This is a genomic window from Lysinibacillus sp. FSL P2-0066 (assembly GCF_037969495.1).
Taxonomy (GTDB): domain Bacteria; phylum Bacillota; class Bacilli; order Bacillales_A; family Planococcaceae; genus Lysinibacillus; species Lysinibacillus boronitolerans.
On record NZ_CP150202.1, the window covers coordinates 4,269,487 to 4,384,829 of the forward strand.

94 protein-coding genes, 6 tRNA genes, 3 rRNA genes and 3 pseudogenes (2 of these 106 only partly in view) are annotated in these 115,343 nt (G+C 35.1%); 24 read left to right on the top strand and 82 right to left on the bottom strand.

Annotation, left to right across the window (positions count from 1 at the left end; translation table 11 throughout):
- Positions 1 to 205: the 5' end (the start) of an SMI1/KNR4 family protein gene (locus tag MKZ14_RS21260; RefSeq protein ID WP_339280442.1), read on the bottom strand. It extends 1,097 nt beyond the left edge of the window; the window shows 205 of its 1,302 coding nt (coding positions 1-205); the start codon lies at positions 203 to 205; its stop codon lies beyond the left edge, outside the window.
- A gap of 176 nt (positions 206 to 381) precedes the next feature.
- A complete protein-coding gene (locus MKZ14_RS21265) occupies positions 382 to 1,212 on the bottom strand; it encodes a MerR family transcriptional regulator (protein ID WP_036079634.1) in 831 nt (276 codons plus the stop codon).
- 86 nt (positions 1,213 to 1,298) lie between these two features.
- Between MKZ14_RS21265 and MKZ14_RS21270 the strand changes: the two genes are divergently transcribed.
- Complete coding sequence (locus MKZ14_RS21270) at positions 1,299 to 1,766, top strand: GNAT family N-acetyltransferase (protein WP_339280443.1); 468 nt, start codon at positions 1,299 to 1,301, stop codon at positions 1,764 to 1,766.
- On the top strand, positions 1,753 to 3,096 hold the full coding sequence (locus MKZ14_RS21275; protein WP_339280444.1) for an MATE family efflux transporter: 1,344 nt from the start codon (positions 1,753 to 1,755) through the stop codon (positions 3,094 to 3,096). The genes MKZ14_RS21270 and MKZ14_RS21275 overlap by 14 nt, the downstream gene beginning before the upstream one ends.
- 243 nt (positions 3,097 to 3,339) lie before the next feature.
- Here the strand turns inward: MKZ14_RS21275 and MKZ14_RS21280 are convergent, their stop codons facing one another.
- Complete coding sequence (locus MKZ14_RS21280) at positions 3,340 to 4,392, bottom strand: AI-2E family transporter (RefSeq protein ID WP_339280445.1); 1,053 nt, start codon at positions 4,390 to 4,392, stop codon at positions 3,340 to 3,342.
- Positions 4,393 to 4,813: 421 nt separating this feature from the next.
- Between MKZ14_RS21280 and MKZ14_RS21285 the strand changes: the two genes are divergently transcribed.
- A complete protein-coding gene (locus MKZ14_RS21285; protein WP_036079641.1) occupies positions 4,814 to 5,203 on the top strand; it encodes a RidA family protein in 390 nt (129 codons plus the stop codon).
- 90 nt (positions 5,204 to 5,293) lie between these two features.
- Here MKZ14_RS21285 and MKZ14_RS21290 read toward each other — a convergent pair whose 3' ends face one another.
- Together MKZ14_RS21290 and MKZ14_RS21295 are read right to left on the bottom strand one after the other, a co-directional pair.
- Positions 5,294 to 6,691 (bottom strand): amino acid permease, encoded by a 1,398-nt coding sequence (locus MKZ14_RS21290; protein ID WP_339280446.1) that lies wholly within the window; start codon positions 6,689 to 6,691, stop codon positions 5,294 to 5,296.
- Positions 6,692 to 6,954: 263 nt separating this feature from the next.
- Positions 6,955 to 7,536 carry a TetR/AcrR family transcriptional regulator gene (locus MKZ14_RS21295; RefSeq protein WP_036079645.1) on the bottom strand — a complete coding sequence of 194 codons (582 nt, stop codon included), beginning with the start codon at positions 7,534 to 7,536 and terminating at the stop codon, positions 6,955 to 6,957.
- 294 nt (positions 7,537 to 7,830) lie between these two features.
- On the opposite strand from MKZ14_RS21295, the gene MKZ14_RS21300 reads away from it, so the two are divergent.
- The 3 genes and pseudogenes from MKZ14_RS21300 to MKZ14_RS21310 form a co-directional block, all read left to right on the top strand.
- On the top strand, positions 7,831 to 8,988 hold the full coding sequence (locus tag MKZ14_RS21300) for an MFS transporter (RefSeq protein ID WP_339281024.1): 1,158 nt from the start codon (positions 7,831 to 7,833) through the stop codon (positions 8,986 to 8,988).
- Between the two features lie 24 nt (positions 8,989 to 9,012).
- Positions 9,013 to 10,086, top strand: coding sequence for an LLM class flavin-dependent oxidoreductase (locus tag MKZ14_RS21305; protein ID WP_339280447.1), 1,074 nt, complete (start codon positions 9,013 to 9,015; stop codon positions 10,084 to 10,086).
- 11 nt (positions 10,087 to 10,097) lie between these two features.
- Positions 10,098 to 10,457: pseudogene (locus MKZ14_RS21310) on the top strand (alpha/beta hydrolase fold domain-containing protein); the annotation flags it as partial.
- A gap of 137 nt (positions 10,458 to 10,594) precedes the next feature.
- Here the strand turns inward: MKZ14_RS21310 and MKZ14_RS21315 are convergent.
- From MKZ14_RS21315 to MKZ14_RS21335, 5 genes are all read right to left on the bottom strand, one after another.
- The gene (locus MKZ14_RS21315) at positions 10,595 to 11,533 is read right to left on the bottom strand and encodes a ring-cleaving dioxygenase (RefSeq protein ID WP_339280448.1); all 939 of its coding nucleotides are present in this window, start codon (positions 11,531 to 11,533) and stop codon (positions 10,595 to 10,597) included.
- Between the two features lie 74 nt (positions 11,534 to 11,607).
- Positions 11,608 to 12,201 (bottom strand): NADPH-dependent FMN reductase, encoded by a 594-nt coding sequence (locus tag MKZ14_RS21320; protein WP_016993431.1) that lies wholly within the window; start codon positions 12,199 to 12,201, stop codon positions 11,608 to 11,610.
- A 137-nt stretch (positions 12,202 to 12,338) separates the two neighbouring features.
- The gene (locus MKZ14_RS21325; RefSeq protein ID WP_258858902.1) at positions 12,339 to 12,683 is read right to left on the bottom strand and encodes a hypothetical protein; all 345 of its coding nucleotides are present in this window, start codon (positions 12,681 to 12,683) and stop codon (positions 12,339 to 12,341) included.
- 22 nt (positions 12,684 to 12,705) lie between these two features.
- Complete coding sequence (locus tag MKZ14_RS21330; protein ID WP_339280449.1) at positions 12,706 to 13,230, bottom strand: GNAT family protein; 525 nt, start codon at positions 13,228 to 13,230, stop codon at positions 12,706 to 12,708.
- Between the two features lie 16 nt (positions 13,231 to 13,246).
- Positions 13,247 to 13,666 carry an Lrp/AsnC family transcriptional regulator gene (locus tag MKZ14_RS21335; RefSeq protein WP_016993434.1) on the bottom strand — a complete coding sequence of 140 codons (420 nt, stop codon included), beginning with the start codon at positions 13,664 to 13,666 and terminating at the stop codon, positions 13,247 to 13,249.
- A 109-nt stretch (positions 13,667 to 13,775) separates the two neighbouring features.
- Between MKZ14_RS21335 and MKZ14_RS21340 the strand changes: the two genes are divergently transcribed.
- Complete coding sequence (locus tag MKZ14_RS21340) at positions 13,776 to 14,180, top strand: carboxymuconolactone decarboxylase family protein (protein ID WP_036079658.1); 405 nt, start codon at positions 13,776 to 13,778, stop codon at positions 14,178 to 14,180.
- A gap of 52 nt (positions 14,181 to 14,232) precedes the next feature.
- On the opposite strand, the gene MKZ14_RS21345 is transcribed toward MKZ14_RS21340, so the two are convergent.
- From MKZ14_RS21345 to MKZ14_RS21360, 4 genes are all read right to left on the bottom strand, one after another.
- Positions 14,233 to 14,637: an Rrf2 family transcriptional regulator gene (locus MKZ14_RS21345; protein WP_026023431.1), complete on the bottom strand. Its 405-nt coding sequence runs from the start codon at positions 14,635 to 14,637 to the stop codon at positions 14,233 to 14,235.
- A gap of 107 nt (positions 14,638 to 14,744) precedes the next feature.
- Positions 14,745 to 15,272, bottom strand: a complete 528-nt coding sequence (locus MKZ14_RS21350; protein ID WP_016993436.1) for a cupin domain-containing protein — start codon at positions 15,270 to 15,272, stop codon at positions 14,745 to 14,747.
- A 323-nt stretch (positions 15,273 to 15,595) separates the two neighbouring features.
- A complete protein-coding gene (locus tag MKZ14_RS21355; RefSeq protein WP_339280450.1) occupies positions 15,596 to 16,717 on the bottom strand; it encodes a serine hydrolase in 1,122 nt (373 codons plus the stop codon).
- 473 nt (positions 16,718 to 17,190) lie between these two features.
- Positions 17,191 to 17,634, bottom strand: coding sequence for an SRPBCC family protein (locus MKZ14_RS21360; protein WP_016992784.1), 444 nt, complete (start codon positions 17,632 to 17,634; stop codon positions 17,191 to 17,193).
- Positions 17,635 to 18,044: 410 nt separating this feature from the next.
- Here MKZ14_RS21360 and MKZ14_RS21365 point away from each other — a divergent pair, with 410 nt between their 5' ends.
- Positions 18,045 to 18,884: a YitT family protein gene (locus tag MKZ14_RS21365; protein ID WP_036079667.1), complete on the top strand. Its 840-nt coding sequence runs from the start codon at positions 18,045 to 18,047 to the stop codon at positions 18,882 to 18,884.
- Positions 18,885 to 19,208: 324 nt separating this feature from the next.
- Here the strand turns inward: MKZ14_RS21365 and MKZ14_RS21370 are convergent, their stop codons facing one another.
- From MKZ14_RS21370 to MKZ14_RS21385, 4 genes are all read right to left on the bottom strand, one after another.
- The gene (locus MKZ14_RS21370) at positions 19,209 to 20,117 is read right to left on the bottom strand and encodes a D-alanine--D-alanine ligase (protein ID WP_339280451.1); all 909 of its coding nucleotides are present in this window, start codon (positions 20,115 to 20,117) and stop codon (positions 19,209 to 19,211) included.
- A 4-nt stretch (positions 20,118 to 20,121) separates the two neighbouring features.
- Entirely contained in the window at positions 20,122 to 21,570 is a 1,449-nt protein-coding gene (locus tag MKZ14_RS21375) for a PLP-dependent aminotransferase family protein (protein WP_339280452.1), read from the bottom strand.
- 176 nt (positions 21,571 to 21,746) lie between these two features.
- Complete coding sequence (locus MKZ14_RS21380; protein ID WP_339280453.1) at positions 21,747 to 23,201, bottom strand: sodium/proline symporter; 1,455 nt, start codon at positions 23,199 to 23,201, stop codon at positions 21,747 to 21,749.
- Between the two features lie 86 nt (positions 23,202 to 23,287).
- The gene (locus tag MKZ14_RS21385; RefSeq protein ID WP_036079681.1) at positions 23,288 to 24,169 is read right to left on the bottom strand and encodes a LysR family transcriptional regulator; all 882 of its coding nucleotides are present in this window, start codon (positions 24,167 to 24,169) and stop codon (positions 23,288 to 23,290) included.
- A 137-nt stretch (positions 24,170 to 24,306) separates the two neighbouring features.
- Here MKZ14_RS21385 and MKZ14_RS21390 point away from each other — a divergent pair, with 137 nt between their 5' ends.
- Together MKZ14_RS21390 and MKZ14_RS21395 are read left to right on the top strand one after the other, a co-directional pair.
- On the top strand, positions 24,307 to 25,002 hold the full coding sequence (locus MKZ14_RS21390; protein WP_312123875.1) for an L-2-amino-thiazoline-4-carboxylic acid hydrolase: 696 nt from the start codon (positions 24,307 to 24,309) through the stop codon (positions 25,000 to 25,002).
- Between the two features lie 5 nt (positions 25,003 to 25,007).
- Positions 25,008 to 26,219, top strand: coding sequence for a Zn-dependent hydrolase (locus tag MKZ14_RS21395; protein WP_339280454.1), 1,212 nt, complete (start codon positions 25,008 to 25,010; stop codon positions 26,217 to 26,219).
- Positions 26,220 to 26,269: 50 nt separating this feature from the next.
- Here MKZ14_RS21395 and MKZ14_RS21400 read toward each other — a convergent pair whose 3' ends face one another.
- Positions 26,270 to 26,797: a GrpB family protein gene (locus MKZ14_RS21400; protein ID WP_339280455.1), complete on the bottom strand. Its 528-nt coding sequence runs from the start codon at positions 26,795 to 26,797 to the stop codon at positions 26,270 to 26,272.
- A 204-nt stretch (positions 26,798 to 27,001) separates the two neighbouring features.
- On the opposite strand from MKZ14_RS21400, the gene MKZ14_RS21405 reads away from it, so the two are divergent.
- Together MKZ14_RS21405 and MKZ14_RS21410 are read left to right on the top strand one after the other, a co-directional pair.
- A complete protein-coding gene (locus MKZ14_RS21405) occupies positions 27,002 to 27,784 on the top strand; it encodes an ABC transporter ATP-binding protein (protein ID WP_339280456.1) in 783 nt (260 codons plus the stop codon).
- Entirely contained in the window at positions 27,781 to 29,400 is a 1,620-nt protein-coding gene (locus MKZ14_RS21410) for a hypothetical protein (protein ID WP_339280457.1), read from the top strand. Before MKZ14_RS21405 ends, MKZ14_RS21410 begins: the two co-directional genes overlap by 4 nt.
- Before the next feature lie 68 nt (positions 29,401 to 29,468).
- Here the strand turns inward: MKZ14_RS21410 and MKZ14_RS21415 are convergent, their stop codons facing one another.
- From MKZ14_RS21415 to MKZ14_RS21440, 6 genes are all read right to left on the bottom strand, one after another.
- Positions 29,469 to 30,749, bottom strand: a complete 1,281-nt coding sequence (locus tag MKZ14_RS21415; RefSeq protein WP_339280458.1) for a histidine--tRNA ligase — start codon at positions 30,747 to 30,749, stop codon at positions 29,469 to 29,471.
- Positions 30,750 to 31,000: 251 nt separating this feature from the next.
- Complete coding sequence (locus tag MKZ14_RS21420) at positions 31,001 to 31,432, bottom strand: MarR family transcriptional regulator (RefSeq protein ID WP_258858914.1); 432 nt, start codon at positions 31,430 to 31,432, stop codon at positions 31,001 to 31,003.
- Positions 31,422 to 31,703, bottom strand: coding sequence for a transporter suffix domain-containing protein (locus tag MKZ14_RS21425; RefSeq protein ID WP_103118974.1), 282 nt, complete (start codon positions 31,701 to 31,703; stop codon positions 31,422 to 31,424). Before MKZ14_RS21425 ends, MKZ14_RS21420 begins: the two co-directional genes overlap by 11 nt.
- Before the next feature lie 148 nt (positions 31,704 to 31,851).
- Positions 31,852 to 33,495 (bottom strand): DUF4179 domain-containing protein, encoded by a 1,644-nt coding sequence (locus MKZ14_RS21430; RefSeq protein ID WP_339280459.1) that lies wholly within the window; start codon positions 33,493 to 33,495, stop codon positions 31,852 to 31,854.
- The gene (locus tag MKZ14_RS21435) at positions 33,482 to 34,015 is read right to left on the bottom strand and encodes a sigma-70 family RNA polymerase sigma factor (RefSeq protein WP_004225288.1); all 534 of its coding nucleotides are present in this window, start codon (positions 34,013 to 34,015) and stop codon (positions 33,482 to 33,484) included. Before MKZ14_RS21435 ends, MKZ14_RS21430 begins: the two co-directional genes overlap by 14 nt.
- Before the next feature lie 569 nt (positions 34,016 to 34,584).
- Positions 34,585 to 35,193: a response regulator transcription factor gene (locus tag MKZ14_RS21440; protein ID WP_339281025.1), complete on the bottom strand. Its 609-nt coding sequence runs from the start codon at positions 35,191 to 35,193 to the stop codon at positions 34,585 to 34,587.
- Between the two features lie 311 nt (positions 35,194 to 35,504).
- Here MKZ14_RS21440 and MKZ14_RS21445 point away from each other — a divergent pair, with 311 nt between their 5' ends.
- On the top strand, positions 35,505 to 36,263 hold the full coding sequence (locus MKZ14_RS21445; protein ID WP_339280460.1) for a geobacillin-26 family protein: 759 nt from the start codon (positions 35,505 to 35,507) through the stop codon (positions 36,261 to 36,263).
- 524 nt (positions 36,264 to 36,787) lie between these two features.
- On the opposite strand, the gene MKZ14_RS21450 is transcribed toward MKZ14_RS21445, so the two are convergent.
- From MKZ14_RS21450 to MKZ14_RS21540, 19 genes are all read right to left on the bottom strand, one after another.
- Positions 36,788 to 38,008 carry an MFS transporter gene (locus tag MKZ14_RS21450; RefSeq protein WP_339280461.1) on the bottom strand — a complete coding sequence of 407 codons (1,221 nt, stop codon included), beginning with the start codon at positions 38,006 to 38,008 and terminating at the stop codon, positions 36,788 to 36,790.
- 142 nt (positions 38,009 to 38,150) lie between these two features.
- Entirely contained in the window at positions 38,151 to 39,149 is a 999-nt protein-coding gene (locus MKZ14_RS21455; RefSeq protein ID WP_333006069.1) for a LacI family DNA-binding transcriptional regulator, read from the bottom strand.
- A 74-nt stretch (positions 39,150 to 39,223) separates the two neighbouring features.
- Positions 39,224 to 40,222, bottom strand: a complete 999-nt coding sequence (allD, locus tag MKZ14_RS21460) for an ureidoglycolate dehydrogenase (RefSeq protein WP_339280462.1) — start codon at positions 40,220 to 40,222, stop codon at positions 39,224 to 39,226.
- Positions 40,223 to 40,237: 15 nt separating this feature from the next.
- On the bottom strand, positions 40,238 to 41,245 hold the full coding sequence (locus MKZ14_RS21465; protein ID WP_339280463.1) for a zinc-binding alcohol dehydrogenase family protein: 1,008 nt from the start codon (positions 41,243 to 41,245) through the stop codon (positions 40,238 to 40,240).
- A complete protein-coding gene (locus MKZ14_RS21470; RefSeq protein WP_339280464.1) occupies positions 41,233 to 42,498 on the bottom strand; it encodes a hypothetical protein in 1,266 nt (421 codons plus the stop codon). The genes MKZ14_RS21465 and MKZ14_RS21470 overlap by 13 nt, the downstream gene beginning before the upstream one ends.
- Positions 42,499 to 42,510: 12 nt before the next feature.
- On the bottom strand, positions 42,511 to 44,010 hold the full coding sequence (locus MKZ14_RS21475; RefSeq protein WP_339280465.1) for an altronate dehydratase family protein: 1,500 nt from the start codon (positions 44,008 to 44,010) through the stop codon (positions 42,511 to 42,513).
- 21 nt (positions 44,011 to 44,031) lie between these two features.
- Positions 44,032 to 45,297, bottom strand: coding sequence for an MFS transporter (locus MKZ14_RS21480; protein WP_052125406.1), 1,266 nt, complete (start codon positions 45,295 to 45,297; stop codon positions 44,032 to 44,034).
- Between the two features lie 36 nt (positions 45,298 to 45,333).
- Positions 45,334 to 46,167, bottom strand: coding sequence for an SDR family oxidoreductase (locus MKZ14_RS21485; RefSeq protein ID WP_258858921.1), 834 nt, complete (start codon positions 46,165 to 46,167; stop codon positions 45,334 to 45,336).
- Positions 46,160 to 47,182 (bottom strand): zinc-binding alcohol dehydrogenase family protein, encoded by a 1,023-nt coding sequence (locus MKZ14_RS21490; protein WP_312123868.1) that lies wholly within the window; start codon positions 47,180 to 47,182, stop codon positions 46,160 to 46,162. Before MKZ14_RS21490 ends, MKZ14_RS21485 begins: the two co-directional genes overlap by 8 nt.
- Before the next feature lie 9 nt (positions 47,183 to 47,191).
- Entirely contained in the window at positions 47,192 to 48,256 is a 1,065-nt protein-coding gene (gene uxuA, locus MKZ14_RS21495) for a mannonate dehydratase (protein WP_312123867.1), read from the bottom strand.
- 13 nt (positions 48,257 to 48,269) lie between these two features.
- Positions 48,270 to 48,890 (bottom strand): bifunctional 2-keto-4-hydroxyglutarate aldolase/2-keto-3-deoxy-6-phosphogluconate aldolase, encoded by a 621-nt coding sequence (locus tag MKZ14_RS21500; RefSeq protein WP_016992813.1) that lies wholly within the window; start codon positions 48,888 to 48,890, stop codon positions 48,270 to 48,272.
- 12 nt (positions 48,891 to 48,902) lie between these two features.
- Positions 48,903 to 49,856: a sugar kinase gene (locus MKZ14_RS21505; RefSeq protein WP_036079733.1), complete on the bottom strand. Its 954-nt coding sequence runs from the start codon at positions 49,854 to 49,856 to the stop codon at positions 48,903 to 48,905.
- Positions 49,857 to 50,040: 184 nt separating this feature from the next.
- Positions 50,041 to 51,399, bottom strand: a complete 1,359-nt coding sequence (locus MKZ14_RS21510) for a TraB/GumN family protein (RefSeq protein WP_339280466.1) — start codon at positions 51,397 to 51,399, stop codon at positions 50,041 to 50,043.
- Positions 51,400 to 51,610: 211 nt separating this feature from the next.
- The gene (locus MKZ14_RS21515; protein WP_339280467.1) at positions 51,611 to 52,303 is read right to left on the bottom strand and encodes a stalk domain-containing protein; all 693 of its coding nucleotides are present in this window, start codon (positions 52,301 to 52,303) and stop codon (positions 51,611 to 51,613) included.
- Positions 52,304 to 52,785: 482 nt separating this feature from the next.
- On the bottom strand, positions 52,786 to 53,268 hold the full coding sequence (locus tag MKZ14_RS21520; protein ID WP_339280468.1) for a VOC family protein: 483 nt from the start codon (positions 53,266 to 53,268) through the stop codon (positions 52,786 to 52,788).
- Positions 53,269 to 53,553: 285 nt separating this feature from the next.
- Positions 53,554 to 54,846, bottom strand: a complete 1,293-nt coding sequence (locus MKZ14_RS21525) for a CitMHS family transporter (RefSeq protein ID WP_339280469.1) — start codon at positions 54,844 to 54,846, stop codon at positions 53,554 to 53,556.
- Positions 54,847 to 55,157: 311 nt separating this feature from the next.
- Positions 55,158 to 56,114, bottom strand: coding sequence for a tripartite tricarboxylate transporter substrate-binding protein (locus MKZ14_RS21530; RefSeq protein WP_339280470.1), 957 nt, complete (start codon positions 56,112 to 56,114; stop codon positions 55,158 to 55,160).
- Between the two features lie 39 nt (positions 56,115 to 56,153).
- Entirely contained in the window at positions 56,154 to 56,831 is a 678-nt protein-coding gene (locus MKZ14_RS21535; RefSeq protein ID WP_312123862.1) for a response regulator, read from the bottom strand.
- 86 nt (positions 56,832 to 56,917) lie between these two features.
- Positions 56,918 to 58,510: a sensor histidine kinase gene (locus MKZ14_RS21540; protein ID WP_339281026.1), complete on the bottom strand. Its 1,593-nt coding sequence runs from the start codon at positions 58,508 to 58,510 to the stop codon at positions 56,918 to 56,920.
- Between the two features lie 635 nt (positions 58,511 to 59,145).
- Between MKZ14_RS21540 and MKZ14_RS21545 the strand changes: the two genes are divergently transcribed.
- Positions 59,146 to 59,400, top strand: a complete 255-nt coding sequence (locus MKZ14_RS21545) for a GlsB/YeaQ/YmgE family stress response membrane protein (protein ID WP_016991561.1) — start codon at positions 59,146 to 59,148, stop codon at positions 59,398 to 59,400.
- Positions 59,401 to 59,958: 558 nt separating this feature from the next.
- On the top strand, positions 59,959 to 61,179 hold the full coding sequence (locus tag MKZ14_RS21550; RefSeq protein WP_339280471.1) for a translocation protein TolB: 1,221 nt from the start codon (positions 59,959 to 59,961) through the stop codon (positions 61,177 to 61,179).
- A 171-nt stretch (positions 61,180 to 61,350) separates the two neighbouring features.
- On the opposite strand, the gene MKZ14_RS21555 is transcribed toward MKZ14_RS21550, so the two are convergent.
- The 10 genes from MKZ14_RS21555 to MKZ14_RS21600 form a co-directional block, all read right to left on the bottom strand.
- A complete protein-coding gene (locus MKZ14_RS21555; RefSeq protein ID WP_339280472.1) occupies positions 61,351 to 62,274 on the bottom strand; it encodes a serine hydrolase in 924 nt (307 codons plus the stop codon).
- A 1,180-nt stretch (positions 62,275 to 63,454) separates the two neighbouring features.
- A complete protein-coding gene (locus MKZ14_RS21560; protein ID WP_339280473.1) occupies positions 63,455 to 65,086 on the bottom strand; it encodes an ABC transporter ATP-binding protein in 1,632 nt (543 codons plus the stop codon).
- The gene (locus tag MKZ14_RS21565) at positions 65,079 to 66,758 is read right to left on the bottom strand and encodes an ABC transporter ATP-binding protein (protein WP_339280474.1); all 1,680 of its coding nucleotides are present in this window, start codon (positions 66,756 to 66,758) and stop codon (positions 65,079 to 65,081) included. Before MKZ14_RS21565 ends, MKZ14_RS21560 begins: the two co-directional genes overlap by 8 nt.
- A gap of 142 nt (positions 66,759 to 66,900) precedes the next feature.
- Positions 66,901 to 67,428 (bottom strand): GNAT family protein, encoded by a 528-nt coding sequence (locus MKZ14_RS21570; protein WP_339280475.1) that lies wholly within the window; start codon positions 67,426 to 67,428, stop codon positions 66,901 to 66,903.
- A gap of 29 nt (positions 67,429 to 67,457) precedes the next feature.
- Positions 67,458 to 68,648 carry an ATP-grasp domain-containing protein gene (locus tag MKZ14_RS21575; protein WP_339280476.1) on the bottom strand — a complete coding sequence of 397 codons (1,191 nt, stop codon included), beginning with the start codon at positions 68,646 to 68,648 and terminating at the stop codon, positions 67,458 to 67,460.
- Between the two features lie 69 nt (positions 68,649 to 68,717).
- Positions 68,718 to 69,629, bottom strand: a complete 912-nt coding sequence (locus MKZ14_RS21580; protein ID WP_339280477.1) for an NAD(P)-dependent oxidoreductase — start codon at positions 69,627 to 69,629, stop codon at positions 68,718 to 68,720.
- Between the two features lie 169 nt (positions 69,630 to 69,798).
- On the bottom strand, positions 69,799 to 71,373 hold the full coding sequence (locus MKZ14_RS21585; RefSeq protein ID WP_339280478.1) for a class I adenylate-forming enzyme family protein: 1,575 nt from the start codon (positions 71,371 to 71,373) through the stop codon (positions 69,799 to 69,801).
- Between the two features lie 116 nt (positions 71,374 to 71,489).
- Complete coding sequence (locus tag MKZ14_RS21590; protein ID WP_339280479.1) at positions 71,490 to 72,161, bottom strand: DapH/DapD/GlmU-related protein; 672 nt, start codon at positions 72,159 to 72,161, stop codon at positions 71,490 to 71,492.
- A 28-nt stretch (positions 72,162 to 72,189) separates the two neighbouring features.
- Positions 72,190 to 72,825, bottom strand: coding sequence for a PIG-L deacetylase family protein (locus MKZ14_RS21595; RefSeq protein WP_339280480.1), 636 nt, complete (start codon positions 72,823 to 72,825; stop codon positions 72,190 to 72,192).
- Between the two features lie 339 nt (positions 72,826 to 73,164).
- Complete coding sequence (locus tag MKZ14_RS21600) at positions 73,165 to 73,917, bottom strand: WecB/TagA/CpsF family glycosyltransferase (RefSeq protein WP_339280481.1); 753 nt, start codon at positions 73,915 to 73,917, stop codon at positions 73,165 to 73,167.
- A gap of 106 nt (positions 73,918 to 74,023) precedes the next feature.
- Here MKZ14_RS21600 and MKZ14_RS21605 point away from each other — a divergent pair, with 106 nt between their 5' ends.
- The 4 genes from MKZ14_RS21605 (at position 74,024) to MKZ14_RS21620 (ending at position 79,736) form a co-directional block, all read left to right on the top strand.
- Positions 74,024 to 75,301: a nucleotide sugar dehydrogenase gene (locus MKZ14_RS21605; protein WP_339280482.1), complete on the top strand. Its 1,278-nt coding sequence runs from the start codon at positions 74,024 to 74,026 to the stop codon at positions 75,299 to 75,301.
- A gap of 74 nt (positions 75,302 to 75,375) precedes the next feature.
- Positions 75,376 to 76,524: a hypothetical protein gene (locus MKZ14_RS21610; protein ID WP_339280483.1), complete on the top strand. Its 1,149-nt coding sequence runs from the start codon at positions 75,376 to 75,378 to the stop codon at positions 76,522 to 76,524.
- Positions 76,525 to 76,655: 131 nt separating this feature from the next.
- The gene (locus MKZ14_RS21615; RefSeq protein WP_339280484.1) at positions 76,656 to 77,930 is read left to right on the top strand and encodes an MFS transporter; all 1,275 of its coding nucleotides are present in this window, start codon (positions 76,656 to 76,658) and stop codon (positions 77,928 to 77,930) included.
- Positions 77,931 to 78,381: 451 nt separating this feature from the next.
- A protein-coding gene (locus tag MKZ14_RS21620) for an IS3 family transposase (RefSeq protein WP_339280485.1) occupies positions 78,382 to 79,736 on the top strand; the annotation gives its coding sequence in 2 pieces (ribosomal slippage) (positions 78,382 to 78,850 and positions 78,850 to 79,736; 1,356 coding nt in all).
- A gap of 641 nt (positions 79,737 to 80,377) precedes the next feature.
- On the opposite strand, the gene MKZ14_RS21625 is transcribed toward MKZ14_RS21620, so the two are convergent.
- The 8 genes from MKZ14_RS21625 to MKZ14_RS21660 form a co-directional block, all read right to left on the bottom strand.
- Positions 80,378 to 80,686: an S-layer homology domain-containing protein gene (locus tag MKZ14_RS21625; protein WP_339280486.1), complete on the bottom strand. Its 309-nt coding sequence runs from the start codon at positions 80,684 to 80,686 to the stop codon at positions 80,378 to 80,380.
- Positions 80,687 to 81,002: 316 nt separating this feature from the next.
- Positions 81,003 to 83,063, bottom strand: coding sequence for a TniQ family protein (locus MKZ14_RS21630; RefSeq protein ID WP_339280487.1), 2,061 nt, complete (start codon positions 83,061 to 83,063; stop codon positions 81,003 to 81,005).
- Positions 83,064 to 83,094: 31 nt separating this feature from the next.
- Positions 83,095 to 84,882, bottom strand: a complete 1,788-nt coding sequence (locus MKZ14_RS21635; protein WP_339280488.1) for a TniQ family protein — start codon at positions 84,880 to 84,882, stop codon at positions 83,095 to 83,097.
- Between the two features lie 66 nt (positions 84,883 to 84,948).
- The gene (locus MKZ14_RS21640) at positions 84,949 to 85,851 is read right to left on the bottom strand and encodes a TniB family NTP-binding protein (protein WP_339280489.1); all 903 of its coding nucleotides are present in this window, start codon (positions 85,849 to 85,851) and stop codon (positions 84,949 to 84,951) included.
- 12 nt (positions 85,852 to 85,863) lie between these two features.
- A complete protein-coding gene (locus MKZ14_RS21645; protein WP_339280490.1) occupies positions 85,864 to 87,450 on the bottom strand; it encodes a Mu transposase C-terminal domain-containing protein in 1,587 nt (528 codons plus the stop codon).
- A gap of 191 nt (positions 87,451 to 87,641) precedes the next feature.
- On the bottom strand, positions 87,642 to 87,947 hold the full coding sequence (locus tag MKZ14_RS21650) for a hypothetical protein (protein ID WP_339280491.1): 306 nt from the start codon (positions 87,945 to 87,947) through the stop codon (positions 87,642 to 87,644).
- A complete protein-coding gene (locus MKZ14_RS21655) occupies positions 87,937 to 88,698 on the bottom strand; it encodes a hypothetical protein (protein WP_339280492.1) in 762 nt (253 codons plus the stop codon). Before MKZ14_RS21655 ends, MKZ14_RS21650 begins: the two co-directional genes overlap by 11 nt.
- A 403-nt stretch (positions 88,699 to 89,101) precedes the next feature.
- The gene (locus MKZ14_RS21660; protein ID WP_339280493.1) at positions 89,102 to 89,437 is read right to left on the bottom strand and encodes an XRE family transcriptional regulator; all 336 of its coding nucleotides are present in this window, start codon (positions 89,435 to 89,437) and stop codon (positions 89,102 to 89,104) included.
- Positions 89,438 to 89,923: 486 nt separating this feature from the next.
- Between MKZ14_RS21660 and MKZ14_RS21665 the strand changes: the two genes are divergently transcribed.
- Positions 89,924 to 90,406 (top strand): DUF2798 domain-containing protein, encoded by a 483-nt coding sequence (locus MKZ14_RS21665; protein ID WP_279493414.1) that lies wholly within the window; start codon positions 89,924 to 89,926, stop codon positions 90,404 to 90,406.
- 554 nt (positions 90,407 to 90,960) lie between these two features.
- Positions 90,961 to 92,124, top strand: coding sequence for a Ger(x)C family spore germination protein (locus MKZ14_RS21670; RefSeq protein WP_339280494.1), 1,164 nt, complete (start codon positions 90,961 to 90,963; stop codon positions 92,122 to 92,124).
- A 230-nt stretch (positions 92,125 to 92,354) separates the two neighbouring features.
- On the opposite strand, the gene MKZ14_RS21675 is transcribed toward MKZ14_RS21670, so the two are convergent.
- The 3 genes from MKZ14_RS21675 to MKZ14_RS21685 all read right to left on the bottom strand — a co-directional run bounded on the left by MKZ14_RS21675 (position 92,355) and on the right by MKZ14_RS21685 (position 96,515).
- Entirely contained in the window at positions 92,355 to 94,535 is a 2,181-nt protein-coding gene (locus tag MKZ14_RS21675; protein ID WP_339280495.1) for an MMPL family transporter, read from the bottom strand.
- A 127-nt stretch (positions 94,536 to 94,662) separates the two neighbouring features.
- The gene (locus MKZ14_RS21680) at positions 94,663 to 95,307 is read right to left on the bottom strand and encodes a response regulator transcription factor (protein WP_279493416.1); all 645 of its coding nucleotides are present in this window, start codon (positions 95,305 to 95,307) and stop codon (positions 94,663 to 94,665) included.
- Between the two features lie 20 nt (positions 95,308 to 95,327).
- Positions 95,328 to 96,515, bottom strand: coding sequence for a sensor histidine kinase (locus MKZ14_RS21685; RefSeq protein WP_279493418.1), 1,188 nt, complete (start codon positions 96,513 to 96,515; stop codon positions 95,328 to 95,330).
- Positions 96,516 to 96,712: 197 nt separating this feature from the next.
- Between MKZ14_RS21685 and MKZ14_RS21690 the strand changes: the two are divergent.
- Both MKZ14_RS21690 and MKZ14_RS21695 read left to right on the top strand, forming a co-directional pair.
- Positions 96,713 to 97,497 (top strand): annotated as a pseudogene (locus MKZ14_RS21690) (IS3 family transposase); the annotation flags it as partial.
- Positions 97,498 to 98,013: 516 nt separating this feature from the next.
- A pseudogene (locus MKZ14_RS21695) lies at positions 98,014 to 98,373 on the top strand (integrase core domain-containing protein); the annotation flags it as partial.
- 1,051 nt (positions 98,374 to 99,424) lie between these two features.
- Here MKZ14_RS21695 and glmS read toward each other — a convergent pair.
- The 14 genes from glmS to MKZ14_RS21765 form a co-directional block, all read right to left on the bottom strand.
- The gene (glmS, locus tag MKZ14_RS21700) at positions 99,425 to 101,227 is read right to left on the bottom strand and encodes a glutamine--fructose-6-phosphate transaminase (isomerizing) (protein WP_016995284.1); all 1,803 of its coding nucleotides are present in this window, start codon (positions 101,225 to 101,227) and stop codon (positions 99,425 to 99,427) included.
- Positions 101,228 to 101,831: 604 nt separating this feature from the next.
- Entirely contained in the window at positions 101,832 to 102,347 is a 516-nt protein-coding gene (locus tag MKZ14_RS21705; RefSeq protein ID WP_016995286.1) for a type 1 glutamine amidotransferase domain-containing protein, read from the bottom strand.
- A 127-nt stretch (positions 102,348 to 102,474) separates the two neighbouring features.
- Positions 102,475 to 103,827, bottom strand: a complete 1,353-nt coding sequence (gene glmM / locus MKZ14_RS21710) for a phosphoglucosamine mutase (protein WP_339280496.1) — start codon at positions 103,825 to 103,827, stop codon at positions 102,475 to 102,477.
- A 213-nt stretch (positions 103,828 to 104,040) separates the two neighbouring features.
- Complete coding sequence (locus tag MKZ14_RS21715) at positions 104,041 to 105,117, bottom strand: CdaR family protein (RefSeq protein WP_036075017.1); 1,077 nt, start codon at positions 105,115 to 105,117, stop codon at positions 104,041 to 104,043.
- A complete protein-coding gene (gene cdaA / locus MKZ14_RS21720) occupies positions 105,110 to 105,946 on the bottom strand; it encodes a diadenylate cyclase CdaA (protein WP_016995289.1) in 837 nt (278 codons plus the stop codon). Before cdaA ends, MKZ14_RS21715 begins: the two co-directional genes overlap by 8 nt.
- A 149-nt stretch (positions 105,947 to 106,095) precedes the next feature.
- Positions 106,096 to 106,722, bottom strand: a complete 627-nt coding sequence (locus MKZ14_RS21725; RefSeq protein WP_339280497.1) for an anti-sigma factor — start codon at positions 106,720 to 106,722, stop codon at positions 106,096 to 106,098.
- Between the two features lie 13 nt (positions 106,723 to 106,735).
- Entirely contained in the window at positions 106,736 to 107,299 is a 564-nt protein-coding gene (gene sigW, locus MKZ14_RS21730) for an RNA polymerase sigma factor SigW (RefSeq protein ID WP_004225410.1), read from the bottom strand.
- A gap of 133 nt (positions 107,300 to 107,432) precedes the next feature.
- A complete protein-coding gene (gene rocF, locus MKZ14_RS21735) occupies positions 107,433 to 108,338 on the bottom strand; it encodes an arginase (RefSeq protein WP_036075010.1) in 906 nt (301 codons plus the stop codon).
- A 184-nt stretch (positions 108,339 to 108,522) separates the two neighbouring features.
- Positions 108,523 to 108,595, bottom strand: a tRNA-Lys gene (locus MKZ14_RS21740).
- A gap of 13 nt (positions 108,596 to 108,608) precedes the next feature.
- A tRNA-Gln gene (locus MKZ14_RS21745) sits at positions 108,609 to 108,683 on the bottom strand.
- A 14-nt stretch (positions 108,684 to 108,697) separates the two neighbouring features.
- Positions 108,698 to 108,781 (bottom strand) — tRNA-Tyr (locus tag MKZ14_RS21750).
- A gap of 18 nt (positions 108,782 to 108,799) precedes the next feature.
- Positions 108,800 to 108,875: transfer RNA gene (locus MKZ14_RS21755), tRNA-Val, on the bottom strand.
- A gap of 55 nt (positions 108,876 to 108,930) precedes the next feature.
- Positions 108,931 to 109,005 (bottom strand) — tRNA-Glu (locus MKZ14_RS21760).
- A 113-nt stretch (positions 109,006 to 109,118) separates the two neighbouring features.
- A tRNA-Asn gene (locus MKZ14_RS21765) sits at positions 109,119 to 109,195 on the bottom strand.
- A gap of 270 nt (positions 109,196 to 109,465) precedes the next feature.
- On the opposite strand from MKZ14_RS21765, the gene MKZ14_RS21770 reads away from it, so the two are divergent.
- The gene (locus tag MKZ14_RS21770) at positions 109,466 to 111,052 is read left to right on the top strand and encodes an acyl--CoA ligase (RefSeq protein ID WP_339280498.1); all 1,587 of its coding nucleotides are present in this window, start codon (positions 109,466 to 109,468) and stop codon (positions 111,050 to 111,052) included.
- Positions 111,053 to 111,167: 115 nt separating this feature from the next.
- Here MKZ14_RS21770 and rrf read toward each other — a convergent pair.
- From rrf to MKZ14_RS21785, 3 genes are all read right to left on the bottom strand, one after another.
- A 5S ribosomal RNA gene (gene rrf, locus MKZ14_RS21775) occupies positions 111,168 to 111,283 on the bottom strand.
- Positions 111,284 to 111,474: 191 nt separating this feature from the next.
- Positions 111,475 to 114,402, bottom strand: a 23S ribosomal RNA gene (locus MKZ14_RS21780).
- A gap of 181 nt (positions 114,403 to 114,583) precedes the next feature.
- Positions 114,584 to 115,343, bottom strand: a 16S ribosomal RNA gene (locus MKZ14_RS21785) (it continues 792 nt past the right edge of the window).
- Together the 16S, 23S and 5S rRNA genes form the textbook arrangement of a ribosomal RNA operon.

The following is a 115,343-nucleotide window of genomic DNA, read 5'->3' on the forward strand; positions in this document are numbered from 1 at the left end:
CCTCAGGTAATGACCAATAAATACTTACTTGCTTTGAGCAATTTTGCAATAGTTGACGAAATCCACTAGGGATTTGTACACCCAGTCTTGCCTCCACCTGCAGTAACTCTTGCTCAGTAGCGACTGGTTGTATTTCAATCGGATGTACACAAGCTTCTTGTTGTTTCAATCGCTCTACTAAATGATTCCAACGCTCAATCCACATTGTCTCTAACCTCCATATAAAGCCCATGTGATGTCATACTTCTTATTTATCGTCAGGAAATCATTTACTGATTAGGATAACTTTAAACAGGATGATAAAATGCTATTATTTTACTGGCATCTAAACCTTCGTATATGATAAATGACTCAGCTATATTCATTCTTTTCTATTATGTTTTATTTTACTTTATTAACTTCCATCATAATTTTGGTTACATACTCTTCTTCTCGATTTTTCATTACAGCATCATAAATGTATTCCTCGTATACATATTGGCCTAGCTCATACCCCTTTTCATGCATGACATTAAATAACCGTGTGTATGTCTCACCAAGTTTTGAAGAGGGGCCAACATGATAACCAATCACAAATTCACCCTCTATCGCCTTAAAATAAGGATGCCCTTCTCTTGGATGAGGTTGCTCAATATATAAATAACTGTAGTTGTCGTAATTTCCAGCTAACACTTGCTCTCTTCTTGTTATCCCTCCAATTGGATACCCCGTATCTAATTGAGAGCGATCCAACTCCTCAATAAAGTCAGATACAGCCTTCACAAACTGCTCTTCTGTGGAATTCTCGATATTTTTACTCAAATATAATGTGTCTTCAGGAAAGTATTCAATCGTGATGTCCTTAAAATTTAGATGCAGTGCTTCCTCTGTTGTTTTGATTTTAACATCAATAATATTCTCAATCATTTCTAGTTCTCTACGTTTCTTCGCAACATGCTCTTTTTGTTGATGCATCAATTCTAAAAAATTTTCAGGTGATTTCTCTGCCATATACTGCTGAATATCCTTTAAGGACATTCCCACTGCCTTTAATAATTCAATAACACCGAAAAAATCATATTGAGCAAGTGAATAATACCTATAATCCTTACTATCCTTCATGATGGGAGATAATAAACCAATTTGATCATAATAAATAAGTGTCTGTTTATTTACCTTACATAATTTTGCAAATTCCCCGGTTGTAAAATATTTTACATTTTTATTAAGCATTTTTTGAGCTTCCTCCCTTGACTATATAGTTACTATATACTTTAGATTGTATCTATTCAAAATAAAAATAGAAAGGTTTTGACATTATGTTCACGGAGATTCGTGACATTACAGTTTTTAACAAGAAAGAAATTTTAGCATTACGCATCGCTGACAGTCAGCAACATTTTATTGAAACTACAGACCAGTGCTTAGCAGAGGCAGAAATGGATCGACGCTTTACGCCTTTAGGTCTGTATAAAGATAACACCGCTATAGGCTTCGCTATGTACGGCTTATTCCCTCATGATGATTACAGTCAACGCGTATGGCTTGATCGCTATCTAATTGCAGAACAATACCAAGGACAAGGTTTAGGAAAATATTTTTTACAGCAGCTTATTCAATATTTAACAGTAAAGTTCAACTGTCTTCAGATATATTTAAGTGTTTATGACAATAACGCTGTAGCTATCCAACTATATAAACAATTCGGTTTTATATTTAATGGTGAGCTAGATGATAAAGGGGAAAAAGTGATGGTTTTGGAGGTGCATGGTTATGACAACCATTAATACAATTGAAACAAGACCACTGAAGCCATTATTTTTATCATACTTATTCCCTGCAATGATCGGGATGCTTTTAATGTCCGTCAATATATTGGTAGATGGCATTTTTGTTAGTCATGGCGTGGGACCTACAGCTTTAGCTGGAGTTAATATCGCTGTTCCTATTTTCTCCATTTTGCTTTCTATTTCTCTATGGATTGGCATGGGAGGAGCTACCCTTTTCTCGATTTCTCTAGGAGAGGGCAATAAGCAACGTGCTCATCAACTATTTACATTGGCGTTTTCTATAATGCTAGTGGTTGTCATCACAATTATTGGATTTCTCGCGTTAAATCTAAAGGACATTTCTTATATATTTGGGGCGAGCGATGATACGTATCCTTATGTGCAGGAGTATCTACATGTCATTTTGCTCTTTGGGGTATTTTACACAATTGAAAATCTCTTAAGTATTTTTATTCGAAATGATGGCAACCCAAAATTAGCTATGCTGGGCTTAATTACAACATCGGTTTTGAATATACTTTTAAATTATGTTTTCATCTTCGTACTAGATTATGGTGTGACTGGTTGTGCCTTAGCGACAGCAATAGCCACAATTATAGGTACGTCTGTGCTATGTCTTCATTTTTTCCGTCCTCAATCTGAGTTAAAGTTTGTCACTTCATTTTTTAATCTATCAGATCTGAAAAAAATTTTTTCAATAGGTTTACCTAGCTTTATTGTCGAAGCTTCCGTTGCAGTTATCGTTATTTTGTATAACGTTACCTTTTTACATTATTTAGGCGCAAATGGCGTTACAGCCTATGCAATGGTCAATTATATCCATACTGTCTTGCTGACTATTTTTCTTGGCGTTGGTATGGCCCTACAACCATTAGTTAGTTATCACCACGGTGCAAAATTACTAGAAAGATTAACAGCTTTATTAAAAATCGGTTTAGCTACCGCATTTATTTTAGGGTTAACAACTGCTCTTATAGCTCTTATTTTCCCTTCACAATTAATGGCTTTATTCGGAGATAGCTCATTTGAAATTCGCAGTATGGCGGCACAGGGCTTTGTTCATTTCGCCATTGGCTATGTATTTTTAGGGATCAACATGGTGTTCGCAGAATTCTTTCAATCCATTGAAAAAATTCGTATAGCCACAACAATTATGTTACTACGTAGTATTATTTTATTTATCCCTACTCTTATCATACTCCCCAAGATACTTGGCTCGCAGGCCATTTGGTGGACCTTCCCAGTAGCAGAAGGGATTACAGCCTTGCTTATTTACTTGTACATTAGAAAAAATCCAAGAACCCTTGCATCTCCTAAACATGCTTAAATAAAAGAAACGGGAAAAAAAGGGTTTTAGCCAACAAAAATACCGAACTATTCACTAAAACGCTCACGAAGTGTTTCGAATAGTTCGGTTTTGTTTTTTTTATTTTAAAAGCATCTTATAATACTATCGCTATCTTCCTCACGTATTTCTCTTAAATAGACCTGTGGGCCTTTTATCAATATAAACACCTCTTGTGCAGTAAATAAGGAATCATCAGATGTATAGATGATTCCTTTGTTAGAACTATTCCATTTGTTTTTCAGTTGGTACTTTCACCGATTTCTTCGTAGGGTCTTCCGAGGAGGTTACACCTAGAATATCAAGCATAAACATAAATAGTGGAATACCTATGATTAGTCCCCATACACCAAGGAAATGCTCCGAGAAGAGAATGACCATAAACGTATAGAAAATCGGTAAATCTGTTTTTGCGGACATAAGCTTTGGGTTTAAGAAGTATGCTTCAATGGCGTGTAAAACCATGACAATGACTAAAATGTAGATGATGTACATCAAGCCACCAATGCTATATGCGATAATGCTTAATGGTATTAACGAAATAATAACTCCTGCGACTGGAACTAAGCCTAAAATAAAGAGCATAATTCCAAGTGCAATCAAATGTGGGAAGCCCATAATGGAAAGGGCAATTACGGATAATACACAGTTAACAGCAGCAATAATAAATTGGGCCTCAATTACTTTGCCAAAAGAGCGGATGAAGATTCTTGAGAAGTAATGAAGCTCATCATAAAGCGGCCCAATTTTACTATCCTTGAACTTGGCTGTAAACTCAATAATACGATTCTTCTCTAACAAGATGAATAAACTCAATATTAGCGAAATCAAAATTTGCATAATGATTTTACCAATATTCGTAATATTTTTAAGAGTTAAATCCACACCTTGCTCTAAATATTTCCCGAGCTCTATCTTCTCAAAAGTTGGTGCTAAGTATCTCGCAATCTCATTGTCATCTGGATCGAGATTAAAACTTGCAATGAGGTCGAAAAGCTGCGTAATTTGCTGGGTTACAATTGGTAAATACTTGTAAATGACTGCGACAATACCTGCAACAAGTAAAAGGTATAACGTTACCGTCACAGCTTTTTCATTCATTGGCGTGTATTTTCTTATGCTTTTCGTTGTCTTTGTCGTGAGCTGGTTCATCAAATAAGTAATAATAAACGTAAGTAAAATTAGATTGATCATACTACGCATTAAATATAATGCAAGAGCAATCCCAACTAGAATAATAAAACGCTTAAATCCATTACTCCGAAAGAAATTATTCATTTATTCACTCCTTCTACAAAACGGCCTCGCTGCCTCTGCTACCTAGGGCTACACTATAAAATTGATTTATAACAATACGCATCATTCTTATGTAAAAATTTCCCTCTCATTTAATGAGTATAGCCATCTACCTTCAAAATAAGACGAAATGTATGTTTCTTTTAGAAGTGTCTCTATAAAACCTAAGGCGGGGGTGAAGTGAATTGTATGTCTTGTCAAATTAAAAAGTCGATACTTTTATCCTTTGTGAAAGCTTTATCAGCGTATTAGCCAAAATTCTATAAATCTATTATAACCCTTTAATCCAGCATATCCAATTTGTATGTTCATTTATAATGGTATTTGTATAGAACTTTTATCAACTATTACTTTATGCTATTTTGATTAGAGATATAAATAAAATAGAGACAGGACTGATTCTATGAAAATCGCGAGAAATCCTCAGAACATTCATCCACCCGTTGCTCCTTATGTTCATCAAATTGAGGTGACAGGACCTCAGAGATCGTTAACGTTATCTGGACAGATTGGCATGATGACCGATGGATCTATACCTGAAGATGCAATAGGACAATTGAAGATAGCACTTGAAAATATTAAAAAAAATCTAGCTAGTGCCGATATGGAAATTCAGGATATTACAAAGCTCGTATTTTATTTAGTGGGGGATATGGATGCTAATCGACGAAAGGAAATTATCAATGACTTCTTGGGGGAACATCTTCCATGCACAACATTAATGTATGTCGTTGCTCTTGCTACACCTGCATTAAAGGTTGAGATTGACGCATGGGCTTGTAAGGAATTATAAACTCATAATATGTAGAATGTTATAGAAATATGTGGTTTCTTTATAGAAAATACCCCTCTAGATGGCTCTAAAGGGGATCACATATTATTATTACTTTTTATCAGTAAAGCTTATTTTAGCATGTTTATAGCCATACAATAAGTAAACAACTAAGCCTATAAACAACCAAATGAAGAAGCGCAAAATTGTAAATAGTGGAAGACTAAAGATTAGCGCTAATGAACCCCCAACGCCAACAATTCCCACAAGCCAGATTGCTGGCACTTTAAATGCGCGTGGTTGTTCTGGCCTTGTGTAGCGAAGAACAATTACACTAACTGTCGTTAAAGCAAATGCTGTTAGACCTCCAATGTTAGCAAATTCCGCTAATTCACCGATAGATAAAAACCCTGATAACATAATACCTGTCAATACAACAATGACAATTGATAATACAGGTACACCAGTCTTTTTATTAGTTTGGGCAATTCTCTCAGGGAGAAGTCCATCACGGCTCATCGCAAATAGAACACGTGTAGCACTTGTGGTATTTGCAATCATTGTTGCAAGTAACCCAAATATAACTGCTACTGCAATGATTGCACCTCCCCATTGAATTCCTACAGACTGTAATGCAAACACAGTTGGGTTGGGAACATCTAAATCAGGGAATGGTACAATCCCTGTCAAAATTGCTGCAACAAGAGCATAAATCAGTGTTAATACACTTAGTCCGCCAATTAATGCTTTTGGTATTGTTTTCTGTGGATTTTTTACTTCTTCTAGTACAGTTGTTACCCCATCAAAACCTGTAAAAGCAAAAAATACTAATGCTGCTCCTGCCATGACACCCGACCAACCAAATGGTGTAAATGGCGTCCAGTTTACAGGATTTACATGGAAAGTTCCTATAACAAGAAATAAGATAATTGCTCCAACCTTCGCAATGGTAAATAATGTATTTGAACGACCAACATTTTTAATACCACTTAACGCAATCCAAGCTACGATTAGCCACCCTATGACTGCAGGTAGATTTACGATTCCACCATGTGCAATATCTTTTGTTAGAGCTCCTGGTAAATGGATACCGATAGATTGTAAAAATGAATCTACGTAACCGCTCCAGCCAACAGCCACTGTACTAGCAATTACGGTAAATTCCAATAATAAATCCCAGCCGATCATCCATGCAATAATTTCCCCTAATGCAATATAAGAATAGGTATAAGCGCTTCCGGCGACTGGGGCCATTGCTGCAAATTCAACATAAGCTAGTCCAACAGCAATTGTGACCAGTCCACCAATGAGGAAAGAAACAATTACCCCTGGTCCCGCATGTAAAGCAGCAGTCGTTCCAGGCAATACGAATATCCCTGCCCCTATTGTAGCCCCCAAAACATATAGCATTAACTGCCATGATCCTAGTTCTCTTTTAAGTTTAAAGCGTTCTACTTGAGTTATTTTATTGGCCTGCTCGATTGACTTTGTTCGTAGAAAATTCGCCATAATAACCACTCCACTTTCACTAATTGATGTTTTCTATCATTTTTATACATTTTTAATAGTAATTAGTATATTATATAATTTTCAAAATATAGTCAATGATTAGATTATTATCATAATTCCTTTTTATTAGAATAATTTGTGTGTCATCATAAATCAATCTGTTTTATTAATCTTTTACTTCTCTAACTAGAAAAGCTCAAAAAAACCCTTTAAAATATTATTTTAAAGGGTTACATAGACTCTCAATTCTATACTTTCAATAGTTATTTAAGTAATGTCAGCGTCGTTGCAATGGCATTGTCAACAAATGAGCGTTGTGGCTGCGATTTCAGCATAACTGTTAAACCTATTAACGCAACAATTAATGCTTGCGCTAAAGACTTTGCATCCGTGTTCGCCTCTAATTCTCCTGATTGAATTCCCCGTTCAATTGTCTCCTGAAAAATTACTGACAGATAGAGTTGATGCTCTCTCGTCAAAATCTCGAACTTCTCATCATGTGGAGCTAATTCAACCATTGTATTGATACAAAAGCACCCATTGCTAAGATCTTTTGTATATTCAGCAGTAATTACTTCTTCAAAAAATATAGAAAATGCCTGTTTTACAGAGGCGTAACTTTGGAGTTTAGTCCGTATTTCGGATGCGCGAGATGTCGTATATCTACGAAGTGCCGCTTCAAATAGCTCCTTTTTATCCCCAAACGTTGAATAAATACTAGGACGCTGAATCCCCATTCTAGCAGTAAGATCACTTAAAGAAGTCGCTTCATATCCCTTCTCCCAAAATAACTGCATTGCTGCCTCTAACACTTTTGCCTCATCAAATTCACGAGTTCTTGCCATTAAAGATACACCACCATTATGAAGAAATATTAAATTAATCATTACTCTTTATAATACCAAACAGTATGTAATTTTTCTATAATCAGATGTTTTTATTGTCCATTTTATTTAATCTTTCAAATTAATCGGATTATGTATTCCTAAATTTAGATTGACATATCCAATAACCTTAAGCTATATTTACCAATAATTATATTGTACCTAACGGTATGTTATAATCATTATTCGATAAAGAAAGGAGAATGCTATGTGAAGAATACAAATGCTGTACTTAATATACATCAGCAGTTTCCTATGTCTCGAGCTGTAACATTATTGTTCGCAACAGCCTGCGGAATGTCTGTTGCTAATATTTATTTTGCTCAGCCGCTGCTAGATGAATTATCGAATGATTTTGCTATTGATCAATCAATTATTGGTTTGATTATTACTATCACACAAATTTTCTATGGGCTAGGCTTACTTCTTCTAGTACCACTTGGAGATTTACTAAACCAACGACGCTTGATTATTGGACAAATGCTATTATCCACAGTGGCTTTGCTTATAGTCGGTACTGCCTCCTATGTTGAAGTGCTATTTGCAGGTATGGCCTTAGTTGGTCTACTTGCAGTCGTGACTCAAACCCTTGTTGCGTTCGCTGCAACTATGGCTTCCTCTACAGAACGTGGTCGTGTCGTAGGCATTGTTACAAGTGGCATTGTCATTGGCATACTACTTGCTCGTACCTTTGCTGGGTTAGTAACTGATCTTGCAGGGTGGCGTTCTGTCTATCTAGTCTCCGCCGCTTTCATGCTTCTAATGGTTGGTATGTTTTTAAAAGTGTTACCAAGGAGTGAGCGTGAAGTAAAATCACTAACCTATTCTCAGCTAATTCAATCCGTGTTCACGCTGTTTATTCGAGAGCGAACATTACGCATCCGCTCAATTTTAGCCATGCTAATTTTCGCTGATTTCAGTATTTTGTGGACACCACTTGTTCTGCCACTTAGTTCACCACCATTGGCTCTATCACACACTGTAATTGGCGCTTTTGGTCTTGTAGGTGTAGCAGGTGCATTAGCTGCTGCACAAGCGGGAAAAATTGCTGACCAAGGCTATGGACAAAGAACGACAGGCATTGCTTTAACGCTTTTACTTATCTCCTGGATATTTATTAACTATTTAGATAGTTCGTTCTTGGCATTAATTATAGGCATTGTGTTACTTGACTTGGCAGTGCAGGCAGTACATGTCACCAATCAGACGATGATTCTTCCATTACGTACAGAAGCACGAAGTCGACTGACCGCAGGCTATATGGTGTTCTACTCTATTGGTAGTGCTAGCGGTTCAATCGCTTCAACTCAGATGTATGCACATTTTGGTTGGGGAGGGGTTTGCTTACTCGGAGCCTCTATTAGTACAATTGCTCTTCTGTTTTGGGCAACAACTAAACGATTTACTAAATAAAAATTAGAATTGGAGAGATAACAAATGGAAATAGGAATTACTTCTTTCGTAGAAACAAAACCAGACGTTCACAGTGGTGAAGTAATTAGTCATGCACAGCGTTTACGTGAAGTAGTAGAAGAAATCATTCTTGCAGATCAAGTGGGATTGGATGTCTTTGGCATTGGCGAGCATCATCGAGAAGATTATGCCGCATCCTCTCCCGCAATGGTACTATCTGCTGCTGCTTCGCAAACGAAAAACATTCGACTCGCAAGTGCAGTAACTGTCCTTTCTTCAGCTGATCCTGTACGTGTCTTTCAGGATTTTGCCACATTGGATGGACTATCAAATGGACGTGCAGAGATCATGGCAGGTCGTGGTTCCTTTATCGAATCCTTCCCCCTATTTGGCTACGATTTACATGATTATGATGAATTATTTGAGGAACATTTAGATTTACTAATTAACATTCGTCAGTCTGAGAAAGTAGTTTGGGAAGGTAAACATCGACCAGCAATCAATCATTTAGGTGTGTATCCTCGACCGGTTCAACAGTCTCTCCCAATCTGGGTGGCTAGCGGAGGAAATCAACAATCTGCTATGCGTGCTGGCCTATTAGGATTACCCCTGATGCTAGCAATTATTGGTGGCAGCCCAATGCAATTTGCACCGATTGTACAGTTATATAAAAAGGCAGCGCTTCATGCGGGTCATGATTTATCAAAACTTCAGATAGGTTCTCATTCAATAGGTTTTGTTGGACCGAATACGGAATGGGCAGCAGACACATTTTTCCCATCAACAATGGCTGGTATGAATAAATTAGGCAAGGAAAGAGGCTGGCCTTATTATGATCGTTCTAGTTATGATGCTGCAAGAAGCTTTGAAGGAGCATTATATGTTGGTGATCCAGATACAGTTGCTGAAAAAATTATTCATCTTCGTAAACACGTAGGAATTACACGGTTTATGCTATACGTTCCTTTAAGTACCATGCCACATGATCAAGTCATGCAAGCTATAGAACTACTTGGAACAGAAGTTGCCCCCCGTGTACGTGAAGAAGTCGCCAATTGGGAAGCTGAAATGGCTCTAGAAGGAAAGCCATTGTTTTAAGATTTCAATATTCAACATATGAGGTTATTGATGATCATGCAACATGGAGTAGAACAAATAATTTGACTGCTTGGCGTTTGTACTTAGGAGAGGAGAAGGACATCAATGCACTTTCTCCGTATGCGGTCCCTGCAAGAGCTGAAAACTTAACAGGATTACCGCCAGCCTATATATGTATTGGCCAACTTGATTTATTTCTCGATGAAACCATTGATTATGTAACACGTCTTGCACAGGCAGGAATTGATGTTGAATTCCATCTTTACCCTGGCAGTTACCATTGTTTTGATGTCTTTGTGCCGGAAGCAAAAGTAAGTCAGCAGGCTATTCAGAATTATTTAGATGCCATGGCACGCGCACTCCATTTTTGATTAGCACTTCGCCTTCTAATAATAAAAAATGCGAAAATGTTGGCTATCAACATTTTCGCATTAATTGAAAATATATTGTGGACGTTCTATCTCAAAAATCTCGCCAACTTTAGCTTAGTTTGATCCTGCAAGCCTGCTTAATCAAGCTCACGTACTTTAATCGGAATTAATGTTCTCTCTAATTGTTCACGATGCTGCTCGTATTGAGGGGGCAACATTAATTGGCTACCCATTGTCTCTGGTGTCTCGTCATGAGCAAATCCAGGAGGATCTGTAGCGATTTCAAATAAGATTTCGCCAGGTTCACGGAAATAAATCGCATTAAAATAATTACGATCTTTTACTTCTGTTACATGTTGTCCATGATTCATCACATACTCTTGCCATTCTAAATGATCTGTATTATCTTGGGCTCTCCACGCAATATGATGCACAGTTCCTACACCCATTTGGCCACGTTGACCTGCAACTGTTTTTAAATCCACTGTATTGCCGATCTCTGCGCTAGAAGTAAAACGCGTATAGTCACCTTTCGTCGCTACCTTTTCAAGACCCATTACTTCTGTTAAAACTTTGGCAGTTTCTTCAGGGTGACTTGAGAATAGTGTAGCTCCACCAAATCCTTTGATAGCAACCTCAGGTGTTACTTCACCAAATGACCATTCGTTTACTTCACCTTCCGTACGTGCAACGAGTTCAATATGCAAACCATGCGGATCATCAAATTGAATGACTTGCTCACCAAAACGTTCAGCTTTTTGAAAAGGAATTGAGAATTTCGCTAAGCGATTAACCCAAAATGGCAGTGCCCCTTCTGGTACAACATACGTTGTAACGCCAACCTGACCATCACCAATACGTCCTTGATAAGCATTAGCCCATGGGAAGAAGGTGATAATTGTTCCTGGTTTTCCACCTTTGTCACCGAAATATAAATGATATGTGCCCGGATCATCAAAGTTTACTGTTTGCTTTACTAAACGTAAGCCTAATACTCCTGCATAAAAATCAATATTCTCTTGCGGATGTCCTACGATCGCTGTGATATGGTGTATACCTGCTGTATGTTTTTTCATGTTAACAAGCCCTTTCATGACTTTTTTCTCACCTATACTGTGCCCAATTTATCCCTACCTCAATCTGTATAAGATTAGCGAATTGTATATAACGCTTTAGACCACGGGATCAATTGGTCTAACATTTGGTTTACTGAATCTATTTGTACTTCTTTTGGTTTAAATTCTGTGCCATTTTCAAAATCTGTGAATAATGATAGTGCTGGGTGAACACGCACATCTGCGATTAAAAGCTCTCCCATAATTCCGCGTAAATGTTCTGCTGCACGAGCACCACCAACAGAACCATAAGATACGATTCCAGCTGCTTTGTTATTCCATTCAACACGTAAGTAGTCTAGTGCATTTTTTAATGCCCCTGTGATAGAGTGATTGTATTCTTGTACGATGAATACAAAACCATCTTGTTTAGCAATAATTTCTGACCAACCTTGTGCTCCTGAAGCATCCTGTCCTGGCTCACCCAATAATGGTAATTTATAATCAGCAATATCAATCACTGTATAATTGGCATCTCCGCGTTGATCTGCAATTTCCTTTACCCACTGTGCTACTTGAGGGCTTACACGACCCTCACGAGTTGATCCAATAATAATACCGATATTTAATTCTGCCATTGTTTGTTCCTCCTCTTTTTTTGTACGAAAGAATTTATTAAAAAACCCCATAATTATACCTCCTGACGAAGCTAAAGGTTCGAATTCGTTTATCTTGAATTTATTTATCTTGAATTCGAGATAATAATAGCACGAAATTTTTATAAACGTCAACAACTTTGTTTTTAAATTTAAAAAGGCAGAGAAAATTAATTCTCTGCCTTTCCTAAATGCATATAAACTTGTGATTTTAAATAACAATATTGACCGTCATTAGTATCTTGAAAAGCCTCTTCTCTATTTGAATCAATGTCTTGGTAGTCGATTAGGCATGGAAATTGTTCCTCCGTGAAATCCTTTCGTTCTCCATTAATGACATTATAAAAGTGCCAGCCTTCCTCAAGAAATGTCTTTCTAATTTCTCCTCCAAGAATATCCTGCACAACTAATGAAGTGACGCCACATTGTCCTTTTGCAGGGTTGTCCACACTCCATTTAGAACTTGATTGAATGGACCATGATTTTCTTAAGGCATTTAATACATCTTTTTCCATGCTGTAACTCCTCTCAAATACTTTAAAATGGGACTTCATCTATTTTTATTGGTGTCGACTTCCCTACTACCCAATCATCTTTAATGGCACCATAGACAATACTATCTGTCACGGTACCATCCCCATTTTCCCAAGCATTTCTTAAATACCCTTCCTTCACAAAGCCAGCTTTACTAAAGCATTTTCGCATTCCTATATTATCAACTCTTGTGTAGCCTTCAATACGAATTTTCTTTCTTTCGGCAAACAGATATTCTTGTAGCCAATGAAGTGCTTTGACACCATATCCTTTGCCTCGATAATTTGCATCTAAACGGATATCAAAAAGAGGGATCGTATCGTTTATATCATGAATAAAAATAACTCCAACTCTATCTCCATCTTCAAGTATCCAATGTGTTTCACGATTGTTCTGATAGTATCCTTCGGCATATGCAGCTCGAATAGCCTCTTCTTTTAAGTAGGAATTCGTGTGATACAACCATCTATTTTGCGTTAATAAATGAACTAAATCATCAATTTCTTCTTCAAATAATTTGATTTCCATACATATCTCCTTTCATCTAAACGTCCTCACATATATCTGAAAAAATAAAATTAGTTTTTGTATGTGCATATGGCTGTAATGCATCAATAAACTGCTCTACATCAGGAAAAGATTGAAAATGCCCCTTTAATAAAAAACATGACTCACCTGAAATGCGATAACAGAAGTCTATATTTGTATAAACCTTCAGATGTTCTTTAAAGTCTGCATAGCGGTTATTTTTGATTGTCGCCTCAACAATCGCTTCAATTGGATAACCCAATGCTTTTTTATTAATAGCCAACGTGTATCTCTTAATGACCTTCTGTTCCTCTAATTGTCTTATTCTTTCACGAACTGCTGGTGCAGATAAGTGAACCCTTCTTCCTAGCTCGCTCATAGAAATTCGACTATCTGCCTTTAATTCTTTTAGTATCATTTCATTAATGAAATCCATCGTGTAGATATCCCTTCTTTTTGAAAGAAAAACATCGTATTTTCCTTCGAATTACTATGTTAACCTCGTTATTAACATTTTACACTATTAATAGAAGGAGGAATGACTGATGACACTTATTCAATTACATAACAAGGGCTTAACACCCTTTCAACAATTATTAGGCTACAACGAGGGAATTCAGCTTCACTGGCAGCAGTTAGGGGACGTACTAGAAAAAGAGGGGCATCTATCTGCTCCATTAAAAGAAGAAGTTCGAAAAACATTAGCTCAAAAAAACGGATGTCAGTATTGTCAGGCTAAAGGCAAGCCCAATCCTCAGGACTATGATGAGAAAACAGCAGTATGTACAGGTTTTGCAGAAGCATTCCTGGCTACCAAAGGGCACACTGCCCCAAATATCACAGCTGTATTAAAAGACTATTTAACAGAAGCAGAGATTAGTGAGCTACTAGCATTTATTTGCTTCACGACAGCACAGCAATATTTTGGCGCACTCATGCAATTAACATAATAAGAAGCTAGGGGAGAACCCCTAGCTTCTTATTCAGCATGCTTCCTTTTAATTAAATTTTATTAGCTATATCTACAATAAATTTCTTACTAAGCTCTTCTTTCATATTATTTTCAGCATCCACCATCACTTGTTCAATGAGACAGCCTTGATGATGGAAGGAATCATCATGTTCAGAGGAACAACTAAATAATGAGGTTTGTCCCTCAATCGCACATATCACATCTAAAAACGATATTTCTTGGGAGCGCCTAGAAATACGATAACCACCGTTGACACCTGGATTCGACTCAATTAAACCTGCCTTCACAAGCTTAGTTAATATTTTGGAAAGATAGGTTGGTGATAATTTTTGCATTTCTGCTAAAGCCTCTACACTCATTGATTTCCCTTTAGGATTGAGTGTTAAAAATACCATTGTATGTAAAGCATAATTTGTTGCTTTTGAATACTTCATCATTCATCACCCTTCATTCAGGACCTTTATTATCTGCAATTAAAACACATTCTATCATAGTTAAAGAAAAAAGCATGTTTTGTATGAAAACACGCTTTTAAGATCTCTTAGTCATGCTGTCCATAACCCGCTTCTTCAGCCATAGCATCAGCCTTTGTTACATGAACAGTCCCAAATGGATGATTTGGTGGCGCATAAATTGTGTAAAGCTTCAGTGGTTTATCCCCTGTATTCGTAACATTATGCCATGTTCCTGCTGGTACCATAATAGCCGTATCTTCTGCGACATGTCTCTGATAGTTTAAATAATCTCTAGTTGGCCCCATTTGCGTTAATCCATGCCCCTCTTCAATACAAATGAATTGGTCCACATGTGGGTGTACTTCTAAACCAATATCTTCTCCGACATTAAGACTCATCACCGTTACTTGTAAGTTTGACCCTGTCCACAGTGCTGTACGATAATTTTTATTGCGCTTTGTAGCCTCTTCAATGTCGATAACAAATGGTCTTGGTCCAAAATCATTCTGGGTATTACTTCTTGGTGCTTGTTCTACCTGATTTGGATAAGCCCAATAAACAGGTTGATAGCCGTAATGATACGATTGATAATTACCGTAATAAGGGTGGTACATTTATCTCAATCCTCTCATGCATGATAACGCTATAGTATGCAGTTGAATGAAAGAAGGTACTCACATGTAGTTTGACTTAATTGAGTAATATTTATATATAGACTGGAGATAGGCATCCTGTATGCTACATTAGCAGAAAAGCTTGCAGGCACTACTGCGATTAAATAGTTTTCTGGACACGGTCATGGTATTCTCTCTATCCATCGTCTTAACTACTTAATGAATGACATGATCTATGAATGGGCCTCTTCTTTCTCAGAATTTCTTAAAAAAACTGATTGAGGAGCGTAGTCAATAGTATGAGCTGTCTTATCTAAGGACACTCACAACTCGGAAAATTCCTCTTTCAAACGCTTACGAAATGTATTATCTGTAAGAAATTTCAATTGAAAACTATTCATACTATTTGAGAGCTTAATCTGCTCCATTGTATTTAAGTTGTTAGCGAAAAAGGCTATCTCTGTTTGATTTCCATCTTTATCTTCCGCATAGGCTGCTAGTGTTAACACAAATGCAGTCGACCCTCCCTTTTGACCAGCATGTTTTAACCATGCTTGATTTCTAGGATTCTGCATTAATTGCTCCAACACAGGATCTAAATATTTATGTACCTCTGGACTAAAGAAATTTTTATCATTCAATTTTTTTAATATAGAGATGTAATCATTTGTTGTGGCCCTTATTAAACGATCAGACCATATCTTTTGAAAATCCATATTAAGCATTTTTTGAGCTTTTATTTTCTCCTCAATTGTCAAAGGATGTTCTATCCAATTCGAATGAATAGCCAATGCACGCTCACGATATTCAACCATATCCATTTTTCGTAAAGCAGTTAATGTTGCTTTTTTCGTTAAATTTTTTTCCTCCATCAAGTGAATGGGAATATAAAGTGCACTTACAATTGGATACAAAGGTTCATGATCCTCTACATTTAACTGTGTAAGCACATCATTAATTATTTGAAAGTCTAATACATGCATTAAATATTCCGTATTTGCATTGGAGCTATAGGCAATCATGCCATTTGCTACTTCACTTAAAGGTACACTATCTGCACCCTGAAGGTTTAACTGCGCCAACCATGCTTTATGTGCGCCGCCATCTGTTTTAGGAATGTAAAATGCCTCTAACTCCTTGAGATCGACTTGCTCTTGAGGATTAATACGGCCATCCGCTGCTTGTTGAGCATAGGCGATGGCTACGATTATTTTAACCGTACTTGCTAATGGTAGCTGCTCCTTGGTGTTTAGCTCCACCCAATGTTGTTGATTATAGTGAATGGCTACGGAAATATTTTCATCCTCTTTATGTTCCTTGATAAATTGCACGATATATTCAGGATCATTCTTCTTGATTTCTTTTTGAAACTTCCAAAAAATAATGCTACCTACAAAACCTATACAAACCAAAACACCGCCAATCATCCAATACAACTTTTTCATATTCATCCCTCCATCATTCAGCTGCTTCTAACAACCATTGCTGTAATACTGTAGACGACTGGTTATTTAATCCTTCTGGCGGCATCACTTCTAATACAGAATCCCTTGCTTGATTCACCTCGAATAGTCCTTCTTCATCTTAATGGTAGAGATGGAAGGGCGCTTATTAAAACACTGCCGAACATTCGAAAAATGATCTTCTCCATAGCAATAATAAGGGGAATCTGCATAAGACCATTAGATAAGGGATGCCCTCTCAGATATGTCACAGTTAGTCTGTTTAGCAGCCTGTTCGTTCTGGCGCTTCCCATGACCAAGCTGAAACGCACGGAGCACGCCCTTCTCCAGTGGTGCACAACGATGCAGTAATAATATCGTTCACCATTTTTAAAAAGATCCAGAAACGTTTTTCTCGCTGTACAAACTATTTCAGCTGCCAATTGCTCGATGATAACGATCGTTGATATACCTTCTTAATGAATTAGAGAAGCTCTTAAATTGCTAGCCCCATTTTCTAAATATCCTTTAAGGCATGTTAATGTATAGACCCAACCCTCTTTTTGGCCCATCATTTTTGCCACAATTTCTGGATCATGTGCATTTAACCCTGATTCTACAACAGTAATAATTGTTTCACTTTGTGATTCTTCAAGTGTGATGGTTACCATCGTCACTTCACCATGCTCTTCTCCCCAAACAAACACAATTTTTTTATCCATCTCCATTTCAAGGACGGTGATCACACCCTCTGCACCATACTCCTCATATTTAAGCGTGATTCTTTTACCTTCCCCCCATCTTTCGGAACTGCTAGAAAACCAATAATGCCCGATTTCAGTAGGGGAAATAATGGCTTCAAATACTTTATGGGCTGGTTGATTGATTTTTAGTTTCGTTGTCACATCCGTATTTATCATCGTTCATCATCCTTTTTTCATATTGTCTATCTACACCTTCGCCGAAATTTTCCATTAACCTTCCTTTCTAATAAAAATTCACTAAAAAAGGTGCGATTCTCCTAATGGAATCGCACCTTTTCACTTAAAATAAGCAGAAGGCGTATGGCCTCACCACCACTAAGTGTGGTAATTTTCTTTTGTAAATCAGTGCCAGCAAACTGCATGGAATGAAGTACGCTTCCTTTTCCATATTGCTACCTCCCGAAATGATCCTCCGTTATGTCAAGTTTCGAAAGTTCTCTCTAAAGACACACTAATTACTGTCGATATATCACAAATGAACATTCCAAAAAGTATATCATTTGGTGAAAACCTGATATAGTATGGAATTTAAGAAAAATAAAATTTGATTTGGTGGTGTTATGTGAATGAAGAAATACGTTATCGATATTTTAATGATTATGCTTGGATCACTGCTTTTTGCCCTAGCAGTTAACTTATTTGTTATTCCAAATGATTTAGGTGAAGGTGGCGTAACAGGCTTAACGATTATTGCTTATTATCTGTTCGGATGGTCGCCAAGTATTGTTAGTTTTGTTATGAATGCAGCTTTACTTATCGTGGGTTATAAATTTTTAAATAGACAAACAACAATTTATACAATCATTGCGGTCTCATTCCACTCTTTATTTTTACATTTAACAGAAACGTGGTCTATTTCTTCAGATGAGATTATCGTCAATACAATTTTTGGTGGCGTATTTGCAGGAGTCGGTATTGGCTTGATTATCAGAGTTGGTGGTACAACAGCAGGTTCTACCATTTTAGCGAGAATCACTAACAAATATCTTGGATGGAGTATTAGCTATGGACTTTTATTCTTCGATTTAATTGTTGCTTTTTCATCCTATTTTATCATTGGTGCAGAGGCATTAATGCTAACAATTGTTATGCTATATGTTGGTACTAAGGTAATGGAGTTTGTTATTGAAGGAGTTAACCCTAAAAAGGCAGTTACCATTATCTCTAAGAAGCCAGAAGACATTGCTGGACAGGTAACTGCTTATATGAATCGTGGGGTAACTGTGCTATCAGGTCATGGTTATTACACAAAGGAACAAAAGGAAATCCTGTATATTGTTATCAGTAAGCAAGAAGTTGTTAAGCTCAAAAAAATTGTCAAAGAAGTCGACAAGGACGCCTTTATTGCCATTCATGATGTAAGGGATGTTTTCGGAGAAGGCTTTATTGAATTAGCAAAATCATAAACAGTCAATAACACCTTTTGTAAGTAACAACAAAAGGTGTTTTATGTTGTTGAAAAAAGATTCATGTTACTAGCAACAAAAGATCTTTTGGCAAAGCGAAGGGGGATTTCCTTTTCACCAGCGTCCTTTCCATGGGGCGTCCGATGAGCCGCCTCACTCACTTACGTTCACTCCAGGGTCTCATCTGTGACGCTGGCTCCTCTCCAATCAACTATGTGCAAAAGTGTCTTTTCCTTATCTTTCATACTAACAGTAGAAGTAGCTTGCAACGGATATCCATTTTCACCTTTCACAAAAATTCTATTGGTGGTTTTGTTTTTCGATTTACCTATTTCTATCAATCTGTAAGGAGCTTTCAATAATACTGTCTAATAGTGCTGAATAGCTGATCCCCGCAGCAAGGGCACTTTTTGGTAGGAGGCTATTTTGCGTCATGCCAGGCAATGTATTAACCTCCAACACATAAGGAACACCATCCTTAATTAACATATCTACTCTTGCATAAACACTGCACTTTAAAGACTTGTAACTAATCATCGCTGCTTTTGCCACTCGGTCATGAATCGCAAGGGGCAGTTCCACAGGCTCCTCTACTGTAGAAGCATCGTCATATTTTGCCTGGTAGTCAAAAAATACTGCTGTATGTTTGATTGACAGCACTGGCAATAGCTGTTCATTGAGTATTGGGCATGTAATTTCGTCGCCAATCAAATATTGCTCAATAATGATTTCGCTATCCCAATTTAATACTTCTGTAACAGCAGCCAATAAGGCACTCCGATCATGAACAATTTGAACACCCACACTAGAGCCACCAGCATTCGGCTTAACTACAAGTGGATAACCCATAAGCTCTATATCCTGTAAGGGCAGCTCATCCCCCTTTATGAGATGCACCCAATCTGGTGTTGCGACACCTTCATATCGAAGAATTTTTTTAGCCATATTTTTATCCATGCACAAACTACTTGCTAGAAGACCGCTTCCTGTATAAGGAATACCCAATGTTTCCAGCACTCCCTGAATCGTACCATCCTCCCCGAACTTACCGTGAAGTGCTAATAAAGCCACATCAATGTCACGCACCTTGTCAATTACCTCTTTGTTGTCATCTAATGTAATGGCTACAACTTCGTATTTTCGCTTATCTAATTGAGTGACCATTTCCTTACCTGTCATGATGGAAACCTGCTTTTCAGAGGAAGTACCACCCATAATTACGCCAACCTTCATTTTTTCAACTCCCCATAACGTTTTTCAATGTATCACCAATGATTTGAATACCTCGAACAATATCGTCATCTGCTAAACGAGAAAAACCTAAACGAAATGTATTACTACCTCTCCCATTTGTATAAAATACATCGCCTGGATAAAATACTACGCCCTTGGCATAGCACTTCTCCAGCAACAAACGTGCATCTACTGCCTCTTCTAGCTCTATAAAGAGATGAAGCCCCCCATCCCCTGTTATCCTACTAAAGGGAATGTATTGCATACAGGCATGACGGGCAAGCTCATATTTTTTCTTGTAAACAAATCTTGCTTTCTTTAAATATTTTTCAAAGTAACCAGCCTGTAAATATTGATATAACACTGCCTGATCCAGTGTTGATGTATGAATTGTTCGCGCTCTTTTCATACTTTCCAAGCTATCAATTAACTCCTTATCTGCTAAAATCCAGCCAACACGTAAGCCAGGGAAAAGAATTTTAGAAAAGCTACCAATATAGACAATGTTATTACCTGTACCACTAAAAGCGATTAGTGGTGCCAAATGAGAGCTTGAATACCTTAATTCCTCATTAAAACCATCTTCTACAATGGGTATTTGATATTTTGAAAAAAGCTGAAAAATAGCACTCCTTTTCTCGGAGGAAGTGACAATTCCTGTTGGATTATGATAGGACGGGATAAGATAGGCAAAATCGAAATCCTTATCTGCTAACGTTTTTTCCACCTGTTCCATGTCAATCCCGTCATCTTGCATATCGATGCCATGTATGTCTAGCCCATGCAAACGGAAAAGCTTCAATGCTGCGTGATGTGTAGGATTTTCACATAGTACACGCCCTGATTTTTTAGCTAAAGAGGTCAATAAAATATCGAGACCTTCTGTAAAACCATTTGTAATTAAAATATCTTTATTAGAGATGTCTACACCTTTCATCTCCATATAGCTAAGAAGATGGTCAATTAAAGGCTTATATCCCTTGGCATAGCCATAGTTCAAGACAATATCTCCTTCAATCGACATTCTTGTGAGAAACGCCCTTTTGAAATTTTCAACATCAAAAAGCTTTTCTTCTGGGGCAATACTCGTAAACGAAATCATGCCTTTTTTCCAGTGTATATCTTGCCGTATTAAATCGATTTCATCTGCTAATAAAGTGGTTTCATTCAGCCTTTGCTTCCAATCTATTTCAATAGAAGAAGTTTTCAATGTAGTAACCTTTCCGATAAAATGCCCTTTTCCTTTCACTGCATAAATGATGCCATCTAGCTCTAATTCGGCATATGCATTCAGCACCGTATTCCTACTGACCGCTAATAGCTTACTAAGTTCACGGGTAGATGGAAGCTTTTGATGTTCCAACAGATGCCCCTTGACAATCATGTCTTGAACATAATCCTTCAATTGTACATAAATTGGTCGTTCATCCATAAGCTTAAAATCACTAAACACTTCCTAACCCCCTTGCTTCATTTTTGCATAAACCATGATAACCAAAAAGGTCCACGCATTATGTAATTTCCTGTTAGAGTGGTTGCTCTCCCTTCTATCATATTTCAATATAGTCATAAGCATAAAAAGAAAACTCCTCTTTTGAGAAGTATATCTTCAAAAGAGGAGTTAAATTATTATTTTAAAATATCTTTTAGACCATTTTCATTTTTATCAGGACATACTAAAGACACGACTACTCCAACAATTAAGCAAATAAAGAATGTCGCTGCCTTGGCTGACACAACAGCCTCCATAGGTGACAGGGACCATGCAATCGCACTAATAAAGCCGACAATAATTGTCGCAATGACCCCAATGCCTGAAACACGTTTCCAGAAAAAGATTAAAAGGATTACAACCGAAAACGTATTGCCAATCCCTGCCCATGCAAAGGATACTAAGCTATAAATCACAGAACCTGATTTAAGTGAAATGATAATCCCCACAATCCCACTAATAACAGCCACTAGACGCGAAAGGTGAACTAATTTTTTGCTAGAAATATTCCAACGTAATGTTTTATGAATTATGTCCTCACTTATCGATGTTGTGATGACTAACAATTGAGACGATGCCGTTGACATAATAGCTGCTAAAATACCAGCCACAATAATTCCTGCAACCCAAGGTGGTAAAATTTCAAACACCATATGCGGCAATATCATTTCAGGATCCTCAATAGAGCCTTGTTTATACAAAGTGGACGCAAAAATAGCAGATAGAAAGGCACCCACATAGACAATTAATGTCCAAATAATTGCCATATTACGGCCAGTAATTCGCTCTTTTTCAGTCGTAATAGCCATAAAGCGAGAGCTCAATTGAGGTTGCCCCCCTAGCCAGCCAAAGAACCATGATAGATTTGTAAATAGCATCGCCCCTAAGGCAAGACCATTTAAGCCTCCAACCCAACTATCCGCCCCATTGCCCATTTGTGCAAGCTCTGTTGAAATGCTTAAACCCTGATGTTGAATTTCCATATAAGCTGCAATTGGTACAATAACGAACGAGATCAGCATTAAAAAACTTTGGATTGTATCTGTCCAAACAACAGACATAAATCCTCCCATACATGAATAGGCAATTATTATTGCACCAATAATAATTGTACCCCATGTAATGTTAAGTCCTGAGAATGAATAAATTGTTTTACCCATTCCTGAAAATTGAGCTGCTAAATAACAAACAAAGAATAACACCATTACTGCAGAAGCTAACCAACGAATTATATCTGCGTGCTTTGGAAATTTAACGGCAATATAATCTGTTAGGCTATTCACTTTATATTTTTGTTGCTCTGTCATAAAGCGTTTTGATAAAAATAGCCATGATGCAACAACGCCTAAAAGCATGCCAGATAAAATCCAAATACCAGACAGCCCAGCCACATAAATAAAGCCAATTGCCCCTAAAAACATATAGGCGGATTCACCCGTAGCACGCTCAGAAAAGGCTAATGCCCAGCCCGGTAGTTTATTTCCCCCTAGAAAGTAGTCATTATGTGATAAATCTTTTTTACTGAAGTAAATACCTACTCCTAACATAGCGAGTAAATAGATAAATATTTCAACATAAACAATTGTATGCATATACCCAAAGTCCTCCATATGATTAATCTAAACAATCCCAATTGGTTTTATCAGATAATAGTTCGGGTTTTTTTAATTGTCAATAACTAATTTTGTAAAAAGGAGGCAAAGTATTTCGATATTTCTACAAACTTTAAAGCTCCTGGAGAAAGAAGAATACTGTGTTTATGTGCAATTCCAACCTGTCTAATATATGCTTGATAAAATTTTTTTCTAATCAGGTTACTTGGCGCATGTAGCAAAAGGGAATTCGGCACAATTGAAATACCTAAATTTTCATTGACCATCGTCAAAATGACTTGGTCAACCGATAATTCATAGACCACATTGGGATGAATTTTATGTTTAGCCAAAATCCTTGATACATCTCGATCAATTGTACGTTTAGGCATAATCCAGCGCTCATCCTGCAATTGCTCTAGAGAGAGCCTGTCTTCATTCGCCAATGGATGATCCTGTGCCATAATGCAAACAAGCTCATCATTAAAAATCGCATCGAATACAAGATGTTTAGAACTTGGCTGCACTAAAAAACCAATATCCACAACACCATTGTGAAGCCAGTCCTCGATTTGATCATAATCTCCCTCCATCAAACGAATTTGTAAGTCTGGATGATGCTGTTCGAAATACGCTAAAACCTTTGGTAATAAGACCAATGAAACACTTGGTAGAATACCAACCGATAATGTACCCCCAATGAGATTTTTTAAATTTGCCACAGAGGTTTCAAGCTGTTGTTGTTGCTGCAATATTTTGGATATGTGTTCGTAAACAATTCTCCCCTCACTCGTTAAAACAATATTATTGCGGTTTCGAATAATTAGAGAAAGCCCTAATTCTGCCTCTAAATTACTAATCGTATGACTAATTGAAGACTGTGTGAGATTGAGCTTTAAGCCTGTTTCTGTAAAATTCCCTGTATCGATAAGTGTATGGAAAGCAATATATTGCGCTAATGTAGCCATGCTATTCTGCCCCTTTTATGATTTTTTTTCATATATGATTGTGCAAATATTCATTTGATTTAAATTACTAGCCACCTCTATAATAAAAATAAAATCCAAGTAAATCAATATGATTTGTTAATGAGGTGGCTCATAAAATGGCAGAGGAAAAATTAATGATGAAGGCTTTATCTATGGACATAATTACCGCAAAAATGTTTACAGAATTACATCTCTCCATTACAGAGCAGTATGGAGAGCATGGTCGGACATTAGTACAAAAAGGTTTAGAGGCGTTTGGTTTAAAGGATGCTGAAGCAATGGCGAAAAAAGCAACAGCTGAAGGTGAAAATCATACTTTCTTTGAATACTTACCCCAAATCGTTGTAGGTGAAGAAAAATTTGCTAATTTAACACCGTTTGCTCGATTTTCTAAAATGTTTGCACAGATTGCCAAGCCAGTTGTTGATGAATATGGAGAAGAAGGTGAACAAGTGATTATGCGGGCAGTAGAGCGTTTTGGCCATAAGCGAGGCCAAGGTATTGCTCAACGTGCACGCACAAACGGCCTAGCAAATTCAGTGGATAACTATTTAACAAACTATGATATGGGTCGTAGTGATTTGTTTGAAATTGAAACGGTGTATAAAAAAAATGAGGTAGAACAAACGTTTACTCACTGCCCACTAGGTCAACAATGGGCAGATGATGATATGGGTAAATACGGTATTTTATATTGCAAAGTCATCGACCCCTCAATTGCCAAAGGGTACAATAAAAATCTAGAGGTGGTACATGATCAATTTGTTTTACGTGAAGGACAGTGCCACTTCCAATTCCAAATGAAAGAGTGATGGTCATGATTAATGGAGTTAGGCTCTTACAGCATCTTCAAGACTTAAGTCAAATTGGTCGCAATGAAAAGACAGGTGGCATTAACCGCTTCTCGTTCACGCCAGAAGAAAAGCAAGCCATTGAGTTAGTCACAACTTATATGGAACAAGCAGGGATGAGTGTTACAATCGATGCTGTTGGAAACCTTATTGGTACATATGGTGAAGGAAATGAAACCATTATGCTGGGATCTCACATCGATACAGTACCAGAGGGTGGCAAATTTGATGGAGCATTAGGGGTACTAGCAGCTATTGAAGTGGTACATACTATCCATGAGCAACAGTTGCTACCTTCTAAAAAAATCCAAGTTGTCGCTTTTAAGGATGAGGAAGGAACGAGATTTGGATTTGGACTCCTTGGCAGTAGTGCTATGGCTGGTCTTTTAACAGAGGAGCAATTACAGCATACAGATGAAGCTGGCATTGCTATTGAACAGGCCATGAAGGCTTTCCATTTATCACCTTATCCTTTAACACAAGTTCATCGTCATGATATTAAAGCTTATTTAGAAATGCATATCGAACAAGGAAAAGTGTTAGAAAATGAAGACCTACCAGTCGGTGTAGTCACAGGTATTGCTGCCCCTTTATGGCTAGAGGTTACAGTAACGGGTGTCAGTGAACATGCTGGTGCAACACCTATGCCCATTCGTCAGGATGCCCTAACTGCAGCAAGCGAAATGATTTTAGCTATTGAGCAACTATTAAACAATACAACAGATTCCGTTGCAACGGTTGGTAAGCTAATGGTCTCTCCAAATGGGACAAACGTTATACCAGGTAAAGTCACATTCTCCATTGATCTTCGTGATATTGACGAAAATAAAGTAAGTGCCTTAGAACAAGAAATTATGCAACAACTTCAACAAATTGCTGAACGAAGACATGTTACATTGACTTCAAAAGTGTTGCAGCGCATTAAACCCGCAAAAACGGATGCCATGCTACAACAGCAACTCACTATAAGTATTGAAAAGCAAGGTATACGACCTTATTCTCTCATAAGTGGTGCTGGGCATGATGCAATGAATATAGCTGAAATTGCACCGATTGGGATGTTATTCGTCCGCTCAAAGGACGGCATTAGTCATAATCCATTAGAATATAGCTCAGATGAGGATATTATTGTAGCAACGAATATTTTTTACGATACTGTTGTCGAGCTCTCTAAATAGCCCATTCTATAGAAGAAAGCCATTCTCTAAATTTTTTTAGACTGGCTTTTTTAATATTTTTCATAGCCTTCGTTTTTAGCTTGAGTAATTATCTTTTGAATGAAGGGCTCTTTTTTCAGGGTATATGTTGGGCGATCATATTGAAAATGATAGGCAAGCTGTTGCTTTAAAGTTTCATATTCATGTGCCGTTTGAGCATTTAATCGAAGATAATCTCGGAAAAGGCATTTGTCAATCCATTCACTACTGTTATATTCACATATATGTAAATGACAAGTTCCTTGGCTCCATAGCCCTTTTCTAAAAAATCTTCTATCCATTAGCTCAGGTTTAGGAACATATTCATACCCAATTATTCTTAAATCCTCTATTAGTTCCGAGACTCCTTCTATACTTTGGACTCCTAGCAGAATATCAATAATGGGCTTAGCCTTTAAACCTTTGATAGAGGTACTGCCAATATGTTCAATCCCTAAGATAGAATGACCAATAGCTTCTTGTATGCTCCTTTTCTCAACTAAAAATTGTTCTTCCCAATTTGGATCATAGTCAGACAATACCACTTCAATTTTTTTCATGTGTCATTCACCTCTCTTTTTGAAATAAGTCAACTATTAAATAAAGCGTATTTACCTTAAATTTTTTCAATCTCCTTTAATATAAGAGGATCTCTCTATTTTTGATAGAATTGGTTTCATTTTAGTATAAGGAATATTATTTCTTTTAATATGATATAGTGTAATTATGGTTAAATTTTCTAAATAATTGAAAGGGGCTATAAAATGGAAGAAATTTTAACAATTACGAATTTAACGAAGAGTTATGGAAACAAGGAAATCTTGAAGGGGATTGACCTTCATGCAGCTAGAGGTGAAATCATCGGTTATATTGGCCCCAATGGTGCGGGTAAAAGTACAACTGTAAAACTTATTCTAGGGCTAGAAGGTGATTATGGCGGTGAAATTAAGCTTTTTGGGAAAAGCATAGAGCAAGACCAAATTGATTATAAACGGCGAATTGGTTATGTCCCTGAAATCGCTGATGTTTATGATAACTTAACAGGCTATGAATATTTAACCTTTATCGGCCAGCTATATGGATTAGAGCTAGAGGAGGCGGCTGACAAATCCAAATCACTAATGGAGCTGTTTGGAGTTGGTGAAGCGTACCATTCTAGAATTTCTTCTTATTCTAAAGGTATGCGTCAAAAACTACTAATTATTGCAAGCCTAATACATAATCCAGACCTGCTATTTTTAGATGAGCCGATCAATGGCCTAGATGCAAACAGTGTCATGATTTTTAAAGAAATCTTAACGCAATTAGCTGCCAACGGAAAGACTATATTTTACTCATCTCACATTATGGATGTAGTTGAAAAAATCAGTAGCCGTATCATTCTGCTGTATGATGGAAAAATTGCAGCGGACGGAACATTTGCCCAATTACAAGCAGATAATACTGAAGGAACATTAGAAAGAATTTTTAACCAGTTAACAGGATTTCATGAACATCAGGAAATCGGAGAAAAATTTGTGTCCGTCGTTCGTGGGGGACAATTATGACAGATTTCAAAACGCTACGATTGCTTGATAAGTTCCGATGGCTTTTTATCAAAATGGGCATTGATTATGACATGATGAGAAAAATCCTCCATACAAAATTAACAATGGATGAACGGAAAGTACCTACCCTATTTAATCAAAACAAAAAGAAAGACAATCAAAAGTACGGCTACATTAAGTCTCTATGGATTTATATGTTATTCGGGCTTATACTCATCCCGCTTATGGGATTTGGTCAAAATTATTTATTTCAAATGAGTATTGCCTTTGCAATGATCATCTTTTTGATTATGACTTCATTGATTTCTGACTTTTCTTCTGTGCTTTTAGATGTACGAGATAAAAGCATACTTTCAACTAAGCCTATTTCAGCTAAAACAATTAATGCAGCAAAATTTATGCATATTTTTATTTATTTATCCTATTTAACATTGGCCCTAACAGCCATCCCTCTAATAGTCAGCCTTTTTACTCAAGGTATTGTGTTCTTTATTTTAACAGGTCTTGAAATTCTATTAATGAATTTATTTATAGTTGCCATCACAGCCATTTTATATATTGCCATTTTACGCTTCTTTGATGGTGAAAAGCTGAAGGATATGATTAATTATGTACAAATCGCTTTATCTCTAATGCTGATGATTGGCTACCAAGTTCTTATTCGATCCTTTGAATTCGTCAATTTAGATATGGTAGTGGCGTTTCATTGGTGGAACCTCTTCTTAATACCGATGTGGTTCGCCGCTCCTTATGAACTCATACTGCATGGTGACTCATCCTTATTGACAGTCATTTATACCATCTTAGCAGTGATTGTACCTATTATTTCGATTTGGATCTATATTAAACTCATACCAACCTTTGAACGCAATCTCCAAAAACTGCTAAGTACAAGTAAATCGAAAAAGGAAAAGAACAATCGACTAAAGTCGTTTTTATTAACCCTTGTGTGTAGAACACACGAGGAACGAGCTTTCTATCGCTTCGCAGCTCTGATGATGAAGCAAGAGCGAGAGTTTAAGCTAAAGGTTTACCCATCTTTAGGTTTTTCATTTATTATTCCCTTTATTTTCATGTTTACTTTTAGCAGAGGGGAAGAAGTCGATTATGCTAGTAGTATGAGCTATTTAAATATCTATTTTAGTATGATGATTATACCATCCGCTGTCCTTATGCTTGGTCACTCTTCTAAATATAAGGCTGCATGGATTTATAAAACACTCCCGCTTAAAGATTATACAGAATTACAAAAAGGTAGCTTAAAGGCATTTTTAATTAAATTGTATATTCCGTTATTTTTAGTACTAAGTATAGTCTTTAGCTATATTTATGGTATTCGAATTATCCCTGATTTACTAGCTGTTTTGGTAACAAGCTGGTTATATACCATCCTTTGTTTTGTCATGATGACAAACAAATTACCCTTTACCAAACCCTATGATGAAGTTAACGATGCACAGGGCTGGAAGATTCTTTTATTATTGCTCCCTTTAGGTTTACTTGTAGGGCTGCACTATTTGATAGCTCAAATAACATACGGCTCTACGATATATTTCATTGTGCTTTTCTTCATCAACAGCTTGATATGGAAGCTGGTTTTTAAATCGGAAAAATAACCAAAAAAAAAAACGGCTCAAATCCTATAATAGAGTGGGATCAGCCGTTTTTTTCCATGCTGTGGTGTTTAAAAGATAAACGCAACGATTTCTTCCTCACCGCTTTTCATATCTTTTATTTTATACATATTTTGATTGACCTCGTTATCTCCTAATACAATAACCTTTGGTGTGTTTTCACGATTGGCCTTTTCCATCGCCTTTTTCACTTTTTTCCCACTTAGCTCAACTTCTATTTTATATTTTTCTCGCCGTAATGCAGTTGCTAGCTTTAGTGCCTCTTTTTCTGTTCCGAGAGGAATAATATAAATATCCACACTAGGAGCATTTTGATCTATTTTTCCCGAAAGCTCTAATGCTGTATAGATGACATCTAAACCAAATGAAATACCAACAGTAGCATAGGTTTGATTTGTCTCTAAAAGGCCAGCAATTGCATTGTCATAGCGTCCCCCACTACCAATACTTGAGCGGATTGTTCCATCTGCTAAAAAAATTTCATAAATTGTTCCTGTGTAAATTTCAAGTCCTCTCGCTAAAAATGGATTGAAAATACATTGCTCACTTATTCCAAGTGCCTTTAAATAAGAAGTTAGTTCCATTAATTCCTGTAAACCTTGTTGTAAATAGACATTCTCGGACGCGAAACCTTCAAAATACGCCATACTTATTTGAGGACGTTCATCTAAAAAATGCTTTATTTTATGAATACTATTATCTGATAACCCCAATGCCTTCAATTCTGCTAGCATTGTTTTCTCGTCTATTTTTTCAATCTTATCTAACGTTAAAATAGCTCGATTCATTTGATCCTGTTCAACCTCAAATAATTGCAGAAGACCGACTAAAAGCTTGCGATTATTAAATTGGAGATTAATTTTCAATTTAAGCTGATCAAAGGCATCTATCGCCATCATCATTAGCTCCGCCTCAGCAGCCTGTGATTCTACTCCAACAATATCAACATCACATTGTGTAAATTCGCGAAAACGACCAGCCTTAATCGGGCCATCTCGAAACACCTTGCCAATCTCATATCGTTTAAATGGCATAGCAATCGCTGGATTCATCGCTACAACTTTTGCAAATGGAATTGTTAAATCATAGCGTAACGCTAAATCTCGCTCACCTCGATCTGTTAATGTATACATCTCCTCTAAAATCTCAGCACCACCAGCATATTTAGAGGCCATCAGCTCTGTATAGTTAAGAATAGGTGTTTCTAACGGCTTGCAGCCATAGGCTATAAATGTATCTTCTAACGTACGGCGTATCGCACGACGAGTTGCCTCCTGCTCCGGTAAGTAATCTTGTGTTCCTCCAACATTTTGATAGTCCATTTTTTTCATCATCATTTCCTCCTCATTTTTTGAGCAATAAAAAAACCGTATAACGATAAAGCCTCAAATCAGCTTTATTTATACGATTACATGAGAAATAGTCTTCCTATTCAATATTAATAAGTTAATAAAGATAGCAAGACTAGTGATGATGATGATGTTTTGTTGTGAATGATTGGACAAGAGTAATGACCATGTTTATTCCCCCTTTTATTTTAAGGGTTACTATAAGATACACCTAACAAAATGTCAAATTTTTTCTAAAATTCATACAGTATTTTTTTCATTTTTTCTAGAGTAGCTAACATTTCAGCTAATTCTTCAGTTGTTAAGTGAGCATGGTACTTTTCTGTAATCTGTTGATTAAAGGCTTCAATTTCCTGTTTATATAATAGACCCTTCTCACCTAATTCGACAGAAAAGGCACGCTTATCCTCCTCATGCTGCCTTTTCATTATATAGCCATCCTGTTCAAGCTTGGTTAATTGCTGACTCACTGCACTTTTTGTAATAGCCATTTTATCTGCTAATTCTGAAGGCGAGCAGGATGGATGACGCATCACTAATGTTAAAAGAACATATTGCTGATTATTTAAGGAGAAATTAGTATAAGCCCTTTCCATTTTCTCAAGCATGATCCAAATATCTTCAATGGTTTGATTTATTTGCTCCGCTACCTGGTTATTCTTCATTTTTTTGAGTGTCACCTTTTTCTCGCCATTTTTTAGGATTTAAGTAGCTTTTAAATTTGTTGGCTACTTCTTTTCCAACAAGTAAAGCACCAAGCCAAAATAAGATTTCAGCCAAAATAATACTTCCTGGTATTATCCCTGCCTTTACTTTTGTAGGTATCGGTGTGAAAGGTGTAATAATTGGGATTAACCATAAAGAAAGTGAAAAGATAATAATGCCTAATCCAAGCTTATAAGCAAAAGATTTTTGTGTTTTTTCGTTAGAGGTCATGTATCTTCTCCTGTACAATAATTAATTTACTTAAGTTAACTAAACTATATTATACAATTCATTTTATGTAAACCTCTTTAATCTTCATAACAAAAATCCCCATCTATTTGAATAGTGAAGAATCAAATAGATGGGTCTGCTAATACTGTTATTTTCCAAATGTAAGTGGTATACGAAGCTCTGCATCTGGATAATTCGTAGTATATTTCCAAATATAAATATCAAGATCTTTATCTTTAAAATTCTTATACTCATCCATCTGCTTATTATTTTCATCACCAAGTATGCCAGCCATCATAGGCATTCCATAATTTCGCTCTTTATGATCTAGATAATAAGTCTGAGAGACACCACCAAATGTAGGTTCAGTGCTAAAGGATTCCACATAGAGATTGCTATCTTTCTTATAGTAAGTCCATGTAATTGAATACTCCCCAATCGTAGATGTCTTACTTTGAGGTGTATCTGATATATTAGTCAAATGAATCGGTTGCTCGTCACCATCTTTTATATCAACGCGATGTTTAGCTACCAATGCCACAGATTGATTCGCTAACGAGGTCACATCCACTCCAGTCAATTCAAAATGAAGTTCGGTTTTATAAGGATCGTTTTCTATATCCCATCTACCTCCATCCAAAAGTACGCCACCAATATCCAGCTGATAGTCCATGTAAGGAATATGTGCATATTTTTCCTTATGGGTCAGTATTAAACGTACCTGTGTTGGAGTAACTTTCATTTCATGAATTACTATTCCATTAGATGCATTTTCTAAAGGAATATTGACGACTTTTTTAAATGATCCCTTGTTTAATTGTTCTTTGGATAAATTCATCTCTATATTCCAATTATCCTTTGCAATATCTAATGTATGTTCATAAGTTAGTTGGAACTTTGTATCCTTCGCTCGTAAGCTGTCTGAAGTGAAAATTTGCTGACTAAAGTATTCACCAGTTGCACCAGGAGTTCCAAAAACTGGTGTTTCCACTTCTTTAATCGTCTGATTTTTATCATCTAGCGCCTTAATTCGTACCCATTTGTTCTTCATTTCAGAATCTGTAAATTGAACCGCTGATTGGAGCATTACTTTCCCGTCTGATTGTTCAAAGGTTTGTAGAATTACATTGTCAATTCCATCCTTTTTAATGGTGAAATTCTGCGTTTGAGAGTCATTAGGGTTGTAATTAATAGGCAGTTCTTTATCACCAATAGAATGAATATTCTCCATTAAAAATTTAATGTCTGACTTCTGATTATCTGCCACCCAGTCTGTCTCAAAATACCCTTGGAAAAGACCAAGATCTTCATTCCAGCGATGTGAGTAATTCCCTTTAATAAAATCACCATTCGCATCTTGAAGCCCGATTTGATCAAAACTCACATTCATTCCATCCCAAGAGGCCTCAGGTTTCAAACTATACAAAAGAAAGGTTCTGTTATCATCGATAAACGCCGTATGTACGGTCAACGTAAACCCATCCTTCGTAACGGATTTCTCAATAGTCTGCCCTAAGCCCTGGTCTAATGCAGACTGAATACCAGCTCTATAAGATAGAATAGTTGACCAATCGTAATTCAGTGCTGCATAGACAGGTGTAGCCATTAGAGCAACAGCTAATCCTGCGACCAAAACAAATCTCTTTCTTTTTCGAGGTAGAAGTTCGATCGGTTCACCTACCATTTTTAGTTCATCCTGCTGGATACCATTCCACATTTGTTCAAAGTCAGGATACTTCATGTTATGGTCTGCGTTCATCTCTTTTTTCAATTTCTTTTCAATGCGTTCCAAATTGATTCTCTCCCTTCAACCATAAATTTTGATTTTGTTCTAGTTTTTTGCGCATGATTTTCAATGCCTTATGGAGTCTCGATTTCACTGTTCCCACTGGAATCTTTAGCGTTTCCGCAATTTCCACTAATGATAGCTCACCAATGTAGCGTAGGGTGACAACAGCCATTAACTTTTCTGGTAGCTGTCTGAGTAGTGCCTCCCACTCCTCCTCAGCTGCCTTCTCCAGTACAATGGTGTCTACAGATTTAACTGATGCCGTAGTTTGCTCCTGTAGCAACTGTACCTGACTCACTTTTTTTAACTGAGCCTGCTTTCTTTTAAGCAAATTTAAACATTGATTCATCGCAATTCGTAAAATCCAAGCACGTGTATGCTCTACACTTCTCCAATCCTGACGAAAGACGGTGACAAATACATCATGGCAGAGATCTTCCGCATCTTGGGCGTTCCGTAGCATGTAATAACAGGTACGGTAAACATCTTTGTTGTATGAATCGAATAATTCACGTTCTGTCAATCCAAGGCACTCCTTTCTGATGGTTCTACGTTATAAACAAATGACTACTAGAAAAGGTTCATTTTTTTGAAAGTACATATTTCACGTTATATATTAAACACAATAACCCCGCTCTAATTAAAGAGCGGGGTAGGATTCAAAGTTGCAAGTAATTGAAAAATGTTTGTTAAAGAAAACAAACTAGTATTACTGATACTAATATCAGTAATAGAACTAGAGACTGTAATATTATTGTTAATAATTCGATCAATTTCAACAATGAAAACTTTAATGGCAATATTCATTGAATTGAAATGTCTAGATAATACTGACACAAATCTTTAAAGGAAAGGCAAATTTAATGTATGCTTATAACAATAATATTATTTATTCAATATGATTTGATACGCCCTCATTGCCATGGTCAATACATCTTCTCTAATGGGTTCATTCGGTTAATCTTTTTTCTAAGTATTTTGAGGTGGATATATATGTTAATAAAACATAAATTTATTGAATGTATCTCTTAAAAATATCTTAAATCAATTATAATTTCACACTTAATACTTGTAATAACAAAAATTATTTGTCTAATATAGCAAATGATGCTCTTTTGCAAAATCTACTGCTTGATTACGTGATTGTACATTTAATAAAGTGAATAATTGTGTTAAATACCTTTCCACTGTTCTTTGTGTTACATTAAGTTTCTCTGCAATTGCATTATTTGTAAAGCCTTCTGAAATTAAATTTAGTATAAATTTCTCTTTTTCGTTGAGTTCAATAATATTTTTAGGTTTATTATATGTTTCTAAAAAATCCAAAAAACTTTCATTTAATAAAATTTCACGTCGAGCAGCAGAACGTATTGTTCTAATAACCTGATCTTTAGGTGCCGTTTTAGAGATCACTCCCTCAATCTTTCTTTCTAAAACTAGAGGATAGTAATCTATAATATCGTCACCTGTGTAAAGAATTATTACAGCATTTTTTTGTATGTTTTTGATATCTCGAGCTAATTTAATTCCATTTATTACAGGCATATGAACATCTATTAAGTAGACATCGTAGTTATTTGTCTTTATTTTTTTCAATGCGGTTGTTGTATCTCTCTCTGTGTCAACTTTAATATCATCAATATCCAGAAATAACATTTTTGAGCCCTCTAAAACAATAGGATGATCGTCTACAATAAGAATTTATATCAAGGTTTGACCCACCCCTTATTTAATTAAAAATCTATATTACAAAAAAATTAAGACACATTGTTTCAATTATCTTTTTACAATAACATATTGTTTCAATTTACGAAATAATTAAACATTTATTTATTTCTTAGTCAGACCGAAAATTTAATTGGCGGTTTCCGACCAAAAAAATGTCGGTTGCCATGTCGGTGATCAAAGTGATACTGTTTGAATAACTCGAGTATTAAGAAATTGCTATAGTAATTAATCGAATTATCTACACAAGCAAATAATTATTTTACAAAGAGGAGCTGTAATGAATTATGTTTAAAAAAAAACTTTTAACAAGTGCTATTGCTTTTACTACTATTTGTTCAACAATAACACCATTATCCGCCCTTGCTAATGAATCAACACCAATTCGTACATATTCTTCAGAGTATGTAACTCAATCCATATCTTATGAGAATACTCAGTATGATTATCAAGTATTACAAGATGATGAATTTATTAGAAAAATTCGGGTAACTACAGCAAACGAAACAAGCACTGCTGAATACAATAAAGTAACAGGGGAATATACACTTTTTGATAGTAATGGAGAGATCTATCAAAATCAAATTAGCCCATCAACAGTTCAATCTTCAAATGAATTAACTATAACTCCTTATGGAACTACTATTACCAATGTTTATAATCAAGTTGATAACATTTGGTTTTCTCAATGTAAAGTAGATAGATATGATTACACTTATCCTACATCGACTAAATACGTATGGTTTATCTCTACTAACAATTCAAACGGAAAGAGTGTTATGGAGAGTACATCTAATAATGGAGATTTAAGTAATTTTAAAGCTGCTGTTAAAACAATGAAAACTAAGGAAGTAGAGGCAGCAGCAGCACTTGCAGGTGCCTATGCGGCAGCAGTAGCTGCTTTAGCTACTGCTGCACCAACATTAGGAATGTCAGCTGTAATAGCACTGTTAGGTTCAGTTGGAGCAGTTGGTACAGGGGCAGTTCTACTTTGGCAAGCATACGATGCTCATAACGATGCAATATTTTATTATGGTCGAGTATAATAACCCAAAATAATTAATTTAAATCTTTTATAAAAATGGAACTCTGTATTGCTTTATTAGAGTTCCATTTCTATAAATTAAATCTTAAGTTATTGGAGGTTTTTTAATGTATTATTTGATAATATTTTTGGTAATAATTAATTTAATTATTAATGTTTATATTTCCTATATACGCAAGAACACCCAATTTGAAGGTATACTTAAATTTCTATCTATAACAAATATAATTATACTTGTTTTATTAATCATTTTTCTAGTAAAAATTCGTTTTTTCTAGGTTGAATTCAATACCCTTTAAACCTTAACAGCTTTATGAACTATCTTTCTTCTTAATTTGCTTACAGTTATAAACTAAATCAGATGAAACATTCCCTAAATATTAATGTATTTCAAATGCATTATTTTTTAATTAAATACTAAATTTAAAAATGATGGTTTGATATTTGATATAGGAAAGATTGATAGCTCGGCTTCCACCTTTAATTCCAAAATTATATTAGAGGTAAATTGAAATTACAAATTTTTTATATTTTCAATACAATCTCTTCCTTCAAACCTTCAGAGGCAGATTTTGAATGCATAAATACATATAAAACTAGGGAGAGGAAAATAGCTACAATTCCAAAGACAATGCAGACCATTTGTAGGGAGAGCCATTCCGCTAGCAATCCTAAGGCTAATGTAAAGACAATCTGTAGCACATTCATGACCATCGTTGAAACACTACCGAAACGGCCCATAATTGATGTCGGTACACATATTTGATAAAAAGTGCTGTAGCCTGCATTACAAAATGACATACATATTCCTAATGCTATAAAGCTAACAATCGCCATTATCACATTCGGTGAAGAGTAAAACAATGTATAGCAGATTGTGGTCAAAAGCAGACCATAGACAATATATTGTCTTGTTGAAAACCTTTTAGCATAACGAGCAGCCATTGCTCCACCAATAATAGCCCCAATCCCAGCGATACTAACGATGACACCATATAGACTATCAGAAGCTTGTAGGTTTTGTTTAATAAATGTTGCTTCCTGTGAATCTAATGCAAAGGCAATCATCATTGCACCCTGAAAATATAGAAATACTTTGGCAAAGACTTGCTCTTTTTTAATATAGGCATAGACAATACCATAATCCTCTTTTAGCATGCTCCAAGTAATGGGTTTTCGGTGCATGTCCTGATGATCTTCTACTGCGGGAAGCTTAAAAATTGAGAGTGCACAGATAAAGAACGTCAAGGCATTAAACCAAAATGCTATAGATATATTTGAAATGGCAATGATAAACCCAGCCAATGCTGGCCCAATTAAAAATGAGCCTGAGCTAAACATTCCTAATATTGCATTAAAGGATTGTTTATCTTCGTCTGGAACATATTTTGAAATATAATAGGTACTACTCGGTCCAAAAAAGCTACTTGCTATATTAGATAAAAATAATACGCTATAGATGAGCCAAATAGAGGACGTAAAAGGTAACAATAAAATCAATATGCCACGAATGATATCACTATAGATCATTAATTTTTGTTTATTCGATCGATCAATAATGGAGCCTGCAAAAAAGCTTGTTAAAATTCGAGCAATCGGTCCTACAATAAATATACTAGCCATAGCAGTAGGCGACTCTGTTAAATGCCAAACTAATAAATTGAGGGCAACTAGATTCACCCAATTTCCTAAATACGAGAAACCAAAGCCAAATAGAATGAGCCAATACTTCCTAGCAATGCTCATAAGTCCCCTTTCTATCACCAAAATGAATGATTGGTCTTTTTTGACATAAAAGTATTCCTTTAGATAATCATATCTATCGATGAATAGCTGTGCAACTAAAAATAGCAACCCTTAGCTAAGTTCATAGCTTTGGGTTGCCTTTTTAGTTAGTTGAATCTCGCTGAATTAATATCGGTTTGAAGCGGTATAGTTTTTGGTCATCAGCTAGATGTTCTTTTTTTATTTTTGCTAAGAGCAATGATGCCGCTTTCTGTGCCATTGGTAAAATAGGCTGTTGTAATGTTGTAATGGAAGGTGTTAAAAAATTGGCATATGGTACATCATCCACAGCGATTACTTGTACATCATTAGGCACATGTAAATTTCTTTTTTTAATATAGAGCATTAATTCTTGGAAAATACGATCATTTGCCGCAATGATTCCCCTAGGTGGTTGCTCCAATGTAAATAACTGATTAAAAATCTCTGTCATCTCAGCTGGCTCACCATTTTTTATATAGCGCTCATCAATCAACAAATTCCTATTTCTGAGCGCTTGACGAAATCCTTCTAAACGTTCGACACGAGGAGTAATCGGTAAGGCTAAAGAAGTAGTGATAAAGGCTATTGGTTGTTTTCGAAATGTCTCCACAGCCGTATTCATGGCAGAAAAATTATCAAGCAATACAGCAGGAATATCTACTCCCTCAATAAAACGGTCAATAAAAACGATTGGCATTGCCTGTTGATGAAGTCTTATGTAGAGATTTTTATTTTCTCCTGTTGGAAAAACGATTAAGCCATCTACCTGTTTTTCTAGTAAAGTTTCGATATGCTTTTTCTCTTTTTTAGGGTTATCCGCCGAGTTACACACAATCATATGAAAGCCTTCTTTATCAAACTCTGCTTCCAATGCATTTATTATTTTTGTTGAAAAGTCATGAATAATATTCGCCACAATAATACCAATTGTAAAGGTGGATTTCTGTTTTAAGCTACGAGCCATTAAATTCGGACGATATTGCAATGCTTCAATAGCCTCTTCAATTTTCTTACGAGTCTCTGCACTCATATATTCATATCGCTTATTCAAATATTGCGATACTGTACTATTCGAAACATTTGCATATTGTGCAACATCGGCAATTGTTGTTTTTTTCACTAAAATCAATCTCCTACCTATAATATGAAAACTCTCCTTGGTATTATGTAGCATAGCATACTTTACTGGTTAAATTAACTAGTCAAATAGTTATATACTTGTTCAGGTAAGTCAATGCCCTTATCCATTGTTTCCACACTACGTATCTGTTCAATTTCACCAGGCACTAGTACCTGATCAAAATTTGGTGCTGTTGGCGCATCATGTAATTCATTTATCATTTGCGAGATATTTGCTTTGAATTGATCAACATCTCCAAAAATATTTGGATCTAATACATATAAATATTGCCCTAAATTACGTTTCTGTTCGTAATTGCCATACATTTTTGAAATGTGAGGACCAAAAGCTGCACTTGCTAAAATTCCAGAAAGAACATCTACTACAAGTGCCATACCATATCCTTTTGGCCCTGCAAATGGTGTTAAAGATTTTACTTGGTGTGGGTCTGTAGTTGGTGCTCCTTGTGCATCAACTCCCCATGTATTTGGAATTGTCTCCCCTTTTTCACGTGCATATAGAATTTTCCCTAGCGCTACATTGCTTGTTGCCATGTCCAAAATAATCGGTTTATCGTTGGTTGGAAAACCGTAAGCAATTGGATTCGTACCAAAGTAAGGCTCTTTTCCGCCAAAAGGAACAACTGCGGAGTCCGTTTGAGAGCACATAATAGCAATTAAATTTTCACTCGTGGCTTGTTCAAGAAAATAGCCGAGTGCCCCACAATGGCTACTCTCTTGAATAATCGTTGTACATGAGCCATGTTCCTTAGCCACTTTAATGGTTTCATCCATAGCTTCCTTACAAATGACATGCCCAAAGCCATTATCCCCCTTAAAAAGAAGGTGATTTGTGCCTCTTTTTTCTACTGAAAAATGAGGGTTTTTCGTTATTCCACCTGCCTGTAAACGTGTTATATAATGCTCTACGCGCATAACACCGTGAGAACTGACACCACGTAAATCGGCATAAATCAAAACATCTGCTACTTGCGCTGCTGTTTCAGCTTCAACACCTTCACTTGTGAATTTTTGAACTACTATTTTTTTTAATGCTGGTACAGAAATATTCATTGAAAATCCTCCCCATTATTTAAAATAGATTTGTGCTTTATTTGTGTTGTATTGTTTTGCCTCAAAGTAAGAAATAGCTTCATCGAATGCAATATGCTTCGTAACATAGCCTTTCTTTATAGCTCCTGACTGCATGTAGTTCATAACCGTCTCAAAATCTTCTAACGTAGCATTACGGCTGCTCTTCAATGTTAATTCCTTTGAATGAAATTCAGGATCATTAAATGTAATGGTTTTCTTCATTAAACCAATAAACACTAATGTGCCACTATTTTCTACGTATTGAAATGAGGATTCCATTGATTGTTGATTGCCTGTTGCATCAAAGACAACTGTAGGTAGTTCACCATTAAATTTTTCATGTAACTGCGCCATTATGTCATGGCTGCCAACAATCACACCATCTGCTTCCGACCATGCCTGTCCTTCCTTTAAACGTTCTTCGTTCAAATCCATTAATACTGTTTTTGCGCCACGTAATTTAGCAAAACGTGCAGCTCCTAATCCAATGGGCCCTGCACCGATAACAAGTACCGTATCATTTTCTGTTAGTTCCGAACGACGTACTGCATGGGCACCAATAGCTAATGGTTCTACAATGGCTAATTGGTCACCTGACACAGCATTATCAGTAATTACAATACTGTCCTCAACTACGATATATTCGCCCATACCTCCATCGATATGTACACCTAATACTTTCAAGGACTTACAGCAGTTCGTTTGACCTCGACGACATGCAGCACACTCCCCACAATGGATGTATGGAATAACTGTTGCACGATCACCTACTTGAATGTCCGTAACTGCTTCACCAACTTCTTCCACGATAGCAGCTAGTTCATGGCCTAATACTCGTGGATAACGAAAGAATGGCTGTTCACCTGCAAAAGCATGTGTGTCTGTTCCACATACGCCAATATGCGTGATTTTTAATAAAACATCATGATTTCCTTCAATACTCGGCTTGTCTACTTCACGTTCCACCATTTGAAACGGTTCATTAATGATCAATTGTCGCATGCTATTTCCTCCAATAAACTAGTAATTGTGGCTAATTGCTGAATAACCTCTGCTGCATCACACTGGAAATATTGTTCGATAAATTGTTGCATTGGCTCTGACTGACCTTGTTCAAAATCGTTATGGATTTCAGTCAGTTTTTCAATAACTTGATCAGATTCACGAATGGAAAAGCGTGTTGGATTCATTGCATATATCCCTATTGCTAAAGCTTGATAGTATATTTCTGTTTCAGTGTATGGGGCAATACGTGTTTGCCACTTGGATAACTCATTTAATTGAATATCATATAGCTGATGCTCAATAAAGGGGTTTAAAAAACGTTCAAAGACATCTTGCTGATAGTGTTCATCCACTTGGAAGCGTTGGGTAAAATCGTTTGTTACTTTTTCAATAAAGGCTCGAACACCTGCATGAGAAAATGCCTCTCTTACAGTTGTATGGTTAAAAATCTTGCCGAATGCTGAAAGCAAAATATGACTACCATTTAAAATGGCGACTTTGCGTTTCCGATACATGTCTAAATCATCAAAGACAAAAGGTAAATCAAGACTTGTTGGCCAATGTTTAAATGGCTCTTTTTCATCAATTACAAATAAGAAATAGGGTTCACAAACTGTGTAAAGGGCGTCCTTCCCCTGATAATCTCGGGGATAACCTGTTACAATACGGTCGACTAGTGTATTACAAAAAGTTAACGTAGCAAGCCATTCATTAAATGCTGTAGGCAAATTCCAGTCTTTAGCGTGCTGTAGACAAATCGTTTTTAATGTAGAGCCATTCTGTTCTATTAATTCCAAAGGCACAATTGCCAATTGCTTTTCACCTTGAAAATGATTGTAATATTGTTCTAGAAAGACGGTTAATTTTGCTGCATAGCTTGTTGGGCAAGCCGTGGGATAAGGAATATTTTCATAATAAATCCCTGCCTCTGTTGTATTAGACACAATCATTTCTAATGTTTCAGACTGCGCATATTGTAAAAATGTATGCCAGTTCTCATACGGGTGAATCGTATCTTGAATAATCTTAACAGTGGTTTCTTCTTCTATAACCTCACCGTTTTTTAGCCCACGTTCCATCACTTTGAACTGTAACTTTTGTTCTTCTAGCTGTTTGAGTGTTTTTCCTCTTGCTGTTGCTGCGACTGAAACGATACTGCAAGGGACTTGTAGTTTTTCAACTGCTAGATCAAAAAAGCCTCTGATAAAATTCCCATCACCTATTTGCATTATTTTAATAGGATGTTTCATATCATTTCTCTCCTACATCGTGACGCCATCTTTAAAAATGGCGATTTCTTTGAATCCATATTTCTCATTATTTGTTTGCACTTCACCTGAAGCTAGCGCTATTATATAATCCATAAATTCATCGACTAATACATCCATCGGCTTCCCTTCCACTAACTGCCCTGCGTTAAAGTCAATCCAATTTTTTTTACGTTCATAAAGTGGTGTATTTGTTGAAATTTTAACTGTAGGTGTAGGTCCCCCAAACGGTGTACCTCTACCTGTTGAGAAAAGAACGATTTGGCAGCCTGTAGAGGCAAGTGCTGTTGTTGATACAAGATCATTTCCTGGACCGTTTAGTAAATGTAGCCCCTTTGTCGTCATACGGTCACCGTAATCAAGTACCTCTTTTACTTCTTGGAAGCCCCCTTTTTGAATACAGCCAAGTGATTTCTCTTCCAATGTTGTTATTCCACCCGCTTTGTTTCCTGGAGAGGGATTTTCATAGACAGGTTGTTTATATTTAATAAAATACTGCTTAAAATTATTTACTAAATGTACAATATCCTTAAAAACAGAGGCATCTTTTGCACGTTCCATTAAAATCTGTTCAGCACCAAACATCTCTGGAACTTCCGTTAACACCGTTGCACCACCCGCTGAGATCAATTGGTCAGAAAACACGCCTATCATCGGATTAGCTGTAATGCCAGAGAAACCATCACTACCGCCACATTTCAAACCAATTTTCAATTCTGAAATAGGTAATGCTTGTCTTTCGAATGTCGTCACATAGTCAAAGGCTTTTTCAAGCAGTAGTTGACCCTCTTCCATTTCATCTGCTGATTCTTGAACATTTAAAAAGGAAACGCGTTGTTCGTCATAATGACCGATTGTTTTCTTAAAGAGCTCAATATAATTGTTCTCACACCCTAGTCCTAATACAATAACTGCCCCTGCATTTGGGTGGTGAATTAAATTAGCTAAGATTTTTTGTGTATACTTTAAATCATCACCAAGTTGTGAGCAGCCATATGGATGAGCGAAATGCTGTACACCATCAAAATTGTCAGCCTTCAATAATTGATTGCCCAACTTCGCCAGATTTTCAGCTACTTTGTTAATACATCCAACCGTATTAATGATCCAAATTTCATTTCGAACACCAACCTGACCATCTTTTCTACGATAGCCTTTGAACATGCGCTGTGCGTGACGAGACTCCGCTACGTGATGTATTTTTGGAATAAATTCATAGGTTAATTCACCCGATAAATTGGTTTTCATGTTATGTGAGTGAACCCAGCTACCTGCTGGGATTTCTTCTGTCGCATGACCAATTGGAAAACCATATTTCATGATATGTGCATCTTTAGAAAGAGTTGTGATGGCAATCTTATGCCCAGATAGTACCTGTTGCTGTAACGTTATTTCTTTTCCATCCAATGGAAGTAAAAAGCCTTGAGGAAGATCACTCAAGGCTATGGCAACATTGTCCATCGGATGAATTTTAATAACTGCTTGATTGTTCATTTGAATCCATCCTTTCTATTTCTAAGCTATTTCTTTATGAACTATTGGTGTAACAAATTTAATAACTGCTAATGAAGCGATAACCGCTAAGCCGCCTGCAAGTAGGAAAGCTGCGGAGAATGTTCCTGTTCTGTCTACTAGGAAACCTGTTAAAGTTGGCCCAATAATACCAGCTGTGTTTGCAAGGAAGTGCATAAAGCCACCAACAGATCCAACATACTTAGATTCCACCACATCATTAATGATTGCCCAGTAAATAGCTCCTGTTAAATATAAGAAGAAAACAGAGGTAGCAACAAGCGCAACAGCACTAACTGTTGTTGTTACAATGCCCGCGCAGCCAATCGATACAGCTGCTAAGAATAAACATGTAACTAGAACGACTTTACGAGAGAATAAAACTCCCTTACGCATAAAACGTTTATAAATGAAGTCTGAAACAATTCCGCTCAATGCTAAACCTAGGAATCCTAAAATCCACGGAATAACTGTTACAATACTCATATCTTTTACAGCCATTCCACGAGCTTCTACTAGATAGCTTGGGAACCAAGTTAAGAAAAAGAATAGAATATAGTTATAGGCAAAGAACGAAAAGGCTGTAAACAATACTGTTGGCTGTTTTAAATAGTATGATAGACCACGACTATGATTGATATCTTCTGCTGCAATCTCTAAATTTGCCATTGGTTCTACACTGTCTTCTTTGTTCGGCTTTTCTTTTACCACCTTAAACCATACAATTGCCCAAATAAACCCAAGAATCATAATCGCAATAAATGAATATTTCCAGCCATATGCTAATGCAATATAACCAACGATTGGACCTGCAATCGCACCACCTAGGGGAGTACCACTATTGGCTAGCCCAACTACAGAGGCACGTTTATCCGCCGGGAACCAGTTATTCACCATTTTATTTATGGTTGATGACAATGGCCCTTCCGCCATACCAAATACAATACGAACAATAATCAACGAAGCGAACCCAACGACTAAAACCATTGCTCCACTAAATAAAGACCATACAATCATCGCTACAAATAGCGTTAACTTGGCACCAAATTTATCGGAAGCCATTCCACCTAAGAAGTTGAAAATGGCATACCCAACAGAGAAGCTACTAAAGATAATCCCTAATTGTGTTGACGTTAGATGAATATCTTCTTGAATAAATGGTGCTGCAATTGATAATGCTGAACGATCTAAATAGTTTATGACACCCGCTAAAAATAGCATGACAATAACAACCGTTTTGCCGTCTCCAAAAATACCTTGTTGTTTCATATCATTCACCCCTAAATTTGAAATAAATCTCCTTTGTTAAACGCCTGAGTAAGCCATAAATCCACCATCAACAGGAATTGTTACGCCAGTGACAAATGCTGAGTATGTATCATCAGCTAAAAATAATAATGTTCCTAATAAATCTTGTGGTTTTCCAAAACGCTTTTGTGGTGTAGCTGCAATGATTTTTTCTGAACGTGCAGTTAATGAACCATCTTCTGTTAGCAATAAATTACGGTTTTGTTCGGTAATAAAAAATCCTGGTGCAATGGCATTAACACGTAAACCTGCTTCTGCAAAATGCACAGCCATCCATTGTGTAAAGTTATTAATCGCTGCCTTTGCCGCGCTATATGCAGGCACTTTTGTCATAGGAGCATAGGAGCTCATGGATGAAATATTAATAATCGTCCCCTTCGTTTTCAGCAATGCTTCGCCAAAAACTTGGGAAGCCAAAAATGTTCCTGTAAAATTATTCGAGAATACGCTTTCAAAACCACTTGGTGTTAATTCAAAGAAATTTGGTGTAGTCGATTGTTCTTTATATACTTCATCAGCCGTAATAGCATCTGGATGATTGCCGCCCGCTCCATTAATCAGTACATCAATTTGACCATATTGCTGTAAAATTGCTTGTCTCGCTGCTATTAATGACTCTTTGTTTAAAACATCCACAGAAAAATTAATTGCTTCTCCGCCATTTTCTGTAATCGATCGGACGACTGCTTCTCCTTTTTGCGCCGTACGATTTAAAATAGCAACTCGCATACCTTGTCTAGCCAATTCCATTGCCATCTCTGAGCAAAGAACACCACTACCACCTGTTACAACAGCCACTTTATTTTGTAATGCTTCATGCACCTTACTCACCTACTTTTAAAATAACTTTACGTACTTTATTTGGGTTTTTTTCTATATATTCAAAGGCTTCTTTTGCTTCATGTAATGAGAAAGTATGTGTAATTAAACCTTGGTGCTGTAGCTTTCCAGCATCAACAAGCTTCACTACATTTTCAAATTGGAATGTTTGTAAACGTGAGCCTTTAATCGATAATTCCTTTTTTGTGATTGGTAGTGGGGCTAGCTCAATGGCTTCCTCTCCAAAGCTAAGGACTACCACTCTTCCAGCAACTGAAACAGCATCGATAGATTGCTTGAATGTTAGTGGAATACAAACTGCATCAATAGATACATTGACACCTACTCCATCTGTCCATTGATTAACAGCCTCTAATAAATCTTGCTCGTTTACATTGACAACTTCATCCGCACCAAGTTCTTTTGCAAATGAGAGCTTAGCTGGATCCAAATCAGAAATCATCACGCGTGCGTCCATTAATTTAGCCATCTTTAAAATACAAATGCCAATCGGCCCTGCGCCTTGAATCAACAGCGTCTCACCAGCCTGCAATTCACCACGATATACGGCTTGCGCGCCAATTGTATAAGGTTCGATTAAGACTGCCTCTTCTAAAGGGGTGTGGTCTGCTACTTTATGCAATTGCTTTTCAGCAACAACAAAACGCTCACGCATACCTCCATCTTCATGAACACCAAAAACAGAAAGCTGTTCACAGACATTTGGTTGTCCTTTACGGCAAGCATAGCACTCACCACAATATCGAATTGGTTCGACAACAACCTTGTCACCAGCCTTTAACCCTTGTACCTCTTGACCAACCTCTAACACACGGCCAACAACCTCATGCCCAGGTACACGAGGCAATGTCGCTAATGGATTCGAACCATGATAAATATGCATGTCTGAGCCACAAATGCCAACATATTCTGTTTGAACAAGGACATCTGTTGACACTGTTATCACTGGTTCTGCTACGTCAATTAAAGCCATTTCAAAAGGTTTGATTACTTGTAGTGCTTTCATACATGTCACCTATTTCTTCAGATTTTCATAAGCATCCCAAAGTCCATTTAAATACATAATGCCAAGTGCTCGATCATATAAGCCGTAGCCTGGACGACATTGTTCTCCCCAAATATGGCGACCATGATCTGGACGTACATAGCCTTCATAGTTTTGGTCATTTAATGTGCGTACAATATTTTTAATATCGATTGAACCATCCGACGTAAAATGCGATGTTTCAAAGAAACTACCATTTTCCATAATCTTGACATTGCGGATATGGGCAAACGGAGCACGATATGCATATTTTTCAGCGATGGCTACCATATCATTTTGTGGGTCTGCTCCCATTGAACCTGAGCAGAATGTAAAACCATTTGCTATTGAATCTGAGATTTTAATTAATTTTTCATAGCTTTCTGCTCCTGTAATAATGCGCGGTAAGCCAAAGATGGAATACGGTGGATCATCTGGATGAATCGCCATTTGAATACCTGCTTCTTCTGCAACTGGTAAAATTGCTTGTAAGAAGTAAGCTAAGTTGTCCCAAAGTTTGGCTTCATCTACCTCTTTGTACTGCTCAAATAATTCTGAAAGTCGGGCTAATCGTTCTGGCTCCCATCCTGGAAGGGTTAAATCCGAAGAAGCGCTTACTTCATTCACCAGTTCTTGTGGATCTAAGTTCATGACCTTTTCCTTATCGAAATAGAGAGCCGTTGAGCCATCTTCTAGTGGATGGAATAAATCTGTACGTGTCCAATCAAATACGGGCATAAAGTTATAGCAAATAACTTTGACACCTACTTCACCAAGGTTGCGAATCGATTGTTTATAGTTGTCAATATATTGATCACGTGTTGACAATCCTAATTTAATATCTTCATGGACATTGACACTTTCTACGACATCTGTATGGAATCCGAACGATTGAATATAGTCAACTTCATCTTGAATGACCTCTTTAGTCCATACTTCTCCTGCTGGTAGGTGATGAAGTGCCCAAACAATTCCTTTTACATTCGGTATTTGCTTCACATCTTCTAATTTCACTGTATCATTGCCACGACCATACCATCTAAACGTCATATTCATACTTCATTACCTCCTAGTTTGATAGATTTTCCATATAAGCTTTGGCACGTTCAACTACACCTACGTATCCATCTCTTGCAAATGCTTTATTTAAATCACTACCAATCCCAACTGCTACAGCCCCTGCGTCTAACCATTCGTTCATATTAGCCAAACCAACACCGCCTGTTGGCATAATTGTGATATGTGGTAGAGGACCTTTTACGGTTTTAATAAAGTTTGGTTCAAATTGATTTCCTGGGAATAATTTAATAATGTCACTTCCACCTTCAAGTGCTGTCACCATTTCTGTAATGGTCATACAGCCTGGTAAATATGGAATGCTGTAGCGATTGCAAAGCTTTGCAATTGCAGCGTTGTAGCTTGGACTAACAACAAACTTAGCACCGTTTAAAATCGCGTGGCGTGCAGTTTCCACATCCAATACAGTGCCAGCTCCAATTATTGCATCGCTATTGCGTAATGCTTTAAAGGTTTCTTCCACAAAAGGCGTTGTATACGTTATTTCAATTGCTCGAATGCCACCTGAGATAGCACCTTTTGAAATTTCAGTCGCTTCTTCGGGTGAATTCCCGCGAATAACAGCCACAATTTTTGCATCTGACAACGCTTTCAAAATTTCGATTTTTTGCATTCCTGACAACTCCTATCGCTCAATTAGTTTTTCATCACCAATAAATTGCCTTAATTCTTGCAAGGATGGGAGCCCTTCATTATCTCCTTTAATTGTTGCTACCAATGCACCTGCACCATTAGCTAAACGGAGGCGTTCTCCAATATCATCACCATTTAAATAGCTATAGACATAGGCAGCATCAAATGCATCCCCTGCTCCAACTGTATCAATGGCACGAATAGAAAAAGCTTTTCGATCATACTGTTCAGTGGCTGTATAAACCGTGGCGCCTTGTTCACCTTTTTTCACAATAATTTCATCTATTTTATAGCACTCTTGAACGTCTTTAACTGTACGCCCTTCAAATAAAAGCTCAAATTCATCCTGCCCTGTTAACAGAAGATTGATAGATGGATACACTTTTTCGTATACCGCTCGGGCATCTTCTATAGTCCATAGTTTTAAACGTAAATTTGGATCAAAGGATATAGGAATATTTTTTGCTTGTGCTAAAGCAATCAATTTCAATGCAACTTCAATGTTATGTTCACATACCGCTAAATACACGCCGCTAATATGTAATAAGTCCACATCATCAAGTACTGACTCATCTATACGATCTTCTGTCAGCTCAAGTAAAGGTGATGGGTTGCGGTAGTAAAACGATTTACCTGCACCGTCTTCCCGTATTTCCTTGAAGTAGATAGACGTTGGAATATGTGGTGTTCGTAAAACATGTGACACATCGATTCCTTCACCACGCGCAAAGTTATAAATTAACTTTCCAAATTCATCGTCTCCAATACAGCTAATCCATTTTGCTTCCATATCTAAACGTGTAACACCTATCGCAAAATTTAATTCTGCACCACCAACAGCTCGCTCAAAGGAAGGAACGAAACGTAGAGGACCTGTCTTAGATGGATTAAAAACGACCATTGCATCCCCAATCGTTGCAATTCGTTTATTTCTCAATATTTTCATCCCCTTCACAAGTAAAACGTTTTAGTAAAACGTTTTACTAATACTAACACGATTTTTTTTACGTTGCAACAATAATCCGATTATTTAGATTGTTAGAGTCAAATGATCATTATTGTCTTACATGCATAAAAAAACCTCGTAAAAGACAGAAAATAATCTATCCTTTTACGAGGGGAAATCGATTTTATTGATAAAACGGCTTTACCTTGTAGCCGTTTTTCTCCAAATGATAGCGAATATTTTTATCGATTAGGAAGTGACCTGAACCAACAACAACAAAGTACTTACCTTCCTTTTCTTCCAGTACATTCATGATTTTCTTTGCCATCTGTTCATCGCGTAGACCAAATAGCATTTCATTAAATTCAGAGGACGTACCTTCCATTGCTTGGAAGCTTTTTGCAAACTCTTCAACATTTCCTTGCTTCCAGCTTGTAAACCACTCTTGAAGAACTTCAGATTGATTTTCTTCAGATGGATTAATGATACTATCCAGTACAGCGACTAATGACTGCTCCTGTGCCTCTGGTGATAATCCTTCAAACATATCAACCTGTGCTCTTGTACCTTCTAATTCAATTACTGGCTTTTGCTGCAACTGTGCGTTTAATAAAAAGTAGATATCAATACCGTGCATTGCCATCTCTTGTGGGGTCATGCCAAAGGAATCGTCCATAGCTAACATCGATAGTGCGCTAGAAAGCATCCACGGCTTTTGCACTGTTAGCTGCTCCATTGGAAGACCATAAAGCTTTGCCACTTGTTCAAGCTTTGCATATGTTTCTGGTGCAACAGCATCTTTCAATGTTGAGCCATCTGTATACATTGCTTTTTCTGAATAGTATTCCAGTGCTTCTGTATCTAAAATGTTTGCTTCTACTAACAGTGCATCAGATTCATCAAACGCCTTTACTAATTTTTTATCGAATGGATATAAGTCTGGTGTCCCTAAATGAATCGAACCTAATAAGTAGATAAGTGTATCCTCATCCTCTACTACCCAGGCTACCCCTTTAGATCCTTGCTCTGCAAGTGCATATGTACTCTGAATGAAACGAACAGCTAGTAAAACAGCCTGTTGAGTCGTTGCCTTTTTCTCTAGTTGCAGTCCACTTGGAGAGCCTTGTAATACGTTTTGCTCTTTCATGAATTGAACAGCATCTGTACCAACAGGTAAATCATAACGCGCCACAATATTATACAAGCGCTTTACAATATCCCCGCGTGTGTTATCATTTTTCACACTTACTGGTTTGTATTGTTTATTTTCAGCTAGGCCTAGAGAGGCAACTTTCTTTTCCGTTAAAGCTAGTAGTTCATTTACTTTATCCACTGAAATTTCTCGAAGGAAGCCATCAAAGTACCATTCAGTTGAGTAAATCCCGTATTTTTCGCCCTCATTTAAAGTTTCTATCGCCCATTCACTTATCGACGGTACTAGGGGTGGTGTTTGTTCTTCTGCATGAATAACAGGGACAACTGTCGTCAGCATTAATGAGGCACCAAGCAATGCTGCACTCGTTCGTTTCATCATCTTTTTCATCAAATTCTTTTCTCTCCCTTTTCCTTTTTATGTATCAGTATCGTATGGAATTATACCATATACCACCCAACTATTTTATACTTAAAGGTGAAAATATTGCCAAATATGTATTGGCAATTATCTATTTTGAAATAGTGATAAAGAGACCAAAATTAATAAGACGATGACAAATTATTATGTCATCGTCTTTTTGCTTAATAGTATAGAAGGTTTATTGAATAAATTTAGGATCTAATATACCTAAACCACTGCCTTCCAGTTCAAACTTCACTTTTGAAGCACCCTCTAAATTAACATGAACCTTTACCTTATCTTTGATTGCTCCACTATCATAAGCCAATTTACCATCTGCGTAAATTTTCAAGAAACCTATTCCGGAAGAATTAGCTGCTAACTTTTTAATTGGTGCCAGATAGGTTTCGAATCCCTTGTAATTTCCATTGGCTAAGTATTCCACTGTATGGTCTTGAACTGCGCCTCCTCCATGATAACCACCAAGTTGATAGGATCGCTCAAACTTCTCACCTGTACTAATAGTGATAGAGCTTGTATTGTGGAAGAAGTGGTCTTCCTCACTCCCAATAGGTTTTACATCTTTTAAAGCGGTGAATTTGGGAACATCACCAATATAAACAGACTTTGTTTTCCCATCCCATGTTACTTTTTCACCTAAAGATTCAGCGATAAAACGCATTGGGACATATATTGTGCCTTGATAATTAAATCCAGATTGACCTTCTGACGGCACTTTTTCAACCTTATCTACATAGTAATTAATCGGATCCTGAAACACGCTGATCTTTTTCATGTCACTTGCTGCTTCCGTTGTTGAAAAGTAGGTAAAAGTCATACCTCCTAATATAAAAAACCCTAAGTAACTAGTTATTATAAATAGCTTCTTCACGACATCACTCCTCAAAATAAACATAGATTTATGTAATTATACCAGAAATTTCTTACAGACTTTAATGATTTTATACCAGAATATTTTTAAGGGAAACTGTTAGCTAGTTCTGAATCATTTACAGAATTATAGTTTTAGCTGTTAAAAAACAATTCTCCTTTAATAATGAAATGATGAAAGCCTTTTTTCTATTTTTCAGGAATTTTTTTATACTCTTTAACCCTCTTCCCTTTCTACTTTTATGCCGCAAGAGGAGATATGAACCTAACTCCAATTGCGGCTATATATGGTTTACATGCTAATGTTTCATTAAGGAATATCGTTGGAAACATCCTATTTTTTATGCCCTTAGGTTTCGGTATTTTATCAACTTAGACCCTCAGGGTAGAAAATTGTGATATTTAAGTATAAGTATGAGCTCCTATAGGGGCAAAAAAGAAACCCCCTTTTAGTGGTTTCTTTTCAACAAAGTTGCTGATTAGCTATTTGATTTCTTCAGCGAGCTCTAAAATAATTCCTTCTGGCCCACGCACGTAGCATAATTTATAGGCGTTTTCGTAGCTATAAATGTCACTAATAAGTTCTGCGCCCTTCTTTGTCAAATTGTTAACGAGGGCTTCAATATCTTCAACATTGAAGGCAATATGTTGGATACCCTTAGTATTTGTTAAAGGCTGCTGAATGCTTATTGGATTTGATGGCGCGTTAAATTTTACTAGTTCAATATTCGCCTCGCCGTCTGGTGTTCGCAACATTACTATTTCTAGATTTACGTCACTATCTGACGTTTTTGCAACGTCCTCTTTAATACCTTGAAGCCCTAATACCCGCTCCATCCTCTTCACCCATTCACCCTCCACTTTTCCTTCCCCTAGCACCTCAAGACCAAAGTCAAGAAAAAATGCTTTCACTTCAGGAAGATCATTGACGATTATCCCCACATGATCAATCTTACGGATTTTCATATTTCATACCACCTTTCTCCTATTTTAATAATTTCTTTCTAATTGCAGAATAGAGCACTAATAATCCTAAGTCTCAATATTTTTATCGTATATGATGATCGTCCTTTTTACGAATAAAAACATTTTATAGCGCCTATCTGAAACATCCTTCTAAATAATTTCCGGTTTATGGTAGTTATTCGAATAAGAAAATAAAAAAGAAGCCCATTAAAATAAGACTTCTCTTACACTTATAAATAAATGATTTTCACTAGGTAATCTTTTTCGCCCCATGAGCCGTGGCATTTATAGGGGGAAGATCCCCAATACTACACAGACAATAATCATGACAATTGTAGAACCGAATGCCCACTTTAAGAAGATACGTTGTAGTGTCCCGAAATCCTCTCCTACCATACCTACTAATAAATAAGTAGAGGGAACAAGCGGACTTAGAAGGTGTACTGGCATACCTAAAAGAGAAGCTCTACCGATTAAGGCTGGATCAATGCCATATACTGCTCCTGCCTTCGCAAGTAACGGCAGTACGCCATAGTAAAAGGCATCATTAGACATAAAGAATGTAAAAGGTGCGCTGAGAATGGCTGTAACAACAGCAAAATGAGAACCCATTGCATCTGGAATATAATGAATCACTGAGTTTGCCATCGCATCTACCATTGATGTACCTGAAAGAATGCCTGTAAATATCCCAGCTGCAAAAACCATAGAAACAACAGATAATGCATTGTCAGCATAATTCGCAACACGTTCCTTCTGATCTTTCAATTTTGGATAGTTTACAGTAATCGCAATTGCAAAACCAAGCATGAATAATGCAACAGGTGGTAATAACTCCATAATTAACGCTACTAAAAGAACAATTGTCAGAGTATAGTTAAAGATAATCAGTTTTGGACGTTTCAAATAGTCATCTTCAGCTGTTGCAGCAGGCTGAGCTGCCGTTTCATAATCATATTCTATAATACCAATCCGCTTTTTTTCCTGTCTTCCAAGGGTAAATGCCATGAACAGAACAAAGATAGCCCCGCCAATCATCGCTGGAATCACTGGTGTAAAAACCTCAGACATTTCCAGATTCAGGGCTGTCATAACTCTTGCTGTTGGTCCTCCCCAAGGTAGAAGGTTCATCACACCTGAAGCTGAAACGGCAATACCAGCTAATACAATTGGTCGCATGCAAATTCTTTTATAAAGCGGTAGAAAGGCAGAAATAGTAATCATGTATGTTGTCGTACCATCACCATCTAAAGAAATAAAAAGGGCTAATACGGCTGTTCCGATAGCAATTTTTACAGGATCCCCTTTTACTAGTCTAAGAATCGTTTTAATGATTGGATCAAATACGCCAGCATCGATCAAAATACCAAAGAAAAGAATTGCAAATAAAATCATAATCCCAGTTGGAGCGACACTTTTAATCCCATCCAACATCATAGGTCCCATTTCACTTCCGAATCCACCAATAATTGCGAACGTAATTGGAACTACAATTAATGCAATCATTGCTGTAAGACGGCCAGTCATAATCAAAATCATAAAGACTATTATCATTAAAAAACCTAAAATTGCTAGCATAATACTCCCCCTAAATGCTTTGTGAAATTATTTATTAATTTGTTAAATAACTAATTTTCCGAATATTACACCTTATAATAAAATAACATCGGCCAAATGTAATCGTTTACAAATTAATGTTTATTAATTTCTTTATAGCTATTTCGTACATTTTGTTCACGGAAAGCATTGTATGTTTTTGCTAAACAAAAAAAGAGGCTAACCTTGGACTATGTATTCTCTCCACCATCGGATGAGACGGTAGAAAGGAAAACACATAGTTCTCAATAGTCAACCTAATAAAAAAATTGTACATAATAAGAGTATTTTACTTAGTAAATCTCCAATAATTTCTCATATTTCTTATTTTCCTCATCAAGAAATCTAGATGTATCTCTACTGTTCATATAAAAATCTTCCCACATATCCGTCTGCAAAATTTGTTTCCACTCTTTGGTTTTGACCATTTTTGCAAATGTCATATCCCAAAATTCGATTTCCTTTTTTGACATATTAGGTGGTCCCATAATACCGCGCCAGTGTTTAAAAACTACATCTATTCCCTCTTCCGTCCATGTAGGAATTTCGGGGAGCTCCTTTAAACGTTTCTCCGAGGAAATGACAAGCAATTGTACTTGATTCAAATCATAATATTTCTTAGCCTCGGATAAAGTCATCGTTGCCACATCAATTTGCTTTTTTAATAATGCATCAACTACTTGACCACTATTCTCATAAACAAAAAAATCTAGTTTTTCAGGTTGCACTCCTGCCTGTTTACTCGCTAATACAAAAGAAATTTGATCATCATTGCCTAATCTCGGGGAAACTCCTATTTTATATGCTTGAGGTGTTTCTTTGAGCTTTTCCATTAAAGCTTTTGCACTTTTTATTTCTGAATCCTTGGAGACAATTACGACACTCCATTCTGTAGCCAAAGTGGCAATTGGTGTAAAATCTTTGTAGGTTAACTTACTTTGCCCCAACAAATGATTAGTAATGAGTAGGCTTGAATTCATTGCTAGCACATGTTTTTTTTGTTGTTTAGTATATTTCCATCCTAGCTCTCCACCAGCACCAATTTTATTCAGTACATGAATATCCTCATCAATCAAATTGTTACTCAGTAAAATGTCCTGTATGGCTCTTGCTGTTTTGTCCCAACCTCCACCAATCGAGCTTGGGGCAATGATTGTTACTGTATCAGTTATCGCTTCATGCCCCTCATCTTGTGAACAACCAAAGCAAAGCATAACAACAAGCCCGAAAATAAACATTATTTTTCTCATTGTTCATCCCTTGTCCTAATTTTTGAGTTAACCTTGTTGTTATTCTTTATAGTAATATTTCCTCTCAGGTCTTCCAACAACTCCATATTCATGTTTTGCCGTACAGACATCAATTGAAACAAGAAACTCTAAATACCTTCTCGCAGTTGTTCGAGATGCACCGATTTGTTCACCCATCTCCTCTATGGAAATACCACCTTTTAGTTCTTTCATTACCTCTTTCACTTTTTCTAAAGTATGACGATCAACACCTGAAGGTAAGTCTTTTTGAGCTGAGGACAATTGATTAGCAACGCCAAAGTATCGATCAATCAATGTTTGGTCGACCTCATCACGATAGCTTAGAAGTTTTTTCTTTTTTTTATATTCTTCCACCGCTTCAACAAATTTCTCCATTGTTACTGGCTTCAACAAATAGTTACTCACACCATATCTGACTGCTGTCTCAAGCATCGTTTTTTCTGTTGCAGCAGTCACTATAATAATATCAATTGTTGGATAATGATCCCGTATCTTTGCTAACAAATTTGTTCCAAGATCATCGGGCATATAGATATCCAAAAAAAGCAAGTCAACTTCATATTTCTCTAGTATGTCCATCGTTTCCTTTGCATTCAATGCCTTCTGAACGACCTTTACATCTGGTACCTTATGCAAAAACTGTTCTTGCACTTGTGCAATACGAAAATCATCTTCCGCAATGACAACCTTAATCATTTTTTCCCTCTCCTTCTTTTATCTCCCTATGCTGATATTTAGACATCCGATTTAGATGGGAGTCCCCACATCTCACTGAGTAAATTTCATTTTTTCGGTAGGAATACCGTAAAAATGGCCCCACCATTTTTGTCATTTTTCACTTCTACTGTTCCACCTAAAGATTCTACAATTTGTTTAACATTAAATAATCCATACCCTCTATTTTTTCCTTTTGATGAACTACGTAAATCAAATATAAAATCTAACATATCTTCAGCAATTCCCTTTCCGTTATCTGCTACTTCTATAATGATATCATTCCCAATTCCTGTAATTGAGAAAGATACCCTTCTCTCTTTTCGATCGGCTACAGCATCAAATGCATTATCAATAAGATTTCCAATGATTGTGATGATATCCGTGATTTCTATGTGACTTGGTAAGACATCTACATAACTATCAGGATCAATTTCAAAGGCAATTTTCTTTTCTGATGCATTGCCCAGTTTCCCTAATAAGATCGCTTGAACATTTATATCTTGAATTTGATTAAATAGGATTCGGTTTTGGTGCTGGTGATTAGCTGATTCCTTTTGTATAAATTCAAATGCATCCTGATATCTCTCTAATTGGATTAATCCTGACAATAAGTAAAGTTTATTAGAGTACTCATGCGTTTGCGCACGGAGTCCCTCAGAATATTCACGAACCTCTGTGATCGTATCAATAAGCTTTTTAAGCTCTGTTTTATCACGAAAACTAGAAACCACCCCCATAATCTTTTCATTTTCGATAATGGGAATAAAATTAAATATATATACTTTATCATTAATTAATATCTCTACATTATGAATGGGCTTACCTTTCTGTAATACACCATCGATAGTAATTGCTGGTAAGACAAATTGGATATGTTGACCAATCAAGGATTCATCCTTGAGGTTCAACATCGACCTAGCAGAATGATTGATTAATGTTAAGAAACCATTTTGATCGATTGCAATGATTCCTTCCATAACGGATAACAGAATGGCACTTCTTTCTCTATATAGTGAGGAGATTTCATGCGGTTCCAACCCCATAGTATCTTTTCTAATACTTTTGGTTAAAAAAACACCACCAATGATTCCTAAAATTAAAACAATCAGAGATGCGATGAGAATGGACTTAATTCGTTTATAGATATTTTGAAAAATCTCTTTTTCTGCGTATTCAACCGCTACGGTTCCAATTACACGAGTATATTCTCCATTGTCTGCTATGATAGGAACCTTCCCGATTAAAACAGAACCACTCTCTCGTTCTAATTCAAAATTATTAGAACCTCCAAATATTAACCCATAATTATTTGTATGATCAAAACTCTTCTGACCAACTTGACTTGGGCTTCTGTGCGAATAAATAATCTTCTCTCGATCTTCAATAATAATATTTTCTGCATTTACCTGATCTATTACTTGATCAGCAATTGGACGAAAACGTAGGTCTAAATCACTTTTCCCAATGGATTCTTTAAGTTCTGGCATAAGAGAGATTGTCATAGCGGATTGCAATGCCAATTGTTTAACTTGAGTCCTTGCATCGACATATTGTAAATAAGCAAATATACTGGCAAGAAGAAAAACAATAAAAAGAATTAACGTGCTAATCAATCCTAATATTTTTGTTTGTAATGGTATCTTTTTTTTGTTCAATATACTTAACCTTCACCCTTTTCACCTAGTATAATTCATATAACCTTCATCCTACTTTTATTAAGAATATACCAATATGCTTATCTAAAAAGTTAAATTCTTTGTTGCCGTATATAAGAAAATATAACAGACGTAGCTCATGGTAATTTGACTTTCATGATTGTTTTAACTAGAAAAATCAAAAGAACTTACTAAAATATCAGAGGAAAACCTCCAGCTTAATTTCTTGATTATACTATAACTCAAAGGAATTTTTGAATTCATAAAAATCTTCCACCAAAATCGGTGGAAGGTTTATATAAATCAATAATAAAATCCTATAAACACATTAGGAAAGTCCTGTTGTTCATGCTCATCAAAGAAACGCTTATACGCTAAGTCTCCATTTTTTAATTCTTAGTCAAAATAAACTTGTGTCTCTTAGCTATACATTTTCTTCAGGATGATAATAGAATAAACATGAATTTATTAATACCATTAAAATAAAGATGCTCCTCTTCTTACAGAAATGCGCCAATGTCTGTTATCTCCTTTGAAACTTCCACTAATTTTTTTCTCCTTATAGTTTGAAAGAGTTTAATAAAGGATATAAAACACTATAACAAAATTTTTAAAATACAAAATAGGAGATGGATAGTATGAGTTTCATTTGGTTTTTAATAATTGGCGGGCTTATCGGTTGGCTTGCAGGTATAATTTTGGGTAAAGATATTCCAGGCGGAATTATTGGTAATATTATTGCAGGTATTATTGGTGCATGGATTGGTGGTATGCTTCTTGGAAGTTGGGGTCCTAAAATTTCTGATTTCTATATCTTCCCTGCCCTCATTGGAGCAATTATACTAGTTTTCATTTTGAGTTTAATTCTGAAATCATTGCGTAATGCTTCGTAAGCTAAATAGATCTCTTAATTTATTTCTATACAATTAAGTGAATCAGATGTAACCAATAATAAATGGTGACTTGCTTATAACAAAAAGGCGGCCTTCCACACTATATCTGTGGAGGACCGCTTTTACTTTGTTCGTCATTAACTTAACAATCCTCCTCTCCGTGAATGCAAGAAGAACAGAACAGCTTATACAACAATAGCGCCTGCAAAATGGTGAAAAGATTGCTGTAATTAAAAATTTAGATAGCACAATTACAAATTTAACGAAACGTATCCACATTGAAGCAATCAATGATGAAATCGCTTCTCTAAAGGCTATAATGTATCAAACGTTTGTACGTAAATAACATTTGATAGCAATGACAGAATTGATTCTACAAGAATTTGTAGTTTTATCCTGTCTTTATTTTTGGCTGTTTTCTTAAATATTGTTGCTATTCAAAACGTAGCAGGTAATGGAAGATGGTAGCAGCAAAAGGCAACAATCCAGCATTTGTTATGTTTGATGGACGAATTTATTCCCTTCAAAAGAACATCCTATGATAAAGAGGTGGGATTAATGGCAATTAGGGTTTTATTATTAATACTATTTATTAGTTTTAGTTTTTCAATAGGTGCTTCTGCTGAAGGTCCACTTAAAGCTGCTTTCATACGAGACCACCAGCTTTGGATAAAAGAGGGTGATAAGGAACTACAGCTTACGACAGGTCAGTACGTATCCTCTCCAAAGTGGTCAAAAGACGGTCAATTTATTGCCTATTTAGCAGGTAAGGAGGAGGGTGGAAAAATGAATTTATATATTTATGATGTAAAGAAAAAGGAAAGTTATAAGCCGTATCCTATAATTGAAGCAAATGAAATCAAATGGTCGCCAACATCCAATCAACTAGCTTACAATTCGGGAGGTATCCTAAACGTTACAAAAACCAAAAATGGGCGACCACAAGGTTTTGAAAATGTATCTCTAGGTGTTAGTGATTTTGAATGGTTCCCCGATGGAAAAGCATTTATCGTTTCATCTCAATCTAATTTACTTCCTACTGGCTGGGAACCTGTTCGCCTTTTTAAAGTGCCAGTAGATCCCAATCCTGATACGAATAAAATAAAGCCCTTTTACACCATTCAAACAAATACAACGGATTTATTCGCCATCGATGCTGATTATTTAACGTTTAGTCCTGATGGGAGCTGGATTAGTTTTCTATTAACACCCACAGCGTCTTGGTCAAATGATAGCAATACATTATCAGTACTTTCATCAGTAGGGGATCAATTTCAAGTGATAGGGAAAATGCTTGGGTATGAAAATTGGATAAAGTGGGCTCCATCAAAAAATCAACTAGCCTTCATATCGGGTGAAGGAAGATTTTTTGTTGAAAACAAAGATACAACCGTTACCGAGATTCCTACAGCGAGTAAACAAAAGGGCTATACACCCAAAGGATATGTAGATCTAGATTTGGAATGGCTTTCTCTAGATGAAATAATTGTTGCTCGAGCAAAAGAAAACAAAGCGTGGAAATTGGGACCGGTTCCAACTATGTTTACAGCGCTATATGTAATTAATCTTGAATCAGGAGAACAAAGGCAGATTACATTTCCAAAGAACAATAAAATAGATAATACTCCTCAAGTAGTTGGTTCAACGATTAGTTGGTATCGAACATCTAAAAAAGAAAACCAAGGAGATGTTTGGATTAAAGATAGAGTAGATGGTCTAGAATATCGGTGGTTAAAAAATGTAGACACTGCACCAACTTTTTTTATAGCAAGTAACTGAAAAATCCGCACAAAAACTTATGCCATATAAGCATGAAACCTTTTTTAAATTAGAAATGTTATTCAATTAAATGGCCCTTTAATGAAAAAGAGCGCTTATCCTTCTTGCAGAATCACGCCCGATTGTGGAATATCAAGATAGTGATTCCTCCTTTTCATTTGTTTAAATGTCTCATTCATCCTTCCAACTACGTAAAAGTTCTTCGAAAAAGAGTTTCGGTGCAGAGGAATGGTCATCTTGTAGATAGCTTTTTGCCACAGCCATTATATTTAACTTCGGAACAATAAATATATATTGCCCGTATAAGCCATTGGCATAGTAATATTCAATTTTGTTGTTACTATTAGTAATTTCACAAGTCCATAGCTGATAACCATAACCATATCCAGCTGTTCTGTCTTCTTCTGCTTCAAATTGTTTATATGGTTTTTTTGCCTCGTGGATCCAGTTAGATGAAATCACTTGATTTGATTTAAATTGCCCTTCGTTAAGTAATAAAAATCCAAACTTCACCATGTCTTCTAAATTTAATGAAATACTAAAGCCACCCTCGTGAATTCCTTGCGGGTCCTTTACCCATATGTATTTTTTTATCCCTAATGGATGGAATAGAAATTCTTCAGCAAATGAGGCGGTAGAACCTCCAGAAACTTTTTGGATGATCGCGCTTAGTAAATGAGAGTTTCCACTATTATATTCAAAGGTTGAACCTGGTCTATATATAACTGGTTGTTCTAGTATGAATTTAACCCAGTTTTTTGAACTTTGGAATTTTCCTACTTGTAACCCCGAAGTCATAGTCAGCAAATGAAATAATGTGATTTCCTCTTTCATTGGGTCATTGAACTCTAATATTTCCGGAAAGTAGTTATAAATAGGTTCATGAATGTTTTTTATTAGCCCTTTATCGACCATAATTCCAATTAATATAGACACAATACTTTTTGTAATGGAATAAACCTTTGTCGGATTTTTTACGACTTTTTTATTCTTTAAATATTCAAAGATCCGTGTATTTCCTTTATAAATGACAAAACCTTCAATTTTAATCTTCTTCACTTTCTTCTCTAACTCATTAAAAGATATTTCACTCATACATATAATCCCTCCTCCACTAAATTGCGTCATTAGTTTATGTACATCAGTTTATAATTTAACCTAAATTTTAACATAAATTCATTAATTTTATCAAAGGAGTTATTCAATTAAATGGCCCGCTTGTTGAACAAAAAAGACCATGCATAACAGCACAGGATTTTTAATCAAAGTTTATTATAAACGTCCAATCTTTGTTATACTTAATCGAACTTTGTTTGAAATTCAACTGAAAAATGACAATATTAATTATTTGTTAGTCTCTTTTTATAAAAAACAATCTAAAAAAAATAAAAAACCCTGATACAGCAACACACTGTACCAAGGGTTTGTATTTAATAATAATCATCAATTTCTGTTTAAGTAATTAGTATACAACTTTTTTGTCTAGTATACATCTTTATTAAAACTCAAAAATTAATGTGAATTATATTTAATGCTGTCACAAATTCTTATCTATTTTAAGCCATTTTATAAGAAGTTATGTCATTTTTTGTAATAACAACTGTCATATTTACGCAATATTATAATATGCAGTGTCATATACTGTTCCAGATGTTATAAATTATCTTCGCCTACTAAAATGATTTTCTCTCTTCTTTACTGTAAAAGCCTTATATATCATATTCCATTAAAAGACTAAAGAAAAGGGTACATCTATACACAAAGTCTTTTGATTAATGAAATGCAATTAAATCAAATCTTTTTAACGATTAACTGTATCTCTTAACGTCTTTTCGTATAATCAATAAATGACAGACATAATCTCTGTTTATATATCAGTTATCTTTATTATTTTTTGTATTAAAAGTTTTATCATTCTCTATATCAGCTATTATATTTTTTATCAACGAAGAGGTTACTCTTTAACCTAAATACATTAAATAAAATTTGCTTACCATTATATTTTAATTTTGAAATACTTTAAATATTATAGCCCTTCTACTTCTAAGAATATAAACACAAGTAAAAAATATATGATCATTGTTTTAAAACAAAAAAGTAAACGTCCTTCTCTGTTCAAGAATAGACGTCTCGTTAAACCCATAAATTAATTAATGAGCTTTTATTATATTTAATCCTTTTCCCTTTCTAAGCAGACCCAACAAACCATATACCTCCAAACTATAGCTCCTCCGATAAAGCTGTCCCAATTGCTTATACTTGTCACCATTTTGAATTAATCACAGATAGAAATAGAATTTTTTGTTTTATTAATTAAAACTCCATTTTTAGTTATAAAAAATATATTATCTGCATATTGTGTAAGATTTGAATTATGAGTAACAAGACAAACAGTATTGCCCCCTGAAACGAATTCTTTTATAATTTTAATTACACGTTTAGTATTAATATCATCTAAACCCGAAGTACTTTCATCAAGTAGTAAAACAGATGGTTTTTCTATAAGTGCTCTTAAAATTCCTATTAATTGTTTTTGACCGCCAGATAATTCAGAAGATTGTCTATCTAATAAATACTCTATTTCCAGCTTTTTTATATAGTATTCAACTAGTTCCATATCTATTGAATTACTAAAAGTTAAAACTTCTCTAATAGTTCCATTTATTAATTCTATATTTTGGGGAACTATCAATATTTTTCTATTGTATTCCTGTTCATTAAAATTTCTATAATCTATCCCATTTATATATATTGAACCTGTTTGTGGAATATTTAGTCGAGCTAGATAGAATAAAATAGTTGATTTACCTATCCCACTTGGGCCTAAGATTAAATTAAAATTTCGAGTGGGTATATTGATTGTTATTTCCTGTCTTGAAATTGGAATATTAGAAAGCTTAATTGAATTTATTTTTTTTAATGAGTTAAGACTTTTATTATTTTCTAATAATCTCTCTTCATTAGAAAGTACATTATATATAGGTATAACTTTGGAAGTCTCTATAATTCGATAAAAGAGCTGTTTTCCTCTAAAAAACAAATTATCTATTATCATTTTGGCTCCTATTAGTTCACCTATAGTCATTTCATAACTTATCACTTTATGTCCACCATACAAAAATAGAAATCCTAAAGCAAAAGATGATATTGAGCTATTTATTAAAATCAACTTTCTTTCAGTCAATTCATTCTTCATAAAACTTCTAAAATTTCTTTTTAAAGAATCATTATATCTTTTTAGTAAGAAGTCCGAGTACCCCATACTTTTAAAAGTTATCATTAGGTTTAAATTTTCATTTAAAATTGAATTGCTATTTGTTCTACTTTCAAGATATTCTTTAGATGATTTCTCCACCTCCTCTTTTAATAAGAAAAACGGAAAAGCGTAGATTAACATAAATAGTAATGAAAAAATACCCAAAATTCGATCATAAAAAAACATTATAATTAACATAAATACAATAGCTAAAAAATTTATTATTATCTGTGTACTGGTAATATATATCCATCGGGCTATTACTTCAGGTTCATCTATTAATCTTTGCAGCTTCATGCCCGTCTTTTTACTTAAAACTTCATCTAGATTTTGATTAATATACTTTCTGAAAATATTTATTTGAATACTAGTAGCTACTCGATGTCCTAACTTATTTGCCTGATAATCTTCAAAAGTCATTAGTAATATTGAAATACTAGGCAATAATACTAATAATACGATTAATATAAAAGATAGATGTGTCCCAAAATTAGGGACAGAATAATCTATTATCATTTGAGTAATAAATGGAATTAAAACTAAAGTAACGGAATGTATAACTATACTAAATAGAGTTAATATAACTATTTTTTTATCTGATTTTATTTTAGTCAGTATATAACTAAGAAAATCTCTATACACTTTAAACATTAAAACTCTCCTCTCTGTTATCGACAGGAGAAATAGTTGAGTTTTTAAGGTAGTATATTTTAGTGAATAAGTGTGATATAGATTTATTGTGTGATACAACAAGTAAAGTTAAATTAGGTTTTGATTTTAATCTCCTGAACATTTCAATTTCTAGAGTACCATCTAACCCAGAGGACGTTTCATCTAACAAGAGAATTTCCTTTTTAGATAAAATAGCACGAGCTATTGCAAGTCGTTGTCTTTGCCCACCTGAAAGATTATTCGCATTATCATATAAAATCATTTCTAAACCTCTTTCATGATTTAAAACAAACTCATCCATACAACTTAGATAAAGCGCTTCATTTATCTCTTGATTAGTAACAATTGTATTCCCTAATAATAGATTCTCCTTAATAGTTCCATTAAAAAAGAACAATTCTTGGTGGCATATTCCTATCTTACTCCTAATTTCAAGGTTTAAAAGATCATTATAGTTTTTCCCATGTAACATTACCTCTCCAGAGTTTGGTATTACCTCCTTTAATAAAACATTAATAATAGTAGTCTTTCCTGAACCACTTTCACCTTTTATTAGTACATGGTCACCGCGGTTAATAGTTAATGAGATATCATCTAATATTTTAATTTTATTAAAAAATAATGTTACATTTTTAATCTCAATTATTCTTAGATGACTTTGGATATCCATTAATTTCAAAGAACTTTGTATCCGCTCTTGTTCTAAAGGTATTTTAAAGGCATTAAACACCCTACCAAATCTGGGGATAATATCTTTTAGTATTAAAAAATATTTTGTTAAACTATTGATGGGTGTTGTTATAGAAGGAATTAACGATATACACATAATAATTTGACCTAAAGAGATTTTATTACTTAAAAATAAAAAACCTCCTAAAGTAAAAATGTAAACAGGTAATAATGAATCGAAAAATATTCTAACACATAAATAAAAGCGAATATTTAACTCTCTTTTCAATTTTTTGTTAAGAATATTTTGTGTTATTCCTTCAAACCTTTCTAGTATGACTTTATTACTCGAAAGGGTTTTTACAAAGTAAGGCTTGTTTAATATCTCACGCAAATACTCTGATTGTAACTGTTCTTCTTTATGAACATCAGCAACAAATATCGATTGTTTTTTATTAATAAAAATTAAAGGAATTAAACTTATTGTACATATTGCAACAATACCAATTGCAAAAAACAAATTAACATTAAATATGTAAAATAAGGTACCTATTCCTATAACACTATGAAATATCATTTGAGGTACTGCATCTATTCCACTATTGAAAATTGAATCAACATCTCTAACAAAAATATCCAAAAAATTCATTTTATTTTGTTTAAGAAAGGTCGTTTTTGATTTTGTTATAACATTCATAAGACTCATTTTAATTTTATTGACTGTTATCAATATAACTTTGTGATAAAAAAACAAAAAGAATATTCTACTTAATTCTGAAATAATCAAAACTAGAATAATAATTAATATATAAATCATTAATTTATTTATAGAAAAGAGAGTTAAATTATCAATATATTGCTGTATTACAAAAGGTGATATTAAAGAGAATGAAAAATTAAAAATAATCAAAATAATTAGAATAGTTATATTTTTCAGGTTGTGTTTTATGAAGTTTATGTATATTTCCTTCTTTTTTTTCATGTTTTTAACCTCAGTTTTATATAGGAAAACCACTTGTCTTTCTGCACAGGTTCAAATCTTTAATTTCTTTAAAGAGGAGCTTGTACATTTCAAGCTCCCGAATATTTAAATTGAATTTGATTTGAAATCTAGTAAAAAGGAATTAGTTTTTATTTAGCCACTCATCTCTTAAAATACTCATTATCCATACACTCCAAAATTTATTCTCAACTTTTATCGAATTTCTTAGTAATCCTTCTTTTATAAATCCAGATCTTTCATAACATAAAATTGCCTGTTTATTGAAATCGAAAACACCCAGACTTACTCTTTGTAAGTCAAACTTTTTAAAAGCAATTTCTAATGCAGCATTTACAATCAACTGACCAATTCCCTTCCCTCGGGATTGGTCTTCACCAATTAATACTTTTCCAACTCTTGCCGATTTATTTTTCCTATCAATTTGTCCTAAAGAAATATGACCAATAACATCCCCAGTTTCATTTATTGCTTTGTAAACAAAGGTATCTGAATTTTCCTTATTTGCCTTTTCTATATACCTTTCCAATTGATCTTTGTCTAAAGGGAAATTAAACACAGAACCTGACCACTGAATTAAGAATTCTGGTGAATTAATCCAATGAATAAGTTGTTTAAAATCCGAAGGATTGAAATATTCCAATTTAATCATTTATTAAACACTCCTTTTATAGATTTAATTCATACCCAAATCGTATTATCTTCCATATAATTATTAACTATAGTAATTCTTTGTTTGATCTGTTGTTCTGTTTCCCCCTCGACATATACAACTGCGTAATCCTTTGGACTTGAATTTGCATTTGTGTAGAGCTGCCCCTCTAATCCATTTCTTTTATAATCAATCACCCAGTCAAAAGGTAAATGCTTTGGATAAGAACTAAGTATTCCATCTTTAGGTTGAAATAGATAGTTTCCGATCAGCTTTTCACCAATAACTTTAGATGGAAGCGGATCGCTAATGCCTATCTGACTTCTAGAGATAATTCGATCAAAATCTACATTGTATGCTTTATGAAGCAATTCAGGAATGCTGCCACCGCCAGTTCGACTAGCAATTTCACATAGAAGGAGTTCATCATCCTTTGTAAGAAAAATTTCTGCGTGTATAGAAGTCTTATTAGGAGTTGGTAATACTTTTAATACTTTGGATACATAATTAGACAAACGAACGCTTAATTGATCTTTCGAATCTAAAAGAATGTGACCAACTCCTTCAGATTCATTAAATGATAAACAAGAATTAATATAAGCAAATGAACAGGAGAATTTCAACTCACCGTCTATTACCAATCCATCTAAATGATATATTTCTCCATCAATATACTTTTCAACTAAAATATCATACCAGTTATTAAGTTTCATCCAAGATAATAAATCATTTTGATTATAAATAACCTTCACATCTTTACCATTCATACCCATTAATGGTTTAACTACAATTGGGAAACCATATTCCTCTGTAAATTCGTAAAGATCAATTGGATCCTTAATTAATTTAAATGGGGCAGTGGTTATACCTCCACTATTTAAAATACTTTTCATTATATACTTGTTTCTAAAAGCTAATGCGCTTTCATATGATTGTCCTTCAATATTTAAATAAGATCTTAATCTTCCAGCCCTTAACAAGTCTCCTTCTTCCAGTGATATTATTTTTGAAAAACCCATTTCTTTATAAATACGCACAGCTTCCCAATCAACTTCTCCATTCCACATGAAGTTTTCAAAAGTATTTGTATATTGACACTGAGTGAAAGATTCTGTCGAATTTGGATGACCTAACATATATAGTTCATCATCAATTTCACTGAACCATTCTTCATAATCTTTTTGTTTCTTTGATAAACGATTTAATATTAAGATTGCCATCTAACGCACCTCATTATTAATTATAATTTTATAAAATAAAATATTTTCCCAATAATTGTTTTTAAAAAATTAACCCTTATACACACCCTTCATCCAATCAATTGTTAAAGGTATACCTTCAAGTAGAGATACAGTACTTTTATAACCTAAATCTCTCTTCGCTTTGTCATTATCTATTTTTTTTATTTTTGTAGTTAAAGTTTCATTTTCCTTATAAGTTATTAAAGAATCTGATTTACCCAGATATTTAAGTACAATATCAGAAGCCTCTTTAATATTATGTAATTCATCACTTCCAATATTATATACTTCTCCAGCTTTAAAATTTTTTATGATGTTAGTAAGCGCCTCAATGCAATCATCTATATACGTACTAGATCTAAAATGATTAGTATAGACAGTGTAAGGCATATTATGTAGCGCTCTATAACAGAAAATACAGATAACACTTCTATAATCGCTATAGTATTCTCCTGGTCCATAGGTATTAAATAACCTAACAATAACTGTTTCTGTTTTATTTAATTGAATAGAAGTTTTAATTTGTAGTTCGTTAACCCACTTAGACATTGCATAATCATTCATTTGATGTATTACTTCTTTATTTAATACATCCTCAGACATTTTTTTAGTATAATCACCATATACTTCTGAACTACTAAAATGAATTAATCTAAAACCATACTTTTCTTGACAACGTATAATATTTTTAGTACCTACTGCATTTGATAACCATACCTTTTCGTAGAAATCTTCTCCATTCCACCTGCCAAACTCTGCTGCTAAATTATATACATAGTCAAAATTATGTCTTTGAAAAATGGATTCTAATTGCCTATACATTGAAATATCACACCTAAAATATTTTGGGTCATTATTGTGTGGAAGGTCCAATATATAAACTTCATGTCCTTTTGCTCTCAATTTTTTTACTAGAAGGGATCCAACAGTCCCTAACCCACCTGTAACCAATATTTTCAATCTATATCATCCTCTCTCTAGATACCGTTTGATACTTTAATATCAAATTTAAAAACATTCCGAATAAACTAAAATTTAAATATGTAAATTTGGTTTGAAATATATCTTAAGCGGAATACAAACACATATTAATTATCTTGGACTTAGTTAACTATAAAAAATATGAGAACTAAAGAATTTCCTTAAATAGTTGATTGTTCAATTGATTTTTCAATTCTATTTTATTTATTTTTCCTACCGCAGTCTTGGGTAAATTTGTAAGGAATACTATTTTATCGGGAATTTTATATTCTGCAAGTCTATCTTTAATAAAGTTTTTAAATTCAATTTCTTTTCCATAAACACCTTTTTTTAATCTTATAGCTGCACAAGTAATTTCACCTAACACTATATCGTCTATACCGATTACTGCTACCTCCAAAATATCATTATGTGTGTAAAATTGATCCTCGATTTCTGTGGGGTTTATATTATAACCTCCCCTAATGATTAAATCTTTCTTTCTACCAGTAATTCTTATATTCCCGCCTTCGTCTATTTGGCCTATATCCCCAGTAATATACCAACCATCGTCTGTAAACATTGTTATAGTTTGATTTGGCATTTTTAAATATCCTTTCATTATTCCTGGGCTCTTAACCAATATTTCTCCAATTTCCCCCAATCCTAAATCTAGTCTTGTATTTATATCTATTATTCTAAAACGGACTCCTGGAACTGGTTTACCCATTGTATTAAATTTAACTTCATCGCTATCATTTAATCTAACTTGTGCTAAGCACGTAGATGTTTCAGTCATTCCATAAGAACTCAATACCTCAAAACCCAACATTTTTCTTATATTACAAATTAAATTACTAGGTATTTTAGATCCAGCTGTAATACCTATACGTAAAGAATCAAGATTATAATCTTTTAGAGTACTGTTATTTATTTCTAGTATAAACATAGTAGGAACAGCATGATGTACTGTGACTACTTCTTTCTCTATCATTTGAAATACGTTTTCTGGTTTATATTTTTCCATAAGAACAATTTTCGCACCAGCAGCAATGGGAACTAGAATACATTGATGTAATCCAAATATGTGATATCCCGGTAATGGACACAATACTGTATCTTCTGGAGTAAGATCAAGTAATCCAATACTAACTTCACACATATGAATTAAATTTCCATGAGTTAGTATTACTCCTTTAGGTAAACCAGTCGAACCAGAAGTATACATAATTACACAGTCATCGTTGTAGCATACTTTAGGTAACAATATTTCATTTGAATGCTTTCGATTGAGAAGCTCTTTATAAGAAATAGAGTCTTTATTTTCAAACCTTACTGAAATTAAATACTTTATAAGAGTATTGTTTTGTTTGTACTTATGAAAATTATCCCATAGATTATTTTTCTCGAATTCCTTTGCTATAAAAGCAACTTTTATTTCAGCATTTGTTAAGTAATAATGTAGTTCTGTTTTAGAATTAATATTAAGTGGTACAATGACAGCTCCAACTTTTGTTATAGCAAACGATATTACAACAAATTCATGCCAATTAGGGAGACAGATAGCAATTCTATCTCCTTTTTTAACACCCATTTCAATTAAATTAAAAGCAAGTATACTACTTTCTTCATCGAGTTCTTTATAGGTTATTCTACGATAACCATCATAAATTACTTCTCTCTTAGAGAGTTTATTGCTATTGATTTGTAATAATTGTGAAACGTTGTTTATAGTAGTACTCAAAATTTCACCCTCTTTTAATATTAAACAAATTTTATTGACTTACTTGGTTTTTAAGCAAAAAAAATTGCATAAAATTTGATAAAAAGTATTCTATATTATTAGATATTAATTTGACTTTAATCCTTAATTCTCGCAGGATTGCCTATCACTACTTTTCCATCAGGAACACTTTTTGTAACAACTGAACCTGCCCCTACTACTGAATTTTGACCAATAATTATATGAGGCAATAAAGTTGCTCCAGCGCCTATTTTTGCTCCTTTCCGAATATATGGACCTACAACATTTTTAGGATTATATTCTTCTTTTCCAAAAGTATTATCGCTTGCTGTTGCTACTTGATCACTTATAAATACATTATCCTCAACTATCATATCTGTTAATCTACACCCATCCATAATTCTAACATTATTTCCTATTTTTGTACTATGATTAATACTTACATGTCTACCAACTACGCAATAATCCCCTATTACAGAATCTTCTCTAATACTGCAATGATCTCCCAATAGTGAATTTTCTCCTATGTCTGCTCCCGCATATAAAATAACACCAGGACATAAAACAGAGTTTTTCCCTATTCTTAAAGTTTGATATTCTTTTTTTAATTTTCTATATTGTTGTCCCGGAATTGTTGGTTTTCGCCCTACAACACAGCCTTCAAATATTTCTACATTATCACCTATTTTTGTGTTCGGATATATTACAACAAAATCATGTATCACTACATTTTCTCCAATGTTAACATTCTCATGAATTAGTGCATTTTCACTTATTTTTGAACTCAAAATTACTCACTCCTTAAAAATTTATCGGTCATTCTAATTTAAATTGTATAGGATGAAAAGCTTCTGCATAATCAACTTTTCGAGAATGACCCCAAAATTGATTTCTAGAAATATTAGCTTGAAATAATTTATTAAATCTATTATGTTGCTTTTCATAACACTCTAAGGCATTTATTTTTTGTGAAATGTAATCACTAATATCAACAAAAAAAACAGGATAGTAAGCGGTAGACAATGTATACATATTACTTTGATATGCCAAGATATTAGGACAATGTCTAGCTGCCGTTTCTGAAATTCTTGAAGCTTCGACATGATCCTGATTTTTATCATCTTTAAAATGTATGATTGTGGTATCAATTTTTAAAGAAGAAATTATTTCTTCTACTCTTTGCATAGTTTCTTTTGTATATATTAACTCTCCACATTTTGAGGGCTGATAGCTGGTGATTTCATTAATTCCAAGTATTCTGCAAGCGTCAGAACTAGAGTTTTTACTAGATTGATAATCAACATCTATACCCATTTTCCCTGAAATTGTAACATTATCTGTTAATGTTAACTTATAAACATTTTTTCCTTCACTTGCCATTTTAGCAGCAAATCCTCCTGCTCCCAATTCACAATCATCGAAATGAGCACCAATTATTAATATATTATCCAACCTTGCACATTCTCCTTTTTATAATTTTAGATTTTAGAAAACTAATTAGGGGTGTATAGTACTTCAATAGTTGAAATATTTTACCCTTTATTACAAATTGTTACACCCCAATAATATAACAGTACTATTCTAAATTTTTCAACATTTTTTTACATTTTATTAAAACTAGTTATTTAGACAACTTGAAATGCGAACTAATTCTTCTTCTATGTATATTTTTTATTTGTATGATTTTTAGGGATTTCTTCTAATTTCAATACATAAATTCTAAATTCTTTATTAAAAAAACAAAAGACACCATGACTAAACTTTGGAAGCCTTTTGTTAAAAGTATTTAATCTAATTTCCTTTTTTAATAATTGCTCTATAGAAAAATTTAGGTAATGCTAATTGTCTTCGCCACCTTGATTTTTGCCCTTTACCCGCTGGAACTACAATCAAACGGAACAACCACTCTAGTTTTAACCTTTTCCAAATAAGAGGAGTTGGTTTTACCTTCCCAGATATAACATCTAAACTTCCCCCTACACCAAAGACGACCTTTACATTTGAAAGTTGTTGTTTATACTTAAAAATCCATTTATCAGAATATGGTGATCCTAAAGCAATTACTAATAAATTAGGTTTTGTTTTTTGAATTTCTTTTAAAATTTGAATTTCTTCTGACTCATTAAAAAAGCCGTGATGTCTACCTGAAATTTTTATATTTGGATATATATTCTTAATAGTCTCTACAGCTTTATAACTTGTTGATTCATCTGTTCCAAGAAAATAAAAACTCCATCCAAAATGATTACCTTTTTCTAGAAGTTTTAAAAGCAATTCATAACCAGTTACTCTTTCTTTTATAGGATCACCAATCCTTTTAGATGCAATAACAATACCTTCTCCATCAGGAGTAATCATATCTGCATCTAAAATTATTTTCTTCAATAATTCATCCTTTTCTGAATTAATAGCTATTTCTGGATTAACTGTTACAAGATGCAGTAATTTATCATCTTGTTCAATATGATCTGTTAGAAAAGTCGTTGTTTCATTTAGGGTTAATTTAGAAAACGGGATATCTAAAATATTTACTGTTTCATTCATAATTTTAAGTCCACCTTCTATTATTTAATAACATTACTAATAATTGTAATGTAAATTCAAATAATATACAATTCTGATATACTAATTTGTTAGAGGAGGTAAATGTGTGAAAATTTGCACAATAGGATTGGGTTATATCGGTTTACCAACATCAATAATGTTTGCTAAACAAAACATGGAAGTAGTAGGGGTTGATATAAAGTCTGATGTAATAGAATTACTTAATTTTGGACAGAGTCCTATTATGGAACCTGGACTACAAGATGCGATAAAAGAGACTATAAATAAAGGAACATTTAGAGCTTCTGGAGTACCTGAAAGAGCAGACGCATTTATTATTTCAGTTCCCACACCAAATAATAATGATCAATATAAGTCTTTAGATATATCCTTTATTTTAAAAGCTCTCGATTCTATTATTCCATACTTGGAAAAGGGGAATTTACTAATAATAGAGTCAACAATAGCACCAAAAACAATGGAGGATTTCGTGAAACCCATAATCGAAGCTGAAGGATTCACCATAGGCATTGATCTATTTTTAGTACACTGTCCTGAACGTGTATTACCTGGAAACATTTTATATGAATTGATCTACAATGAACGAGTAATTGGCGGCGTAACACCAGAGTGCACTGAAGCAGGTGCAAAGTTATATAGTACTTTTGTTAAGGGGAAAATAATAAAAACAAATTCTAGGACAGCAGAAATGGTAAAAATCGCAGAAAATACCTACAGAGATGTAAATATTGCGCTAGTCAATGAATTAACTGAGGCGTGCAATGCTCTAGATACTGATGTATTGGATGTAATTAATATAGCAAATAGACATCCAAGAGTAAATCTCCATATGCCTGGCCCAGGAGTAGGTGGACACTGCATTCCAGTGGACCCTAATTTTCTTATTTCTAAAACTCCAGAAAACACTCAACTAATACAATTGTCAAGAAGAATTAATGATTCTATGCCGATTTATGTTTTAAATAGTATAAAAAAGCTAATGAAGCAGATAAATGGGAAAATCGTGACTTTGTTCGGAATAACTTTTAAAGGGAATGTAGATGATATACGAAATAGTCCAGCAATAGAAATTTTTAATATATTAAAAATGGAGGGAGATTTTGAAGTTAGAGTATATGACCCCTATGTATTAAACGATATAGTAGAGAAAAACATTGAGTCTGCTATTTCAAATTCTGATTTAGTTGTTATTTTATCAAACCATGAAGATTTCAAAATAATTAATTCAGAAAAATTAAACATTATGAATAATCCAAGAGTATTCGATACAGTAAATGTTGTTGCTAATAAAAATGATAGTTTTATATACATTAATTATGGAAATCTCTATCAACATTTAAATAAAGTAGTTGTTCCTTTTTAATCTTTTATGTTATTTTTATACAAATCAGAATCAGTATAGGGTAATTAGAAAAATACAAGAGGAGATATGTTAAATTGATTGAGGAAAAAACAATTTCAAAAATATTTTGTTCAAAAGAAGTTACAAAACTAGAGAATAGTCCTCTTTTACGTAATGATGAACATTTATTTACGTTCTCGCCTTTTATAGGTACTGAAATGTATTATAAGCAACCATCATTTGCTTATGGATATAAAATTCAAGAATGCTTTAGAGATGTATACCCAAATAATTTGATAAATCCTACAGCAATTCCGTTCCAAACCTTAGTAAGTCTTCATAGTTTTGAAAAAATAGATAATTCATCGATAATTTATAATTTTATTAGATATTACCTTATTAATGAAAAAAATTTAAATAAGGAGAAAATATTTATTGTATTACCTGAAATTATTGAAATACAAAATTTATTTAAAGATTTTAAAAATAAGATAATTGTTCCTCAAGATAATTTTAGATGCAAACTTCCCTTGGAGGGCGAACATTTTTATATTAAAGTTGCTTATCATTATTTAAATGGATTTATAAGTCTTGCAAATTTTGTAATTGTTAATATATCCAACAAATCATTCCAGCTAGATAGTGTGATATTTCCTGAGAGAATTAATATGATCTTTGAATCTAAAAAATATCTTTATTTACAAAATAAATATCAATTTATTCTAAATGAAGTATTGAAATTAGGAATTACAGATCCAGAAATACAACACTTCCTTATTGGTAATCTAATTGCATCAGTTAAATTATTATCTATTACAAATAATATCTCATCTAAAAAACATGGCTCTACCATAAGAAGACTATTAAAAAAGGTATATTTCGAATGCAACATTCAAAATATTACGTTATCATCTAATATCGGAAATATAATAGATAGTATTATTCAACATTTAGAAATTCAAAATGCTAGTCCGATTAAAGAAATTATCCTATATGATTATAACAATTTCTTATTATCTTATTCAAAATATCAAAAAAAAATTGAAAACAAATTAAATTCTATAAAAGTATTGAATGATAATGCTATTGAAAAATTGTATTCAACTTATGGTGTTGATAAAAGAGTGATTATTTCTTTAGCGCAAAACAAGGGAATAAAAGTGATTGATAATAATGAGGAAGATGATTTACAACTAACATATAATTTTGATATTAGTAAGAATAGATTTAATAAACCTTTGTAAAATTATAAGTATAATTAATTATATTTTTTAACTAATAGGCTTTTAAGACATCTCTCTTGGATTTTGTTGTAAGAGAACTAATAGAAAAAGGGCTTTTTTTATGCAAATATCGATAGAAGGGTGAACTAGATTTGAGTAAAATAAATAATAAGATTTCTAATAAAACAACTTGGATTGTAATTGCTCTATTATTTTTTTTAACAGTAATTAGTAACGCAGATAAGGCAGTTATCGGATTCGCATCAATATCAATTATTCAAGAATTAGAATTAACCCCTGAACAATGGGGGCTTGTTGGGAGTTCCTTCTTTTTTTTATACTCTCTTTCCGCTATCTTAGTGGGAATACTTGCTGATAAGATTGGAATTAAAAAGGTCATTGCTGGTATGGCTACAGTTTGGGCAATCATACAATTTTCGACTATTTTTATCTCAAATTATGGATATTTATTAGTTACTAGGATTATCTTGGGTGCAGGAGAGGGACCTTCCTATTCTTTAGCAATGACAGCTGCTTCAAAATATCTTCCAAAAGAAAAACTCGGAATTGGTTTAACTTTAGTTTCAGTTGGAGGACCACTTGGCGTAGCGATATCTGCACCTTTTTTGATACATCTGATATCAAACTATGGTTGGCGCACAGCATTTATCGCTACTGGAATTGTTGGTGTCATCTGGATTATTCCCTGGTTAATAATCGTGAAGGAGGAAAAGGTTTCAAAAAGAGATCTCTCAATTACAAATATAGATTCAATAGATGCACAAATTAGTCTTGAGACAAAATTCGCTTCAGTCCTATTTTCAAAAAACTTTCTTTTAATTGCATTTTGCGGTTTTGCAACTTATTGGTCTTTCACAATCGGACTTAATTGGCTTCCAAACTACCTTGAGAATATCCGAAATATAAGTTCAAAACAACTTAGCATTTTTGTCTCACTGCCCTGGATTATGATTACATTCTCTCAAATCTTTTTCTCTAGCCTATCTGATTACCTTTATAATAAAACACAAAATTTTGTAAAGTCTAGGGTTTATATACTTGGACCCGTAATGGTCGCTGGGGGTGCTAGCTATTTCTTAGGTACTCTTGTAAGTTCGAATTATCTAGTGATTTCTTTACTCTCTTTGGGCTTAACATTTGGATGTATTACCTTGGTACTTGGACCTGCCTTACTAGTCGACTTAGTTACAAAAGAACATCAAGGAAAAATACAAGGATGGTTTATGGCGTTTACTTCTCTTGGTGGAATTGTTGGTCCATACTTTACAGGTTTATTAATACAGAAATCATCAAGCCCAATAACAGGTTTTCACTCTTCATTTCATGTGTGCGCAATTATCCTCCTTGTCTCTGGGGGGCTTGTATGGTTTGGAGTGCGCCCCAAAAAGATAATATGTAAGGATTGATTTGTTTAAATTATACTAAACAGAGGGAATCTACATATTATACTTAGAGTATCTGTGAAAATAATTTATTTTCTAGATAACCTTCCTTTTTGGAACTTACACATTAGCATTAATTAGAAGATCAATTTATTGATCTAGAAAGCCAAACATCACTAGAATTAGAATAAAATTCTTAAAATTTATTGTATGTATCTTATTATATTAGTTCTATACAGAATCGATGGAAAGTACATTCTTTACACAAGACAAACATTAATTTTAATATAAATATCCACAAAGAATTATATCTACCGACAGAAAATGTTATTTATATCCAATTCGACTGTTCTATACGTCTTCCGTACCTTCTGTTCTTACTCTTTGAAACATGAAAACACCCCTTAGATTTATATAATCTTGAACTGCTCCCCAATTGTTAGACACATCTAACAATTGGAGGAGCAGTTTTTATATGGCTAAATATACATCAGAAGAAAAATTACAAGCAGTTCTACGCTACATAGAAGGTAAAGAAAGTTCACATGAAATTGCTAGATTAATTGGAACAGATCACAAAGCGATTCTTAATTGGGTGAAACAATATGAGTATAACGGCGTAGAAGCGTTTATAAAACGATATACAAATTATTCGGCACAGTTTAAACTAGACGTACTAAACTATATGATTGAAAACGGTACGTCCTTACTTGAAACGGCAGCTATCTTTAATATAGCTACTCCTTCTACACTTCGTTTTTGGAAAAAACAATTTGAAACAAAAGGATTCGATGCCCTTCAATCAAAGAAAAAGGGGCGTCCATCCATGAAAAAAGAAACAAATAAACAACCAAAACAAGCACCAGTAGAAGGCTCACCAGAAGCACTTCAAGCAGAAATCAATCGTCTACGTATGGAAAACGAATATTTAAAAAAGTTAAACGCCTTAGTTCAAGCCAAGGAAAAATCACCAAAGAAGACAAAGTAAACGTCATCTATGAATTAAGGCATAAATACTCGGTGAAGGCGCTTGTAGCGTTCGCAGAAATTCCACGTAGCACGTACTATGATTTAGTAAAGAAGATGAATCGTCCCGATCCAGATGCCGAGTTAAAGGCCGAAATTCAAGAAATCTATAAGGAACATGAAGGCCGTTATGGCTATCGTCGCATTCGTGATGAGCTAGCGAATCGTGGGCAAAAAGTGAATCATAAGAAAGTGCAACGCCTGATGAAAGCGCTAGGCTTAAAGTGCATCGTTCGTATGAAAAAATATAAGTCATATAAAGGGACAGTTGGTAAAATTGCGCCTAACATTTTAGATCGCAATTTTACAGCAAAAGCGCCTAATGAGAAATGGGTAACAGATATTACAGAGTTTAAGTTAATTGGTGAAAAGCTTTATTTATCGCCTGTTTTAGACTTATTTAATGGCGAAATTATTACGTATACAATTGGCTCTAGACCTACATATTCGTTAGTTTCAGAGATGGTAGAAAAGGCTTTAGAGCGGTTGCCAGAAGAACACCAGCTCCTCATGCATTCCGATCAAGGCTGGCATTATCAAATGAAACAATATCGCCACGCCCTTCAATCAAGAGGGATTGTGCAAAGTATGTCGCGTAAAGGCAACTGTTACGACAATTCTGTCATGGAGAATTTCTTTGGCATCATGAAGTCAGAATTTCTCTATTTAAAGGAATTTAAAAGTGTCGAGCATTTTAAAAAGGAACTGGAAAACTATATAAACTATTACAACACGAAACGTATGAAGGCAAAATTAAAAATGAGTCCAGTGCAGTACCGAACTCATTTTACCCAAGCTGTCTAAACGAAATAACCGTGTCTAACTTTTAGGGGTCACTTCATCTTCGGGGTGTTTCTTTGTAATAACCATAAATGCCATTTTTAAAAATACTCCCCTCTATTATATTTAAATGTTAAAAATAAATATTTAGAGTACTAATTCATATGACGTAAAAATCAAAACACTGATACAACGGCGGTTGTACTGTATAAATGATAATCTTCAGATGTCACAACATCTCTTATGTCTCATATTTCATTAAAAGACTAAAGAATAGGATGCTTCTATACACAAAGTCTATTGATTAAAATCAAATCTTTTTAAGGATTAACTATATCTCTTAAAGTCTTTGTATAATCGATAAATGACCGACATAATTTCTGTTTATAAATATATAAGTAATTCAGTCATCTTTATTATTTTTTGTATTAAAAGTTTTATCATTCTCTATATTAGCTATTATATTTTTTATCAATGAAGAGATCCCTTTATACTCTCCACTGGAACTAGTCGAAGTCTTTTTAGAAACTCCTAAAAACTCACTTAACATTGTGTAATCAACCCTACCATATCTTACTTTGGTACAGGTCTCCTTATCTTACTAGGTATCACTGGCGACTGTTAATTTCATACTCCAACAACTTCTTTACATATACCTTGGCTTGTTAAGAAGGCGGCTCAATATTACCGCCTATCATGATACCGCTGGAAATGATTTTTTGCACTGCCTCAGTAGCCCATTTCAACACTTCTTTCGAATTGTTGAACTGTACTGAGTGTTTTTCAGGAACATTGGAAACAGCTCTGCTATCATATTCAATCACTTTCGAAAGGATAGCCGCTAGTTCTGCCTCATTTGGACGGAAGCTTCCATCCTCATACCCGTTCACAAATCCTGCTTCTATTGCAGAGGAAACCGCCATTTCATACCATTGACCCTCAATATCGGATAATTCTGTGGTATTCGCCGGCACCGGTATACCTATGCCCTGACAAACAGAGCTACGGTCTCTGCACGCGTTAACTGGGCATTCTTTAGCGGTTTACTAAATCTTTTAAAGTCTTATCGTATAATCGATAAATTACAGATATAATTTCCTCATCTATTTCAACAACTAGTTCAACTAGTTGTTCGTCTTCAACGTGTTCCGTATCCTTATCTTTTTTATCGCACCTTCTTTAAATAAATATAAGAACTGTTTATATTTCATCACATGTAAATGGCTCCTTATTAAGTAGGTCTAGGATAAATTAATTGAACGAAATAAAGATCAAGTTGTTACCATGTTTCTATTTTTTATTGTTTGTATTACAGCTTTTATCATTCTCTAAATCAGCTAATATATTTTTTATCAATGAAGAGATTCCTTTATACACTCCACTAGAGCTAGTCAATGTCTTTTTGGCAACTCCCAAAAACTCACTTAAAAGAAAGTAGTCAACCCTACCATATTGTTTATAAATCTGAATTATAGTTTTTTCTAAATTTCTTTTTTTTATTAATTTTTGTTCAGTTTTACTTTCTTTTACTGAATTAGAAATAAACCTAGCTATCACTGGATATTTTTTTATAACTTTTTCTGTTACTCCAATATTTTTATATACTTCATGTACTAAAATAGGTTCTTCATTTGCTTTTTTATTTATAATATATTCATTTATTTTTTGGAAAATGATTGCCTTTTCTTCATTCTCCTTTTTTAATTTATTCTTTAGTTTTTCCTCATTTATATTTTTTCTTAGCTTATGATATCGCAAAGTGTTTTCTGTTATATCTAAACTAGCTGCTACTTCTTTTACAGATATCTCCATATTGTTTTCAACTAAATGCATAATCACCCTGTTCACTTCATTTTTTAATTGTATTCTTTTTTGTATATTTGTTGTTCGTAAATTTTCCTCTAAGTATATATATTGTTGTACCTTGTGATGCCAATAATAATAGTAGGTTGATAAAACATCCCACCCAAAAAGTTTTGTTGCTTGTAAAGTTAGCTGTTCATTTCTTTTCCAAAAGGATTTTAATAAAGAAAATTTGTCTATCAAATTACTACCGCTTACTTCTTTTACTCTATCTTCCGGATTTAAATTATTATTATGAAATGGATTAAAGCGGTATATATATCCCATATAGAAATATAAAATATCGGAATTTATTTTCAGTCGATGAATTATTTCTTTTTCAGAAAAGCCCAAAACAATTGAGTTATTAATTTCTCTTAATAAGCCCTTGGAAATATTTGCATCTTCCCATTTTGATAGCTCTTTACTAAAACCTACCCTTATCCAACAATCTGTACACACACATATTTGATGATAGAAGTGTGCTTTAGGCACATATTTATCTTTGGAAAATTTCATATCTATCATTTTATAAGGTGTATTGTAAGATTTACACCATTCTGATTTACAATCAACAACCTGAATTTTCTTATCCTTTGCTTTACTTATTAATCTTCTCATAAAAGATATTGGAACTTCTAAACACAAGAAATTGCCCATTTCAATGTCTAATTCTCTCAAAGTATTTAGTATAAATCCTAATCGTAAAGTGTCATTAGATTTGTTTCTTACAAGCTCTAATAATCTTTTCGCTTGTGAAGGTGCAAAAAAGGGATGTTTCTTATAATTTATACTTCCTGTATTCGGAGTTGTTAAATATAATAATAAAATTGCTATTTTTCGATGAATGGATTGAGGCATTTTTTGATTGTTACTATTTATATAATTTACAAATGTAGATATACTGTGCCAGTCTCTATATATCCGTAATTGCTTGTCTATCAAGTTATAATTCTGAGAAGGTTTATCTATAGTTTTATACAACAGTTCACCACAAGCGCTACAATTTAGATGTTCTAAAAGTGCCTTTTTTACATAAGATTGTTCGCATCCACATCTATAACATTTTGATTCTATTTTAGTTAAATGTTTATTGCATATATGTATCTCTTTAACTTGCCATAAAAATTGAAATGCTCCATTCTCCTTTAAACAACTTCTACAAAATCGTCGATGTTTAAGCTCAATCTCCTTCCCAAAAACCATTTTTCCGGCTGCTCCCGGATAAAAAAAGCTAACTATTGGCTCAAATGAATGTAATACCAATTCGTTAGCTTTGATATTTAATAAAATTGCTAAGTCGTTTAAATGTACAATATCTGTAGGGAATAAGTCGAACTTATAAATGAAATTCCTATCAACTTTATATGGTCCTTGTTTCTTTACTAGTTGCCATATTTCAGAGATGTTGGTGACCCCATTTAGATTGGCTGTTCTAACGATATAACTTGATAAAGATTCCCCCTCTATCAATTTAGGCCTAATAGTAAATGTTCTTCTAACCTTCATTCAAACTCCCCTTCCAAATTTAATATTATATTTAGAAACTTTTTGGTTCTTTATGAGTACCTAATTTATCTGCTATAAACCTAGTTAATTCCTTATCCTTTTTCCATAAAACCGATCTCCTAATTCCTAAGTATTCATATAATTCACTCGAGGAAATATTTTCTGAACACGTTTCACTTAAATATAGTTCTACCTTATCTTTTATTTCCTTTCTCAAGTGATATAACCTAAATTCTCTCTGCTTCCATTTCATTTCTGCTATATATTCATTCCCTCTCCAATTACGGATTGTTTCAGGAGAGACCTTTAATTTAGTACTTACACTCTTTATTGTTATATCTTCATTCGTCTCAAATAAATTTTTTACAGTATTCTTCACTAATAATAATTGTGAGTTATTGTTCGAATAATCTTTTGTTTTAGAATAACCTTCTTTACTGTGTAATTCATTCATTACATCTACGTGATATCTGTAAACTAAAAACTCATTGTAGCTTTCCCATATGTTCCAATGTCTAATTTCCTTTAACCCTATTCCTTCCCTAATTCCATTAAGGATATTTTTTAATTTATTAATATCCATCATAAATTCCTTAGAAAAACAACAATCATTAAATTGGTTCCTACTTATGAAATAACATATACACCTTTTTACTTTATCAATAGACATTTTTAAAGTAGCAGCAAGACTTTTTAAATTGCTTCTTGATGTATCAACAGTAATCAATTCATTGTATGCGTGAATAAAATATGTTCGTTCTACAAGTTGATCATCCACATTTAATGCATATTCACAGCCACACTTAGTACAAAGAAGGTAATACTTTAATTCTGTCCCATCTTTTTTCTTTTTCTTGCTGGTCCCAGTTTTAACTAAAGATCCTAATTTCCCGAAAGAAGAACACCAAGAAGCCATACATGAAACATAATCAACTTTCTTTTTAGTTTGGAGTTTTGTCATAAATATATTCGGAACTCTTAGTTTAAGTAATTGCTCCAAGCTATAGTTTTGTTCTTTTAAAATATTCAATACAATACCCAAGTGTAAATTTTTCCTACATCCATTTGTACCTCTTACATGCTGAAGCAAAATAGATAATGAAGTATGTTTGTTCAAGTTTCTAGTAACTAACGCTCTATCTAAATCCAATTTAAATCCATTCAATAAATACAATAAATTAAGTGGTACCTGATTAGTATGATTTGACTGAACCTTATCTCCCCATAAATACTCCCAAGACTTTATTAAATGGGTGTTTATTTCTACAAGTACTTTTTTATCAAGTATAGTTTTGCAATTTTTTAAAGCAAAATTACAATGGGGGCAGAAACCCATTATACATACTTCCTTAAATAGAATATCTTTATTGCAATTATGACAACTATCTATAAGAAATTTATTATGTTTTAAACAGCAATTTACTCCTTCTACTTTCCATAAAAACCTATAATAATTACTTTCCCTTAGACAATCTGGACAATAATATAGCTTTTTCCTAATTAAATCTGTAAAACTTCGTACTCTGGAGAAATTTTTATCAGTAAATTTTTTTATCACTTTTAAAAACGTTTTATTAAGCAGTGTCGTTTTATCTAAATTATTTATCTCTGCTATTTTTCCAATATCAAGAATATTTAACGGATAAAAATCAATTAAATCTATATCATTTTTTTGTAGATAATGTGAAGTGCTGATATTAAAGCCAGAACAAAATTTTAAAACATCGATACCATTAGCATTAGCTAACCTAATTAGTAAACTAGATAATAATTCATCCTCATAAGGTCTAACTCTTATTGTTAAGAATTTGTGCTTCAATAATAACCTCTCCAAAAGTTTTTAACACAATTATTCCCTTTTGGGATAGGTATATACTTCCCTTTTTTAATGTTTTTCATCTAGAATATCATCAATAAAATCTCCCTGTATTATTTTATACGCTTCATCCAGTGCATATGGCGATAAGATGGCCTTATCGAAGTCATTGAATGACTCTTGAAAAACTCCTAGCAAATCATATGCTTCCTGTATAATAGGAACTAAATAACCTACTTTTCCTTTACTTTGAAAATGTAGTATTTGAGGTAGCCCTGTTTTTAAGTCTCCTAGGCCAATTTTCTTTGGAAATTTCAATTGTTCTTCTATCTTATTTAAAAATAAACAAAATTCTTCATTACATTCTGTAAAACGATTAATAGACCGTGGACGATATCTTGATTTATACTGTTCATCTAAAGTTCTTAATTCTGCTGCTTCAGGGGTACCCATTAAAACTAATGTAACATTCGTTTTATTGGCCATATGTTTTATGGCGTCCATAGCTGAATTTTTATTAATACCAGAGGTCTGTATATTATTTACTTCATCTATAATGACCATTTTCACTTTTTGCCTATCTATTAAGTGATAAGCACGAACCTTCAAATCATTTATCTTAGGTACACCACCTAAGCGTGGAGAGCCTAACCCGTATAACAGTTCATGATAAAACTCTAATAAGGTAAATGGGTGGGGGGCTTCCATATAAATCACTGGTGTAATTTCAACTTCTGTACCGTCTTCTTCGGTTAAAGTATATCTTGTGTATCTTTGAATATAGTTCTCCGCCATTTTAGTTTTACCCACATTTGACGGTCCTGTAATAAATAGATGTCTAGTTTTTCCTATCCTTTTAATATGAGAATCCATCACTTTATATATTGACTCAGCATTAGGAAGATCCACATTTATATTTAAGACTCTATCAGCAAACTCCGAAAAAGAATTAGTTGTCGAGTTAGATGCCATTTTCCCACTCCCTTAATTTTCATCTGAGCTTTCATTAAAAATTTTTACTGCATTAGCCATAAGTTGTTCATAGGTAAGTTTATTGTCCTTATTAACTTTTTCTTTTTGATTTATATTAGTTTTAGTTACCTCAACATCCCATTCCATTCTGTCCAATTGTTGTCTCATTTTTCTATTAGTTTTATACATTTTCTCAATATCTTTTTGAAGAGCAGCTTTTGCCTGAAGAATTTGTTCATCTGTAGCAATTTTGTTCCTTCTTAATTCGCCCTTGTCTCTTAAATACTTCAACAACAATTTATAAGTATAAGCATTCATCCCTTGGACAGTTTCATAAGGAGGATTAACAATATTGACCCTTACAAAGTTATCTTCATTTGGAGGTTTAATATATATGTAAGATATATCATCAATATCATACTTGACTCTATACTTTACCTCTCTTTTATCTATAAGATGTGATAATGAATTATCTTTATAGATACGGTTATCAATCCGAACACCGTCCCTCGTATACGGTTTATATAATGTTGGTAATAAGGAAATCTTAAATAATTCTTCATCTTCTGTTTCTATAAAATCAGGTAGCCCGCTTTTCTTTAACCCTTCATGAAAACGCGCCATTGGTGAATTACAATCTAATGGCAACCCTGTATGCTTTTGAAAATGATAAATATCTGTTATATACTTCGTTAGAATTTCTCTTATATTACCAATAGTCAATAAAGCATTTTCTGATGAATCATACTCTCCCTTGTGGAAAATATTACTTTTAGTTGTACCCTGTAAATTGTGTAGAACTTGAGTATTAAATGTACCAATCAATCTTTCAATAGTTCCCCCATATCTAGGCGTTGCAATTGGACGAAACCTAATATTCGATTTTAAAGTTTCATTCACTAACCGCTTAATAGCAAGATTATGAAATTCTGGACCGTTATCAAATTGTATATTGTGTGGAATACCAAAAATCTCCCAATCATTAAAAGTTCCATATTGCTCCTTCGTATTTTTAAATAGAGCTCCTTGCTGAATTGCTTTTCTAACTCTATTAGCAGAAGGGGGCTCAAATGAGATATACATACACCAAACCATCCTTGAATATACATCTATACCTAATGTTATCCACGGTCTCCCTGTTATTGCACCATTTTTTTCGTCAATAACCTCTATATCCATACGGGTATGATCAATTTCTACTAGATGAAGTGGATAAAGTGCTTCATTATTGGCAAAACCTCTATTTACTTCTTCATACTTATTTATTGACTTTGTTCCGAACCTCATTCTTTCAACTACTTTAGGTGAGATTCTTTCAAATATTTTATACATAGTCTCTGATTTTATAGGTGGAACTCCATTCATCGAACATTTTATATTAATTAAATCAATAATTTTCGCTTTACTTTTACGGTGAAGTGTCAAGTAATCACTTTCAATTACTTCTTTAATTATTGGTATATATTCATCACTCAAACGAATTTGAATTTGATCTAGTATCATCTCTGGGTGTTTTGGGTGATTGATTATTAAGGTTTTATTATCATTTCGAAATTTATAACCTGTTCCTGCATTTGATATTAATCCTTCGTCACCCAATGACGGATTCTCATGCGCAACTTTACGGTAATTTGATAAATATCTTTTTATTGTTCTGTCTGACACAGAGTATTTTATTGCTATTCTCTTTATTATTATTTCCTGTTTTATTTTCCCTGGATTCTCATTTTCATTTAATAAGTCATTATAGTTCTCAAGAAACTCTACATAAGATGGATAGTGATTTTGTTTTAAATTTTTAGTACCAACAAAGGTCTAATAATTTTTAAGCGTTTTGATACTTCTTCTCTTTTCTTTTCATCTAAAGAATCTAAAATCGATAAATAAATATTATTGTCTTTTTCAATAGACTTTTTGATTGACTTTTCTGCATGAAAAGACGGATTTGTTATTAACTCAAAATAATTAATGGATATTGCATCTCCACTATTATTTTTCCTTTTTAAAGTAATGATAGGTGGATCAATTGCCAAAATTATATATGTCATACCATAATAATTTACTTCTCCATTTAATTTCAGCTCACTAATAATCAAATAACTCACCATCCAAATTAAGATATGGTAGTAGCTGTTCATTTAGCTTTTTTAACTTAACTTCACTATACTGATCAATCTCATTTGTAATCTTGATTTGTAAAACTCCTGTGGCTATAAGATGGTGGATTACTGGAATTACTAGTAGTGGGTTAACTTTAGGTGCAAAACTAGAGGCAAGTTCATCTATTGTTACAACCTCCATATATTCTACTCGATAAATTATTTCAGGTATCCATTCATCGAATCGCTTTCGCTTACGAATGGCTCCTTGTAAAAATTTAATATTATACAATATCTCTTGTGGTAGTTTCTTCGGATAAATAACTCTATATTTCCATTGCTTTTTAGCTGCGTATTCTTGACATATTTTATTTATAAAATCATGTTTTTTACTTTCCTGTGGATTCTCTTTGATTTGAAATAATGTTGGTTTAGATCCAATACCAAATACCAACACATCGGGAATATGAGTCCAGCTTTTTCTATCCCCTTCTTTTGAAAGATGAGGAATATTAATTTCTACTGGTTGTACATAATATCGCTCCACTTCTCTAGCTAGTTCTAAGAAAAAGTAAAATAAACATTCTCCAATTGATTCATACTCAATTGTCCTCCCCATCTTATTACTGTAAAAAGAGCCAGTAATATGATGTATTTTCCAACTTAATTTATTGCTAACTTTTCTCTTTGGAAAATACTCAATTTCATTCTCTTTCCAAATCCCATTTAGTACACCTTTATCAAACATAGGACCTCCAGTATATTTATTTCACCATGTATTACCATTAATTGTATAACTTCTACTAAATTTGAATAAAAGGAGTAATAAGTTTATAATAATCCATTTTTATAATATTTAAAATATTCAAAATTAAAAATCCATTTTTGATTTATCGTTTGATGTAACTAAACTAATATATACGAGTGTGTGATGCTAAAACTAAGTAAAATCGAATAAAAACCATGTATTCCTCTTGTTTCTATAATTTTAGACTTACTGTAGGTACCTTCATAATTAATTTATCTCTTCAATAGTATTTGTATAAACCATTTTCAATCTTGACAATCCATATGCGATTCATTTTGTCCAGTTTTAACTTTCTTAAAATATATGAGTTTTTTCAAAACTACCTTATTAACTACATACACAATCATTTCGTCTGCTCTTTTAGTCCAAGATAATCATTAATAGCAAACAATAAAGAATCCAACTCTCTCTTCGAGCGTCGATTAGAAATACTACCAAGCAATTTAACAGTTAACTGATTTTCCATAATTACTTCTGACTTAACCAATTCTTTTGTTTTGATTCCCATTATCTTCGCAATCTGTTCGATACGCTTTGGTTGTAGAATACGTTCTCCTTTTAACATATACTCTACATGGAATAAACTTACACCTAATTGTTCAGCTAACCATACAAATGATTTCTCTTCACTCTCTAACCATTTAATTACTTTGCCTATTACTAAATCGTTAGTTTTCATACATACTCCCGCCTTCCCATAAACTTGTTATATTTATCTTTATCCATAAAAATGTGTGCATCTTAACTAAATTCCAATGGATTAAGTTAGTCGCCTTTTAATATTTCTACTAATTCATTCAAGTACTTTCAAAGTAATTTTGAAATTCCCTCATTTTATCAAGGAACATTATCAAGGAACAACCGGGTTATCAAAGAAGTGATTCCTTTAGACAAACTGAGGTACTGACATATTGTTTGAAAATATAAGTTATAACCTCTTCTTACTATCATTTTTTTCAATATATATTCTTTTGATTAATCAGAAAATCTTTCTCAGTGAAATTGTTGCATTGCAGAAACTAACTAAACTTCAGCTCTTTTCATTTTTTCATTTTGTGTAGTAAAGATATATTTAAATTCCACAAAAGAACTTCACAAAATTGTCACTTACGAAATATTTCTAATATCTATATACTAACTCAAGTAACGGAAGGAGTGTTGACATATGCCAACTACTAGAAAAGAAAGTCTCTATTTTGGATTAATAATGTGTTTTGGAATGGTACTTTTTATGACTTTTTATAATTTTTATCTTAATGATACATTTGGGCATATATCATTGTTAGGCGGAATTACTGATTTTTTAATAGGCTTTATTGTTGCTATAATTCTTGACTTGTATCTAGTAGGACCTATAGCTAAAAAAATAGCTTTCAAATTAACAGCAAATACATCAAATGTTCTATTTAAGGTTCTAACAATATCTACATGCATGGTTATTGGAATGGCTTTTTTTATGTCCATCTATGGTTTGTTAACAAGTTATCTTCACAATGGTTTGTATTCCAATTCGGTTCTCAATCAATTCCTTTCTGTATTTGGTAGGAATTTTATTGTAGCCTTGCCTTTGCAAATTATTATTATTGGTCCAATTGTACGCTTCCTATTTACTAAGTTTATAAAAACTTCTCAAAATAACTTAGTATAAAAAAATTAAGTTGAGCCAGCTATAATAGTTAAATTCAACAATTGAGATTTATTCTTTTGGGTTACTTTTTACTGAATAAGTTTTCGAGAGTATAAAGATCAATGCAACCACATAAATTCTTCAAACAAAATCTCAAGGTAAGAAAACTACCCAACCTTACTTAAATTAGTATTCTTTTTATTTTCAAATTTGATTCTACTTGAAAGCCATTATTGTAAAAGGGTTATAGTTGAAATAATTTTATAGCCAATCGTAAAAACTGTAGTTTGATACAAAACAAGATTTAATTTTCTCCTCATGCCTAAGCTAAACACCTAGAGACAATCAGTTTAAAATCATAACTTAATATACGGTTCATAGGAATTTATTTCTTAATTAAAATAGGTGAACATATATAAAATTATTAAAAATAGCACATAAGATATAATGTTCCAGTTCATAATGAGTTTCTTTTATCTTCCTACGATCACTTCTATATAAGGAGTGATCGTTTTGTTTAAATCGCTTTTTTTTGCACATAATTGAATCAATAGTATCAAAAAGTAGGCGAAAAAATGATAAAAAAATGTATAGTGTTTCCTCTTTTCGTTTTCCTCATATTCCTTTTATCAGGATGTTGGGATGCAACAGAACCTCAACGTATGTATTATGTTAACGCTGTGGGTGTCGACTACGAAGATAATAAATACAAAGTTTACTTACAAATCATTAACTTTGCTGATGTAGCTAAAACAGAGGTACCCACTGGTAATGTTGCTCCAGCTGAAGTTGGTTATGCAGATGGAAAAACGGTTGAAGAAGCTATTTATAAATTATATCGATCTGCCGATCAAGAAATATTTTGGGGGCATATAAGGTATCTCCTTTTTTCAGAACGCGCTCTAAAGAATGAGAGAAGTATTCCTGTTATTGATACATTCATTCGTTTTCGGGAAACTAGATATAACATATGGGTTTTTAGTACAAAAGATTCTATTAAAGATGTGTTGTTAATCACACCTATCTTAAGAAATTCTTTAACTTCTTCGAAATTAAGCAATCCAATCAATACTACAGAACAAGAATCTTTTATTGATCCGGTAAACCTTCGGGATTTAATGATTGGACTGAATGAACCAAGTCACGAAATAAGTATACCTTATGTATCAGTAATGAATAATTGGGAAGATACTGATGGACCTACTGAAGAAACCACTTTTGCAGGTATCGGAATCCTTTCAAAAGATGGTATCAAGGGATTTATAAAAGATTCTAATGCAAGAGGTAACCAATGGATGCATGATGATACAAATAGAGGTGAAGTTACAATTAAATTAGACGGTGAAGAAAGAGATTATCTTACAGTAGACTTAGACAAGTTAACTGTTGAAGTTAAGCCTCTTGTAAAGAATAGTGATTCAATAAAATTTAATATAGACATACATGTACATGCTACTCTTAATGGATTTAAAGGAACCATTACCACGCAAGAAATAAGGAAAAAAATAGTGGAGCAGGTAAAAAAAGAAGTGCTTGAAACGTATGAAGAAGGCTTGAAAATGGATGCTGATGTATACCGATTGTCAGAGTACCTTTATCGAAGTAACGTTAAAATGTGGAAGAAAATCGAAATGGATGGAAAGATACCTTTAACAACAGAGTCAATCAATGAAATAAATATTCACGTTGGTAAGATTAATCCTGGAAGAAAAACTTATGTGGAAACGATTACTGAATAATCGAGATTGGGACCTTAAAGCCGAGTAATCTCTAAATTAACATAACATCATCACTAGAGAAACCAAACTATTCGGAAACACTTTGTGAGCGTTTTAATGAATAGTTCGGTTTCTAATAACTACCAGTCTCATGTCATCAGACACAAAGATACATTTTTTATTTTATATTGATTGTATTTTTTAGGCCCTTAAACACCTTTGATGACTCCAACAGATAAAATGATATAATTTTATATAGTTTTATCTCTATTTTTATTTATTTCTTCTATTAGCGTTGTACCTTCAATATCAATATTCGGAATTATTTTATCTAATGACTTTGGTAAATACCAAGCTGATTTACCCATCAATATCATCACAGCAGGTACAATTGTTAATCTGACAACAAATGCATCAAATATAATACCGAATGTAAGGGCAAAGCCCATTGATTTTATGATAGGATCTGGTGCGAGCATAAACCCTGTAAAAACAGAAATCATTATTAAACCAGCAGCAGTCACTACACTTGAACTATCCTTAATTCCTACTAAAACGGCTTTTTGTGCATCCCCAGAATGTACATACTCTTCGCGCATTCGACTAACTAAAAATACTTCATAGTCCATAGCTAAACCAAACAATATACCAATGACGATTACGGGTAAAAAGGCAAGTACTGGACTTGCAGTAGGGAATCCAAATAGGTCTATTAGATTTCCGTCTTGAACAACAAACACAACAAACCCTAATGTTGCACCTAAGGAGAGTAAAAAACCTAATACAGCTTTTAAAGGGACTAAAATTGATCTAAACACAATTACCAAAAGAATAAATGCGAACAAAACAATAATTGTTGCAAAAATAGGTAAAGAGTCATTCAATTTTTCTGAGATATCAATATTTACAGCTGTCTGTCCAGTTACCTTCAGACTGACATCATCAGATATTTCTGTATTATTAGGTATATTTCTAATCTCGCGTACCAAGTCTTTAGTGCTACTATCATTTGGTCCCGTTTTAGGAGTTACGGATAGCATATAGTATTTCTTATTTGGACTAGGAATAGGTGGAGAAATATATTTAACATTGTCTATTTTTTCAATTTCCTTTGATACTACTAATAATTCTTCTTCATTTTTTAATTCTTCTGCTTTTAATAAAACAATTAATGATGCATGATATCCTGGACCATATCCCTCTGAAAGTAAGTCATAGGCTCTTCTCTCAATGGTATCTTCGGATTTAGTCCCGTTATCAGGTAATCCCAATTCCATATGAAAAAATGGTGTACTTAAAACCAGAAGTAATACAATTCCAATGATTGTCACTATTAATGGTCGCTTAGTAACGATATCCCACCAAGTATTTGACTTGTTCTTTCTACTAGTGAGTTTCTTTAAAAATGTATTTTTACGATTAGGACCAATTTTATGTCCCATAATTCCCAATATTGCTGGGACTAAAATGATTGCCACAAGTATGGCTAATAATACACATACAGCTGCTGTTAATCCCATCATAGTTAGGAAAGGTATTTGAGCTACAGCTAAACCTAAAAGGGCTATTATTACAGTGACTCCCGCAAATAATACAGCACTTCCAGCAGTGCCATTTGCGATTGCTGCTGCATCTTCTACATTATGCCCTGCAGCTAGCTCTTGTCTAAATCTAGAGATAATAAATAAAGAATAGTCAATACCAACTGCTAAACCAAGCATCGCTGCTAATGACATCGAAAAAGATGGTATATCGAAATAATTAGTCCCGATAATAACTAACAGTAGTCCTATACCTAGACCTATCGCAGAAGTTAAAATAGGCATACCAGCTGCTAAAAATGAGGTAAATGTAATAGCTAAAACTAAAAATGCAATTACTACTCCTATAACCTCTGTTACTCCTCCAATTTCTAATTCCGAAAAGGTAACATTTCCAGCTAATTCAGTTTGTATACCTGCATTATTTGTAATCGCTATTTTTTGAATAATCTTTGCTTTAGATTTCTCCGATACTTCTTCAGGTGGCGAATTAAAAGAAACAACTGCATAACCAATTGTTTTATCTTCACTTAGATTGCCTAATTCTAAGGGCGAAGCAACAGATATAATTTTTTTATCTTTTTTAACCTCGTCAAGTAATTCAGTTATTTTTTCATTAACAGTATCTGATTCTAAAGTTTCTCCCTTTGGTGCCTTAAATACAAGATTTATAGCTCCTGGTGAAGCTTCATCTTTGTTTGAAAATTCCTTTTCAAGTATTTCACCAGCAGTTGCTGATTCTGTATTTGGAATAGATATTTCTTCATTAAAAGCAGGTCCAACAATTAATGCGAGCAATGCTACTATCAATAGGGTAACAATAGCTCCTCCCATAACTCTATTCTTGTGATTAACTGCCCATCTACCAAGTTTAAACAAATACTTTGACATTTTTTCTCCTTCCACTACCACTACATTTTTTCTAACAAAGCTACTATCCTAGTTTAAACTGGATTGTAAATTAAAAAATCGTACATATGGGCATCATCCACATGTACGAATGGGCAAAACAAATATTTTATAAATGAAAAATGCCTTTTTCTAAAGCAATGGCAACTGCCTCCGTTCTTGAATTTACACCAAGTTTATTATATACATTAGTTAAATGTGCTTTCACTGTTCGTTCTGCAATCCCCATATCATGGGCTATCTCCCTACTCTTGAATCCTCTTGCAATAGCCTGTAATATAAAAATTTCTTTTTCCGTTAAATTAGCTGCACCATTTTTATAATTGGATGTATGATTTCTCTTAAATTTCATTAATTTATTTATAATATCTGGTTGTAATAATGTCTCGCCTCTTATAGCAGATTCTAATGTTCTAAATAAATTATCTCTACTGGTATCTTTTAACAGATAACCTTTTGCACCTAATTCAATACCTTTTACCATTAGATCATCCTCATTATAGGTAGTTAAAATGATAACAGGTATCGAAATGTTTTTTTCATTCATTCTTTCCAACGTTGTTAAACCATCCATAAGGGGCATTTTTAAATCTAATAATATAACATCAACCATATTTTTTTCTAAAAATTCAAGTGCTATTTTACCGTTTTCTGCTTCTGCTACAACTTCGAAAATATCTTCTGTTTCTAGAATTAGTTTTAAACCTTCCCTAACAACGAAATGATCATCTACAACCAATACTTTGTATGCCAAATTCTACCCCTTCTTTCACATTATAATTGAATGGTGAAGAGTACTTTAGTTCCCCCATCGATTTTACTTTCAATTGTAAGTTCCCCACCAATTAATTTAGCTCGCTCATACAACCCTAAAAGCCCGTATTTCCCTCTTTGATTCTTCTCTTTTTCAATCGAAAATCCTATCCCATTATCCAACACTTCCATCAATAATCTATTGTCTACTACATATATTTTTATAGTTACTGTAGTGGCCTTAGAGTGTTTCATAATATTTGTTAAGCACTCACTTAGAATAAATATAATTTCTTCCACTACCAAAATAGGTAATGAAGGGATGATGTCAACTTTACATTCTACAGTAATTGGTGATAATTCTTTAAACTTAGTGACTTCATATAAAACGAAATCTTTTAAATTAGATTGGATACTCTCTTTAGAACGAAGGTTATCGATGGCTATTCTAGCATCATTTAAAGTCTGTCGAGCCTGAATTAAAGAGTTATCTACAATTTCTTTTGATCTATTTAAATTTCCTTTTTGTATATAGGCATCAATTGCCTCTAACTGCATAATTAAACCGACTAAACCTTGAGCCAAAGTATCATGTAAGTCTCTAGCCATACGTTGTCTTTCATTGGCTAAAGTTAATTCTTCCACTTTCATTAAGGCTACCTCAAGTTGATCTAGATAAAATTCTGTCCGGACTCTAGCATTTAACTGCTTATTATATATTACATAATAAAAAATCACGGTTATAAGTATAAAAAAGAATAAAGGAATATAAATTGTTAATTCTTCTATACCATAATTAATCCAAATAGCTAAGCAATATAATAAATAAGATGGGGTAAATACAATGAATACTTTTATTTTACTATTAAAAATAGTAATACTTTGTGCTATTAAAATGGGGAAAAAACCAATCAAGACAATAAATGAACCTTTGGGAATAAGAAGAGCAGCAGCAAATACAATTAACATTTGTATAAAAAAATAGAACCATTTACGTTTCTTACTGAGTTTTTCAGAAAAATTATATAATAATAGATGAATGCCAATAAGAGTACAAAATAAAAAACTAGGTATAAAAATCACTTGTTGAACATTTTGCACTATTAAAGCTCCAATACATACTGAACTCGCCCAAAAGATAAGAGCAATACCTGAGTCTGTAAGTTTAGACAAAAACAAATCTATAAGCTTAGTTATTTTTAAATACATCCATAATAACCACCTTTTAATTTATATTATATACTACTAGTATTATTGCTTACCTTCCCTTTCATGCATGTACTTTAGTGATGTATTTGTTTGGTTATCCGCATTTAACAAAATATATTATTGAATGTAGAATAGAGCCATGGACACACTCTGGTTAAGTTAGTATCATTATAACCAAGAGAGGACGTGTCTTTTTTATGAGTCAAAAACGATACAATCAAGAATTTAAACAAACTGTAGTAGAGCTTTATCACTCTGGTACATCGGTCAGTCAACTGTCTAGCGAATATGGTGTCTCTGAAGTAACTATTTATAAATGGATTAAGTTACACTCCCCAATTGAAGGTGTAGAAGAATTAACTGCAGCAGAAGTTTCTTCGATCCAAAAAGAAAATCTTCGATTAAAGCAGGAGATTGAAATCTTAAAAAAGGCTATGACCATATTCGCGAAAAAGTAACAGAACAAGAACTCATTGACCATATTGAAAACGAAAGCGAACATTATCCTATTCAACTAATGTGTCGCGTTTTAAAGATACCCAAAAGTACGTATTACCAGTCTTTCCACAAGAAACCTAGTGTCTATGAAGTTGAAAATCAAACAATTACGGTGCGTATTTGTGCCATTCATAAAGAAAGTGATGGACGATATGGTGCACCAAAAATCCATGCACAGTTACTCAAGGAAGGCGTGAAAGTTAGTATTAAACGTGTACAGCGACTTATGAAAAAAGCTGGTATTCGCTCGAACATCACAAAAAAGTACCGTCCGACGCCAACACAAAAGCCTGTGGAAGAACGTGAAAACGTACTTGAACAGGACTTCCAAACAACGACGATTAATGAAAAGTGGGTAGCCGATATTACGTATATCCATACGATCCGCGATGGATGGTGCTACTTGGCGTCGGTTCTTGATTTACATACGAAGAAAATTGTAGGGTATAAATTTGGACGAAAAATGACCGTAGATTTGGTCGTTGTGTTCACACATAAAAATCTTTGTCCATCATTTCCTCCTGCCTTTCCCCTTTCAAACCCTTGTCCTGCTTAAGCTCATGCCTTTCTCCATCTTCTGGAATAGAAAAAAGTTTGTCCTGCCTTTCCCCCACTTTTGCTCAAACTTGTACCGAATTTTCATAGTCGCAGACATAAAAAACTTTGTCCAAAAATCAAGTATTTCTCCTTCTTTTTCTCCCGCTTTTCTCCTGCCATTCTTCTATTTCTCCTGCATTTTCCCCTGCCTTTTTCCGCTCCTTTTCTCATGCTTTCTTTCTTGAAATCCCTTATTTTTCAAGCTATTTCATGCTTTTAATCAAACGTTTAATTACATCGGCTGACGTACCAACGGTACGTATCCTTGCTTTTTCTCCTGCTTTTTTCATGCAAAAAAGACCGAAGGGCGACCAGGCTTTCACCCTAATTTCCCTTCAGTCTTGACCAAACTTTTTTATTTAAGGACATACATTATTGTGTAAACCCAAAGTTTTTTAGGTGTGTACACGTTGATGCATTGGATCACGCTGTACAAGCACAAAATCCAGCGCCAGGATTGATTATCCATACCGATTTAGGTACGCAATATACGAGTGAAACATTTCAAAAAAAACTAAAAAAACACGAAATGATTCCGTCGTTCAGCCGTAAAGGTTGCCCATACGATAACGCCTGTATCGAGTCTTTTCATGCGACATTGAAAAAAGAAGAAGTCTATCGAACGCGCTATGAAAATTATGAAACAGCTAGAGTCGCGCTATTTAAATATATTGAAGGTTGGTATAATCGCAAACGCATTCATGGTGCAATAGGCTTATTAACGCCCGAAGAATGCGAAAGAATATGCCGAACTACAGCATAAAACAGTGGGATTCAAGCAATCTACCCCTTCCTATTTGGGGCGCAACCTCCATGGATTTCTCGCTCTACATCCCGTGTAGTCTGTCAAAGGCTCTTTTCACTTTGACTGGCTACACGGGATGTGGAACACTCCATAAATGGTGGTTGCCACAAAACAAAACTTAACTTTTATGTGTCCGGTATCTTGACATAGATCCATATTTATAGCAACAGTTAAGGGTAATAAAAAATGAATATAGTTATGTAGTTGAAGAAGGAACTCTTCAGTCAACCTAATCGCACCGAAAAAAGAAGTATGTAAAGTTTAAACGTACATACACACTTAAGATGTCCTTCTCAATTTATATTCTCCTTTTTTATCCTCTAACTATGAAATAGTACTTGGTCATTTCTGTTACCTTTTGAATTAATTACATCAAATAATTTAATTTCTTGCTCTTCATCTAAATATTTAAAGGCAAAAAGAACATTTGATAATATTGAATTTCGTACATTTCTTTTGAAGTTTTGATCAAACTCTTTTATAAAACGATCGAATTTAATTCCAAATCATTCCATTATTTTATACATTAGTCAGATCAACTTTCAAAACTACATAGACAACCTAAAGTTTTAAAAAACAAATGAAGAGCTGTTTAATCATATGTTATTGATTAAACAGCTCTTCATTTGAATATAGTTAATATAAAATGTATTGAAATATAGTCACTTTTTTGTTGTTTAACAACCAAAATTGATATGTCTAGTTCCGGTTGTGTGACCCTCACAAAATGTTTATCTTTTATTGTACTTTTCCAGCTATTATGATCCTAATCATTTATAGCTGATAAATGACAATATTAGTTATAATAATTACATGAGTTTTCATGCTTATTTTTAATCAATCGTACTATAAAAAGACAAATTGAATGAAATTTAAACCTTGATACAGCAGCATCAAAACTGTACCAAGGTTTGTTATAGTGTCAATTTATCTTATATTTATATGACAAATATAATTATAAAATATGACAGCATTAGTTATAACTCACAATTAAATCTAATTTTTGTTCTTACTCAACAGTTACCGATTTTGCTAGGTTACGTGGTTTATCCACATCACAGCGGCGGTGAAGTGCAGCATAGTAGCTAATTAACTGTAAAGGTACTACTGATACAAGTGGTGTTAGTAATTCATGAACATGCGGAATGACTAAACGGTCGCCATCTTCATCAATGCCTGCCATCGCGATAATACATGGATATGCACCACGAGCTGCTACTTCTTTGACATTACCACGGATGTTTAATCCTACTGAAGCTTGTGTGACAAGCGCAAACACAGGTGTACCTTCTTCGATTAAGGCAATTGTTCCATGCTTCAGTTCTCCACCAGCAAAGCCTTCTGCTTGGATATACGAGATTTCTTTTAGTTTTAAGGCACCTTCAAGGCTGACATAGAAGTCCATATTACGGCCAATGAAGAATGCGTTGCGTGCGATTTTTAAGTAATCTTCTGCAATATCTTCTAACACATCTTTTGAATCAATAATTGTTTGGATGCCATTAGCGGCAATCGCGAGCTCTTGTTTTAAATCAAATTCTAAGCCTTTGCCATTTGCCTTTGCTGTTACATAGGCTGCTAATGCAAGTACTGCTACTTGTGCCACATAAGCTTTTGTAGAAGCTACAGCAATTTCTGGACCTGCATGTAATAACAATGTATGGTCAGCTTCGCGTGATAACGTAGAGCCAGGTACATTTGTAATCGTTAATGTTGGATAGCCCAACTCTTTAATTTTTACAAGTACTTGACGGCTATCTGCTGTTTCACCTGATTGTGTAATGAAGATAAATAATGGTCTTTCTGAAAGTAATGGCATGTTATAGCCAAATTCACTCGAAATATGCACTTCTACAGGGATACCAGCCATTTTTTCGAAATATTGTTTACCAATAAGACCAGCATGGTAGCTAGTGCCCGCTGCAATAATATATAAACGATCTGCTGCTCGTAAGGCTTCTAAAATCTCCGCATCAATCGTTAAATCGCCATTGTCACCTTCATATGCCTGAATGATTTTACGAATAACTGTAGGCTGCTCATCCATTTCTTTTAACATATAGTGTGGATATGTGCCTTTTTCAATATCACTCATATCAAGCTCAGCAGTATATGGTGCACGCTCTACTACAGTACCATCTAATTTTGTAATTTCCACACTTGCTTTGTGTACGATAACTACCTCTTTATCGTGAAGCTCTACGTATTGATCTGTTACCTGTAGCATCGCCATTGCATCTGACGCAACAACATTGAAGCCTTCACCAATTCCAACTAGAAGTGGTGATTTATTTTTTGCTACAAAGATTGTATCTGCTGCCTCTGCATCTAATAGTGCTAGTGCATAGGAGCCATGTAATAGAGATAATGTTTTACGGAAAGCGTCTGCTGTGCTTAGACCATCTTTCACAAATAACTCTACTAATTGCACAATAACCTCTGTATCTGTATCAGATTTCATTGGAATGCCTTTTAAATATGTTTTTTGCAATAAGTGATAGTTTTCAATAACCCCATTATGCACAAGTGTAAAGCGTCCTGATGCACTTTGATGTGGGTGAGCATTTAAACGATTTGGTACACCATGTGTTGCCCAACGTGTATGACCAATACCAATTTTAGCCGTAACATCTTCATCTACCGCTTCTCGTAAATCTGCAATACGTCCTTTTTCTTTGAAAACCGTTACGCCTTCCTCATTACGTACTGCAATACCAGCTGAGTCATAACCACGGTATTCTAACTTTTCTAAGCCTTTTAATAAAATTTCCTTTGCATCTGATTCACCAATATATCCTACAATTCCACACATAATTCTCGTCCTCCGATAATGTCAATTTAATGCAATGACAAACTAGGCCTCATCCTATCGATTTTTTTGAATGTACAAGCATTGCTTTATTTTTATAAAAAATAAAGCACTCCAATACACACAAGCTACTCACTCTACTCAGCCAACTGAATAGAGATCTTCGATATGTGAAGCTTCATCTATTTATCTATTGCTTTTACAATACCTTCTCCATTTTCTGTACATTCAATCACTCAAATGCTTTCAAAATGGAAAATGACAATCGGGTATGTCGATTGGGAGGCATCCGCCGAATTTTCGATAAACCTCCACCTCGTCTGCTGAAGATCTTTTCGTCCGATTTCTTCAGCTCAGGCGCTATAATTGTTTTCCGATTTTGCGCTTTCTTCCCTCCTTAGGCGCTCGTTAAAGGATAAGGTCGGACCTCATCTTCAACTTCTCCATCATACTCAATCATATGCTATCCGTCAAATTTTCGTTATAAAAAACACCTAGTCCTAAGGCTTTTTCGTGACAAATATGTAGACAAAGCGATATATAAGCACTTTGATAAGCATTGTAATACAAAATAGGCACAAGCATATAAAATGCTTGTGCCTCTCCTTTATTTACTGTCTAATAATTTAACGATTTCTCGATTAAACGCAGGAAGATCGTCTGGCGTTCTACTTGTTACAAGCTGCTTTTGACAGACAAATACCTCTTCATCATGGAAGTTTGCCCCTGCATTTTCTAAATCCACTTGAATGGATTTATAGCCTGTGGCGTCACGACCATTTAATGTCTTTGCAGTAATGAGAAGTTGTGGTCCATGACAAATGGCAAAGGTAGGCTTCATTTCATCCATAAAGGACTTTACAAATGCTACTACACGATCATCCGCACGTAATATATCAGGAGAAAAACCACCAGGAATAAATAACGCATCGTAATCAGTAGCTTTTACTTCATCAATGCCTTTATCAATTTTCACTGACTCTCCATGCTTACCCTTAATTTCCTTACCCGCTTCGGTATCAATTGTTACAAGCTGATGCCCAGCTGATTCTAAAGCTTCCTTAGGGCTTGTAAACTCAATGTCCTCAAACATATCTGTTATAACTGTAGCAATTTTAGCCATATCAATTAAACACTCCTTGTTATTGTGACTCTTAATTACTGTTCCCCATCTCGCTTATTTAAAACATTTCTTTCAAATAAGTAAACCCGATTTCCTGTTTACGGAAATCGGGTTTACACTATATTTCCTATTCTGTTAGGCCCATTTCTGCACGTACCACATCCGCAATACGCTCGACAAAACGCTCGCAATCTGTTTCTGTTGCCGCTTCCACCATGACACGTACTAATGGCTCTGTACCTGAAGGGCGCACTAAAACACGACCATTTCCAGCCATTTCAGCTTCTACCTCTGCAATTACTGTAGCTACTTTTGCATTATCAGTCACAGCATGCTTATCTGTTACACGCACATTGACAAGACGCTGAGGGTATATTTTCATTTCAGCTGCAAGTTCTGAAAGCTTTTTACCCGTCACTTTCATAATGTTGACAAGCTGAATTCCTGTCAGTAAGCCATCACCTGTTGTATTAAAATCTAGGAAGACGATATGCCCTGATTGCTCGCCACCTAAATTGTATTCATTGGCACGCATTTCTTCCACAACATAACGATCTCCTACAGCTGTTTGTATACTCTGCATACCATTGTCAGCCACAGCTTTATAGAAGCCCATATTGCTCATTACTGTTGAAACAATTGTTTGCTTCTTCAAACGCCCTACTGCATTTAAATGCTTACCGATGATAAACATAATTTGGTCACCGTCAACAACTTTTCCGTTTTCATCTACAGCAATTAAACGGTCTCCATCGCCATCAAAAGCTAAACCAACATCTGCACCTTTTTCAGTAACAAATTTTGCTAGTCCTTCTGGATGTGTTGAGCCTACACCATCATTGATATTTAAGCCAGTTGGAGAAGCGCCCATTGTAGAAATGTCAGCTTCTAAATCAGCAAATAAATGTGTAGCTAAAGAGGAAGTTGCACCATGTGCACAATCAAGCGCTACATGGATACCATCAAATTCTTCATCCACTGTTTGCTTTAAGTATTGAATATATTTTTGACCACCTTCGAAATAGTCACTTACAGATCCTAAATCTGCTCCTATAGGACGTGGTAATGTATCCTCTTGTGCATCAATTAACGCTTCAATTTCCGCTTCCTGTGCATCTGTTAGCTTAAAGCCATCAGGACCGAAAAATTTAATACCGTTATCTGCAACTGGGTTATGTGAAGCTGAAATCATGACGCCTGCATCTGCGCTCATAATTCGAGTAAGGTATGCCACACCTGGTGTTGAAATAATACCAAGTCGCATTACCTCTACCCCAATTGATAAAAGACCAGCCACAAGTGCACCTTCAAGCATCTCACCTGAAATACGTGTGTCACGACCAATTAAAACCTTTGGACGGTCAGTTGCATCTTTGGTTAAAACATAGCCGCCTATACGACCAAGTTTAAATGCAAATTCTGGTGTTAATTCACTATTCGCGACGCCACGGACGCCATCTGTTCCAAAATATTTACCCATTCTACTTATTCTCTCCTTCAATGCAAGACAGTGCCTAGTGAGTTTCTATTAAGCATTAGACACTTGTCCGCTTACTTTTGGAAAAGTCTGCTTTTGTTCATTCGTTGGTAATTATTAATTTTCCACTCTGCCAGTTTGATTGATGAAACCTGAATCACAAACCTGATTGGATTTTTGATTTAGAATCAAAATAAAATTATAGTCACATATTGTTTAAGAATCAATATCTTCCGATTCCTCGGTTGACGTATTTTTATCAGTTGTAGTGTTCTCATCTGTCACATTAGGTTCTTCCGTTGGAGGTGGCGTTTCCTCTGTAGAAGCTGGTGTTTTCTGCTGTTCTTCTTTCTCAATCTTTGTAATATCCGCCTTCACTTTTATTTTCTTGTCAGATATTTTTGTCACACCATCTGGTAATTTTACATCAAATTCATAAGTTTTGGACTCAGTAATTTTTGACAGATCAACTGTTATTGGAATGGATGTTAAACTATCAATAATTGATTTTCTACCATACACTTTGACCATTTTTGGTGTAAATGTTAATGAATTAATGGTAATGTCTTCCGCTGCTTGCCCTGTTTCCTTAAGGACAACTGGGATCTCTCGACTATACTCCGCTATATCTACTTGAACCTTCACAATTTCAGGTTCAATAGTCACGTCTAACTTATTTAAATCTCGATCTAATACTTTTACAGCCGCTTCCTGAGAGAACGATTCCTTCAAGCCTTGCTCTCCTGTAACAGTTGCTTTTACATAACTAATGCTTTCAATAGCACTTTTTGCACCCGTTACATAAACAGTTGGCGGATTGGCCGTCATTTCTTTTAAGATAAAACCTTCTTCGATTAAACGTTTGTTCATTTCAGGGTCCACTCGGAACTCCTGTGTGACCTTTTCCTCAATATTAACATGAACAGTTGCAGGGTCTAATGTCACCTTTAACTTTTCTGAAATATTTTCGTATTGCAGTTTTACATCATGCTCTCCAAGTAATAAGTTGCTTAAATCGGCAAATATAGAAAAATCCTTAGCTCCCTTTGCTTTTAAAACCAATGCCATCGGACCTTCTATCGTTACATCTACGGTTTCAGGTAAACCTGTCACAATAAGATTCTCATTATCGTAATAAACATCTACTGGAACATCGCGAATAACATCCGTTTGTTCATTTGAAGTAGCTTTATTTAATGGTGACAACTCGGTACGCACTGAGAAAAAAAGCAAAAATGCTAAAAATAGCGCGATGATTCTTAATACCCAAGGGCTATCCATCATTTTATCCATTCTTTTTCCCCCTCCAAGTCAACTTAGAGGATGCATTTGATTCTTGTGCTGATCCGAACCACATTTTTCGTAATAATGTTTCGAACTCCTCTAGAGAAAGATTTCGATGGAGATTACCATTTAATGTTATACTAATTGCGCCTGTTTCTTCTGACACAACAATTGTAATAGCATCTGTAACTTCACTTAAGCCGAGAGCAGCACGGTGGCGTGTCCCTAACTCTTTTGAAATAAATGGGCTTTCAGATAAAGGTAAATAACAAGCTGCTGCTGTCACTTTATCTTTTTGCATAATAACCGCCCCATCATGTAGCGGCGTATTTGGTATAAAGATATTTATCAGTAATTCTGATGAAATTTCAGCATTTAGCCCTATACCTGTTTCGATATATTCATTAAGACCTGTTTCTTTTTCAATAGAAATTAACGCACCTATTCGACGTTTAGCCATATAACTTACAGACTTCTTCATTGCCTCAATAAGTCTTGTTTGTTCTTCTTCCTCTTGACTAGATGAACGTTGGAATAGCTTTCCTCGCCCAATTTGTTCTAAACCACGTCTGATTTCAGGTTGGAAAATGATAATAATCGCTAGGAAACCAAACTCAATAACTTGTTGTAGCATCCAGCCAAGTGTTTGTAACCCTAAAAGGTCTGTTGCAATTCGTGCAATAATAATGACGAATATTCCCTTAAGTAATTGGACAGCCTTCGTACCTTTAATGAGGGTTAAGACTTTATAAACAACGTACCAAACGAGCAGTACATCAATGAAGTTAATAACAATATTCACAGGCGTTAAATCCGTGAAATGTTCGATAATTTGCACGTGGCATCCCCCACTTTTCATTACGAATCCATACACATTCAAGTATATCACATTCTTAACAAATGTAACTTTTTTCAAATAAAAAGTCTACTCAGAAGAGTAGACCTTTCAGCCTCTCACGTGCACTATTTTTTAGGACGTATAGAGTGTTATTTAGTTTCTTCTTTTTCCTCAAATGTCATGGCAGTCTTAACAGAATTTTTAATCGTATACCATAACCATTCAAATACTTCGTCTATTTCTTCGATTCTCCCTGAAACTACCGCTGAAGATGCCATATATTGCCCGTTAATTACTGTGACGTTGCCATCAACTTCACCTTCAACAATCAAATCGCCATTTTTTACAACAATATCGCCTTTCACCACTTCCCCTTCAGGGACAATCACTGTTTGACCTTCAACAACTAAATTAGGTTGCTTGGTCACTGAGAAATGCTGGTCATCCATGAAGCTACCCAATAATGTAGCACTCATGAATAAGCAAAATACTGCTGCTGCCACAAAGAACGGATGCCGGCGAATCCATTTTTGTATACCTACTCGACTTTTTGGTTTTGGTAAACGAGCCATCACTGCTGCTTCAAAATCCGGAGGCGCTGTAATATGGGAAGCACTCTTCACAAAGGCGATTGTTTCACTCAATTCTTGCATCAACTGTTTACAATCATTACATGTATGCAAGTGTTGTTTCAACTCTTGCTCATGCCCACGACTAATGTCACCGTCTAAATAATCATGCATATAGTCTATAATATGCTCTGGACAAGTATTCATGACGCTCCCCCTCCTACAGATTGTTTAATTGCTTACGTAATGCCTCACGTCCGCGGTGAATCCTCGTTTTCACCGTTCCAAGCGGCATATCTAAAATCTCGCTAATCTCTTGTAACGATAACTCTTCTATATATTTCAATACTATAACCGAACGGTATTTATCCGGCAATCGTCCAATTTCATATTGAATGCGATCTTGCAGCTCCATTTGTTCTAACTGCTCCTCTGGTAGCTGGTCGTCTGCTGCGATTTGCGAATACATATCAAGCCCTTCTGTACCAGCTACTTCTGCATCTAAATAATAATCCGGTTTCTTTTTTCGAATACGGTCAATGCAGAGGTTTGTCGCTATGCGATAAAGCCACGTCGAAAACTTTCTTTTCTGATCAAATGTATGCAAGTTCATATAAGCACGCACAAAAGCCTCTTGAGCAATATCTTCAGACTCTTGTTTGTTGCCTAACATTCGATAGCATACTTGGTACAGTTTGTGCTGATAGAGACTCACAATATCGGCAAATGCGTTTTGATCGCCTTTAAGCACTTGTTTTATTCTCTTATTTACTAACGCATCCATTGTGTTGACTTCTCCACCTTTACAACTGTCTTATACTATACGAAGCACCGATAAGAAAAGTTTCGTTTTAATTCAATTATAGCAAAAGATTTTTATGCAATGTGGCAACAGGCAATTTTTTGTCAAATTTTCTTTAAACTAGTGTTTCGCCAAATAAAGATCCCATTAATGCAACAGCCACATTTGCTGTTGTATTCTTTTCATCTAATATAGGATTTACCTCTACAAACTCTGCTGAAGTTACCATGCCTGATTCTTGTAACATTTCCATTGCTAAATGGCTTTCTCGATAAGTAATTCCGCCTGGGACTGGTGTACCCACACCTGGCGTATAAAGTGGATCTAGTCCGTCTAAATCAAGCGATAAATGTAAGCCATCAACATTTCGTTCCTTTAAATAAGCAAGTGCATCTTCCATCACACGTGTCATGCCAAGTCGGTCAATTTCATGCATTGTATATACTTTAATTCCTTGTTGACGAATCAATTCACGCTCTCCTGGGTCTACTGAACGAGCTCCAATAATTATAACGTTTTCTGGCTTAATTTTTGGAGCATAGTTACGAATTTGCACTAAACGCTCATGTCCTAGCCCAATACTAACTGCTAACGGCATCCCATGTATATTGCCTGAAGGTGTTGTTTCAGGTGTATTTAAATCTGCATGAGCGTCATACCAGATAACACCAAGATTTTTGTAATGCTCGCCTAATCCTGCTAATGTTCCAATAGCAATACTATGATCTCCACCAAATACTAGTGGGAATTTTTTTTGTTCCACTACTTCATGTACACTATTGGCTAATGCAGTGCTAACTTCTACAACTTCCTCTAAATTTAGTAATTTTTCATCCACAGCTCCGTCTGCAAGCTTTTGACTAACACGAATATCCCCTTGATCCTGTACATCGTGTCCGATAGCCTCTAAACGTTCAACAACACCTGCATATCGAATAGCACTTGGTCCCATATCTACACCACGACGTGTTTGTCCGTAATCTGTTGGTACTCCAATAATAGAAATATTAAGTTTATTCATGTTTTTATACCCCCTAAAAGTTATAAGACTATTGTAAAGCCTACATACTACTTGGTTCAACTCGACAAAAAGTTGCATATTTATTCATTTATAAATAACATAAAAAAATCTCCTACTGTTTTCAGCAAGAGATTAGTTATCTGTAGTTAATATAACACTTTTGAATAATTTTATTCTAGAAAAGTGAGCCATGAAGGACTCGAACCTTCGACCCTCTGATTAAAAGTCAGATGCTCTACCAACTGAGCTAATGGCTCATAAAAGAAAAAATGGCTGGGGTACTAGGATTCGAACCTAGGCATGACGGAATCAAAATCCGTTGCCTTACCGCTTGGCTATACCCCAATCATTTATAAAACTGGTGGAGGGGGACGGATTCGAACCGCCGAACCCTAAGGAGCGGATTTACAGTCCGCCGCGTTTAGCCACTTCGCTACCCCTCCGAAATAACACAATAAGAATGGTGGAGGATGACGGGCTCGAACCGCCGACCCTCTGCTTGTAAGGCAGATGCTCTCCCAGCTGAGCTAATCCTCCATAGAAACAGGTGTTATATCACAGTTTATTTTCTTTATAAAGCCTATGTTTTAAATGGTGACCCCTACGGGATTCGAACCCGTGTTACCGCCGTGAAAGGGCGGTGTCTTAACCACTTGACCAAGGGGCCAATATTACGTCTCAAACAAGACAAGAATTATAATAACATTTTTAATTAATAATTGCAATGCTTTTTTAAAAATTTTTTTATGTATTATAGTACTTAAAAAAAGGGCAAAAAAATGGCTCCGAAGGCAGGACTCGAACCTGCGACAACCTGATTAACAGTCAGGTGCTACTACCAACTGAGCTACTTCGGAACGATACTATTCACTTTGGTTTTAGACAACCTCTTAAGTACATTTATTATTATAGCAAGCATTATAAATAATGCAACACATTTTATGAAAATTTTTATATTTTTTTGTCGAAGTCTGCTTCTATATTCGTCTCACAGCATAATAGTTCTCTATTAACTCTAATATTTCTATTTAACGTACTAATTATTCTTGCTGTATATTATTTCAATTGTTAAAATAAAAATAGTTTTACGAATTTTCTATCAAATTTTCTGGGGGAGGATGTTCAAGATGGTATCAAATGATTTAATTGCACCTGAATTTTATAACATCACAGAGGAATTAGAAAAATTTTCGCAAGATAGTGATCGCCAAGCAATACGTTGGTTAAATACCCAACAAGAGAGACGGACAGTTTCTTATGTGGAACTTAATCAAAAAATGAATCAATACGCAAATGCTTTTACGGAGAAGGGGCTTCAAAAGGGTGATCGTGTATTAGTTATTATTCCTCGACTTCCAGAAGCCTATTTCGTTTTTTTAGGCTGCTTAAAGGCTGGCATTGTACCTATTTCATGTTCAGAGATGCTACGTGCAAGCGATTTAGAATATCGTATGGAGCATTCTTCTGCTAGTGCAGTGATTGCCTATGAGGCTTTTACTAGTGAAATTGATCAAATTACTTCTTCTGTAGACGCATTGAAAAATAAACTAGTGATCGGTGCTGCGAAAGGAGATTGGACTTCTCTAGATGAATTGGCAAACAAGCAACCAGTTACATTTACAGCTGTAGCTACTACACGTGATGACATGGCATTCCTATCTTATACATCTGGTACCACTGGCAAACCTAAAGGTGTTGTTCATTCACATGGCTGGGGTTATGCGCATATTAGAACTGCAGCTTCAAAATGGCTTTGTGTACGTGAAGGAGACCTTGTGTGGGCAACAGCTGCTCCAGGTTGGCAAAAGTGGATATGGAGTCCTTTTTTATCAACAATCATGCTCGGTGCTACCGCATTTGTCTATCATGGTGGATTCGATGCAAAAACCTACCTTCAATTAATGCAGGATGAAAAAGTTAATGTTCTATGTTGTACACCGACTGAATACCGTATTATGGCGAAAATTGATAATTTACAAGATTATAATCTATCATCTTTACGTAGTGCTGTTTCTGCTGGTGAACCTTTAAATCGCCCAGTTATCGAAACGTTTATGAATCATTTTGGACTAAAAGTACGTGATGGCTATGGACAAACAGAAAACACATTATTAATTGGTACACTCGAAAACACAGAATTACGCCCTGGATCTATGGGTGTTCCAACTCCAGGTAATATTGTACGTATTATCGACAATGAAGGAAACGAAGCACCGATTGGCGAAGTTGGTGATATTGCTGTTCACAAATCTTCACCAGCTTTATTTAAAGAATATTATAAAGAACCCGAGCGCACACAAGCTGCATTCCGTGGGGATTGGTATATTACAGGTGATCAAGCAAAATGTGATGAAGACGGTTACTTTTGGTTTGAAGGCCGTGGGGATGACATAATTATTTCATCTGGTTATACGATCGGACCATTTGAAGTTGAAGATGCATTAAACAAACATGAAGCTGTACAAGAGTGTGCAGTTGTAGCTGCGCCAGATGAAATCAGAGGACATATCGTAAAGGCATTTGTGATCTTACGAGAAGGCTTCAAAGAGCGTAATGAAGATGAGTTAACAAAGGAGCTACAAGAGCATGTTAAAGCGTTAACAGCCCCTTATAAATATCCTCGTAGCATTGTCTTTATTGATGAGTTACCAAAAACAACATCAGGGAAAATTCGTCGTATTGAACTACGAGCTACTACAGTTCATACACATTAAGTATTAAAATAAGAAGGCATCCTCAATGGATGCCTTCTTATTTATGCGTTTATAAATAAAGAATCCGTTCAAATAAAAAAAGCCACTACTGAGTGTATCAGTAGCGACTTTTTGCGCCTAGCGACGTCCTACTCTCACAGGGGGAAGCCCCCAACTACCATCGGCGCTAAAGAGCTTAACTTCCGTGTTCGGTATGGGAACGGGTGTGACCTCTTTGCCATCATCACTAGACTTATTCGACCTCCAATACACGGCGTATTACTGCGTCAGCTGCTCTCGTTCAATCAGTCACGTACATAAGTACGCTCCTTCAATCACTCGTTTGCTTCCTTGTACTACTTGTGTCTTGAAGCTCTCTTTTTTTGTTGAAAGATTTGTTCTTTCAAAACTGGATAAACGGTGCATTGAATGTTTCAAACGTTTTGGTTAAGTCCTCGATCGATTAGTATTCGTCAGCTCCATGTGTCACCACACTTCCACCTCGAACCTATCTACCTCATCGTCTTTGAGGGATCTTACTTACTTGCGTAATGGGAAATCTCATCTTGAGGGGGGCTTCATGCTTAGATGCTTTCAGCACTTATCCCGTCCACACATAGCTACCCAGCGATGCCTTTGGCAAGACAACTGGTACACCAGCGGTGTGTCCATCCCGGTCCTCTCGTACTAAGGACAGCTCCTCTCAAATTTCCTACGCCCACGACGGATAGGGACCGAACTGTCTCACGACGTTCTGAACCCAGCTCGCGTACCGCTTTAATGGGCGAACAGCCCAACCCTTGGGACCGACTACAGCCCCAGGATGCGATGAGCCGACATCGAGGTGCCAAACCTCCCCGTCGATGTGGACTCTTGGGGGAGATAAGCCTGTTATCCCCGGGGTAGCTTTTATCCGTTGAGCGATGGCCCTTCCATGCGGAACCACCGGATCACTAAGCCCGTCTTTCGACCCTGCTCGACTTGTAGGTCTCGCAGTCAAGCTCCCTTGTGCCTTTACACTCTACGAATGATTTCCAACCATTCTGAGGGAACCTTTGGGCGCCTCCGTTACCTTTTAGGAGGCGACCGCCCCAGTCAAACTGTCCGCCTGACACTGTCTCCTGCCCCGCTAAGGGGCATGGGTTAGAATTTCAATACAACCAGGGTAGTATCCCACCGACGCCTCCTTCGAAGCTGGCGCTCCGAGATCTCTGGCTCCTACCTATCCTGTACAAGTTGTACCAAAATTCAATATCAGGCTACAGTAAAGCTCCACGGGGTCTTTCCGTCCTGTCGCGGGTAACCTGCATCTTCACAGGTACTATAATTTCACCGAGTCTCTCGTTGAGACAGTGCCCAGATCGTTACGCCTTTCGTGCGGGTCGGAACTTACCCGACAAGGAATTTCGCTACCTTAGGACCGTTATAGTTACGGCCGCCGTTTACTGGGGCTTCAATTCGCAGCTTCGCTTGCGCTAACCACTCCTCTTAACCTTCCAGCACCGGGCAGGCGTCAGCCCCTATACGTCACCTTACGGTTTTGCAGAGACCTGTGTTTTTGCTAAACAGTCGCCTGGGCCTATTCACTGCGGCTCTCATGCGCTTGCACGCTCAAGAGCACCCCTTCTCCCGAAGTTACGGGGTCATTTTGCCGAGTTCCTTAACGAGAGTTCTCTCGCACACCTTAGGATTCTCTCCTCGACTACCTGTGTCGGTTTGCGGTACGGGCACCTCTCACCTCGATAGAGGCTTTTCTTGGCAGTGTGAAATCAGGAACTTCGTCCATACGGACTCGCCATCACAGCTCAACGTTACAGTGTGCGGATTTGCCTACACACACGCCTTACTGCTTGGACGCGCACAACCAACGGCGCGCTTACCCTATCCTACTGCGTCCCCCCATTTCTCAAACGGTGAGGAGGTGGTACAGGAATATCAACCTGTTGTCCATCGCCTACGCCTATCGGCCTCGGCTTAGGTCCCGACTAACCCTGAGCGGACGAGCCTTCCTCAGGAAACCTTAGTCATACGGTGGACGGGATTCTCACCCGTCTTTCGCTACTCATACCGGCATTCTCACTTCTAAGCGCTCCACCAGTCCTTCCGGTCTGACTTCAACGCACTTAGAACGCTCTCCTACCACTGACATCGTAGATGTCAATCCACAGCTTCGGTGAATCGTTTAGCCCCGATACATTTTCGGCGCAGCGTCACTCGACCAGTGAGCTATTACGCACTCTTTAAATGATGGCTGCTTCTAAGCCAACATCCTGGTTGTCTGTGCAACGCCACATCCTTTTCCACTTAACGATTACTTTGGGACCTTAGCTGGTGGTCTGGGCTGTTTCCCTTTTGACTACGGATCTTATCACTCGCAGTCTGACTCCCGTGTATAAATATCTGGCATTCGGAGTTTGTCTGAATTCGGTAAACCGGGATGGCCCCCTAGTCCAAACAGTGCTCTACCTCCAGTATTCTCATCACGAGGCTAGCCCTAAAGCTATTTCGGAGAGAACCAGCTATCTCCAAGTTCGATTGGAATTTCTCCGCTACCCACACCTCATCCCCGCACTTTTCAACGTGCGTGGGTTCGGGCCTCCAGTAAGTGTTACCTCACCTTCACCCTGGACATGGGTAGATCACCTGGTTTCGGGTCTACGACCACGTACTACTTCGCCCTATTCAGACTCGCTTTCGCTGCGGCTCCGCCTTCTAAAGCTTAACCTTGCACGTAATCGTAACTCGCCGGTTCATTCTACAAAAGGCACGCTATCACCCATTAACGGGCTCTAACTACTTGTAGGCACACGGTTTCAGGATCTCTTTCACTCCCCTTCCGGGGTGCTTTTCACCTTTCCCTCACGGTACTGGTTCACTATCGGTCACTAGGTAGTATTTAGCCTTGGGAGATGGTCCTCCCGGATTCCGACGGAATTTCACGTGTTCCGCCGTACTCAGGATCCACTCAGGAGAGAACGAACTTTCGACTACAGGGCTTTTACCTGCTCTGGCGGACCTTTCCAAGTCGCTTCATCTAACTCGCTCTTTTGTAACTCCGTATAGAGTGTCCTACAACCCCAAGAGGCAAGCCTCTTGGTTTGGGCTCTTCCCGTTTCGCTCGCCGCTACTCAGGGAATCGATTTTTCTTTCTCTTCCTCCAGGTACTTAGATGTTTCAGTTCCCTGGGTCTGCCTTCAAGACGCTATGTATTCACGTCAAGATACTACGCGATTAAACGTAGTGGGTTCCCCCATTCGGAAATCTCCGGATCAAAGCTCACTTACAGCTCCCCGAAGCATATCGGTGTTAGTGCCGTCCTTCTTCGGCTCCTAGTGCCAAGGCATTCGCCGTGCGCCCTTAATAACTTAACCAAGTTATTAAGCCTATAAAAAACTTAAAAAATAAATGTGTTTGTTACAATTTCAATGTCGTTTTATCCAGTTTTCAAAGAACAAGTTTTGAAGTGTTTCATTCAGGAAGAATGAACCTTCAAAACTGAACGCAAAACGTAATCTTACAAACCCAAGGTTTGTATTCCGAAATAATCCTTAGAAAGGAGGTGATCCAGCCGCACCTTCCGATACGGCTACCTTGTTACGACTTCACCCCAATCATCTATCCCACCTTCGGCGGCTGGCTCCAAAAGGTTACCTCACCGACTTCGGGTGTTACAAACTCTCGTGGTGTGACGGGCGGTGTGTACAAGGCCCGGGAACGTATTCACCGCGGCATGCTGATCCGCGATTACTAGCGATTCCGGCTTCATGTAGGCGAGTTGCAGCCTACAATCCGAACTGAGAACGACTTTATCGGATTAGCTCCCTCTCGCGAGTTGGCAACCGTTTGTATCGTCCATTGTAGCACGTGTGTAGCCCAGGTCATAAGGGGCATGATGATTTGACGTCATCCCCACCTTCCTCCGGTTTGTCACCGGCAGTCACCTTAGAGTGCCCAACTAAATGATGGCAACTAAGATCAAGGGTTGCGCTCGTTGCGGGACTTAACCCAACATCTCACGACACGAGCTGACGACAACCATGCACCACCTGTCACCGTTGCCCCCGAAGGGGAAACTATATCTCTACAGTGGTCAACGGGATGTCAAGACCTGGTAAGGTTCTTCGCGTTGCTTCGAATTAAACCACATGCTCCACCGCTTGTGCGGGCCCCCGTCAATTCCTTTGAGTTTCAGTCTTGCGACCGTACTCCCCAGGCGGAGTGCTTAATGCGTTAGCTGCAGCACTAAGGGGCGGAAACCCCCTAACACTTAGCACTCATCGTTTACGGCGTGGACTACCAGGGTATCTAATCC

Excerpts from the sequence above, each read along its gene's own strand:
- MKZ14_RS21665 (WP_279493414.1), top strand. The coding sequence starts at position 89,924 with ATGCCAACTACTAGAAAAGAAAGTCTCTATTTTGGATTAATAATGTGT.
- MKZ14_RS21270 (WP_339280443.1), top strand. The coding sequence starts at position 1,299 with ATGTTCACGGAGATTCGTGACATTACAGTTTTTAACAAGAAAGAAATT.
- MKZ14_RS21685 (WP_279493418.1), bottom strand. The coding sequence starts at position 96,515 with ATGTATTTAAAAATAACTAAGCTTATAGATTTGTTTTTGTCTAAACTT.
- MKZ14_RS21545 (WP_016991561.1), top strand. The coding sequence starts at position 59,146 with ATGAGTTTCATTTGGTTTTTAATAATTGGCGGGCTTATCGGTTGGCTT.
- MKZ14_RS21275 (WP_339280444.1), top strand. The coding sequence starts at position 1,753 with ATGACAACCATTAATACAATTGAAACAAGACCACTGAAGCCATTATTT.
- MKZ14_RS21380 (WP_339280453.1), bottom strand. The coding sequence starts at position 23,201 with ATGCATACAATTGTTTATGTTGAAATATTTATCTATTTACTCGCTATG.
- MKZ14_RS21345 (WP_026023431.1), bottom strand. The coding sequence starts at position 14,637 with ATGAAGTATTCAAAAGCAACAAATTATGCTTTACATACAATGGTATTT.
- MKZ14_RS21390 (WP_312123875.1), top strand. The coding sequence starts at position 24,307 with ATGGCAGAGGAAAAATTAATGATGAAGGCTTTATCTATGGACATAATT.
- MKZ14_RS21365 (WP_036079667.1), top strand. The coding sequence starts at position 18,045 with ATGAAGAAATACGTTATCGATATTTTAATGATTATGCTTGGATCACTG.
- MKZ14_RS21630 (WP_339280487.1), bottom strand. The coding sequence starts at position 83,063 with ATGAAGGTTAGAAGAACATTTACTATTAGGCCTAAATTGATAGAGGGG.
- MKZ14_RS21715 (WP_036075017.1), bottom strand. The coding sequence starts at position 105,117 with ATGGATAAAATGATGGATAGCCCTTGGGTATTAAGAATCATCGCGCTA.
- MKZ14_RS21295 (WP_036079645.1), bottom strand. The coding sequence starts at position 7,536 with ATGGCAAGAACTCGTGAATTTGATGAGGCAAAAGTGTTAGAGGCAGCA.
- MKZ14_RS21320 (WP_016993431.1), bottom strand. The coding sequence starts at position 12,201 with ATGGGGTTTTTTAATAAATTCTTTCGTACAAAAAAAGAGGAGGAACAA.
- MKZ14_RS21350 (WP_016993436.1), bottom strand. The coding sequence starts at position 15,272 with ATGTACCACCCTTATTACGGTAATTATCAATCGTATCATTACGGCTAT.
- MKZ14_RS21400 (WP_339280455.1), bottom strand. The coding sequence starts at position 26,797 with ATGAAAAAAATTGAAGTGGTATTGTCTGACTATGATCCAAATTGGGAA.
- MKZ14_RS21675 (WP_339280495.1), bottom strand. The coding sequence starts at position 94,535 with ATGTCAAAGTATTTGTTTAAACTTGGTAGATGGGCAGTTAATCACAAG.
- MKZ14_RS21415 (WP_339280458.1), bottom strand. The coding sequence starts at position 30,749 with ATGAAAAAAATGGACTATCAAAATGTTGGAGGAACACAAGATTACTTA.
- uxuA (WP_312123867.1), bottom strand. The coding sequence starts at position 48,256 with ATGAATATGACGTTTAGATGGTATGGTCGTGGCAATGATACAGTGAAA.
- glmM (WP_339280496.1), bottom strand. The coding sequence starts at position 103,827 with ATGGGTAAATATTTTGGAACAGATGGCGTCCGTGGCGTCGCGAATAGT.
- MKZ14_RS21600 (WP_339280481.1), bottom strand. The coding sequence starts at position 73,917 with ATGAATGAAACAGTAAATATTTTAGATATCCCGTTTTCTAAATTAACC.
- MKZ14_RS21535 (WP_312123862.1), bottom strand. The coding sequence starts at position 56,831 with ATGATTAAGGTTGTCATTGCGGAAGATGATTTTCGTATTGCACAAGTG.
- MKZ14_RS21640 (WP_339280489.1), bottom strand. The coding sequence starts at position 85,851 with ATGGCATCTAACTCGACAACTAATTCTTTTTCGGAGTTTGCTGATAGA.
- MKZ14_RS21315 (WP_339280448.1), bottom strand. The coding sequence starts at position 11,533 with ATGAAAAAACATACAGCAGGTATACACCATATCACAGCGATCGTAGGA.
- MKZ14_RS21770 (WP_339280498.1), top strand. The coding sequence starts at position 109,466 with ATGGTATCAAATGATTTAATTGCACCTGAATTTTATAACATCACAGAG.
- MKZ14_RS21725 (WP_339280497.1), bottom strand. The coding sequence starts at position 106,722 with ATGAATACTTGTCCAGAGCATATTATAGACTATATGCATGATTATTTA.
- rocF (WP_036075010.1), bottom strand. The coding sequence starts at position 108,338 with ATGAATAAACTTAATATTTCTATTATTGGAGTACCAACAGATTACGGA.
- MKZ14_RS21670 (WP_339280494.1), top strand. The coding sequence starts at position 90,961 with ATGATAAAAAAATGTATAGTGTTTCCTCTTTTCGTTTTCCTCATATTC.
- MKZ14_RS21500 (WP_016992813.1), bottom strand. The coding sequence starts at position 48,890 with ATGCAAAAAATCGAAATTTTGAAAGCGTTGTCAGATGCAAAAATTGTG.
- MKZ14_RS21510 (WP_339280466.1), bottom strand. The coding sequence starts at position 51,399 with ATGAAAAAGATGATGAAACGAACGAGTGCAGCATTGCTTGGTGCCTCA.
- MKZ14_RS21475 (WP_339280465.1), bottom strand. The coding sequence starts at position 44,010 with ATGAACAATCAAGCAGTTATTAAAATTCATCCGATGGACAATGTTGCC.
- MKZ14_RS21505 (WP_036079733.1), bottom strand. The coding sequence starts at position 49,856 with ATGAAAATATTGAGAAATAAACGAATTGCAACGATTGGGGATGCAATG.
- MKZ14_RS21565 (WP_339280474.1), bottom strand. The coding sequence starts at position 66,758 with ATGAAAAAAAAGAAGGAAATATACATAAACTTCATAAAACACAACCTG.
- MKZ14_RS21355 (WP_339280450.1), bottom strand. The coding sequence starts at position 16,717 with ATGAAAAAGTTGTATTGGATGATTGGCGGTGTTTTGGTTTGTATAGGT.
- MKZ14_RS21705 (WP_016995286.1), bottom strand. The coding sequence starts at position 102,347 with ATGGCTAAAATTGCTACAGTTATAACAGATATGTTTGAGGACATTGAG.
- MKZ14_RS21450 (WP_339280461.1), bottom strand. The coding sequence starts at position 38,008 with ATGAGCATTGCTAGGAAGTATTGGCTCATTCTATTTGGCTTTGGTTTC.
- MKZ14_RS21410 (WP_339280457.1), top strand. The coding sequence starts at position 27,781 with ATGACAGATTTCAAAACGCTACGATTGCTTGATAAGTTCCGATGGCTT.
- MKZ14_RS21335 (WP_016993434.1), bottom strand. The coding sequence starts at position 13,666 with ATGGATTTCATTAATGAAATGATACTAAAAGAATTAAAGGCAGATAGT.
- MKZ14_RS21360 (WP_016992784.1), bottom strand. The coding sequence starts at position 17,634 with ATGATAAATACGGATGTGACAACGAAACTAAAAATCAATCAACCAGCC.
- MKZ14_RS21325 (WP_258858902.1), bottom strand. The coding sequence starts at position 12,683 with ATGGAAAAAGATGTATTAAATGCCTTAAGAAAATCATGGTCCATTCAA.
- sigW (WP_004225410.1), bottom strand. The coding sequence starts at position 107,299 with ATGGATGCGTTAGTAAATAAGAGAATAAAACAAGTGCTTAAAGGCGAT.
- MKZ14_RS21290 (WP_339280446.1), bottom strand. The coding sequence starts at position 6,691 with ATGGCGAATTTTCTACGAACAAAGTCAATCGAGCAGGCCAATAAAATA.
- MKZ14_RS21305 (WP_339280447.1), top strand. The coding sequence starts at position 9,013 with ATGGAAATAGGAATTACTTCTTTCGTAGAAACAAAACCAGACGTTCAC.
- MKZ14_RS21370 (WP_339280451.1), bottom strand. The coding sequence starts at position 20,117 with ATGAAGGTTGGCGTAATTATGGGTGGTACTTCCTCTGAAAAGCAGGTT.
- MKZ14_RS21265 (WP_036079634.1), bottom strand. The coding sequence starts at position 1,212 with ATGCTTAATAAAAATGTAAAATATTTTACAACCGGGGAATTTGCAAAA.
- MKZ14_RS21655 (WP_339280492.1), bottom strand. The coding sequence starts at position 88,698 with ATGTTTGATAAAGGTGTACTAAATGGGATTTGGAAAGAGAATGAAATT.
- MKZ14_RS21555 (WP_339280472.1), bottom strand. The coding sequence starts at position 62,274 with ATGAGTGAAATATCTTTTAATGAGTTAGAGAAGAAAGTGAAGAAGATT.
- MKZ14_RS21570 (WP_339280475.1), bottom strand. The coding sequence starts at position 67,428 with ATGATTAAATTGGAATATTTCAATCCTTCGGATTTTAAACAACTTATT.
- MKZ14_RS21405 (WP_339280456.1), top strand. The coding sequence starts at position 27,002 with ATGGAAGAAATTTTAACAATTACGAATTTAACGAAGAGTTATGGAAAC.
- MKZ14_RS21465 (WP_339280463.1), bottom strand. The coding sequence starts at position 41,245 with ATGCGACAATTGATCATTAATGAACCGTTTCAAATGGTGGAACGTGAA.
- MKZ14_RS21285 (WP_036079641.1), top strand. The coding sequence starts at position 4,814 with ATGAAAATCGCGAGAAATCCTCAGAACATTCATCCACCCGTTGCTCCT.
- MKZ14_RS21420 (WP_258858914.1), bottom strand. The coding sequence starts at position 31,432 with ATGAAGAATAACCAGGTAGCGGAGCAAATAAATCAAACCATTGAAGAT.
- MKZ14_RS21300 (WP_339281024.1), top strand. The coding sequence starts at position 7,831 with ATGTCTCGAGCTGTAACATTATTGTTCGCAACAGCCTGCGGAATGTCT.
- MKZ14_RS21575 (WP_339280476.1), bottom strand. The coding sequence starts at position 68,648 with ATGGCAATCTTAATATTAAATCGTTTATCAAAGAAACAAAAAGATTAT.
- glmS (WP_016995284.1), bottom strand. The coding sequence starts at position 101,227 with ATGTGTGGAATTGTAGGATATATTGGTGAATCAGATGCAAAGGAAATT.
- MKZ14_RS21445 (WP_339280460.1), top strand. The coding sequence starts at position 35,505 with ATGTTTAAAAAAAAACTTTTAACAAGTGCTATTGCTTTTACTACTATT.
- MKZ14_RS21425 (WP_103118974.1), bottom strand. The coding sequence starts at position 31,703 with ATGACCTCTAACGAAAAAACACAAAAATCTTTTGCTTATAAGCTTGGA.
- MKZ14_RS21550 (WP_339280471.1), top strand. The coding sequence starts at position 59,959 with ATGGCAATTAGGGTTTTATTATTAATACTATTTATTAGTTTTAGTTTT.
- MKZ14_RS21490 (WP_312123868.1), bottom strand. The coding sequence starts at position 47,182 with ATGAAAGCACTACAAGTAATCAAACCTTTTGAAATGGCTTTAATTGAC.
- MKZ14_RS21340 (WP_036079658.1), top strand. The coding sequence starts at position 13,776 with ATGACACTTATTCAATTACATAACAAGGGCTTAACACCCTTTCAACAA.
- allD (WP_339280462.1), bottom strand. The coding sequence starts at position 40,222 with ATGAATATTTCTGTACCAGCATTAAAAAAAATAGTAGTTCAAAAATTC.
- MKZ14_RS21480 (WP_052125406.1), bottom strand. The coding sequence starts at position 45,297 with ATGAAACAACAAGGTATTTTTGGAGACGGCAAAACGGTTGTTATTGTC.
- MKZ14_RS21660 (WP_339280493.1), bottom strand. The coding sequence starts at position 89,437 with ATGAAAACTAACGATTTAGTAATAGGCAAAGTAATTAAATGGTTAGAG.
- MKZ14_RS21530 (WP_339280470.1), bottom strand. The coding sequence starts at position 56,114 with ATGAGAAAAATAATGTTTATTTTCGGGCTTGTTGTTATGCTTTGCTTT.
- MKZ14_RS21385 (WP_036079681.1), bottom strand. The coding sequence starts at position 24,169 with ATGGCTACATTAGCGCAATATATTGCTTTCCATACACTTATCGATACA.
- MKZ14_RS21520 (WP_339280468.1), bottom strand. The coding sequence starts at position 53,268 with ATGAAAATCCGTAAGATTGATCATGTGGGGATAATCGTCAATGATCTT.
- MKZ14_RS21525 (WP_339280469.1), bottom strand. The coding sequence starts at position 54,846 with ATGCTAGCAATTTTAGGTTTTTTAATGATAATAGTCTTTATGATTTTG.
- MKZ14_RS21470 (WP_339280464.1), bottom strand. The coding sequence starts at position 42,498 with ATGAAACATCCTATTAAAATAATGCAAATAGGTGATGGGAATTTTATC.
- MKZ14_RS21280 (WP_339280445.1), bottom strand. The coding sequence starts at position 4,392 with ATGAATAATTTCTTTCGGAGTAATGGATTTAAGCGTTTTATTATTCTA.
- MKZ14_RS21560 (WP_339280473.1), bottom strand. The coding sequence starts at position 65,086 with ATGTTTAAAGTGTATAGAGATTTTCTTAGTTATATACTGACTAAAATA.
- MKZ14_RS21395 (WP_339280454.1), top strand. The coding sequence starts at position 25,008 with ATGATTAATGGAGTTAGGCTCTTACAGCATCTTCAAGACTTAAGTCAA.
- MKZ14_RS21330 (WP_339280449.1), bottom strand. The coding sequence starts at position 13,230 with ATGGAAATCAAATTATTTGAAGAAGAAATTGATGATTTAGTTCATTTA.